Consider the following 115,343-nt stretch of genomic DNA (forward strand, 5'->3'; position numbering starts at 1 on the left):
TTATCGTTGGTGGCGCGACTTAAGGCTGGCGCGCGGCGCTTTTGCTTCTGCCAACGGGCCACGGGTAAGCGCAACACGAAACTTGTGCCGCGATTGACCTCAGAGTGAAATTCCAACGGGATATCCAGCAATCTACACATACGCTCAACTATGGCGAGGCCCAAACCGATGCCTGGGTTATCGCCTTTTTGATCCAATTGGTGAAATTCGCGGAAAATGTTCTCGCGCTGGTCCGCAGGAATGCCACGACCGGTATCAATAATGTGGAGGTCAACAGCGTTACCGCGCCGTCGCGTGCCAATGACAATGCGTCCCGTATCCGTGTAACGAATGGCATTCGACAGCAGGTTTTGAACAATTCTCGATAGCAGCTTACGATCGGTATCGACCCATGCGCTGGAACCTATGTAGCGAATTTTAATGTGCTTATCAGCGGCGATGACTTGTTGCGTTTCCACCAGTGGCAGCAGGATATCGTTGAGTGCGGTCACTTGCCTATTGACCGGCAGGTTACCGGCCTCTAAACGAGTCATCTCAAGCAGCATCGTCAATAGTTCTTCGGCATTTTGTAGCGATTGTTGCAGTTGTCGCGCCAGTGCTCCGGTCTCACCTTGTAAGCGTTGTTGTAACATATCGCAGAACAGCGTGGCGGCATTGAAAGGCTGCATCAAGTCGTGACTAACCGCCGCAAAAAAACGCGATTTACTCTGATGTGCGCGTTCTTCGGCTTGTTTGGCGTTGAGAAGCTCTTGGGTCCGTTCAAGAACTCGTTGCTCAAGCTCTGCGTTAATGCGTTCGAGTTCCCGCTGCGCCTGCACCAACTCGGTAATATCTGTGTAGGTGGTTACAAAGCCACCATCTGGCATGGGTGCGCCTTGCAGCTCAATCACATGCTCACCTTGCTGGCGTTGGTAACGATAAGCGCTACCGGCCCGCAAGTACTGCAAACGTTTGTCGATTTCGGCGTCAATATCGGCGTGCACACCGTCGCCTAGCAGACCTCTGTTAGCGTTATAGCGCAGCAAGTCAGCTACGGGCATACCTGCTTGCACAAACCCTTGCGGGTACTGAAATACCTCCAGGTAGCGACGGTTCCATGCTACTAAACGGAGCTCTTGGTCTACCACGCTGATACCCTGTGGTATGTTTTCCACCGACGCTTGCAGTAATTCCCGATTAAATTTGTAAAGCTGCGACGCTTGCGTTGCCCAAGTCACCACTTGCGAAATCGGTACACCCGGTTGTTGGGTGATCGCATCGAGCAGGATTCGACTGGCAGCACTACCAATCACCGCAGCAAGCTCGCGCTCCACTCGCGCAAGTATAGGTGCCGGCACAAAATCATCAGTGGGCGCACTGTTCAGATCGATTTGTAATCGTTCCGCTAAGCGATCCAGTTCGACCGTATCAAAAAACCGAGCCAGTACTTGGCGCAGCCGTCCCCAGTTAATAGGTTGATGCTGATACAGCTCTGGGTGCCCACCTGTGGGGTCAACGAATAGTTTCGTTTGCCGCTTTTCTATGGAGTTACTGCGAAATAACAACGAACCCAGAATGAAGAGCGCGATATTACAGCCCAGACTCAACAAGATGCCATTACTCATGGCAACGTCAGTGAGCTCACGTTGACTGTGAATAGCCGGAGTTAGCAGAAAAATCACCCACAAGGTTGTGCCAATGATGATACCTGCTGCAGCCCCTGCTTTGTTTGCTCGCGACCAAATCAAGCCGCCTAACATAGCTGGTGCCAGTTGCGCCAGCAGCGCAAGTGACAACAGACCGGCATTCACCAGTGGCATGTTGGCTTCGGTGAGCTTATGAAAACCAAATGACAAGCCAATAATCACAATAATTGTGGAGCGACGAATACCGAGGATCCGCGCCGGGCTGAAAGTGAATTTACGCAGCCGTTGGTCGGTGAGGCGCAGCCACAACGGCATAATCACGTCGTTCGACATCATGATACTCAGTGCCAACGTAGCGATGATCACCATGCTGGTGGCTGACGCTAAGCCACCTATAAACGCCACCAGCGTCATTATTGGTTGTTCAGCATGCAACAGTAAGCTCAGCATAAACGTGTCGCTGCGGGCTGCCTCGGGAACCAGAATCAAGCCTGCTAGGGCAATCGGGAGAATGAAGAAGTTAATCGCGAATAAGTACAGCGGGAAAGCCCACCGCGCCGTCCGTAGCTCTTCGGGATCGTTATTCTCTATGTAGGACACATGAAATTGTCGCGGCAACACGAACATCGAAATTGCCCCGAGCAAAATATGAGTCACATACACAAACCCACCACTGGGCAACCCTGCCATGACTTCGGCAACGCGGGGTTCTTGAGCCGCTCGCACAAACAAGTCGCCAATGCCATCGAACAACCCGTAGGTCACGAAGATACCCACAGTCATAAACGCACCGAGCTTGACGACCGATTCAAAGGCGACTGCGTCCATCAATCCATTGTGTTGTTCAGCGAGGCTCAAGCGTCGTGTTCCGAACAAAATCGCAAATCCCATCATGGCTAAGGCAACCAGCGCTGCAACGTCACCAAACCAGGGTAGCGGCTGCGAATCAAAGCCTGTCACCATGGCAAAACTGCCAGTTACTGCTCGTAACTGCAGCGCAATGTAGGGGACAATACCTACCAGCGCTATTAACGCAACGACGACAGATAGTGTCGCGTTCTTGCCGTAGCGACTACCAATCATGTCGGCGATAGAAGTCAGGTTTTGTTGCTTACAGGCGTGCAATAGCCGCATTTGCAGTGAGTGCAAAAAGATAAAGACGATGATGGCGCCGACATAGGTCGGAGCCATGGCCCACCCATAATACGCTGACTGCGTAATAGTGCCGTAGAAGGCCCAGGTCGTGCAGTGAATGCCTTGTGCCAGTGCGTAACGATAGGGTTTGACTTGATTGGCCGGTCGCCGGTCGCCGCGGTAAGCAATAGAATAGAGAATGGCAATGTAGCCAACCGCAACAAGAACCGTGAGCCAGATGGAGAGCATCAGCGCGGTCCACCGTGTTCATGAAATACCGTGAGTGTCCATTGCCAACGAATGGCACCGAGTCGCATGAGTAAGGTTGTAAGTCCGCCAACTAACAGGGCCAAAGCTGGCGTAAACTCAACCATGACCACGTACACCGAACCACCGACTAAACAGGTGGTCGCATAGAGCTCCCCTTTTAACACCATGGGAATGTCGCGAACCAACACATCACGCAGCATACCGCCAAAACAAGCGCTCATGGTGCCCATAATCACGCAAATCAGTGGCGAGAATCCCGCCATCATTGCCTTCTGCGCGCCCATCACAGTGAAAAATGCCACCCCAACCGCATCGGCGACCAACAGAGTGGTTTGATGAATGTAATCGCGGAGTCGGAGCCATAAAATAGTGAGCACAGCAGCCGCGGCAATGGTGTACAGGTAAATTGGGTCATGCACCCAAAATACCGGCAAGTCGAGCATCAAATCGCGCAGGGTACCACCACCAATAGCCGTCACCGCAGCTAATACAATCACACCGAAGCCATCCAAATTTTTGCGAAACGCCAACAAGGTGCCCGCTACCGCAAAAACAGCGACGCCAAGGTGATCAACAATGTAGAGCAGAAGTTCCATGTCCATGCGCGAATCCAGATTAGCTTAGTTGTGTAAACACTCCCTATTTAACCAGTTTTTCGTTAGAATGCCCGACTATTCGCAAAAACTGGTCGATAGGGCTTGTTTACTTTAAAGTGAGCCCCATCTCTATCCAAACTATTTTTATAAAAAGGGGACTTTCATGGACTTTTTAATCGGTACAGCCTACGCGCAAGACGCGGGTGCACAGCAAGGTGGCGGCATGGAACTTATTTTCATGTTGGTCATGTTTGGTTTGATTTTCTATTTCATGATTTATCGTCCGCAAGCGAAACGCGTCAAGCAACATAAAGAATTGATTGCCAGCGTCAGCAAAGGTGACGAAGTATTAATGAATGGTGGCATGGTTGGCCGCATCACGAAATTAAGCGAAGACAAAGATTTTATGGTCATCGCATTATCTGAAGGCGTTGAAGTGACGGTACAAAAATCAGCAGTCACTGCAGTACTGCCGAAAGGAACCATGAAGTCTCTGTAATAAGAGCTAAGGATCTGTTGTGTTGAATAAGTTTCCGCTCTGGAAAAACCTGATGGTGGTGTTCATCGTCGCGTTCGCAGCGCTGTATGCGCTGCCGAACCTGTATGGTGAAGACTACGCAGTGCAAGTATCGGCTGGACGCACAGTAACCGTAAATACGGAGACTTTGGGTCGAGTGGAGTCAGCGCTGCAAGCAGCCGACATCGAAATGAAAGGTATCGCATTGGAGGACGAGCAGGTGCTCGTGCGGCTGAACAGCGATAGCGATCAATTACAAGCGCGCGATGTTATTTTGCGCGAGTTAGGTACCGATTACTTCGTTGCGCTCAACCTTGCGGCAGCGACGCCTGATTGGCTGGAAAGCTTGGGTGCCTCGCCAATGAAGTTAGGCTTGGATTTGCGTGGTGGTGTGCACTTTCTCATGGAAGTCGACATGGGTGAGGCAATGCGCAAAATTCTTGACCAGATGCGCGATACGGTTCGCACTGATCTACGTGAAGAGCGGATTCGTTACAGCGGTGTCAATCGTGACGGCAATGACGTTGTGATTGAACTGCGCTCTGCAGAAGATTACGCAGCGGCGGAATCGTTTCTGAATAATCAGTATCAAGGCTACACCTTGATCGATGATGAGGCGACGCAAACCATTCGTTTGCGTATGACCGAAGACAAAATTCGTGAAACGCAAGATTATGCCATTTCACAAAACGTCACCATTTTGCGCAACCGGGTGAATGAACTCGGTGTTGCTGAGCCTGTTGTTCAGCGCCAAGGTGCTGATCGGATTGTGGTGCAATTGCCAGGCGTTCAAGATACCGCACGTGCTAAAGAAATTCTTGGTGCGACTGCAACGCTCGAGTTTCGCTTCCAAGACACCGAAAACAGCGTGTTTGATGCTGAGGCGGGACGCGTCCCATTCGGTAGTGAGCTGTATCCGAACCGCAATGGCGGCAACGTGCTGTTGAAGCAAGATGTGATTCTGACCGGTGACCACATCGTCAATGCTTCATCAAGCTTTGATGAGAATCAACGTCCTCAAGTCAATATCACTTTAGATGGCGCTGGTGGTGACAAAATGTCATTAGCCACTCGGGATAATATTGGCCGCCCCATGGCAACCTTGTTTATCGAGTTTAAGGCCACTGGTGAGCGTGATGAGGAAGGTAAAATCATCTTTGAGCGCCAAGAAGAGGTTATCAACGTCGCAACCATTCAGGCGCGGCTTGGTAGTGCTTTCCGCATCACAGGCATTGGCTCTCAGCAAGAAGCACAGAACCTTGCATTATTGCTCCGTGCAGGTGCCTTGATTGCGCCGATTCAAATTGTTGAAGAGCGCACCATTGGTCCGAGCCTTGGAGCCGAAAACGTCCAAATGGGTATTCAGGCTATCGTTGCGGGCTTCATCATGGTGATCATCTTTATGGTGATTTACTACCGTAAGTTTGGTCTGGTGGCGAATCTGGCTTTATGCGCCAACGTGGTACTCATTGTCGGTGTGATGTCGATGATCCCCGGCGCGACTCTGACTTTACCGGGTATGGCAGGTATCGTTCTGACCGTCGGTATGGCGGTGGATGCCAACGTACTTATTTTTGAGCGAATACGCGAGGAAATTAAAGCGAAGCGTAGTCCTCAACAAGCGATTCACCATGGCTATGATAGTGCATTATCGACTATTGCGGATGCCAACATTACTACGCTGATTGCAGCCATTATATTGTTCGCTGTGGGCACCGGACCGGTGAAAGGTTTCGCGGTCACGCTGGCGATTGGTATTTTGACCTCAATGTTCACCTCCATTATCGGAACGCGTGCAGTGATTAACGCAATCTGGGGTGGCAAACGAATCGACAAGTTGTCGGTGTAGGAGAAGCAGATGCGTGAATTAGTCAAAACGGAAAATGCTCTGCCATTCATGAAGTACCGCTTCGTGTCGTGGATATTCAGTGCAATTTTATTGGTTGGTTCGATAGCTTCTTTAAGTATCAACCAATTGAACTGGGGCCTCGATTTTACCGGTGGTACTGTTATTGAAGTTGGCTACGATCGTCCGGCCGATTTATCAGCAGTTCGAGCCGTTTTAACCGAGCGTGGTTTTGGTGATGCCGTAGTGCAAAACTTCGGTACTCAAGAGGACGTGCTGATTCGATTGGAGCCACGCGAGGGCTTGAAAGCCCAAGAGTTGGGCGATCAAATTTTGCGTGCCTTGCAAGAATCGAGCGATGGCACCATCGACATGCGACGGATTGAATTCGTTGGTCCGCAAGTGGGTGATGAATTAACTGAGCAGGGTGGCTTAGCCATGCTGACCGCTTTGATCTGTATTTTGTTGTACATTGCAGTGCGGTTCGAGTGGCGTTTGGCGCTGGGCGCAGTCGGTGCTTTGGCACATGATGTCATTATTACGCTGGGCTTATTTTCGGTCTTGGGGCTGGAGTTTGACCTGACTGTATTGGCAGCGTTGCTCGCGGTTATCGGTTATTCCATTAACGATACCGTGGTGGTTTGTGACCGAATTCGGGAAAACTTCCGTAAGTATCGTAAAGGTACACCAGAAGAAATTATTGACGGAGCGATTACTGATACGCTGAGTCGGACCGTTATTACGTCCTTGACCACAGTGCTCGTATTGCTGGCGTTATTCTTTCTGGGCGGCCAATTGATTCACGGCTTCGCAACAGCGTTGTTGTTCGGTATCTTTATCGGTACATACTCGTCCATATTCATTGCGAGCGGTTTAGCGCACGCGTTGGGTATCAGCCGCGAAGACCTGATGCCACCTGAGGTGGAAAAAGAGGGCGAAGACCTCGAGCCGATGCCATAGGCGAAGCGACAAGTTTATCTAGTATGGCCTTCATTGAAGGCCATATTTATTTTAACGATAAGGAGAGAATCGGATGTTAGCAGTTATTTCTCCAGCCAAGAATTTGGACTATGAGAGTGAGCTCCCTACGAAAGAGTTTACCCAACCACGATTACTCGATGATGCCACCGCGTTAGTTGATGTCGCGCGCGAGTTGTCACCGCAACAGCTCGGTAGTTTGATGTCGATTAGTGACAAACTGGCAGGGTTGAATGCTGCTCGGTTTGCAGAGTGGCAGACGCCATTTGACCTTAACAATGCACGGCAGGCCATTTACGCCTTTGACGGGGATGTCTACGCGGGGTTGTCGGCAGAGAAGCTCGATGCCGAAGCAATTGCATATGCTCAGGAACATTTGCGCATCTTGTCGGGTCTATATGGTGTATTGCGGCCATTAGACTTGATGCAACCGTATCGGTTGGAGATGGGAACGAAGCTCGAAACGGCTCGTGGTAAAAATCTTTATGAGTTTTGGGGTGACATCATTACCGAGCTGCTAAACAAAGATTTAGAGCAATGTAAATCAACTATACTAGTCAATCTCGCGTCTAATGAGTATTTTAGTAGCGTGAAGAAGAAACAACTGAAAGCCGACATCATCACTCCAGTTTTTAAAGATGAGAAGAACGGCGAGTACAAAGTTATCAGTTTCTGGGCGAAGAAGGCGCGCGGTATGATGGCGCGGTTTATGATGAACAATAAGCCAAAATCGATTGCTGATTTGCAGAAGTTTAATGCAGCGGGTTATCGATTTAGCTCAGCAGAATCTACAGCAACAGAACTAGTTTTTCTGCGTTCTGAGGCTGATCAATAAGGAGTAACATATGGCGGAACATCAACACGATCGAATCGAAGAAGAGAGTGGTCGCGGCAAACTCATATTGACCGTGATCGTTGTTCTAGCCATTGCAGTTGCTGTTGTCGGTTGGCTTTGGTCACAACAATCGGAACCAACGCCTCAGCCTGTTGATATTCCTGTTGCGGTGGAAGCTGCAGAACCTGAACCTGAACCGGAAGTGGTCGACGAGCCAGAGCCGATGCCAACGGTTGAGCTAGATGCAGAGCCGGTGGCTGAGCCTGAACCAGAAATCGAACTCCCCGCGCTCGGTGAAAGTACTCCTGAAGTCTTAGGTTATCTCGAAACTGCGGAGCAGTCGGTTGAGCCTTTGCGTAGTGAGCAACTCGTGCGGGACGCCACCGTGTTTGTCGATAATTTGCGTAACGGCGTCGTGATTCGTGATAAAGCGATTATTGAGGGACCGCAGAGCCGCTTTCGAGTGCTTGAGCAGAACGGTAAGATCTATGTCGATCCGCGCAGTTTTGATCGGTACAACACAGTTGTAGATTGGTTTGTAAGTCTTGATACCGCCGTTTTAGTACAAGGACTTGATCGTTACCAGCCTCTGGTGAAACAAGCATTAGGCGAAATTGGTTATCCCGACGCGGAACCAGAAGCCGTGTTGGTAGAGGCTATTGATATGCTGCTAGCGACACCGTCAGTGGGTACGGTTATTGAACTGAATGATGACAAGGTGATGTATCGCTATGCAGACCCTGCATTAGAAAGCTTGCCAGATGCCCAGAAGCAGATGTTGCGCATGGGTCCTGATAACATTCGGCGCGTGAAGCTGAAGTTGGAGAGTCTGAAAGCGGAGCTTCTAGCAGCACAATGACAGCACAGCACACGATTATCCCCGAGCACCTGCGGGGAGACTTTCCGACGCGCGGAAATGCGTTTAGTCGCTGGGTAGGACGCGTTGGTCTGCGTGTCCTCGGTGGTTGGCGCGTCGAAGGTGAACTACCGCGCACCCGCCAAGCGATTATTCCCGTTGCTCCTCATACCAGCAATTGGGATTTTTTTATCGGCGTGTTTGTGATGTTAGCTCTGGGTTTAAAACTTTCCTATCTCGGCAAACATACGATTTTCCGATTTCCGGTCAACGGCCTACTGCGCTGGCTGGGCGGTATCCCGGTTGACCGTCGCTCAGCACAAGGGGTAGTCGGTGAAATGGTAGAGCAGTTTAAACAGCGTCCGGAATTGGTTTTAGCGCTCTCGCCAGAAGGTACTCGGAAAAAAGTCACCGAATGGAAAAAGGGATTTTTACACATTGCCAAAACCACGGGTGTGCCGGTTATCCCTATTGCATTAGACTTCAGCCGCAAAGTTTTAGAAATTACTCCAGCCCTGTTAATTACTGGAGATATTGATGCGGAGCTTGAACGAGTAAAAGCAGCCGTTGCTCATGCACAAGGCAAAAATCCACAACATGCCTGAAGCGAAAAATTGTGCTATTATCGCGCCCGTTTCGTTAAGAGGAATTCATCCATGAAAGTTATTGAAGGCGGTATTGCCGCAAATAGCGCAAAAATTGCGATTGTCGTCGCTCGCTTTAACCATTTTGTGGTCGACAGTTTGCTCGAAGGCGCACTAAATACATTGAAGCTTTATGGCCAAGTCAGCGCAGACAATATCACTGTAGTGAAAGTGCCTGGAGCTTATGAAATTCCTCTGACTACCAAAAAATTAGCTGCGACCGGACAGTTTGACGGCATTATTGCGTTAGGCGCAGTCATTCGTGGTGCTACGCCCCATTTTGATTTCGTAGCAGGCGAGTGTAATAGTGGTTTGACACGCGTTGGACTGGAATTTGATATTCCGATTGCAAACGGTGTATTGACTACCGATACCATTGAGCAAGCAATCGAGCGCAGCGGCACCAAAGCCGGCAACAAAGGTTCAGAAGCTGCCTTAAGTACGTTGGAAATGATCAACGTATTAAAGCAGTTATAAGAGGTTATTGAATGAAACCAGCAGCACGTCGCAAAGCCCGTAAACTTGCCGTTCAAGCAATTTACTCTTGGCAATTGTCGCAGAACAGCATGACCGATATCGAAGCTCAGTTTTTAACTGACAATGACACTTCGAAAATTGATGTCGACTACTTTTTGGCTTTGGTTCGCGGTGTTGCTGGGCAGTCCAAGAGCCTTGATGACGCTATGACACCTTATTTAGATCGTCCAGCTAAAGATCTCGACCATGTCGAGCGCGCAGTCCTGCGCCTGGCATGTTTTGAACTGCGTGACCGCCTTGATGTTCCGTATAAAGTTGCAATCAATGAAGCCATTGAGCTCGCTAAAGCATTCGGTGCAGACGACAGTCACCGCTTTGTGAATGGTGTGCTGGATAAAGCCATCGACGCATTGCGTCCTGCTCGTCAGTAGGTTGATTCAACTATGACATTCGGCGAATTCGATGTCATCGAAACCTATTTTACGCACCGTTTTGCTCAACGCGATGACGTTCAAGTCAGCGTGGGCGATGACGGTGCTGTCGTTGCTATTGACCCCACCGAAGACTTGGTCGTTGTGACCGACACTATGGTGGCCGGGGTTCACTTCGATGCGAATACACCGGCTCGCGCCATCGGGCATAAAATTCTTGCGGTAAACCTCAGTGATCTGGCTGCCATGGGCGCTGAACCACGTTGGTTTAGTTTAGCCTTGACCCTGCCAGAAATTGATGAAGAGTGGTTGACTGGTTTTTCGACCGGCCTCAAGGAAATGAGTGAGTATTACGATTGCAGCTTAATTGGCGGCGATACGACGCGTGGACCGCTCACGATTACGATCACGGCGCATGGTGTAGTTCCTAAAGGCAAAGCATTATTGCGTAGCGGCGCCAAACCGGGTGACTGGATTTATGTATCCCATGCCTTGGGTGATGCGGGACTCGCGTTAGCGGTGCAGCAAAAGCGGCTAGCTATCCCCGATCAACACTACCGCAAAGTGTGTGAACGACTCTTTTTCCCGACACCACGGGTAGCACTAGGACAGTCATTACGAGGCATAGCCAGTAGCGCAATTGATATCTCGGATGGTCTATTGAGTGACCTCGGCCACATATTGAAAGCTTCACGTGTGGGTGCGCGACTCAGTCTTGATGAATTGCCCTTGTCGTTGCCAATGACCGAGAGCTTGTCTCAGGAACAAGCGTTACAGTTAGCGCTGACTAGCGGTGATGATTACGAGCTCTGCTTCACCGTTCCCGAAAGCCAGCGTGGTCTGTTCGATACCTTAGTAGCGCATGCGGCAACAAAACCTATTTGCATTGGACGGATCACGAGTGATCTCAACCGTGTGGTACTCGAGTTAGATGGTGAGCCATGGCAATTGCCAGCAGGCGAGCAGGGGTACCAGCACTTCGCTTTTTCCAGCGAACGAGGCCATGATGGCCAATCCTAAAGTGCACCTGCGCTTGCTCAAGAATCCAATCCATTTTCTTGCATTGGGTTTTGGCAGCGGTTTGGCACGTTTTGCACCCGGTACTTTCGGTACGTTGGCAGCGTTGCCGTTACTGTGGCTGCTGCACACGCAATTGAGTATGCTCAACTATGCGGCAGTGACGCTTCTGTTTGCTGTGGTAGGTGTTTGGATTTGTCGCTATACCGCCAATGCACTCGGCGTTCATGACCATCCGGCGATTGTTTGGGATGAAGTGTGCGGCATCCTGATTGCCATGGTGGCACTACCCTTAACTTGGTTGAATGTGTTGGTGGCGTTCGTTTTGTTTCGATTCTTCGATATCGTTAAACCAGGCCCGATAGGCTGGTGTGACCGCAATTTACACGGTGGTTTGGGAATCATGGTTGACGATATTTTGGCTGGCGTTGCCGCCGGCGCAACCTTACATCTTGGCTACGCGCTCTTGAATACGTTTCAGTAGGCCTTTGCTATCGAGCCCCAGTTCGGCGCGAATCTCGTCCTGCGTTCCATGCTTAATAAAACTGTCAGGCAAACCACATTGCAACAATGGTAGGTTGATTTGCTGCGCTTGCAGATATTCCGCAATAGCGCTGCCTGCGCCGCCGGCAATAGCGTTATCCTCGACACTGACTAGCAGCGTATGATCTTTAGCGAGAGCCTCTAAACAAGCGGTGTCGAGCGGTTTCACAAAACGCATGTCGATCACCGTTGCATCGAGTTCTTCGGCGCACGGCATGACATCAGCAAGGCAAGTTCCAAAACTCGCGATCGCAATCTTTTTACCGGTTCGCACGGTTCGCGCCTTGCCAATTTCCAGAGCCTGTAATTCCGCGTCCAGTTCACAGCCACTGCCATTTCCGCGCGGATAACGAACCGCTGCCGGTTGGCCGAGTTGATACCCAGTAAAGAGCATGTTGCGACATTCGTTTTCGTCACTCGGCGCCATGACCACCATATTGGGTATACAACGCAGATAGCTCAGATCGTAGGCGCCTTGGTGCGTTGGTCCGTCAGCACCGACAATGCCGGCACGGTCAATGGCAAATAACACCGGTAAATTTTGGAGCGCAACGTCATGGATTAACTGATCATAGGCACGCTGCAGGAAGGTCGAGTAGATGGCGACCACAGGTCGGTAGCCACCAATCGCTAAACCGGCAGCAAAAGTGACCGCGTGTTGTTCCGCGATAGCAACATCGAAGTACTGATCAGGGAAGCGCTGAGAAAACTCCACCATACCTGAACCTTCACGCATAGCGGGTGTGACTGCCATGAGCTTGGGATCGTGATTTGCCATCTCACACAGCCAATCACCAAACACTTGAGAATACGAAGGAGTGGCTGCTTTTTTGCTGGGCAGCGACGAAATAGCTGGGTCAAACTTTGGCACACCATGGTAGCCAATCGGATCTTTTTCGGCAGGCTCATAGCCTTTGCCTTTGCGAGTCACCACATGGAGAAATTGCGGGCCTTTTAATTTACGCATATTGCGTAGGGTATCGACCAACAAATTCACATCGTGACCGTCTATTGGGCCGATGTAATTAAAGCCCAATTCTTCAAAAATAGTCCCCGGAGCGACCATGCCTTTCATATGTTCTTCGGCACGACTGGCCAAGTGATGAATACCTGGCATGCCTTGCAATAACTTCTTACCGCCTTCGCGAATGGAGGTATAAACCTTACCAGACAGCAGGCGTGCTAGGTGATTATTCAACGCACCGACATTTTCTGAAATAGACATGTCGTTGTCGTTTAAAATCACGAGTAAGTTTGGGTCGATATCGCCGGCATGGTTGAGTGCTTCGAATGCCATGCCTGCCGTCATTGCGCCGTCGCCAATAATAGCGACCACTTTCTGCTGTGTCTGCTCTCGCTCAGCGGCGATAGCCATCCCCAAAGCAGCGCTAATAGACGTACTCGAGTGACCCACACATAAAGTGTCGTACTCGCTTTCTTCACGCCATGGGAATGGGTGCAAGCCATCCTTTTGCCGAATGGTGTGCAGTTGCGCTTTGCGGCCTGTCAAAATTTTATGGGGGTAGGCCTGATGACCGACGTCCCAGACTAATTGGTCGTAGGGCGTGGTGTAGACGTAATGCAATGCGACAGTCAGTTCAACGGTGCCTAAACCCGAGGCTAAATGGCCACTACTGCGGCTGACTGAATTTAACAGAAATTCACGTACCTCAGCGCAAACTTGTGGAAGCTGACGCTCTGAAAGTTCACGTAGATCGGCTGGGACGTCAATTGCATCCAACAGTGGGTATTGCGTTGCTGGATGACTGCCAGATTCTGTCATGTCGTTAATGATCCCGATTTAATAAAGCTTCTGCAAAGCTTTCCAATGTCTGGGTATTGTAAGGGATTCTGCGCAGGGCATGAAGTGCTTTCTGGTGCAGATTATGTAAGCACTCTTGTGCACCGGCTAACCCTAATACACTTACATACGTAGCTTTGTTTGCTGCACGATCACTCCCTTGAGACTTGCCCAGAGCAGTTGTACTGCCGGTTACATCGAGAATATCGTCCTGCACTTGGAAGGCTAACCCTAAGTAATCCGCAAAAGACTCAAAATCTGCACGCCATTGCTGCGCCTCTGCATCACCGGCGAGGACGCCGAGAGTCACGGCACAACGAATCAGCGCTCCGGTCTTATGGCGGTGAACGCGGGCCAACTCGGCCTCGATCAGTTGTTTGGCAGTAGCATCCAAATCCAGCGCTTGACCGGCACACATACCGCGGTCACCGCTCGCAATCGCCAGCGCGTTGAGCATCGACAGTTGCGCTGTCGGCGAAACGGTTAAACCGGGCGCGCTGAGAATTTCGAATGCCAGCGATTGTAACGCATCACCTGCAAGAATCGCGGTCGCCTCATCAAATGCAATATGGCAGGTGGGCTGACCACGGCGCAGTGAGTCATCATCCATAGCCGGCAAATCGTCATGGATGAGTGAATAGGCATGAATGCATTCTACGGCTGCGGCTGCATGGTCCAACACGTTCTGGTCAGCATGACAGAGCTGGCCGACTTGATAAGTCAAAAAAGGTCTCACGCGCTTGCCACCCAATAGCAATGCGTACTGCATGGCCTGATTCAATTGCTCGGCAGGGCGGTCTGAACGTTCTAAGGAGTGCGTTAGAAAACTATCGACACGCTCTCTGGCTGCCGCAAGTACAGCGTTTAGGGTCACACGTCATCCTCTTGGCTGGCACCTGATGCTTCCGTAAAGGGCTCCAGTGTCTCGCCCTGTTGTTGTTGTAACAATTGGCTGACTTTCTGCTCGGCTTGTTGCAGTTTTTGTTGGCTCACTCGTGACAAGGCAATAGCCCGTTCGAACTGCTGTAAAGCGCCCTCTAGCGGCATATCGCCTTGCTCAAGCTGCGCAACAATCTGTTCAAGTTGCTGCATGGCTTGTTCAAAGGTCAGTTCGTCGGCACCTTTTTGGGCTGATGCAGTTTGGGTTGTTTCTGCTGGAGTGTCTGCCATTCGGGATATCCCCTATATTCGTTAGCGTGAGGCGCTGTAAGGCGCACAAATTACCGCGATTCCGTGACTCGGTCAAATCCGCTATAATACCGCCCTTTTGCGCGGCTGTAAGGCTTTTTGGGCGCGAAACAGAATCAATGCGAGAAAGAGTACCTCACTATCATGAAATTTATTATCCGCCTCCACGCTGAGATCACCATCAAAAGTAAGGGCGTTCGTAAGCGTTACGGTAAAGTTTTAGTCAATAATTTGAAAAGCATCTTGCGTCAGCAAGAACTGCCCGTCACAGTAAAGTGGTGTTGGGATCGCATTGAAATTACGGCCACTGATTCGGTGCTCCCTGATCAGTATGCGAGTGTCGAGAAGCAACTGATTCAGGTATTACACGACGTTCCCGGTATTGCTTGGTTTAGTCAGTCATTCGAGCAGCCGCTCGAGTCCCTCGAGGCCATTGCTGACTTAACCGTTGCAACCTGGGGGCACAGCATCGCCAACCGGTCGTTTGCCGTGCGCGTGAATCGCAAAGGCGAACACGACTTTAGCTCCCAAGATGTAGCGAAACAGGTAGGTTCTCGCTTGTTGGCGGCGACGCCGAGTGCGCGAGTGAACTTGAAACAGCCGGAGGTCGATGTTCGGCTTGAAATTGACGGTGAGACAGTACGCGTATTTGGCGACAAGTTAGCTGGACTGGGCGGGTTCCCCATTCCAACCCAGGAGACGGTTGTTAGCTTGTTATCGGGTGGCTTTGATTCCAGCGTCGCAAGCTTTCAACTGCTACGACGTGGTGCCCGTACTCATTTTTGCTTTTTCAACTTGGGTGGTGCACAACATGAAACTGGAGTGCGCCAAACTGCGCATTATCTGTGGCAACGCTATGCCGCATCGCATCCGCTTAAGTTTGTAAGTATCGACTTTGCGCCGATTGTCGAAGAAATTTTAGAGCATGTTGAGACGGGGCTGATGGGCGTGGTGTTGAAACGCCAAATGCTCCGAGCAGCGGAGATCGTTGCGGATCGGTTAAACGTATCCGCATTGGTGACCGGTGAGGCTCTGGGACAAGTATCGAGTCAAACCTTGAGTAACTTGAGCGTGATTGACGAGGCCACGACTAAGTTAGTCTTGCGTCCGCTCATTACTATGGACAAACAAGAGATTATTAACATTGCGCAACAAATTGGTACCGCGGATTTAGCCAGAAGTATGCCAGAATATTGTGGTGTCATATCCGTGAAGCCAAATGTGAAAGCCGCGAAGCAGGCGGTGTTGGAAGCGGAATCCACACTGGATACCAGCTTAATTGAGCGTCAAGTATTGGCTGCCAATGTGGTTGAAGTAAGCTCACTCGGTGAGCAATTAGCGAGTCAAGTAAGTGCGGTGGAGACGGTCGATTTAGTGCCCCAAAACGCTGAAGTTATTGATATTCGCAGTGCCGACCAACAAGAAGCGAAGCCATTAGACGAGCAACAGGTAGGCGCTCCGGTACAACATATACCGTTTTTTAAATTGGCGCGGCGCTTTGCTGAATTAGATAGTCAAAAAACCTATCTGCTGTATTGTGAGCAAGGTGTGATGAGTCAGTTACAAGCTTTATACTTGCAAGAGCAAGGTTACTCAAACGTTGCGGTCTTGAAGGTTCAGCTTCATTCATAGAGAGTGCAGTGCGCTGCAAGGAAGGTGTCATGTCAAAGCGATGGTTCGCTCGGTTATTGTTTGTTTTAGTGTTGATCGGGTTGTCGGTTGCTTTTTTGGCGCAAATCCAAGCAAACGCAGTACCACGTTTTGAACATTTGGATAAAGTGGTGCACTTCGTTGCATTCTTTATTTTGGCATGGACCTTTCATCGCGCATTCCCCATTCCGTGGTGGCTTGCCGTTTTGATTCTGACTGGCTATGGTCTAGCGATTGAGTATATCCAAGGATTGATGCCGTATCGGTCATCGAGCGGTTGGGACTTAGTGGCCGATGCCGCCGGTGCTGCGACCTACTATAAATGGGCGCTGTGGCGTCATCACCGAAATAAAGCTAAGCGCAAAAGCGAAGCAACGGATTAACGTTTCTTCGCTTTTGCTTTGGACTTTTTCGCTTTTTTCTTCTTTGCTGCACCGGGGAATTTATATTGTGGTTTCAACTCGGCAATGACGCGGCGGTCGATCTTGGCTTTCTGATAACGCTCAATTCGACTCAGTAATTGTGCGTCATGCGCCTCCACAATATTAATTGCCGTTCCGGTTTTACCTGCACGGGCTGTGCGCCCAATACGGTGGAGATACACATCTGCCTGTTTCGGTAAATCGAAGTTAATCACGACCTCAATATCATCAATATCCAGACCACGTGCCGCGACATCCGTAGCAATCATGGTGCTGTTATCAAATTTTTCCATGCGCGCGATGATTTTTTGCCGTTCATCTTGTGGCATATCACCCCGTAAGGTGAGGTTGAGAATTCCTGCGCTTTGCAGTTGTCCTGCTAACGTATCAACGCGCTCGCGGGTGCGTACGAAAATAACACGACGGCCCGGGAAATCTTGCAAAATACGAATCAGCAATTGCAATTTATGCTCGTAGGTATCGGCTTGATACCAGCGCTGCAATATTTTGCCTTTTTCACGCTTAGACGGTTCAATCGTTAAAGTCACCGGCTCTTTTTGCAGTTCTGCAGAGAAGGAGCGCACGCCGGGTGAATCTAAGGTGGCAGAAAACAGCAGCGTTTGCTTAAGTCCACGCGCTTCATTGACTAGCTGTTTCACCGCGGTGGCAAAGCCCATATCAAGCATGCGGTCGGCTTCGTCAATAATCAGACATTCAACCATTTCAAGGTTGCAACGGTCGGCGCTGATTAAATCGAGTAAGCGACCGGGCGTTGATACCAAAATGTCGTGGCTCGCTTCCAGGGTTTCATGTTGACTGCCGTAATTGACGCCACCGGTCACGAGTATTGATTTCAGCTCAGTGGTTTCGGCAAACGCATCTGCTTGTTCCCAAATTTGTTGAGCGAGTTCACGAGTCGGCGCCAAAATGAGCACACGGGCGGGGCCCGGCTGACGGCGTGGATAGTCGAGCAGGTGTTGCAGTGCCGGGAGTAAGAACGCCAGAGTTTTACCGGTGCCTGTTGGTGAGTTCACGAGTAAATCATGACCCGCCAAAGCTTCAGGAATGACCGCCTGTTGAACCTTTGCAGGTTTATTGATTTCAGCGCCAAGTAAAACGTCAATCAACGCTTCATCTAATTCAAGATCATCCCAGTCGGGTGTCATCACATTTTCCTGTAAACTAGTGCGCACAATCACGATGACCGAGCGCAATGATTCATTATGAGCTTTCAATGTCGGCAATTTTACCTGAAAGATGATCGCTGTGCGATGAAAGTTAGCACGGACAGTCTGCTTTTGGGCTCCTGGGTAGCCGTAGCGCCAACCGATAGCTGTATTCTGGATGTTGGCACAGGCTGTGGCATCTTGGCTTTGATGATGGCACAGCGGACCTCGGCGCAGGCAAAAATCCAAGCAATCGAGATCGAGGCAGGGGCGGCTGAGCAAGCTCAAGAAAATATCGACGCCAGTCCGTGGCCCGCTAAAATTCAATGCGCGCAAGCCGATTGCTTCGTTTGGCAACCGCAAACACCAATGGACTTAATCGTCAGTAATCCACCGTATTTTAACGAGCAATTAGCCAGTCAACAGGAGCAACGCCGAATCGCGCGACAAGGCTCGCAACCCTTAAGCGCATGGTTGGCGCGCATGGCCACATGGCTGAGTCCGCAAGGACGGATTGCATGGGTACTGCCGCTCAACATGGAAACTCGGCTCGAGGTGCCTGCCGAACTGTCATTGCTGCGCCGGTGCGAGGTCACAACGGTCGTTGGGAAGCCGGCAAAATTGGTGTTGTTGGAATGGACAAAGGCATCGGTAGAGTGCGTCAACGAGTCGTTGTCGATTCGGACCGCAGGCGGTGATTACACGAGAGAGTTTCGGCAACTCACCAACGCCTTTTATCTCGCTGGTGAGCACCAAAATTCCTCCTCAAGCTTATTCTAAGCCGAGAACTTTCTTACCTTGCGTGAACGTAATATCCACTGGAATTGAAGCCGCTGAAAGTCGATCTAAATCAGCTTGCAGCTGCGGATTGACATTGCCCAGCGTATCAAACAATTCACTGACGCCTGCGTAATTACCGTCACCCTGAAGGGTCAAAATATCAGCGGAAAGATCGTTCATTGCTGTGCGCATGGCGTCCATATTGACAGCATATTGCCCTTGGTCATTGCGCGTAAAGGCTCCTGCTTCGGCAAAGTAATTGAATCGCACCATATTCGCGCGACCATGCGCGCTCGAGGCGCCAAAGCGCACCGAGCGGAAAATGCCCGCTAAGAAAGTGGTGTAATAGTCTTCCAATTGTCCTTCATCCAGAACCCCTTGCTCAAGGAGCTGGGTGACCATGTACAGGCCGAGGATATCAGCCTTACCTTCTTCCAAAGGTGAAGCAAACTCTTTCAGTGCTTCGCGAACAGTCCCTTCGCTACCCACCAAGTTCTTGATGCCTAAGCCGTGCGCAACTTCATGAAACATCGTGTTCGCAAAGAAAGCGTCAAATGTGATGTGCTGGCGCTGCTCAGGGACGATTAACTCATTCGCAATCGGCACCAAAATTTCATCGAATTTAGCGCGCATGGCATTCTTCAATTGCGAGCGGCGCGTGCCTTTTGCGAGTTGCACTTCCTCGTCATTCGGCAGGTTGACCGCAATCGTTTTGCTACCGGCATTGGAGTGGCCTGCGTAATAAACCACATCATAAGCGTTTAGTTGAGCGCCCGATCCGGGCACCTCTGCTTTATAGGCTTCGTCAACTGGCAAGCCTTGTTGCAGCGCCGGCAGATATTCTGCGTATTTGGCTAAGCGCTCACTCCAGGCCATGTCTTTGATCAGCACGTACGATTCAAATCCTGCACGATAGCCATATAACTGATCTTCATAGGTCTCAATTGGACCAATAATCACATCAATCGGGTTATCAATTAAATCCATCCACGCATAATCAGAAGCTTGATATTCATTACTGAGCAACGCATCTGCGCGCATCCGTAAGTAGTCTGCAAAACCTTTATGATCGGCGTAGTTGGCAGCTTCTCTGAGTAAGTCAGCAGCGCGCTGCAGTTCAGGCGCAAAAGCTTCGTTGTATGGAATACTATAAAGCTCGCCTTCATCATTGCGGCGCACCAGGGTATATAAATCAACTTTGCCAGCAAAGTCTGCAGCTTCGAACTCCGCTTTGGACATATCGGTAGGGTAATAATTAGCACCAGCCGGCTTCGGCTCAACGTTGGTTAAAAACGGCGTATTGCTATTGAGTCGATCCCACGGGCCATAGTTGATGATGGCAAATTTACGCACCTTAGGATCCGCCAGTTGCCCCAGCAACTGCATGCGATCACCCGGGTACGCTTGGCGCCAGAACAATTGGTCCATAATTTCAGAGGCATCTATTAATAAGCCAATCATGGTTCGCTGATTGTCGCTTAAATGGCTCAGGTCAGCCGTCAAATCGACATTGGTATAAATATCCAGACGGTCTGCAGCTTCAGGTAACAGCTGATAAGTCGTGTTCTCAGCTGTGACTGATTCAGTCGCGTTTGATTGTGGCTGTGACTCTTGGCTACAGGCACTGACCGTCAAAGCGGAGAGTACCGCGAGAGCGAGTAGATTCTTGGTATTTTTTAATTTCATGACTGGCTCATTCCGTAGATGAAAAAAGGAGTGTCCTTACTCTAGACCCTCTTGCGACTGAAATAAACTCACCAGCGCAGGAAATAATTCATGGAGTTCACCGGACAGCAGAGCAAAATCAGAATCGATTTTTTCAGCACTCGAAATATTCGAAATCTTTTCTTGTTCGTCTGTCAGACGGTCGGTCGGCTTTAGTCGTTTAATCGAACAGTCAGCTTCCATGACGAAGCTCAGGCGGTCGGCCCAGATGAGGCCAAGTTTGGTGACTTGCTTGCCATGTTCGAGGTGATTCTTGATTTCGGTGCTGGTGAGATCAATTTGTCGCGCCCGCACCACTCCACCTTCGTCAATCGTATCGCGGAGCTCCAGTTCGTCGCCAAACTCGAAATCGCCCGGAATGTGAGAGTCCCGCAGCCACTGGGTAAAGAATAGTTCTGCGGCATCACTGCTAAGCCACGGTTTTACTGGTAGGGAGCCAAGCGAACCGCGTAACAAGGCTAAGAAATTTTCTGCTTTAGCGGCGGTACTCGCGTCCACAATGACCACCCGATGTTGCATGTTAATCATACCCCAGGTACTCGAAAACTTCGTAAATGCTTGCGGCATCAACCGATGAATGATGTCCTCTTTCATGGTCTGCTTTTCTTTGGCGCCCACTTTGCGAGCTTGCTCCGCTTCGATGATCTGCAATTGCTGCTCCAGTTCACCGTTGATAACGGCAGCAGGTAACACGCGCTCTTCTTTGCGCGCACAGAACAGCGAATGATCACCAATGCGTAGTACTAATTGCTCACTGCTTGCACCAAATGGCGATGACCAGCCAAAACTAGCGAGTTCTTGACGACCGCAGGGCTGGAATTGTTCAGCTTCCAGCGCAGTATCGAGGCTTTCTGGCAAGACGAAATCGTCTGCAAGGGTGTAGATACGCAGATTACGAAACCACATAAAAGTCCTTATTTATCTTCGTTAATTTGTTGAGTCGATGAATTGCATGGGCATTTCGAACGTGTATTTGAGTCCTTTGCCCGGTGCCGCGTCAGCATGAATGACGCCGTTGAGTGTTTGGGTTACTAAGTTGCGCACAATGTGAGTGCCTAATCCCGTACCACCTTGTTGGCGTCGAGTGGTAAAGAACGGGTCAAAAATTTTATCGAGTTGCTCTTGGGTCAAGCCTTTGCCGTTATCTGAGTAATCAAAGTGCAGCTTATCGCCATCACGGCGCGCTTGAATGGTGATTTCGCCGTGTGATTGATTCTCAAAACCATGAATCAGAGAGTTTTGAATTAAATTAGTAAAAATCTGTGCAATAGCGCCCGCAGGACAACGAATAGTAATTGCGGAATCAATATCCAACTGGATGGCATGCTTGGAGTTTTTAAAATGAGGCTGGAGTGCTTGAATGACGTCCTGAAGATATTTCTTCAGATTAATTTCACGCACCGCTTCAGAGGTTTGATCGACGGCAACTTGTTTAAAACTGCCAATCAAATCAGATGCCCGAGTCAGGTTATTCTCAAGCAGCGTTAAGCCCTCATCACTCTCCTCAAGAAAAGCAGCGAGCTGCACTTGCGTTAGGTTCTTATCTTTCAAGGATTGTTGGAGCTGGTTAATGCGGTCACGAATAAAAGTTGCTGCAGTAATACTGACACCTATGGGTGTATTCACATCATGCGTGATACCCGCAACCAAACCACCGAGAGAAGCCATCTTCTCCGATTCAATCAACTGCGTTTGCGCACGTTCCAGTGCCGATAATGAGTTTTGTAGGCGGGTATTGGTTTCACGCAAGTCGCGCTCAATTTCTTGGCGTTGACGAATTTCGCGTTCGAGCTTTTCTTGTCGTGCTTCAAGCTCTGATTTGCGTCGCTCCAAATCCACCAATACTCCACTCAAACTCGATGTTTTGCGCGCAACTTCCTGCTCAAGTATGGCGTTCTGATCATCTAACTGTCGATTGACCTGCTCGAACTGCTGTTGTGTTCGGGTCAGGTCGGCTTGATAGTCAGCCAAATTATCAAGCAACTGATTATAGGCTTGCTCAATCATCGTAAACTCACGATTCCGTTGATTCTTCAAATGAATCTTTGAGCGCGGTAAATCTTCGAGGCGAAACTGACGAATTTGGTTGGTTAAATCGAGCATCGGCCGGTTCAGCATACGGTTAAACGCCAGGCTAAACAGTAAAATCAGAAAAGTACTCTTCACCAGCGCGCTACCGAAAATGAAATAGAGCGTCACTTTGATTCGGTCAATCGCAATATCCCTCGTTGAGAAGAGTGTTACATCGCCTACTTGCGTCGAGTTGCCCGAGAATTCGAACACCAAGGTCGAGAAGTAACCAAATAGTCCTTCTCGCTCGGGAAGCGTATAACTTTCCATCGGTTCTTGCGGCAGGATGCTCAAAGGCGCCGTACGGCCAAGATTTGCCAACACAGCACCCGTATCATCACGAATCACCACACCGGATATAGCAGGAATACTTATGAGTCCCTGCGCAATAGCATCAATTTGTGGGTAATTGTATTCCCATAACGAGCGCCCCAGAGAGTTACTGAAGGTCGCCTGCTGGTTACGTAATTCTTCAACCAATAAATCTTGCGTATCGTAATATTCGCCAACCACTTGGACACCGGTCACCAGCACTGTCAACACGAAGTAAACAGAGAGAACGCTGGTCAGTAGTGATTTGGAAATACTGGTGGTGGTCATGAATATCTCGCAATAGGCTTGCGCAAAAGGTACTGGATTCAGCTCGAATCCGCAATAACAACTCATTGTTTCGAGTTGTCACAAAGCATTCATATCGGTGTCACCCCGCTGTCACATTACCCACTTAAAGTTCACCGCGTAACTTTTGACATACGTCTTACTTTCTCAACGGAGACCGATATGAAACGCACGAATATTTTTGCTCTGAGCGCTGTAACCGCAGCATTATTCCTCGCTGGCTGTGGTGGCGACATCAACTTGACTCCGACGTCTATCGACAATTCAGTCGATAACTCAACCAATAACTCAGGTGGCGGCGGTGCAACCAACAACTGTGCTTCTTATGAAGTTGATGGCACTAGCGTACAAGGTGAGAAGATTGGTGCAGATTGTGTCTATCCACGCAGCTTCTCTACTCCAGAAGACCCAGTGGTCACGGACATCCGCTTAGTCGAATTACCAGGTGGCGCGCACATTTTCCCAAATGGTTTGTACATTGGCGAAAACGTTGAAGCAACCGCTGATGTGAACCGTGAAGGTCCAACATTAACGATTGATGCTGGCGCAACGCTCGCGTTTGAAGATGGCGACTCATTCGTCCGTATCGCGCGTGGCGCGAACATTGAAGCGAACGGCAACCGTAATGCTCCAATCACGTTTACTTCTGTGCAAGAACTCGACAACCAAATCACTAACCCGAATGCGCGCGGTTTGTGGGGTGGCTTGGTTATCAACGGCTTCGGTATTTCGAACAAATGTGATCAAAACGATTTAGCGAACTGTGTGCTTCAGGGTGAAGGCGGCGCAGGTTTCTACGGCGGCGACGACAATACAGATAGCTCAGGTTCAATTCGCTACGCTTTGGTTAAATACGCAGGTTATGAAGTTTCTTTAGATAACGAGTTGAACGGTATCACGTTCAACGCAGTAGGCTCGGGTACTAATCTTGAGTACATCCAAGTTCACAACAACTTGGACGATGGTATCGAGTTCTTCGGTGGTGCTGCTAACGTGAAAAACGTAGTCCTGACTGGTAACGACGATGACTCGTTAGACTGGGCTGACGGTTGGCAAGGTAAAATTCAGTACATCTTGGTGAAGCATGCGGATGACCGCGCAAACCGTGCTATTGAGGCAGATGGTAACAGCGGTAACAATGACGCAACGCCATTCTCGAATCCGATTATCGCGAACTTCACGTCAATCGGTTCATTGACTGCAACAGACGGGTCAGACGAGTCTGAAGGTGTGTTACTCCGTGAAGGTACGCGTGGTGCTCTGTATAACTTCTTGATTACTGATGCACGCGGCGAGTGTTTGGAAATTGACCAGGCAACCACCTTGGCAGCAGCACAAGCCGGTGACTTGTCAATTGAAAACTCTATCATCGCCTGTAGCGAAAACTTCGCTGACCAACCAACACAAGATTGGTTCCAAGGCTATACAACCAACGTGACCTTAGACGAAATGGCGACTGTATTGACTTCAGGTTATGTCACTGCAGCGACTATTTCTGATGCTTCAGGCGCTGAAGTAACGGTCACACCTAAATCTGATTTAAGCACGATCGACCCATTCTTTGATGATGTTGATTTTATCGGTGCAGTAAGTGAAGACGACGATTGGACTAACGGCTGGACAGTCGGTCTGCGCGACTAATCAAAGGAATACTCTGCACATGGATGTGCAATCTCTTTGAATCATTACGATTAGTCTACGCATACGGAGTCTCTCATGAAAAAGCATGCCGTTTTAACCAAAAGCAAGGTTGGGATTGCTGTTGCAATAGCACTCTCTACCCAGCTTGCGGTTGCTCAAGAAGCAGCTACAGACGCCGCAAGCGCTGCAACCATTGAAGAAGTGGTCACAACAGGTACGCGGTTACAAGGATCGGCCGCAGCAGTTGTCGAAGAACGGAAAGCTCAAGCGTTCGTTGCCGACATTCTGGGTGCTGAACAAATTTCGCGGACTGGCGACAGTGATGCCGCTTCCGCACTACGCCGTGTTACCGGCCTCACGTTGGTCGATGGCAAATTTATTTATGTTCGTGGTTTAGGTGAACGTTACTCCAGTACGCAACTGAACGGTGCGTCTGTACCTTCGCCTGATCCGACTCGAAACGTCATTCCACTCGATATGTTCCCAGCGAGCATTATTGAAAGTATGTCTGTGCAAAAGTCGTACTCACCAGATATGCCAGCAAACTTTGGCGGTGGTAACGTCGACATTCGCACGGTTTCTATTCCTACCGACCAAGTTTTTGAAGTGTCGATTGGTACGGGTTGGGACTCTAACTTTAGTGACGATGGCTTGACCTATGCAGGCGGCGGTAGTGACTGGAAGGGGACCGACGACGGTTCACGTGCTTTATCGGGTGCGATGACTTCAGCGTTAGCCCGCTACCAAGAAAACATCAACGCTGCGAATATTGCGAATGTTGAGGGTATTTCTATTGCTGACGCCCAAGCAATTAACCGCAATTTAGCAGCATCTTTGAATACACAGAATGAAGTCTATACCAAAAGCCTAAGCCCAGATATTAAAGGCTCAGTCAGTTTTGGCGATAGCTTCGACATCTATGACGATTGGACTTTTGGTTTCCTCGCTGGCGTTGACTATGACAACAGTTGGTCCAATAGCGAAGAAACTGAAAAAGTTCTCGGTATCGCCGATGGGCAATCGGTTGTGATTCAAGATGGCGCCTCACGAGTCACCGCACAGACGGTTGAACTCAGCGGTATTCTAAATTTTGGTTTGCAATACGGTGACTACCACAAGGTAGAAACTTCAACGATATTCCTGCGCAACACGCAAGATCGCGTGGAACAGGGTGGTGTTGAAACCGCAAACTCGATTACTGAAAGCAATTTGTCATTCTTCGATACGGATATTCGCTACGAAGAGCGCGAGTTATTGACCAACCAAGTGCGTGGTTCGCATTTCTTCCCAGAATTGTGGAATATCGCGGTGGATTGGCAATACGCGGAATCTGAAGCCAGTCGTTATGCGCCAGGCGAAGTGTTTTATCGACAGATTAGCAACCGTGACTTAGGCGATGGTGTTGGCGATCTAGCATTCCAACAAACGCGTTCAGCAACTACGCTACAGTACCAAGATCTGCAAGATGACGCACAAGATTGGCGAGTGGATGTTGAACTGCCATTGTATTTTGATGCGGTAGAAGTATTGGTGAAAGGTGGCGGTCAATTGTCGAAAAAGGCACGTTCATCATTCTCACGTCGCTTCGCCATTTCGGCCGAAACGGTCGCCAATGATGCGTTACAAGGTGTTGGCTACAACGAGCTGTTCAGCGATAGTAACCTGATTGATGAAAACTTCGGCTTTCAATTGTTCGGTGCACCGACAGCAACTGACCCTAACTATCTTGCCGCACAACAGGTTGAAGCAGGCTATGGATTGCTCGACATCAATCTGAATAATGATTGGCGCGTGAGTGGTGGTTTGCGTTGGGAGCAGTACACGCAAGTGGCGGCGCAGCTCGACATTCGTAACATGACGGTGATTGGTGATGTTGCCGAAGCTGGCCGCATTGAGGACGATATTTACGGTAGCATTGCGTTGACGTATCAATTGAACGACGAAATGCAGTTACGTTTTGGTTACGGTAGCACCGTTGTGCGTCCAGACCTGCGTGAGTTAACTGAAGTGTTGTTCGTTGACCCAATCACTAACTTCAAGGTCCGTGGTAACAGTAACTTGTCGACCACTGATATTGATAACTTTGATATGCGTTGGGAATGGTACTTGCCAGCTGGCGAAAACTACTCGGTTGGTTTGTTCTATAAAGATTTGGCAAACCCGATTGAAGCGGTTGAAGCTAAAGGTACCGACTCAGACCGCGTTATCACTTTCTTGAACGGTCAAGCCGGTGAAGTTTACGGCGTTGAATTTGAGTTCTTGAAAGACTTGACTGGATTGCGTGATGGTTTGTTCGTAAGCGGTAACTTGACGTTATCGGATTCGGAAATCAGCATCGCCAATACGGGTAACGTTGAATTGACTAACAATACCCGCCGTATGACGGGTCACTCTAAATATGTTGCGAACCTGCAGTTTGGTTACGACTCTTTGGATGGTGAGCACAGTGCATCATTGATTTACAACGTTGCGGGCGAGCGGATTGCCTTCGCCGGTGTGAAACAAGGTGAGTTAGGTATTGGTGATGCGTTCGAGCAGCCATTCCATAGTTTGGACTTGGTCTACACTTGGTATCCTGACTTTAACTCCAATGTAAAGCTGAAAGTTCAGAATTTACTGGGTGACGATGTCTCCATTGTGCAAGATGGCATCACCATTCAAGAGCGTTCAGTGGGCACTGGTGTGAGTGTAGAATACAGTTACGCCTTCTAATGAAAAGTGTAGCAAGTTGAAAGGGAGCCGCAGGGCTCCCTTTTTCATGTTGAGCCCTTGAGACTCTTGGTTTATCGTGTCTATAGGAAACAACCTCAGTAACAGCAGGTGAGAAAAGCATGGATTCAATAGCGCAAGTACAAGCTTGGCTAAGCGAACGGCCTGACATGGAAACGCTCGCTTATGTGGCATTACTCCTGGTGGGTGCTTGGGTAGCCAACTTTATTGTCAAAAAGATACTGCTGCGTGGTGCGCTTCGAGTCCTCTCGTTTACTCCGGTTGGCAAAGATCGTCAGTTATTCGAGCGCAATGTCATTGCTCGGCTGGCCAACGTCGTTCCGGCGCTGGTCATTTCCCATTGGATTGTTGAGGTTCCGAATTTACCGGAAACTCTGGCGATTGTGGTCGACAACGTCGCCATCGCTTTTATTATTCTCACCGTTGCTCGCTCTATTAGTGGCGTTTTGACCGTCATTAACACCTTTTATGAACGTGAAGAAGATTCCCATTTGCGGCCAATAAAAGGCTACATCCAAGTGGTGAAGATCGGCATTTATGCGATTGCTGCAATATTAGTCATCGCTGCTCTCATCGACAAATCCCCGGTTATTCTGTTGTCTGGTTTGGGTGCGATGGCCGCTGTAGTCATGCTGGTATTTCAAGATACATTGCTGTCCTTGGTTGCCAGCGTGCAAATTTCATCGAATGATATTATCCGCGTGGGTGATTGGGTCGAAATGCCGAACCTCAATGCCGATGGTGATGTCATTGATATCGCCCTACATCAAGTTAAAGTGCAAAACTGGGATAAAACCATTACGTTTATCCCAACTAAACGCTTTATTTCGGATCCGTTCAAAAATTGGCGAGGCATGCAAGAATCGGGTGGACGTCGGATTAAACGGAGCTTGTTTCTGGACCAGCAATCGATTCACTTTCTCAGTACCGAAGAACGCGACAAACTGCGCAGGTTTCGATTGTTGCAAGATTACTTGAAAACCAAGCAAGAAGAGATTGATGCATGGAATCAAGAACTCAAAGATGCTGGGAAAGAGCCGGTTAATACGCGCCGAATATCAAACATTGGAACGTTTCGCGCTTATGTTCTGGAGTATCTGAAGAGTCATCCGCACATTCATCAAGACATGACGTTGATGGTGCGGCAGTTAAATCCAACCGCAGATGGCTTGCCACTCGAGGTTTATTGTTTCACCAACACCATCAAGTGGACCGAGTATGAGCAAATTCAATCGGACATTTTTGACCATTTGTATGCCATTGTGAGTGAGTTCGGCTTGCGCGTATTCCAGCATCCAAGCGGCGTTGATATGCGTAGTTTAGGCGAGGCTTTTAGTAGGCAGCGCGATACCGAAAAACCCGAACAAAAACAATCATAAAGACATTAAAACAGCATAAAAGTGTCACATTGACACATAACTGAAATAAAGCAGTCACCAAGCTGTCACACAATTGCCGTATTGTGCACTCCATCATTCATCACGATATGTAGGGTGTTGCCATGCGGCTTGTGTCTATTCCTTCTGCGTTTATGCTGACGCTGTTTTCCACAGCAACAGTATTCGCGCAAGTTCAGTCCCTCGAACCGGTTGTGGATGCTGCTAGCACCATCAACCAATCTGCAAAAAGTTCGCAACTCAAAGTGGAAGATATTGCTGACTCCATCCAAGAGCGGATTCAACAGTACAAACAAATTTCACGCCAAATTGATGGACTCAACGTCTACACGCAGCAGTTGCAGAAGCAACTCGACAATCAAGAAATCGAGAAAGCCGAATTAAATTCGTCGATTGACGAAGTCAGCGTGGTTGAGCGTCAAATCACGCCATTGATGTTACGCATGATCGAGAGCCTAGACGCCTTTGTCCGTCTGGATGTCCCATTCCTACCAAATGAACGTAAGGACCGCGTCGCGACCCTTCGCGATTTGATGGATCGCGCTGATGTGGATGTATCTGAGAAATTCCGCCGCGTGATGGAAGCCTACCAAATTGAAGCCGATTACGGCCGCAACATTGAAGCGTACAACGGTGCTATGGATATCGATGGCCAAGAGCAAGATGTCGAATTCTTGCGTGTGGGGCGTACCGTTTTCATCTACCGCACGCGTGATGGCGGAACCATGGGTGTATGGAATCAACAACAACGTGAATGGCAGCCGCTTGATGATAGCTATGGTCGTGACGTGCAAGAAGCATTACGAATCGCTCGTAAGCAGTTAGCACCAGACTTGCTTATGTTGCCAATTTTTACTGCTGACTCAGCTGCGGGAGAATAATGATGAAAGGGTTACAAACATTACTTATTGCTTTCGCGGTTGCCATGATGTCAGCGGCATCCGCAGCACCGCAAGAACCGGTCGATCTGGATGAGTTGTTGCGGCAATTACAGCAAGGTCAATTTGCACAGTCTGAAGAAAATAAAGAGCGTGAAGCGCGCTTCCGTGCCGAAGCCGATGAGCAACAGCGTATTCTGCGCGAAGCCATTGCTGAGCGCGATCGTTTAGAGCAGTTAAGTGAGCGTTTAGAAACGCGATTCGAGCAAAATGAAGTGGAACTCGGCAACTTAACCGATGCGTTGACCCAGCGCATGGGTTCGCTCCGTGAACTCTTTGGTGTGCTTCAGCAAGTAGCAGGTGACACCAGCGGCAAGTTGCAAAATTCATACGTTTCTGTGGAATTCCCCGGTCGTAGCGAAAACCTCAGCGAACTCGCACAAAAGATGGGTTCTAGCTCTAAGCTCGCCTCTATTGAAGAAATTGAGTCCGTTTGGTTTGCACTGCAGCAAGAGATGACTGAGTCGGGCAAGGTTAGTGAGTTCAACACTCAAGTCACCTTGGCAAATGGCGAAAAAGTAGAGAAAGAAGTGGTACGTATCGGCACCTTTAACATGGTTGCTGACGGCCGCTATCTGGAGTTAGTGCCAGGCACTGACACCGTTGCTGAATTAATTCGTCAGCCAGCATCTCGTTTCTTAGATACTGCTGAAGCCGTGCAGACCGAGTCTGCCGATATGGTTAAGTTTGGTTTAGATCCGACTGGCGGGTCAATTCTTGGATTACTCGTACAAGCGCCGGATTTAGGTGAGCGTGTCGACCAAGGCGGAACCGTCGGCTATGTCATCTTGGCGTTGGGCCTCATTGGTTTACTGATTGCGCTGGAGCGTTTCGTTACCTTGACTCTGATGGGTGGCAAAGTGCGCAAGCAGCTGAAAGACACGACTGCTCGTGATGATAACCCGTTGGGTCGCGTTATGCAGGTACAAGACAAGTATCCTCAAGTAGATACCGAGACGTTGGAATTGAAACTCAGCGAAGCCATCTTGCGCGAAGTGCCTAAGATCACACGCAATCTGACCTTCATCAAGATCATCTCGGTGGTGGCACCGTTGCTGGGTCTGCTGGGAACAGTAACGGGCATGATCAACACCTTCCAAGCCATTACGTTGTTTGGTACTGGCGACCCGAAACTGATGGCAGGCGGTATTTCGCAAGCCTTGGTCACGACGGTCCTTGGTTTGGTAGTTGCCATTCCGATGACGCTGTTGTTCGCAACACTCAACACGCGTAGCAAGAACATTGTGCATGTATTGCAAGAGCAGGCTTCGGGCATTATTGCGGAGCGTTCTGAGCGGGGGCACTAATTGTGTTCATGATCGACTTTTACAGCGCTATTCAGGACTTTATTGAAACCGGTGGTCAGGTACTACTGATCATCGGGGTACTGATTTTTGTGATGTGGTTGATGATTCTGGAACGCGTCTTTTACTACGTCAAAGGCCATCGCGAACGGGTTAAATATGTCCGCAGCACTTGGCAAGCAAGAGCCGATAAATCGTCGTGGAATGCAGAGCAAATACGGCAGGCAATGATTTCCCGTACCGCTATTGCTCTAGGTGGAAATCTACCGATTTTGCAAGCACTTGTAGCCTTGTGCCCATTGCTCGGTTTGATGGGTACCGTGACTGGCATGATCGAAGTTTTTGACGTGATGGCCGTATCGGGTACTGGGAACGCACGGTCGATGGCGGCAGGCGTATCCAAAGCGACGATTCCAACCATGGCAGGCATGGTCGGCGCGCTATCCGGAGTTTTCGCGACTACCTGGTTGCAACGTACAGCGAAGCGCGAGCGATTGAAGCTCGAAGAACGCTTACTGCTCGAACACTAATTCGGTAAGGATGAGGAGTCTCACCCGATGAAACAGCATTTTGCGAATTTAATTGATGAAGAAGAAACAGCGATTGATATGACGCCCATGTTGGACGTTGTTTTTATCATGCTGATCTTCTTTATCGTGACCGCGAGCTTTGTGAAAGAGGCGGGCATCGATGTGAACCGTCCAGAAGCGTCTACCGCCGTGCAGAAAGACCGCGCCAATATCTTGGTCGCGATCAGCGATACCGGCGAAATTTGGATCAACAAACGTCAAGTCGATGCACGTGCAGTACAAGCCAATATTGAACGTTTGTATGCGGAAAACCCGCAAGGTTCAGTGGTGATTCAAGCCGATAAGAAAGCGACCACTGAGACCTTGATTAAAGTCATGGATGCAGCCCGCGCAGCCGGTGTATTCGACGTCTCCATTGCAACGCAAGAAGACTAGTTATGATGAGATTCTTTGCCGCTTTAGCCGTCGCACTAGTCGTTACATTAGGATTGTTTTACCTAATGCAATCACTGATCACTGGTGGTGAAGGGGCCATGACGGACCCGCCCCGTGGCAGTGTGCTCGACTTCGTGCGCGTGAAGCCCGAAGAGGTGGTGCAGGAAAAGGAACGCAAACCCGAGCGTCCGCCAGAGCCAGAAGAGCCGCCACCTGATTTACCGCAACCGCAGTCAGATACGGTAGCCGAAACCAGTGATGCCGCCGGCTTTGACTTTAGTGCCACGGTTCAAGCCGATACCAACTTGGCGGGTGGCCTCGGCTTAGATACCAGTGATGGTGAGTATTTACCGATCGTTAAAGTACAAGCGGCTTATCCACGTCGCGCGTTACAGCGTGGCATTGAAGGTTATGTAGTGGTCGAGTTTACAGTCACACGCCAAGGCACGGTTCGTGACCCGCGTGTAGTTGAAGCGGAGCCGGAGAGTATCTTCGATCAAGCGGCAATGGATGCGGTGTTGAAGTTCAAATACAAGCCACGCGTCGTCAACGGTGATGCTGTGGAAGTGGAAGGTGTGCAAAACCGTATTACCTTCGAGATAGATGGTTAACCAGAGGATAGCCTCATGAAACGTCACATATTTTTAATCGCATTGGTGTTATTTGCAACGTCGTTGCAGGTTGCTGAGTCGCAAGAGCGCAAACGCACACCAGCTTTGCGTGAGCAAGTGTATAGCCAGTTGGCGCGCGCGCAAGAGTTAGCTGATGCCGGCGACGTTCAAGCAGGTATCGCTGCATTGCAAAATGTGGAGAGTAAGATCAGCAGCATGAATAGCTACGAGCGCGCCATGCTGTGGAACTTCTATGGTTACATGTATTACGGGCAAGACAATATTGAGCGTGCCATTCACTACTTCAGCAAAGTAGTGGATGAAGATCCGATTCCAGAGTCACTGCAACAAAATACTTTGTTCAGCCTAGCGCAGTTGGCGCTCGGCGAAGGACGCTATGACGATACCCTAGCATTTTTAGATCGTTGGCAAGCGCTGGTCGGTGATGCCGAGCAAACCAAAGCCTTGGTCTTAAAAGCGCAGGCTTTGTATCAACAAGAGGACTACACCAAGGCATTAGCGCCGATTACTGCTGCTATCGAGAAAGTAGAAGCCGAGGGTAACTACGGTGATGAAAATTGGTACGTCTTGCAACGCGCAATCCATTTCGAGTTGGGTAATACCGAAGCTGTCGCCGATGTGCTAGCCACTATGGTGAAAGCGTTTAATAAGCCTGAGTATTGGGTGCAATTAGCGGGTGTGTATGGACAGCTCGGTCAAGAAGCCAAGCAATTAGCATTGTTGGAAGCCGCATACCAACAAGGCTTCCTGACCAAAGGTAGCGACTTAATGAACCTCGCGCAAAGCTACTTTTTCAGCGATGTCCCATATAAAGCAGGTAAAGTGCTCGAGCGTGGGCTCGAAGAAGGCAAAATCGAGAGTAATTTACGCAATCTGAAAATGTTGGCGCAAAGCTGGGTTGCCGCTCGCGAGACCGATAAAGCGGTTGCTGCGTTGGAAGCTGCGGCTGCGCTTAGTGACAATGGTGAACTGGATGCGCAACGAGCCCAGGTGCTGATTAACGCCGAGCGCAACCAAGAAGCTATTCGTGCGGCTCGTCAAGCGTTAGAAAAAGGCGGTTTGGAGCAACCGGGCAATATGCATTTAGTGATTGGTATGGCGGAGTTGAATTTAGAAAACTTTAACGAAGCACTCCAGGCATTTGCGCAAGCCAAACAATTTGACGATGTACGCCGTATGGCGAATCAATGGGAACGGTATACGAGCTCAGAAAAAGAGCAACAAGATCGCTTGATTCAGTTGCGTAAATCTTCATCGTAAAATCAATAGTTTGCAATGAAAGTGACGCAAAACTGAAATGTAAGTGACAAAAAAGATTCATAGAGTCATGAAACTGTCATAAAAGTGCCATACCATGTGCAACCAAGATGAGCGTGTCGTTAGGCACGCTTGTACCGATCAGCCTATAATTATCGGATGGCGCACATGATTAACTCACAAAAGAATACCCTATTCATCGCTGGTGCATTGCTGTTAGCTGCGCCTCATACTACTGTGTCTGCAGCAGAAGAGCCCACTTTTGACTTTTATGGTCGGATTAATATCTCGCTGCAGCAGTCTGATAACGGTTCAGGTAGCGAAGGCGAAGTAGTCAGCAACGCATCTCGGATTGGTGTAAAAGGCGGGGCTCAACTGACCGACTCGCTCGAAGTGATTTATCAGCTTGAATGGCAAGTCGATGTTGCTGATTTGGGCGGTGATGATAATCTTCGCTCGCGTAATCAGTTCGTTGGTTTGCGTGGCAATTTTGGTGAAGTGACCATTGGTCGTCGCGATACCGTGTTAAAGACAATGCAGGGCGACATCGACAAATTTAGTGACTACGAGGCCGACGTTAAAGCCTTGTTTGAGGGCGAAAACCGCACGAAGAACACGTTGTCGTACTACTCGCCAAAGTGGAATCAATTTGCTGTTGCGGCGAGCTACGTTGTCAGCGAAGACGACACCATTGACGATGGTATTTCGATAGCCGTGACTTATGGTGACGAAGATTTAGACGATACCAGTTATTACTTAGCAGCCGGTATGGACTCGAAAGTCGAAGGCTACGACATCATTCGTGCAGTCGGTTATACCAATGTCGGAGAGACCATGGTCGGCCTGATGTGGCAAGATCAGGAACAAGTCGATGGTACCGCGCAAGCCGATGGCTATGTGGTGAGTGCACAGCGTCCATTTGGCAAGTTCGTTGCGAAAATTCAGTATCAAATGATGGATTTTGAGAATGGGCGTGATAATTCACTCGCATTCGGTGCTGATTATCGTTTTACGCGTAACACCAAAGTCTTTGCTTGGTATACTGGTCGCGACTTAGAGACCATTAATGCTGACCAGAGTTATGTTGCTGTAGGAATTGAACACCGTTTCTAAAGCCGTTGACCTGGTACTTTAGAGAGGATCATGGCTAATTTCTTATTTATTGCCGGCTATTTGTTGATTGGTTTGTTGTTACAACGCAGCCGGCAATTTCCTCAAAATACGGGCCAGATCCTGAATGCCTACGTCATTTACGTGGCATTACCTGCATTAGTCCTACAAAAAATCCCGTTGTTAGAACTATCCACGGCGCTGGTTATTCCTGCAGTGGTGCCGTGGTTATTGCTGGCTTTGACGGTACCTCTCTTGCTTTGGTGTAGTCGGCGGTTTCAGTGGTCGCGAACAACAACGGGTGCGATGTTGATTATTGTACCTTTGGGGAATACCTCGTTTGTCGGTTTCCCGATGATCGAAGCCTTTTTTGGTGCGCAGGGTATTCCGTTTGCACTGCTGTACGATCAGCTCGGCTCCTTTTTGATTCTCTCTATCTACGCAACCATCATCGCGGCGGTGTATAGCGCTGATCCTGGTGGTGAGGCACGACGCCCAAGCGCGTGGCAATTAACGAAGAAAATCGTCACATTCCCGCCGTTTATTGCATTAATTGTGGCGCTTCTGTGTCGCTCCATCGAGTACCATGCAGCAGTTCAACGTTTTATTGATTCGCTGGCGGTCACGTTGGTTCCCGTCATCATGGTAGCGGTTGGGTTTCAATTAAAGTTTCGCTTACCACAAGAAGATCGTGGACCACTGGTGGGGGCGCTTGTGATTAAGTTAGTGCTCACTCCACTGGTGGTGCTGGGATTACTGTGGCCTTTTGGTCTCGACCAACTGGTGGTTCAGGTGACACTACTGGAGGCAGCGATGCCTGCGATGATTTCTGCTGGGGCATTAGCCATTATGGCAGGACTCGCGCCAACGTTAGCTGCGGCCATTGTCGGTTATGGCATTGTGTTCTGCTTTTTGACCCTGCCGTTATGGTTCTGGCTGGTCACCCAACTTGCCCGAATTACTTAGTCGGTTCCGTTTTCATTGCGGAAAACTGACCTTGTGCAACGCGAACTTGAAATGACTCGCCGGTTTCCACATCAGCCGGCGAGCGAATCACTTGCCCATCTGCTTTTTGCGCCACCGCGTAACCACGAGCGATGGTTTGTAGCGGACTCACCATTTGCAAAGCTTGCGATAACCCAGAGAATTGTTGCCGGCGTTCTTTCAGGCGCGTGGTGATAGCGCGGGCTAACCGCTGCTCTAAGCTTTGTTGGTGCTGCTTGAGTGGTTCGAGTTGCCGTTGAGGGTGCACGCGTTGCAATCGCTGTACCAACGTCGACTGGTTCTGCTGTTGTCCTTGCAAAAGACGCTGCATCGCCCGAATGGATCGTTCTTGCAGGTCATCAGCCCGCTGCGAATCCATGTGCAGGCGCCGTTGCGGATCTTGTTGGAGTAAGCGTCTATGTAAATGCAGATGCGCTTGTTGCTGATGCGTTCTAAATCGCAACCAAGCTTGTTGTAATCTTTGCTCGAACTGCTGTGCATGGCGCAGACGCTCACGTTGGTCAGTACTAACTAACTCGGCAGCTGCTGAGGGCGTTGGGGCACGCACGTCACAAACAAAGTCAGCAATGGTGAAATCCACTTCATGACCGACCGCACTAATGGTCGGCAATGGACACGAGTGTAACGCGTAAGCCAACTGCTCGTCGTTGAAGCACCAGAGATCCTCTAGCGAGCCGCCACCGCGCGCGACAATCAGCACATCAACTTCGTTGCGGTCACACGCGCGTTGTAGCATCCGAAGTAAATCTTGAGTGGCGGCCTGACCTTGCACTGCACTGGGGTAAATGACGACTTCGATACTGGGATCACGGCGTTTTAGTACAGCAAGGACATCGCGAATAGCGGCTCCGGTAGGCGAGGTCAGCACCCCAACGCGACGAATTTCGCTGGGTAACGGCTTTTTCACCGCAGGGTCAAAAAGTCCTTCCGCCTGTAGTTTTTGCTTCAACTGTTCATACTGCTGTTGCAACAACCCAGCGCCCGCGTCCTCCATATGCTCAATAATGAGTTGGTAATCCCCGCGTGGCTCGTACACGGTAATTTTGGCGCGCACCAGCACCTGCATACCGTTTTGCGGGCGAATACGAACACGCTGATTGGCGTTTCTGAACATCGCAGCGCGAATCTGTGCGCGTTCATCCTTTAACGTCAAATACCAATGCCCAGAGGTGGGTGCAGCGAAGTTTGATATTTCACCCATCAACCAGACCATGCCGAAGCCTTGCTCGAGTACTTGGCGGACCTCTGCATTTAGCGATGCGACGGTGAAAACCTGACGTTGTTCAGTAGCAGATGGCATGTTGCTCTCTGTATGGACGGTTAGCAAAAAATCAGTTTACTGAAAAGGGCTTTTCGAGTAAAATCCTCCCGCAACATTAAGTCAGCTAGTGAGATGTTGCCATGCTACGAATTGCCCAAGAAGCACTAACCTTTGACGACGTTCTGCTCGTCCCCGGTCACTCCACCGTTTTACCCCATACAGCCGACCTGCGCACGCGTCTGACGCGAACTATCGAGCTCAATATTCCTATGGTTTCAGCCGCTATGGACACGGTCACTGAAGCAGCGCTTGCTATTGCTTTAGCGCAAGAAGGGGGCATTGGCTTCATTCACAAGAATATGACGATTGCCGAACAAGCAGCGCACGTTCGTCGCGTGAAAAAATACGAAAGTGGCGTAGTGTCCGATCCGATTACGGTGTCACCCGACACGACGCTTGGTGAAATTCGTGCGTTAGCACTTGAACATGGCTTCCACGGTTTTCCAGTTGTCGAAAAATCGGGTGAACTGGCCGGTATCATCACTGGACGTGACACGCGTGCTGAAAAGGATGACAGCAAACTGGTCAGCAGCATCATGACTCCCAAAGATAAATTAGTGACCGTAAAAGAAAATGCGGACAGTGAGGAAATCTTGGGCCTCATGCATCAGCATCGCATCGAAAAAATCCTCGTGGTCGATAACGACTTCCATCTGCGCGGTATGATCACGCTGAAAGATTTCACTAAAGCTGAGAATAAACCCAATGCTTGTAAAGACGAATTAGGTCGACTGCGTGTCGGTGCTGCTGTCGGTGTCGGTCCTGGCACTGATGAGCGAATCGACGCGTTGGTAGAAGCAGGTATTGACGTCTTATTGATTGATACCTCGCATGGTCACTCGCAGGGCGTATTAGACCGCGTAGCTTGGGCTCGTAAGCGCTATCCAGAACTCTCTATTATCGGCGGTAACGTCGCTACAGGTGCTGGTGCTAAGGCACTCGCGGATGCCGGCGTAGACGCTGTGAAAGTCGGTATCGGCCCGGGCTCGATTTGTACCACCCGTATTGTGACGGGTTGTGGTGTGCCGCAAATCACCGCAATTTCTGATGCGGTGGATGCCCTGAAAGGTTCCAACATTCCAGTGATTGCTGATGGCGGTATTCGCTTTTCTGGCGACATCGCCAAAGCCATTGCTGCAGGCGCAGACTGTGTCATGGTCGGTAGCATGTTAGCGGGTACGGAAGAATCACCCGGTGAAGTCGAACTTTATCAAGGTCGCTATTATAAGTCTTACCGTGGCATGGGTAGTATCGGCGCGATGAATCAGCGTCATGGTTCGTCTGATCGCTATTTCCAAGCGACGAATGAAGCAGAAAAGTTGGTGCCAGAAGGTATTGAAGGACGCGTTGCGTACAAAGGCCCAATCGCTACCATTATTCATCAGCAAATGGGCGGCTTACGCTCAGCGATGGGTTTGACGGGCAGTGCCAACATTAAAGAAATGCGCACCAAACCACAATTTGTCAAAGTCACCGCGGCTGGCATGGGCGAGTCACACGTGCACGATGTGCAAATTACCAAAGAAGCACCTAACTACCGGATGGGTTAAGACATCATGCAAGACATTCATGCACATCGAATTTTGATCCTCGACTTCGGCTCGCAATACACGCAGCTGATTGCACGTCGCGTTCGTGAGTTAGGCGTTTACTGCGAACTCTGGGCGTGGGACGTGACCGAAGCTGATATTAAAGAGTTTGCACCGAACGGTATCATCCTCTCTGGTGGCCCAGAATCAGTCACCGAAGAGAACTCACCGCGCGCGCCAGAGTATGTTTTCGAGGCAGGTGTACCGGTATTTGGTATTTGCTATGGAATGCAAACCATGGCAGCGCAGTTGGGCGGCAAAGTTCAGGGCTCTTTAGAGCGTGAATTTGGTTATGCGCAAGTGGAGCGCATCGCGCCAAACCCATTGTTTCACCATATTGAAGACGCCGTTCACGAAAATGGGAATCCACTCCTTGATGTGTGGATGAGTCACGGTGACAAGGTCATTGAAGCGCCAGAAGGTTTTAGTATTTCGGCACAAACCCCCACTTGCCCAATTGCGGCGATGGTTGACGACAAGCGTGATTTCTATGGGGTTCAGTTTCACCCGGAAGTCACCCACACGCGTCAAGGATTGCGCATGTTGGAGCACTTTGTCGTCGAAATTTGCGAATGTGAACGTAATTGGACACCAGCACACATCATTGATGATGCGGTCGCACGTATTCGTGAACAAGTCGGTTCTGGCAAAGTCGTTCTCGGTTTGTCTGGTGGCGTCGATAGCTCTGTCACAGCGATGCTGTTACACCGTGCCATTGGCGATCAACTGACCTGCGTTTTTGTCGATAACGGATTGTTGCGCTGGCAAGAAGCTGAGCAAGTGATGGAGATGTTTGGCGACCACTATGGTTTGAACATCGTGCATGTGGACGCTGAAAATCGCTTCCTCGATGCGTTAGCGGGTGAGAAAGACCCAGAAGCCAAACGTAAGATTATCGGCGGTGTGTTTATCGAAATTTTTGATGAACAAGCCAGCCGTATTAAAGACGTCAGCTACTTAGCGCAAGGCACTATTTATCCAGACGTAATTGAGTCTGCCGGCTCCAAAACGGGCAAGGCGCATGTCATCAAGTCTCACCACAACGTCGGTGGTTTGCCAGCGGACATGAAGTTAAGTTTGGTCGAGCCATTGCGTGAGTTGTTCAAAGACGAAGTGCGTAAAATCGGGTTAGAACTCGGTTTGCCGTATGACATGTTGTATCGCCATCCATTCCCGGGTCCAGGCCTAGGCGTGCGTGTTTTAGCAGAAGTGAAGAAAGAGTACTGCGAGTTACTGCGCCGTGCGGACCACATTTTCATCACAGAGCTACGCAATGCCGGTTTGTATCATCAGGTCAGCCAAGCCTTCGCGGTATTTCTACCCGTACGCTCGGTCGGTGTGATGGGCGATGCCCGCAAGTATGACTGGGTTATTGCGTTGCGAGCGGTGGAGACCGTTGACTTTATGACAGCGCGTTGGGCACACTTGCCATACGACTTGCTAGAAAAAGTATCCAACCGAATCATCAATGAAATCGATGGGATCTCACGTGTGGTTTACGACATTTCAGGTAAACCGCCAGCTACAATTGAGTGGGAATAGCCATGCTGGCGCGTTGGCTTAGCTTAATCATCAGTGTGATGGTTCTGCTTGGTTGCGCGCCGCAAGCGCAAGACAGCCAACTTCAACTGATTCAAGAGCGTGGTGTACTGCGAGTCGGTACACTCCTCGGTCCATCGACTTACTTCCTCGATCAAGAACGTGATGCGGGCTTGGAATATGTCCTCGCTCGCGCCTTTGCAGATGATCTAGGCGTCGAATTGGAAATGGTGCCTCGTTACAGCGTCACCGCACTGTTTAATCTCCTCCAAAATAATGAAGTTGATATTCTTGCAGCGGGCCTCGACCGCACCGCACAGCGTGAACAATCGATGCGGTTTGGACCACCCTACCAAGTGGTCGAACAGAAAGTTGTATTCAAACAAGGTAGTCGAACTCGCCCGCGCTCACTCGAGGACATTGAAGCGGAACTGGTGGTAATGCAGGGCAGTAGTCACGATGAATATTTGCAACAGGTGACCGATGACTTTCCCGAATTACCCTGGCGCACAACTGATGAACATGACGCCAACGAGTTGCTCGAGCAAGTGGTTCGTGGTGACTTAGCCTATACCATTGCGGATACCAATACTCTCGATATTAAGCGCCGTTATTACCCCGATCTGAGTGTTGCGTTTACCGTTCGTGAAAATGTCGATATTGCTTGGGCTTTAAAGAAGGATCTTGATGCATCTTTGTATGCCGAGGTGATTGGTTTCTTTGGTCAGTTACGGAATTCAGGCCAATTAGCACAATTAATCGATCAGCATTTTGGTCATGTAGCGAGTTTTAATTACGTCGATACATCGTTGTTCATCCAAGCTGTCGAGAACAAATTACCACGCTATCGCGAACTCTTTGAGAAACATGCCGGCACCTTAGATTGGCGTTTGCTGGCAGCGATCAGTTATCAAGAGAGCCTCTGGAATCCCCGTGCCGTGTCACCAACCGGTGTTCGTGGCTTGATGATGTTGACACTGCCAACGGCTCAACAAATGGGTGTGCAGAGTCGCTTGAACCCAGAAGAGAGCATTCGTGGTGGCGCCCGCTACGTCGAACAAATGATTGATCGAATTCCAGCTCGGATCCGTCATCCGGATCGGTTATGGTTTGCTTTAGCCGCTTATAATATTGGGCTCGGGCATCTGGAAGACGCACGCGTTTTAACACAGCAACAGGGGGCTGACCCCGATCGCTGGATTGATGTCAGAAAACGACTACCTTTATTACGACAGAAACGATTTTATCGACAGACGCGCTACGGATTTGCGCGAGGTGATGAGCCAGTGCGGTATGTAGGCAATATTCGTCGCTATTACGATACTCTAGTGTGGCTTGATGAACGCGGTCGGATCCCATCATCACCACTCATCATAGCGCTGCCGGAAAACAGTGCCGACGAGGTAAACTAATGCAAAAACACCGCCGACTAGTCAGTAAAGAGCGCCGTAGAGCTTGGTTACGTAAGCATCGCCTGCTGCAATCTGAGCGTCGTCATAAATGGTTTCGACTCTGCGAGAACGAGTAGCCGCAGCGACCATTTCTGACTATAATACGCACCTATTTTTCCGCTCCCAACCCTGGAGAAACATCTGTGGAGATTGTACGCGGCGCCCCTGCCTTATCCGAATTCCGTAGCGCTAAATTACTGCAACGTCTGCAACAGGCAGAATTGCCGGTTACGGATATTTATGCTGAGTTCATGCACTTCATTGATACGCAGCAACCTCTCGATGACGCCGCTCACGATGTTCTCAAAAAGCTACTGACCTATGGTCCTGCGCTCGCCCAACATATTCCAGAAGGTGAGCTGCTTGCTGTAGTACCGCGGCGTGGCACTATTTCGCCATGGTCTTCGAAAGCGACTGATATTGCGCACAATTGTGGTCTCACCGCTATTCGCCGTATTGAACGCGGCATCGCGTACTATGTGCAAGGCAAACTCAACGCCGAACAACTGCAACAAGCGCAAGCGTTGCTGCATGACCGCATGACCGAAATGGTGTTGCATGAGTTGAGTGCTGCGAAGCAATTATTTGATGCAGCCGAGCCAGCTCCGGTGCGCAGTGTTGATATTATTGAAGGTGGTCGTGCTGCGCTCGCAGAAGCCAATAGCACAATGGGATTGGCGTTAGCTGAAGACGAGATCGATTACTTGTACGAAAACTTCACTAAGCTGAAGCGCAATCCGAACGACATTGAACTCTACATGTTCGCTCAGGCGAACTCAGAACATTGCCGCCACAAAATCTTCAATGCCGATTGGACGATTGATGGCAAAGAGCAAGTGAAATCGCTCTTTAAAATGATCAAGAACACGTTCGAGAAGCACCCTGACAATGTGTTGTCTGCTTATAAAGACAACGCAGCAGTGATGGTGGGCTCGGAGGCCGGGCGTTTTTATCCATACCCAGCGGGAACTCCGGCTGCTGGTGAGTACAGCTATTTTCATGAGCCAATTCACATCTTGATGAAGGTGGAGACACACAACCATCCGACTGCGATTTCCCCGTTTGCGGGCGCTGCAACAGGTTCAGGTGGCGAAATTCGTGATGAGGGTGCCACAGGTCGCGGTTCCAAGCCAAAAGCCGGGCTAGTCGGTTTTAGCGTGTCGAATCTACGAATTCCAGGTTTTGAACAACCGTGGGAAGAAGACTTTGGCAAACCGGACCGGATTGTTTCTGCACTCGATATTATGTTGGAAGGACCGCTCGGTGGTGCAGCTTTTAACAATGAATTCGGTCGTCCTGCGTTAACCGGCTATTTCCGTACCTATGAAGAGCAGGTTGTCAGCCACAACGGCGAAGAGATCCGGGGTTACCACAAACCGATCATGTTAGCCGGTGGTCTGGGTAATATTCGCGAGCAACACGTTGAAAAGGGCGAGATCCCTGTCGCGGCAAAATTGGTCGTATTAGGTGGCCCAGCCATGAACATTGGACTGGGCGGTGGCGCTGCTTCGTCTATGGCATCCGGTACTTCTACCGAAGATCTAGATTTTGCCTCAGTGCAGCGTGACAACCCAGAAATGGAACGTCGTTGCCAAGAAGTTATTGATCGTTGCTGGCAACTCGGTGACAAAAACCCCATCGCCTTTATTCACGATGTTGGCGCTGGCGGTTTGTCCAACGCTATGCCTGAGCTGGTGAATGACGGTGGTCGGGGTGGTCGTTTTGAACTGCGTAAAGTGCCCAACGATGAACCAGGTATGTCGCCACTGGAAATTTGGTGTAATGAATCACAAGAACGCTACGTACTGGCCATTGCGCCGGAGCGCATGGACGTTTTTGAAGCTATTTGTGAGCGTGAACGTGCGCCATTTGCGGTGATTGGTGAAGCTACGGAAGAGCCACACCTGCAATTGACGGATAGTCATTTTGATAACACTCCGATTGATTTACCGTTGGATGTATTGCTCGGTAAGCCACCGAAAATGCATCGCGATGTTGACTCGCTTCAAGTTGAAGGTCAAGCATTAAACCGCGACGGAATTAAGCTCAGCGAAGCAGCACAACGCATCTTACGTTTGCCTGCAGTTGCCGAGAAAACCTTCTTGATTACCATTGGTGACCGCACTGTAACGGGCTTGGTAGCGCGCGACCAAATGGTTGGACCGTGGCAGATCCCAGTAGCTGACGTGGCAGTCACTGCCGCGAGTTATGACACCTATGCCGGTGAAGCCATGGCGATGGGTGAGCGCACGCCTTTAGCACTGCTAAACTATGCCGCATCTGCTCGCATGGCGGTTGGTGAAGCACTCACCAACATTGCAGCGGCGGATATTGGCGATCTCACGAACGTTAAATTATCGGCAAACTGGATGGCCGCAGCGGGTCACCCAGGCGAAGATGCTGGTCTTTATGAAGCGGTCAAAGCTGTCGGTGAAGATCTCTGCCCAGCACTCGGACTCACAATTCCAGTGGGTAAAGACTCCATGTCGATGAAAACGCGCTGGCAAGATAAAGACGGTGACAAAGCTGTTACTGCTCCCCTGAGCCTAGTGATCACTGCGTTTGGCCGTGTGCGTGATATTCGCCGCACTGTCACGCCGCAGTTACGTCTTGATAAAGGCGATAGCAAGTTACTCTTGATTGATCTTGGGCGTGGCAAGAACCGCCTTGGCGGTTCAGCGTTGGCGCAGGTCTATCGTCAGCTTGGTGACCAAGCGCCGGACGTTGATCGTCCTGAATTACTGGCGGGTTTCTTCCGTGCCATTCAGCAACTCATCCGTGAGAAAAAGATTGTGGCATACCATGACCGCTCGGATGGCGGCTTGTTCGCAACCGTAGCGGAAATGGCGTTTGCTGGCCATTGCGGTGTTGAAGTTGCACTCGATAGCATCGGTGAAGATGACTTAAGTGCCATCTTCAATGAAGAATTAGGCGCGGTCATTCAGGTTCTGGTTGACGATATGGATGCGGTACAGCATGTCTTTGCGGAAGAAGGCTTGGCCGAATATGTGCATATTATCGGTCGGCCGATGCGTGAAGACGTGGTGCGTTTCAATCGCAATGGCGAAGAAGTGTTGTCGCATTTGCGCAGCCACTACCGCGCAGTCTGGGCGGAGATGACGCACCAAATGCAACGTTTACGTGATAACCCAGATTGTGCTGATGAAGAGTTTGCTGCAAAGCAAAAGCTCGATGATCCAGGTTTATCTGCAAACCTCACGTTTGATCCGTCAGAAGATATTGCTGCACCTTATATCAGCACCGGTCGCGACCCTGTCGTCGCTATTTTACGCGAGCAGGGCGTCAACTCTCATGTGGAGATGGCTGCTGCCTTTGATCGCGCTGGCTTTGCCGCCATTGACGTCCACATGAGTGATATCTTGAGTGGGCGTGTGTCTCTTGAGAAATTCAACGGCTTGGTTGCTTGCGGCGGTTTCTCCTACGGTGACGTACTCGGCGCCGGTGAAGGTTGGGCGAAGTCTATTCTGTTTAACAACCGTGCGCGGGACGAGTTCAGTGCGTTCTTTGAGCGTCAAAAGACCTTTGCTCTTGGTGTTTGTAACGGCTGTCAGATGCTGTCGAACTTGAAGGAATTGATTCCAGGCGCGGAAGCATGGCCTCATTTCGTGACCAACCGCTCTGAGCGTTTTGAAGCGCGCTTTAGCTTGGTTGAAGTTCAAGAATCCAAGTCATTATTCTTAGAAGGTATGGCTGGTTCGCGTATGCCTATAGCCGTTTCACATGGTGAAGGGCGTGCGGAATTCAAAGGCGATAACTTAGCCGCAGTCAATCGCGATAATTTGGTGACCCTGCGTTACATCACTAATCGTGGCAATGTTGCAGCAGCTTATCCTGCTAACCCCAATGGCTCACCTGAGGGTATCACTGGTCTCACTACAGCTGACGGGCGTGTCACTATTATGATGCCGCACCCGGAACGGGTATTCCGTACCGTAGCTAATAGCTGGCATCCAGACGAGTGGGGTGAAGATAGCCCGTGGATGCGGATGTTCCGTAACGCTCGCGTCTATCTCGGCTAGTGACTACGAGTACCTAATAAAAAAACCCGGCTTAAAGGCCGGGTTTTTCGTTTTTTCGTATCTTCTTCAGTACGTGTTAGAAGTCGTACTGGAAGCCAATGCGAACACTCCACAATGACGGCGATCCTGCACGTCCTTGAACTGAGTTAATGCGCGGGTTAATCGCATCAAATACCCACTGGTCTTGGTCGTTAATGCTTACTTCAGCAACGTTCACAGCGCGTGGGAAGCTTGCTTCGTACAAGACACCCCAGTCATCGTTTAACATGTTGGTGAAGTTGTCGACCACCAAGTAGATACTTGATTTGTGATCCGCCATGAAGCCAGGCAATTCTTGCTCAATTTTCAGATCCACCTTGTGCCACCAGTCGCTGTTGAACTCATTACGCGGTGCAATACCACCGGCATATGCATTCAAACCGTACTCGTCAATAAAGGCCAAGAACTCTTCAATCTGAGCATTGGTGACGCCATCACCCCAAACAACATTGCTGTCATTAGCACCAGTTGGGACGTACAGCAATGAACGACCGTTGGTAATGTCACCGACATCAGCATTCATAGTGAAGCTGTATGGACGACCTTTGTTGGCAGAACCAAAGATGCTGAACTTGGTTTCGTAGCCACCCAACAACTCAGTGGTGTAGGTTCCACGAAGTGTGAAGCGATGCGGAATTTCATAGTTCGACGTCGCGATACCTGGGTTTTCAGCATCAGCAGTAGCAAGATTGGTGTAGTTTGAGTACGCAACAGAGCTAGTCATTGGGTTGACGTCTTCTGCTTTGTTCCAAGCGTAAGCAAGAGCCCAATCTAGACCCCAGTCGTACTCTTTAGACACCGCGAAGCTGATGCTGGTTTGGTCACCAGAGTCACCGTCGACGTTGGTCAGCAAGAAGGCATCGGCACCCGGACGCGAGTAGATAGGACGACCATCTGGTGCGGTACCAGATTGCACTGCACGTAAATCACGAATAATCGCAGCATCTTGCTTACGGGTATGTAAGAAGTCAGCCATCAAGACATAATCGTCCGCAGTGACATAGGTTGCACCCAACGCGAACTTCCATTCGTTTGGAATTTTAAAGTCTGGGTCTAATGCGTTCACTGGACCGCGTCCGGCGGCTTGTGCAACTTCGTCGATCATCTCCTGTGGTATTCCAATCAACGGACTGCTGCTGCCGTAGTCTAGATCGAACAGATTGACGTTGCGACGATTCGCTTCGTACAGGCTGACACCGTTGTTCGAGTAGTTGTTTGACAACCAAACATTGGGGTTACCACCAGAATACAGGCCTAAACCACCGCGCACTTCTAATTGGTCATTAACAACCCAGTTAACACCCAAACGCGGTTGAATCAAACCTTCGCCATCCAATGTTGCAGTGTTGGCGAAGCCGTAGGTGTCACGGAATGCTTGGTTCAAGACCGGAGCATCGCTCGTAGTATACCAGTCATAGCGTAAACCGAAGGTTAATGTGAGGTCATAATCGATGAAATAGTACTCGTCTTGCGCATACAAAGTGTTGACCGCATATTTGAATTGGCCTGCACCATCATCTGGATTATTCGTACCTGCAGCGTTTTCATAAATGATTCGGCTGACGAAACCATTCTCGAAATCATCGATTGAGTTGAAGCGATGCTCACCTTCAGATTCTTGAATGAACAAGTTGAAGACATCATAGCTTTCATACTCATAACCAAAGGTAAAGGTATGGTCATCAAGTAAGTAGGTACCCGCCACTTTATAAAACACGGTGTCATACGCGAGTTTATTTGAGTGACGCGAGTCATCGGCGCCTAAGTAGATAGTATTACCGTTCTGGCGAATTTGAACCTCACCGACTTCGGTGCCACCTAAAGGAACCACCGCATTTTCTAGCTCAGAGTAACCGGCGCGAATCTCGGTTGAGAAGTTGTAGGTCCAATCTGAGTACAATTGCGCAACGTAAGAGTTAAATTCAGCACCGCGTGAATAGAAGTGGTTTGAAAACTCTAACTCGTTGTCGTCGCCATCGGATTCAGCAATGGAGAAACCGTCATTGAAGTTATAGGTGAACTGGGCACGATGATTATCATTGATATACCAGTCGAGTTTCGCCAAGATTTTTTCATCTTCAACAGGTAAGCTGGAAGGGAAGCCACCTGGCTCAAAACCGTAAACGTTACGAGCGATATCAGCAATCCGATCGAGATCGGCTTGGGTCACGCCTAATACTGGAGTGGCAACGTTGGCATCTTCAGGACCCCGGTCAAAAGTATCCGAGCCTTCTAGTTTCTCATAAGCTAAGAATGCAAAGAGTGTGTCTTGAATCAGCGCGCCACCCGCATTAAAGCCATAACGTTTTTCATTGAACGCGCCGATTGTGACCGGCTCACCTTCAAGCTCGTCACCCGTTAATGAATCATTGGTGTAATCGAAGAAGAAACTACCGAATAATTCGTTTTCACCCGACTTGGTGACGGCGTTGATGTTACACGCTGTGAAGCCACCGTATTGCACATTGAAAGGCGCTAATTCAACCGATACCTGTTCAATGGCATCGTATGAGAACGGCATCCGCTCAGTTGGGTAACCGCTTGAGTTCAAGCCGAAGTTATCATTCGTACGCACACCATCAACGGTTAAGCTGTTGAAGCGTGGGTTGGCGCCGCCACACTGAATGTCACGCGCGTTGGTTTCGTTGATATAAATACGCGGGTCAATTTGTACGACGTCTTTGATATCACGATTCGGTGCTGGCTGCTCTTGCAGGTCGCTCAAGTTGAAGTTCGAAGCTGGGCTGTTTGAGCCAGAGCTCATGGTGAGCTGACGGCCAGAGACTTCAATGCGCTCAACACTTTGTTGGACCACTTGAATTCGTAAGTTTTCCGTTTCACCGAGTGTCAGGAAAATATTCTCAACAACTTCACGATTACCCATGCTATCGGTAACGGTTAAAGTGTAAGGACCGCCAACAGCAAGACCGCGAGCTGAGAACAAGCCGCTTTCGTTTGCTGCTAGTGAGGTGCTGGTACCTGTGCGTTCATCGCGCAAAGTAACATTAGCGTTAGCGATGGTTTGCCCGGTATTTTCACTGGTAACGACACCGCGAATACTGGACGAGGTTTCCTGAGCCGTTGCAGTTGCAGATAAACCAATTGCTAATGCAATGGCAACTGCAATGCGGCTACGCTTATTATTAGACATAATCAGTGTTCCTAGATTGAGATGAGACAATTGACCCGTACTTCAACATCCATGAGCTTAGTAATGCAATATGACAGTTTGATGAAATAGTAGTCGAAAATTTCAAACCGTTCCTAATTTATTCAAATTTTTCTGAGCTATTTTTTTCTCGACGTTTGCGAAAAAATTGTTTCAACAAATCGGCGCATTCTTCTTCCAGTACACCCGCAATAATTTGGGCTTTGTGATTCATCGAAGGATGATTGAGAACTTGAATAGCAGAGCCGGTTGCACCCGTTCTCGGGTCATAAGCTCCGAATACTAGTGTCTGAATGCGGGCGTGCGTCATCGCACCAGCACACATCGCGCAAGGCTCGAGTGTGACGTAGAGTGTGGTGTTTACTAAACGGTAATTTTCAATCAACTGACCTGCCGCTCGAATAGCTTGAACTTCGGCATGAGCCGATGGGTCATTGCGACGAATCACCTCATTAAATCCTTCGCCAATAATCTCGTTTTCATAAACCAGCACGGCTCCGACAGGAACTTCACCGAGCTGCTCGGCTTGACGCGCTAGTTCCAGAGCGCGTTGCATATAGAATTCATGCTGCATAGTGATACTTCATTAACGGTGTTTGAAACATGATAAAAAAAAGCCCCCGCAGTTGCGAGGGCTTTCGGTATGACTAATCGGTGTTGATTAGAAGCTGTAGCGAATACCAATCTTCGCTTGCCACGTTGAACGCTCTGGCAAGTAGTTCGTTGGTGCTGCAGTATCAAACCCGCCGAACGGAGTACCGTAGACATAACGACCTTGGTCGTCGAGGTCAACAGATACTAAGCGACGTGCGTTATCACCGAAGAAGAAGGTGTGTTGCTGTGCTGCTTCTTTATCGAACATCGCTAGGATGTTACGAATGTTGAAGTACAACTCACCTTTATGACCTTCAAACAATCCTGGTAACTCTTGCGTGTATTTGAAATCAAGAGTGGTGTTCCAAGGGCCGCGGTCATTGTTACGTGGCGCATAGCCACCTGCGTAACCTTCTAAACCAGCTGCTGCAATGTACTCAGCAAATTGGTCGTAGCTGAAGCCGTTACGATAGGTGACGTTTGGATCGTCAGCACCGGTCGGGATGTACGGTAAGTAACGCGACGTGCTGTCGAACTGGTTCTGGTCACCAAACTTGTTGAAGCGGAAGGTGTCAAGAACGTAGCTAAACGGACGACCAGACTGACGTTCCCAGAACAAGCCAAAAGTTGACTGGTAGCCAGAGAACAACTCTGTGCGATACGTGATGTCAGCCATAAAGCGGTGCTCGATCTGGTAACTTGCAGTACCTGGGTCGATGTTCTGGATGTCTTTCGCAATCGGGAAGCGGAAGTTAGAAGTCGCGGTAGACGAGCTACCTGCTACTGCTTCTTCGATATCCTGATTGGTGTAGCTGGTACGGAAACTTAAACCATTGTCCCAAGCTTTGCCGATAGTTGCGGTGAAGATTTGGCTCTTACCACCGTCACCATTGGTCAGCATCAGGTCATAACGGTTGACGTTATCGTCGTCACCAATACCCATAGGTACGTGGTCATCGATAGGGTCGTCGACTACATAGATAATACGACCGCCATCAGCAGTGGTAACGATGTTGCCGTTTGCGTCAGTTAATGGACGACGCGCTAAGTCAACCCAACGTACATCGTCTTTACGACGGCTGTAGATGAATTCAGCACTGGTATACCAGTCATCACCCAATACGCCGAGGTCGGTATTCCAGTCGAAGCCTAAGCTTAAACGCCAGTCAGTTGGCAATTCGAAGTTTGGATCGATTGGGTTGGTGTTACCATCGCCAGCTACAAGAGCATCTTGAACTTCTTGTGGCACTTGCGTGATATCAACGTCATTCAGATAGACAGACTCGTCTAACGAGCGCGTATCGAAAGGAACAATGGTTACACCGTCGTTGGTGTACGCGTTTGAGATCCATACGTTTGGACGACCACCGCCGTAGCGACCGAAACCACCACGTAAGGTGAAGTCTTCAGTCATTGCGTATTTGAAGCCAACGCGTGGAAGAATCAAATCTTTACCATCGAGGTTCTCAGTGTTAGAGAAACCGTAACGGTCGAAGAAACGTTGGTTAAAGGTAGGTGCGTCTTTAGCAAACATGCGCTCGTAACGAACACCGAAGGTCAACTCGAGGTCCCAAGTTGGCTGCCAAGTGTCTTGGATATATAAAGACTGAGTGCCCTGAGTAAATTCAGCTGCACCGTCGTTGACATTGCCAGTGAAGGCATTTTGGTAGCTGAAACGTGACGCTTGACCGGCTTCGAAGTCAGCGATTGAATCAAATGTCCATGAACCTAAAGTGTTCTGGATAAATAAGTTGAATACGTCAACGCTTAAGTAGTCATAACCAAATTGAATGGCGTGGTCACCCATCAGGTATTCACCATTAATTTGGAACTGTAACGTATCGTTCGCTAATTCGTTTGAATGACGAGAGAAGTCAGGACCTAATGCGATACGAGCATTTTCGCCTTCAACAGTCACGTCACCAAAATTTTTGCCCAACAATGGAATTTGGCCAGTCACGACTTCTTTGTACGACAATTTCATATCGCTTGAGAAGTTTGAGCTCCAGTTTGAGTACAACTGGAATGAATAGGCTTTCAATTCTTGGGTGTTGTTGTACCAATGTGAAGACAAACGCAACTCAGAATCGCCACCGTTGTTGTTACGGGTCGAGTTACCGTCTGTGTTCTGATAGGTGAATGAAGAGCGGTGTTCATTGTTGATGTTCCAGTCTAACTTAACCAACAATTTCTCGTCTTCTTCAACTGGATTCACGTTCCAGTCACCCGCATCTACGCCATACACTTCACGAGCGATACGAATGACTTCGTTGACTTCCGCTTCAGTGACGTCTGCGATGTTTGATGCTGCAGAGCCTAATGGGCCTGCTTCAACTGATTTTGGCTCTTCTAATTTTTCGTAGTTCACGTAGAAGAACAAGGTATCTTCGATGATTGGACCACCGAGGCTGATACCGTAAGTTTTTTCTTCATAATCCAATACTGGTGGCTGCGAGCCGCCCAAGTAACGCGATACTTGCGGGTTACCTGCTAGGCTATCGCTGGTGTATTGATACAAGACAGAACCTTCGAATTCGTTGGTACCTGACTTGGTTACAGCGTTAATTTTTGCACCAGTAAAGTTGCTGTCTTTCGCATTGAATGGAACGACATCAACAGTGATTTGCTCAATCGCGTCGATAGAGATAGGTGAACGCTGAGTAGGGTAGCCGTTACCGTTTAGACCGAAGTCATCATTCTGGCCGATACCGTCAACAGTGATTGAGTTATATTTCGGGTTGTTACCTGCAACAACCAACTCGTCGCCTTCGCCGATGGTCGCTGCCAAAGGGTTCAAACGAACGATTTCTTTCAAGTCACGACCGTAAGTAGGCAGTGATTGAATTTGCTCTTCGCCGAATGAGCTAGAGGAGCCGCTGTTTAACTGAGCGTAGTTTACAGCTGAACCAGTAACGCTGATGCGTTCAACGTTAGCTGCTTCTAACTGCGCGTTCAGGCGGTAAGTGTCGCCCAAACTTAAGAATACTTCGGTGTAGGTCGCATCGCGGTAGACGTCAGAGTCCAAAGTTACGCGATATGGACCGCCAACACGCAAGCCACTTGCGATGAAAGCACCAGAGGCGTCAGTGGTGGTTTCTAAACGGCTGCCTGAAGGAACGTGTTCGATAATAACGCGAGTATTTGCCGCGCCTTGGCCACTTGGTGCCAATACCGAGCCACGCATCGAGGCAGAGGTATCTTGAGCGACAGCAGTTGCAGACGCGAGACCTAAGGCCACCGCGATAGCACTAGCTGTGCCTGTTAATCGCATAGATGTTCTCATTGTATTTCCTGGGTTGGTTGTCAAATAAAATGCTGAGCAAGGCTACACCGCTTTTATGACGCCTTGATGACAAAACGCATCTTTTTTCTGCATTTCGATGTCAATTTTGTGACAACATTTTACGCATTTTTTTAATTAATTGCACAGAGTAAATTGAACCTTTATTGTGCGACTTTGTCTGAGCGACCTCGTCAAGGAGAGGTATCCATGTTGCGAACCGTATGTAGTACGCTGGCTGTAGCTTTTTTAATCATATTTTTGAGTGGTTGCGATATGCCCAAGAAAAATTTCAAAGAACCTAAAGCCCTGCGCGTGGCAGCGTTCAATGTCAGTATGGATGCATCCAATTATCTGCAGCAGGCCGATATCCCCAGCCAAGGTGCAACCGCGCTGCAGCAGGCTCTCGCAGACCAGCACCCACAGATACGAGCCATCGCAGAAATCATACAACACACGCGTCCTGATGTGCTGGTGCTGAATGAATTTGATTACATCGACCGAGCCGAAGGCGTCGATCGTTTTCAAGCAGACTATCTGTCGGTCAGCCAAAACGGCGAAGCGCCAATTGACTACCCATACGTCTATTTAGCACCGGTAAATACCGGCAAGCCAAGCCCGTATGACTTGAACCGAGATGGAAAGGTTTCCAATTACGGCGATGATGCGTGGGGCTTTGGTTGGTACGAGGGGCAGTACGCCATGGTGGTGTTGTCGAAATATCCGATAGTTGAGAATGAGGTTCGCACCTTTCAGAACTTCAAATGGAAAGATATGCCAGGTGCATTACGTCCACTCATGCCGGCTACCAGCGAGTGGTGGTATCCGGATGAAGTCTGGGCCGAGTTCCCGTTGAGTTCCAAATCCCATTGGGACGTTCCGGTTCAGGTTGGCGAGCATCAGCTCCATGTGTTGGTCAGTCACCCAACGCCACCGGTATTTGATGGTGAAGAGAATCGCAATGGTCGACGCAATCATGATGAAGTTCGCTTTTGGGCCGACTACATTCGTCCCGAGCACAGCGATTATATTTATGATGATCAAGGACGCGAGGGCGGTTTAGCGACTGATGCAGCTTTTGTCATTGCAGGTGACTTAAATGCCTCTGATGAAGGCGATGGTAATATCCCTGGCACTATTGAGCAATTGACCTTGCATCCACTGGTACAAGGTGACGTCGTGCCTCTAAGTGAAGGTGGTGCACAACATTCCCCGGATAACCCAAAAGGGAGTAGCCACACAGCCAGTTGGCGCAAACGTGCCGATTACGTATTGCCGTCGGTAGCGGGTATTCGCGTTATCGATAGCGGCGTTTTCTGGCCGTCAGAAGGGCAACCCAAAGCTGATTTAGTCAGCTCTCGCGGGGCGTCTTCCGACCATCGTTTGGTGTGGCTAGACATCCAACTTCGAGATTAACTTCACAAATTTGTATTAAATTCATAAAAGTGTCATAAAGAATCGTAATAATTGGCGGTGCAAATAAACGTTTAGGTGAAGCACATGTCGAGAAAGATTCTGATTGTTGAAGACGAAGCCCCAATTCGGGAAATGCTCAGTTTCGTCATGGAGCAACATGGTTACCAAGCAGTAGAAGCAGGGGATTACTCTACTGCTCTTGAGAAAATTATCGAACCCTTTCCAGACATGATTTTGTTGGACTGGATGCTCCCTGGTGGCTCAGGTATACAACTGGCAAAAAAATTAAAGAGTGATGACTTCACGCGGAGCATTCCCATTATTATGCTGACCGCGCGTGGAGAGGAAGAAGATAAAGTCCGCGGCCTCGAAGTCGGCGCTGATGACTACATCACGAAACCCTTCTCACCAAAAGAGCTGATGGCGCGGATGCGTGCTGTATTTCGCCGCGTGGCTCCAACCGCTTTGGACGAGCCGTTGGAAGTGGAAGGTTTAAAATTAGATCCAGTCTCGCATCGCGTCACAGGGTTTAATGATCGTTTAGACATGGGTCCTACCGAATTTAAGTTGTTGCACTTCTTTATGACACATCCTGATCGGGTGTATAGTCGTGAGCAATTACTGGATCAAGTATGGGGAACCAACGTCTATGTGGAAGACCGCACGGTTGATGTTCACATTCGACGCCTACGTAAAGCAATTTCAATGCATGGTCATGACCGCTTGGTACAAACCGTGCGTGGAGTCGGTTATCGGTTCTCTCATCGCTAAGTTAAAGCGACGTAGCGATGGATAAAAAATACTCCATTCTGTTTATCCTTCGAGGCCTACTGTGGTTCCTAATCCCAGTGGGCTTGTTCGGTTGGTTGCTAGGTTTGTTTTGGGAAATACTGGCGCTAGCGCTGCTCGGACTCGTAGTCTGGCACTATTTCTACCAATACAAACTGGTCGATTGGTTGTGGCATCGCCGTACGCTGTTACCGCCCAGTGCTCCGGGCAGTTGGAGCTACATCTACGACGGTATTTATCGAACCCAACGCCGCAGTCAACAGCGCCGACGCGCGTTAGCTCGGTTATTACGACGTTTTCGCGAAGCTTCAGAAGCGATTCCCGATGCAGCCATTGTCTTTCGCAAAGACGGCGGGTTGATTTGGTGCAACAAGCTGGGGCAATTTTACTTCGGCTTAAAATGGCCAGCCGACACCGGTATTCGTCTCTCTAACTTGATCCGTCATCCAGAGTTTATCGCTTACTTACAAAAGGGCGATTTCAGCGATGACATTCATTTACCGTCGCCGGTTCGTGAAGATATTGAGCTCGAGATCCGAATTATGCCGTACAGCGATGATCAGTACCTATTGATGGCACGTGATGTCACGCAACTGCGCCAGTTGGATCAAATGCGCAAAGACTTCGTCGCCAACGTCTCTCATGAATTGAAAACACCTTTAACTGTATTGCAGGGCTATCTAGAAATGCTGGATGATGCCAGTGGCATGCCTGCTGAGATGCATCGCAAAGCGGTGCGCGATATGAATGCGCAAAGTACCCGGATGCGTAATTTAGTCGATCAACTGTTGTCTTTATCACGCATGGATATCACCCGCGGTGATATTTTTGACCGCGTCGTCGACGTGCCGAAATTGCTGACGACCATTCAAGCCGACGCCGAACGACTGAATGCCGAACGTGGACACGAACTGGTCTTTGAAATCAGCTCAGAAAAACTCTACGGTCACGAAGATGAAATGCGCAGCGTGTTATCTAACTTGGTAACGAACGCCATTCATTATACGCAGCCAGGTGGTCGCATTGTCGTGCGCTGGCGACCAGTGAATCAGCAAATGGAATTCAGTGTCTCTGACAATGGGCCGGGCATTCCCGCCGAACATATCCCTCGGCTTACTGAGCGCTTTTATCGAATCGATAAAGACCGCAACAGTAAAACCGGTGGTTCAGGGTTGGGGTTAGCGATTGTCCAGCAGGCGCTGGAACATCATCACTGCAAACTCAACATTGATTCCGTAGTAGGGCGTGGGTCGACGTTCTCATTTCGGGCCCCGGAAGAACTTGTCGTTCGTGACACTTTATTGAAACAAATATGACAGCTTGACAAAGAATGTCATTAAACTGTCACATTCAATCTCTACACTAGCTTCAATTCTTCATAAAGTCAGAGCGTCTGACATTGAACTTTGGAGTGTTTATGAAACTCAAGCAAGCATTAATCGCAGTAAGCGTCGCAACTCTGATTGCTGGTCCAGCACTGGCACAAAAAGCGACTGACAATTTGCCTGAATATGAAAAAGTAAGCGGCTTATCAGGTAACCTTTCTTCAGTAGGTTCAGATACTCTGGCCAACATGATGACGTTCTGGGCGGAAGAGTTTAAGCGCCAATATCCAAACGTAAACATGCAAATTCAAGCGGCTGGTTCTTCAACTGCACCACCTGCATTGACTGAAGGTACTTCAAACTTCGGTCCGATGAGCCGTGCCATGAAATCAAAAGAAATCGAAGCCTTCGAGAAGCGTCATGGTTACAAGCCAACGCAAGTTCGTGTTGCTATCGATGCTTTAGCAGTATTTGTTCATAAAGATAACCCGATTGAAGGCATGACCATTGCTGAAGTCGACGCAGTATTCTCAAATACGCGTTTATGCGGTGCCAATCAGCAGGTTCAACGTTGGAGCGACCTGGGTTTGACTGGCGCGTGGGAAAACCGTGATTTGCAGCTGTACGGTCGTAACTCAGTATCAGGTACTTATGGTTACTTTAAAGAAGTTGCGTTGTGTGACGGTGACTTCCGTCCAAACGTGAACGAGCAACCAGGTTCTGCTTCTGTTGTGCAGTCGGTCTCAACGTCAATCAACGCAATTGGTTACTCAGGTATCGGTTACCTCACCTCTGGCGTAAAAACAGTACCTTTAGCTGTTGAAGAAGGCGCAGAGTTTGTTGATGCAACAACTGAGAACTCGCTAGCTGGTAAGTACCCACTTGCTCGTTTCCTCTACGTGTACGTGAACAAGCACCCGAACAAACCACTGGATCCAGCAACCGCTGAATTTCTGAAAATGGTACTGTCAAAAACGGGTCAAGAGATTGTCGATAAAGATGGATACATTCCATTGCCACTAGCAGTAGTCGAGCAAGAAATGGAACGTCTCGGCTTAAACTAAGAGCGCTAGTCGCTACTAGTTACTAGTTATTCGTTATTCGTTGTTCGTTAATCGTTAATCGACAAACGAACAACGACAAACGAACAACGACAAACGAACAACGAATAAAGCGCTGGTTTTTTGCCAGCGCTTTTTTATTGGGCGACTGAGATGTCGCGGAGGATCGGTTGTTGTAATGAGATGAGTGTTTCCGTTGCCTGGATCTCGTCGATGGGTTGGATTTTTTCAATCAGTAAGTGCTGCAGGTCATCAATGGACTTCACAAATACTTTAATAAATACGCTGTACTGGCCTGTAGTGTAGTGTGCCTCGACTACCTCAGGTAACGCTTGCAACTGTTTTAATGCGCTTGGGTAATCACCCGCTCGGGCTAAAGTGATGCCAATGAAACAACACACATCAAAGCCAAGTGCTCGCGGATTCACCGTCAGCTTGGCGCCGGTAATGATACCTTGCTGGCGCATTTTTTCGACGCGTACATGAATAGTGGCAGGGCTCACGCCATGCTGTTTAGCAATTTCGGCATAGGACGTGCGTGCATTCAGCAATAATGCGTCGAGAATCGCTTGGTCCAAATTATCGATCATTTAATGAGTCCGCCTTAAATAACGAGTTTTTTAATGTTTTATCAACCAAAGGCCATATTATTAAATTTTATATTTAAGTAAAGCGTTAATTTATTAAATGGTATTGATCGTATTGCTGATTTCGGTGAATGATGTCTCATCAAAACGATAAAAATATTGGAGAACATCATGAAAACATCAACTTTCGCACAACAACAACTTCTCTTAAGCCAAGTGAAACACCAATTCGCCTCAGCACTGGCACAGCAACTACAACTGATCCCGGTGCAAGCGCCGTTGATCATGGCCGCTGGGAGCGGTATGCAAGACGGCCTTGCTGGCCATGAGCAACCGGTTAAGGTACGCGTACAAGCCGAACAAGCTGACTACGAGGTGGTTCACTCGCTAGCAAAATGGAAACGCGCGCTGTTGGGTCAGCAACAATTTGCGGCAGGTTCCGGAATCGTAACGGACATGCGTGCGCTAAGACCCGACGAAGAAAAGCTTTCAGAACGCCACTCGGTGTTGGTTGAACAATGGGACTGGGAACGTGTCATCCAGCCGCAAGAACGCACTATCGCGACATTGAAAGAAACCGTTCGAGGTATTTACTCGGCATTAAAGCACACTGTCCGGGCGTTATATCCTGATGGTGACTTCCCAGTCGAATTACCGACCGATGTGACCTTTATCCACGCGGAGCAACTGCGCCAAGCGTATCCTGACTTAACGCCGAAGCAACGGGAACGAGCTATCACTCATCAGCATAACGTCGTCTTTATTATTGGTATTGGCGGTGCGTTAGGTGACGGTGAAAAGCATGACGTTCGTGCGCCGGATTACGATGACTGGACCTCCGCCACTGAGCTCGAATGGGCCGGCTTAAACGGTGATTTGTTGGTGTGGCATCCACTGCTTGACGATGCGCTTGAATTGTCGTCGATGGGTATTCGCGTAGATGCACCAGCACTGTTGCGTCAACTTGAACTCAGTGGCAAACACCAACATGCGCAATTGCCGTGGCATCGATTAGTTTTATCTGGGCAATTACCGCAAACTATTGGCGGTGGTATCGGCCAGTCACGGGTAGCCATGTGGGTGTTGCAATATGACCATATTAGCGCCACCCAAGCGACTTTACTCGACTTACCTAAACAGCCTGTCAGTGTAGCTGCATAGACAACTTTCAGTGAAAAAAGACACTTTCATGGCAGAAATATGACAGCGCTGTAACAATACTGTCATAGTTTGCCGCTATACTTGAACCCAGTAAAATTCACGAGCTAATTTCTGAGGGCAAGCATGGCGGCATCCACACCCACTCGAATGGGGGCCAGCAATATTCGACTACTCAAAGATAGAGCTGCACGCTGGGGGGTAACCTTTGGCGGCGTCCTAGTGTTAGTCGCATTACTGTTGATCTTCTTCTATTTGCTTTATGTCGTTGAACCGATTTTCCGCGGTGTCGATGTTGAGAAACAATCGTCGTTTACAGTGCCGGGTGAGGCAACAACCGTTGCGCTGGGCATGGAAGAACAGTCCGAAATTGGCTATCGCTTCGCGGACTCGGGTCAGCTAACGTTCTTTGCACTGCAAGACCTGCCGCGCTCAAATGCTGAGCTCGGTGATGTGTTATTGCAAGAGCAGGTCACGCCCACTGCACCGACTGCATTTACGAAAACACAACCACAGAAGAAACGCTACGCCTACGCTATCGAAGGCGGTGAGGTGGTTATTGTTGAGCCGAAATTCCGGTCGCGGTTTGTCAATGGCCAACGCACGACAACTCCAGAAATTGCCATCATTACCGAAGACTCACCCATTCAAGTGGATGAAGAGGGGCGCGACTTGGTCCAGCTCGCCTATGAGTATGATGGTGATGCAAGCTTATTCGCAGCGGTCACCGCAGACGGTAAGGCTATCGTCAATTCCATCAGCGCATCCCGTAACTTCATCACCGGTGCCGTCACGTTGGAATCCAAATTCACTGAATTGCCGGTGACCGGTGATATTGAGCAAGTGATTGTGACGCCTGACCTGAGACAAGTCATCATCCGTCAAAACAATCGCCTGTACATCTACGATGTGAGTCGCAGCGGTCAAGTGACCGAAAAGCAACTCCTGACTATCGACAAGCGCCTATATGGTGATGTGACGAGCATGCAATTGCTGGCTGGTGCCAGTTCGATCATGCTCGGCCATAGTTCGGGTCTTATCACGCAGTGGTTTGAAGTAGCAGGTGACGAGGGTCGCCGCTATCAATACATTCGCGAATTCAAATCCGGAAATAGCCCGATTGTGGATATCGTGGCTGAGTATTATCGCCGTACGTTCTATTCAGTCAATGCCGAGGGAACGCTGGGCGTATTCCATACCACCTCTGAAGCTGATTTATATCAAGAGCAGCCAGATGGTGTGCGAGCTGAGCGAGTAGTTATCGATCCGCGCGCAAATACTCTGATGATGATGAGCGGCGATCAGCTGCATATCTTTGACTTGGACAACGAGCATCCGGAAGTAACCTGGAGCGGGTTGTGGCAAGAAATTTGGTATGAGGGTTATCCAGAGCCCGATTATGTATGGCAGTCGACGTCTGGCTCTGATGACTTCGAGCCGAAGTTTAGCTTAGTGCCAATCTCATTCGGAACCATCAAAGCGGCGGCTTATGCCATGTTGTTTGCGGTGCCCATTGGTCTTGCGGCTGCTGTTTATACTGCCTACTTTATGTCGCCTGCCGTGCGTAAAGTGGTTAAGCCTACCGTTGAAATTATGGAGGCATTACCGACCGTTATTCTCGGCTTCTTAGCGGGGTTGTGGCTTGCACCCGTGGTAGAGAATTATCTGCCTGGTATTGTCGCCACCGTTATTCTCGTGCCGACCGCTATTATTTTGCTGGCGTTTATTACCAGTGTACTGCCGAAAAACTATCGCAATTTCTTCACTGATGGGCGCGCAGCACTGGTGCTGATTCCATTAGTCATGTTGGTTGGCTATGCCGCATTCAGCGCATCGCCGCTGGTGGAAGACTGGTTATTTGGCGGTAACGTTCGTCAGTTTATTACCAATGAATTGGGCATTACTTTCGACCAACGGAACTCGTTGGTGGTCGGTATTGCGATGGGCTTCGCGGTTATTCCAACCATTTTCTCGATTGCCGAAGATGCAGTATTTAGCGTGCCCAAGCACCTATCGAACGGATCACTCGCATTGGGTGCCACCACTTGGCAAACACTGACCAAAGTGGTCTTGCTGACAGCAAGCCCAGGTATCTTCTCGGCAGTTATGATGGGTCTGGGTCGCGCGGTTGGTGAAACCATGATTGTACTCATGGCTACCGGTAATACGCCGATTATGGACTGGAACATCTTTGAAGGTATGCGCACGTTGTCCGCCAACATTGCGGTCGAAATGCCAGAGTCGGAAGTGGGTAGTTCGCACTACCGCATCCTGTTCTTGGCAGCCTTTGTATTGTTCGTCTTCACGTTCGTGTTTAACACGTTGGCTGAGTTTGTACGCCAGCGGTTGCGCGAAAAATATAGCTCGATGTAAGCGAGAGGATTTCCATGAAAGTTTGGTTTAAGACAGGAAAACCGTGGATTTGGCTAACAGCAGGTGCTGTGAGTATCAGTCTGATTGCCGTCATCGGGTTGTTGATCATGATTGCTTGGCGCGGACTTAGCTTCTTTTGGCCCGCTGCCATCCATGAAATGGACATTCAAGCCTCTGACGGCAGTACGCGGACCATTATCGGCGAAATCTATGACCGTGAAGTGGTGCCCACGTCACGACTCATCGGTAGTAACGTCGTCCTCGAGAATTACAACGAGGAAATGCTCGAACGTTTGCTGCTGAAAGTGGGTAACCGTGAATTTGTGCCACTCGACTTCACTTGGGTCATGGAACCGCAAGTGGTGCGCGACGAGACTCCGGCAAACCTAGCTGTGCTAGAGCGTTCGAAAGATGGCAATTTCTATGGTTACGTAGTTGATATCTTAGAAAACGGCGAGTCAGTATTGACCTCAGACTCTGAGGAAGAAAAGCGCGCAGAACTTTTCGCTCGCATTGACCGCGCGGTAGAGCTCAACGAGCAAGCCATGGATCTGCAGGACAGCGAAATTGGTGCGATCAACTACCAGTTGAATCAGTTGCGTCTGGAACAGCGTCGGTTGGAGCTCAACAACGCGTTTACTGAAGCGGAAGCCGAACGAATTGCCGCCGAGGAGGCCCAACTCCGTGCCGACTATCAAGTGCTGGAAGCACAGCTATTTGAGTACCGTGAGCAGGCCAGTCGTGACGCTATCGTGATGCGCGATATGCGCAACATGGAAGTGACGTTGCCCATGTATCGTATGTTGGACGTTACTTTCCCGAACGACATGAACATCTTCCAGAAGCTTGCGCACTTCTTCGTGCAAATTGGCAAGTTCGTGTCGGAAGATCCGCGTGAAGCGAATACTGAAGGGGGCGTCTTCCCAGCTATTTTCGGTACGGTGTTCATGGTCTTGTTGATGTCGATTATTGTGACGCCATTCGGTGTAGTTGCTGCGGTATACCTACACGAATATGCCGGTAAGAATGCCATTACACGCCTGATCCGTATCGCGGTGATTAACCTCGCCGGTGTGCCATCCATTGTTTATGGTGTATTTGGTTTAGGTTTCTTCGTCTATATGGTCGGTGGCTCGTTAGACCAAATCTTCTACCCAGAAGCGCTGCCAAGTCCAACCTTTGGTACCCCGGGCGTGATGTGGTCCGCGATTACCCTAGCTATTCTGACGCTGCCGGTGGTGATTGTATCGACAGAGGAAGGCTTATCGCGGATTCCAAGCACACTGCGTGAAGGTAGCTTGGCACTGGGCGCGACCAAAGCAGAAACCTTGTGGCGTATCGTGTTACCTATGGCATCACCCGCTATTATGACCGGTCTGATTCTCGCGGTAGCGCGGGCAGCCGGTGAGGTAGCGCCGTTGATGTTAGTGGGTGTGGTGAAGTCAGCGCCGATGTTGCCGTTGGACGGAAACTTCCCGTACTTCCACTTAGATCGCAAATTTATGCACTTGGGCTTCCACATTTATGATGTCGGTTTCCAAAGCCCGAATGTCGAGGCCGCGCGGCCTCTGGTTTACGCAACGTCATTCTTATTAGTGACAGTCATTGTCGGTCTGAACTTGACCGCCATTGGTGTGCGCAACCATTTACGTGAAAAATATCGCTCTCTTGAGCACTAATTGATGAGAAGGGATGAACTATGATTTCGGTCACTCCGAACGCAAACACTGCTGAAGCTTTAGACCTCGCCAATTTAACGGCTGAGCAAACCGCCCTAGAAATTCGCGGTCTAAACTTGCACTACGGTGAAGCTCAAGCCTTGTTTGATATTGACATGCATATCCCGAAAAACCGTGTGACCGCGTTTATCGGTCCATCGGGTTGCGGTAAGTCCACCTTGCTGCGCTGCATCAATCGTATGAATGATTTGGTTGAGATTTGCCGCGTCAAAGGCGAGATCTTGCTGCATGATAAAAATATATACGACAAAGACGTGGATGTGGCTGAATTACGCCGCCGTGTCGGCATGGTCTTCCAGCGCCCGAATCCATTCCCGAAGTCAATCTACGAAAACGTGGTCTACGGAATGCGCTTGCAAGGCGTCAATGACCGTCGCACACTGGATGAAGTAGTGGAGCGCTCGTTGAAAGGCGCGGCATTGTGGGACGAAGTTAAAGATCGCTTGAATGAGAGCGCCTTCGGCCTGTCTGGTGGTCAGCAACAACGTTTGGTCATTGCGCGTTCTATTGCCATTGAACCCGAAGTCTTGTTGTTGGATGAGCCAACGTCGGCCTTGGACCCAATTTCAACCTTGACCATCGAAGAATTGATCACCGAGCTGAAGAGCAAATACACAGTGGTTATCGTCACGCACAATATGCAACAGGCAGCCCGTGTTTCTGATCAAACCGCTTTCATGTATATGGGTAAATTGATTGAGTACGCCGATACCAATACCCTATTTACTACGCCGGATAAGAAGCAGACCGAAGACTACATAACCGGTCGTTACGGTTAACGGATAAAAGGAGCCAGTGATGGACAAAATGAACATGAGCCGGCATATCTCCGGCAAATTTAATGAAGAACTGGAAGCCGTCCGTAACCAAGTGCTGAATATGGGTGGTTTAGTTGAGCAGCAGTTGCGTGACTCACTGCATGCCATCGAAAAATCAGATCATGAGTTAGCTGAGCAGATTTTGCAGCGTGACTATCGAATCAACGCCCTTGAGGTGCAGATTGATGAAGCCTGCGTACAAATCATTGCGAAACGTCAGCCAGCAGCGAGTGACTTACGGCTGGTTATCGCTATCTTCAAGACCATATCTGACTTAGAGCGGATTGGTGACGAAGCCGAGCGTATTGCCCGGGTAGCGCTCGAGAGCTTTAACAATGACCAACAACATTTCTTGGTCAGTTTGGAAAATCTTGGCCAGCAAGTCCTTGCCATGTTACATGGCGTGCTCGATGCATTCGCTCGGATGGACTTAGATTCAGCCTACGAAGTGCACCAAATGGATGCGCAAGCCGACCGTCAGTACGAAGCACTGACACGCCAGCTCATGACTTACATGATGGAAGATCCACGGGGTATTCCGAAGGTCATGAATGTGTTGTGGTCTGCACGTTCACTGGAGCGTATTGGTGACCGTTGTCAAAACATCGCCGAATACATCATCTTCTTTGTCAAAGGCAAAGATGTTCGTCACGTATCCCCTGAATCCATGGAACAAACGGTTCGCGGCAAGCGCGACTAACTGTCAGCTTTGCCGTCGTTAACCCGGCGGCAAAGCGATTTTAAAGACAGCCAGTTGTTTGTTAAAAATGGCGACTCCATCATCTGGTAATTTATCTGCACAATGTGCCTCCAAAGCACTGCGTGCGGAACCATAGTCATCCCATGGAATGGTGCTAGTGTATGCTTGCAGATCTGCAAATACTTTGCATAACGTTCTAAACCGCCGTGAACGACTTGCCTGACGCAAACCGTTCAAGTAACTGTCGCGGTGCACTGTGGGTACGATGAGTTTAAATTGCTCCTGTGCCACGAGCTCTGCGTTCATCATAATTCGAGCAAGTCTGCCGTTACCATCATCGAATGGATGACATTCCGTGATCAAAAATTGCATAAAAATAGCACGTGGCATTCCAATCGGAAGTTGTTGGTATAACGTAAACGCTTGCGCGATAGTTCCTTCCACGTGACTCGGTAACACAAACAACGTATCACCAGCCTTATTCGGTTCTGATTTCAGCTCTCCAGGGCGCTTTTCTGGGCGTGCATGCATGATGATGCGATGGCGATGACAAAGTCGCTGGAGCAGATCGTCAGCGGAACTCGGTACCGTTACCATTTCAGTGTAGTCTTGGACAATTTCAAACACTGAGAGCACATCATGACTATCGGCCGAGCGATTTATAATTTCTTGTTTTGAGAATACGATCTGTTCGGCCTCGTTGATTTCAAACTCGGTGCCTTCAATGTAGTTCGAAAAGTAACTTTCAAAGAAAGACAAGTGACGCCAACTGGACTTATTGTATTGGTATGGGCGCTCCGGAAACTCGCAACGAAGGAGATAATCTTTAAGTTGTGTCAGCAACTCCAAGCGGGTCTGATCATAGGGCTCACGTTTTGCTGTGGCGATAGCCAGTGAGCTCTGTAACACATCGGCGGCATGTGTTGTGAGCAAGGCACTAATCAGTTGGTCCAGTTGCTGAAACTCGTCCGCCATATCGAGTCGTTGATAGTACTTTTTTGCTTGGTCGCGAAGCGCATTTAAACCAGCTTCACTGTAGCGTGTTAAATATTTAACCAGCTCTTGTTCTACCCAAAGCTGACCTCGTGCTTTAGGTAGCTGCACATCTTGATGAGCACGCTGTAGATTCTCCATCAAAAATCGGGCTGGCGAACTGCGGTTTAGCTCCGGGCAAAAACGTTCGGTCAATGTATTTACATCACCAGGGTGGACTTCAATAATCAAGTCTTCGCCAATCGCGATTTTATTCTGTCTACCCACTTCAGCAGTAATATGAACCGTATTATTTTCTGGTTTGAGACTTGCTGCAGTGGTATGGGACGCTATAGCTGTAGGGTACAAGTAAGCAACGATTTCATACCAACGATTATGTAATAACTGCGGAATATCTTCCCAATTAGCATCCGTGTATATACCTTGGCGAATGCGTTTAAGCCTTCCGCTTCGGACTTCACGCGAGAGACGTTTTGCGTCGCTGGTGTCTTGTGGGAATATTAATGTGGGTGCTTTTTTCTGCATTCTTGTCTCATCTATGTGAATTACGCAAGATAAAAGTAGTTATTTTGCGAATTAGTATAGATAAAAGACCATGAGTGCGAATTAGTCAAGATAAAACGGGAATTACTCTCGATAAATGCGAATTGCTCGGGATAAACGCGTGCTAATAGAGCACGCGCGCCTTAATAGTACCGTCAATGGCTCGCATTTCGATGAGCAAATCATCGGCAATGGTGCTCTTGGGTGGGGTTTCAATATCAATCACCACATAACCTACTTGGCTGTCGGTCTGTAAGTACTGTCCTGAAACGTTGATGTTTTGTTCGGCCAATATTTGGTTGATACGCGTCAGCATGCCGGGGCGGTTGTGGTGAATATGCAAAAGACGCCGTGAGCCAGCGTGAGTCGGCAATGCCACTTCGGGGAAGTTGACTGCTGACAACGTAGAGCCGTTGTCGGAATAACGCACCAGCTTACCGGCCACTTCAATACCGATATTCTCTTGTGCTTCTTCGGTAGAGCCGCCGATATGTGGCGTCAAAATACAGTTGTCGATGCCGCGCAGTGGTGACTCAAATACATCATCATTGCCTTTTGGCTCGACTGGGAACACGTCAATGGCTGCGCCTGACAACTGACCTGATTTTAATGCTTCAGCGAGCGCATCAATAGCGACTACCGTGCCGCGTGAGGCGTTAATGAGCACGGCTTCTGGCTTCATCTTGGCCAATTGTTTGGCACCAATCATCCATTGGGTTTGCGGGGTTTCAGGAACGTGCAAGGTCACTACATCCGACTGCGCCAGAAGCTCGTCGAGACTGCGAACTTGTAATGCATTACCCAGCGATAATTTGGTTTCGATGTCGTAATAACGTACCTGCATACCCAATTGCTCAGCCAAAATACTGAGCTGACTACCAATATGGCCATAACCGATAATACCGAGCACTTTACCGCGCGCTTCAAAGGAGCCTTTGGCTGCTTTATCCCAGCCGCCACGGTGCGCAGCCGCATTTTTCTGTGGAATGCGACGCAGCAGCATAATAATTTCAGCCAGCACCAGCTCGGCTACACTGCGGGTATTGGAAAACGGTGCATTGAAGACCACCACCCCATGTTCACGTGCAGCATCGAGGTCAACTTGGTTAGTGCCAATACAGAAGCAACCCACCGCAGCGAGTTTGTCGGCGGCTTTGAAGACGCGAGCATTGAGTTGGGTGCGTGAACGAATACCAATAAAGTGCACATCTTTAACTGCTTCGCACAATTCATCTTCATTTAGCGAGGTTTTCAAGGCAGTGATATTGCTGTAACCGTGCTGCTTGAGTACTTCAATGGCGCTGTTATGCACGCCTTCCAACAACAAAATCTTGATGCGATCTTTATCCAGTGATACCAAACTCATTGGTCTTCCTTTGCAGTGAGTTGTTAACGTGTACGGGTTTGAACGCCTGACTCAGAGGCAATCAATGCAATGTCAGCGCCACGGCGGGCAAATAAACCATTCGTGACGACACCAACGATATTATTCAGTTGTTCTTCTAATTGCACTGGCTTCAGGATATCAAGATTGTGAATATCCAGAATGAGATTACCATTATCAGTCACAAAGCCTTGGCGCCAGACTGGGTCGCCACCCAGTCGCACAATTTCGCGGGCGACATAAGAGCGCGCCATAGGAATGACTTCTACGGGTACCGGGAATTGACCCAGTCGGCCGACTAACTTGCTAGTATCCGCAACGCAAATAAATTGTTGGGCGACAGCTGCGATAATTTTCTCTCGGGTAAGGGCACCGCCACCGCCTTTGACCATCCGAAAATGCTCATCAATTTCATCCGCGCCGTCAATATACACAGGTACTTCGGTCGCATTGTTGAGTTCAATCACTTCAATGCCGATTTTCCGTAGTCGTTGCGTGGATGCATCGGAACTCGAGACCGCTGCTTCAATATCGTTCTTCATGGACGCCAATGCATCAATGAAAAAGTTTACCGTAGAGCCGGTTCCGACACCCACAATGGTATTGGGTTTGACGTACTGAAGTGCTGCTTCTGCTGCTTGCTGCTTGAGGCGATCTTGAGAGGTAGACATGTCGATTCCATACCTTTGTACGCAGTTATTTGCGTATCGATGAGAGCTCGGGGTTATGGGTGTTTAGTATACGCCTCTAACGGCGAAAATCCCACAGCTTAGTCGGCGTAATAATGCGTGGCAGTGGCACATCCCACGGCTGGGCAGGAAGGTTTGCGACGCACTGTTGGTCATAGGCTAAGCCAATCGGCAATAGTCGGGGTAGGCGCCCAGCCTGCCAAGCCGCCAGAGTGCGATCATAATAACCGCCGCCCATGCCCAAGCGATTGCCTTGAGGGTCGAAACCGACCAAGGGTACTAGCAGCACATCAATATCAGCAAGCGGCGCAATATCCGGACACCGCAATTCGGGTTCCGGGATTTGAAAGGCGTTGGTATGCCACTGGGTGCTTGATGAGACATTCAAAAACAGTAGATTTCCGGCTCGAAACGGATGGAGCACGGGCACTGCCAACTGATGTTGCTGCAGTAACCATTCATTAATTGCGCGCGTGCTCAACTCGGCTTGCACGCTAATATAGCTACCCACCCGAATCGGCTGCTGGAATTCTGGCAACTGCTGCAAGCGCTGCAGAATCTGGGATGCAGCCGCCTGGCGTTCTGCGCTGGACAGGCTCGCACGTGCGTCCAGCAGTTCGCGCCGCAATTGCCGCGTTCGCATGGTACTGTTATGCTCGTTTTTATTTGGTTCCATAAGGCAGCGTTATACCATGATGCGACAACTAATGACTATCCTCACTGCACTGACCTGTGCCGCACTCTTAAGCTCCAGCGTCTTGGCAGCACCGCCACCGAAAGCGACAGAGCGCGGTGAACGCGGTGATGGCCCGCATCAACGATTGATTCTGCGTGGCGGTATTCTGGTCAATGGTGAGGGTGCTCCTGCCTATGGGCCCGTCGATATCGTGATTGAAAACGATCGCATCGTGAATGTGGTCAGTGTCGGTCATCCGGGCGTTCCGATTAAGCCAGAAGGTCGACCGGTTGCCCAGCCGGGCGATCGTGAAATGGATGTGAGTGGTCACTACATTTTGCCAGGCTTTGTCGATATGCACGGTCACATTGGCGGCTCTGCGGAGAATATTCCTGCTGATTACGTGCTCAAGCTTTGGCTGGCGCACGGTATCACCACGGTACGCGAACCGGGCAGCTTTAACGGTCTAGATTGGGTGCAGTGGCATCAGCAAGAAGCCGAAGCCAATCGTATCGTCTCGCCCCGCATTGTGCCTTATGTTGGGTTTGGTATGGGCAGTGAAGAACCCATCTTTAACGCGGAACAAGCGCGTGAGTGGGTGCGTGATATCAAAAGCCAAGGTGCTGCAGGTATTAAATTCTTCGGTGCAACTCCACGAGTCATGGCCGCCGCTCTTGATGAAGCCAATCAGCAAGACCTTGGCACTATGATGCACCACGCACAGCTCAACGTAGTGCGCACCAACGTGCTCGACTCTGCGCGGCAGGGTTTGACTACCATGGAACATTGGTATGGCTTGCCGGAAGCACTGTTTGACGGTCAAGTGATTCAAGATTACTCGCCAGAATACAATTACAACGACGAACAAGACCGTTTTGGTGAAGCAGGCAAGTTGTGGGAGCAAGCCGCGAAGCCGGGTTCAGAAAAATGGAACGCGGTCCGTGATGAACTCATCGCACTGGATTTTACGATTAATCCGACTCTGACTATCTACGAAGCCTCACGTGATTTGATGCGGGAACGCCGCGCTATTTGGCATGAAGAGTACACATTGCCAACACTCTGGGACTTCTTTACGCCCAGTCGTTACGCGCACGGCTCCTACTGGTTCGATTGGACCACCGACCACGAAGTGGCATGGCGCAAAAACTTCACTCAATGGATGACCTTCCTGAATGACTATAAAAATCATGGCGGACGCGTCACCACTGGTTCTGACTCAGGCTATATCTATAAAATTTATGGGTTCGGCTACATCCGCGAGCTCGAGTTACTGCGTGAAGCAGGCTTCAACGCCCTCGAAGTCATTCAAGCTGCCACACTCAATGGCGCCGAAGCACTGGGTATGGAATCTGAAATTGGCTCGGTTATCCCAGGCAAGAAAGCTGATTTAGTTATCGTCAAAGAAAATCCGCTTCGCAACTTCAAAGTGCTCTACGGAACCGGTCACTACCAGCTGGATGACAACAATCAGCCGATGCGCACCAAAGGCATTCGCTACACCATCAAAGATGGCATCGTCTATGACGCGCAAGCCCTATTAGCCGACGTCCGCGAAATCGTCAAAAGCGCTAAAGAGCGTGACTAGCTATTAGCTACTGGTTACTAGCAAAGACCGAAGAGCGTGACTAGCTATTAGTTACTAGCTATTAGCAACGCGCGCTCAGCTCTCGCTTTTAGTTTTTGTCTTTTGCGAGTAGCTAGTAACTAGTAACGCTTTTATCTTTTCGCTTTTGGGGTTTCGAGAGGGTGATCACCCGGAATGCCGCCGCTGGCTGTAGCCCTTGAACCCACTGGTTCAAGGCGGGGCGCAAATGCACGGCCGCAGGCTTCTCGATACGGGTCGAGCTTGCACAATAGCCGCTCAGTGAGCCCCTTTACTGATGACATCGGCTCAGGGACATAAGCTCGCTAGCGCACATTCCAGGCAATCATAACTGCTGCAGAACTGCTCAACGTCCAGGACGTTGCTCTGCCATTACCTGCTCAAGTGTATCTTGGAGCAGTTTAATTTTTTCCTCTAAATCGCGTACTTTCTCGTCTTGTGCATCAGCATATTGAGTCGCTTCGTGACACAAGTTCAGGGCGGCCATTACTGCAATCTGCTCCGGATGACTCAACCGTGTTGCGGAGCGGATCTGCTCAAGTTTCTCATTGAGCCGGTCGGCCGCGCGTTGCAATGCCGCTTCCTGTCCCGCGGGACAGTTCACTTTATACTGGCGATCCATCAATTTTATATCCATGGTACGCGGCGTTGATTGTGACATGACCTTTTCCTTTACTGGCACTGTGACTATTACTATTGTTGGCCGATTCAGACGGCGCCATTATGGCATGCTTCGGTGCGCTTTGTCAGCTAGCCTGAATGGCTATGCAGTGTTACGATGTGTGTACACATGTACGCGAAAAAAGTTGGAATGCATTGATGTCTGATCCCAGTGGCGCAGTGTCTTTACTGCAAAGTTATGATCGCTTAACCGAATTTTTTGAACAGCAGGGACTCCTGTCGAATGCTGCCGAAGTGCATGGCATTTTATCTGGAATGGTTGCCGGGGGAGCTAGCTTAGAGGGTGATGACTGGCTCTTGCTCATGAGTGACCTGATTCACGAAGGCCAATCCTTCAAACCTGCGGTCAAAGAAAAGCTCGTCGAATTAGCGGGTTCTATCTGTGCGGCGATGCGTGATCCTGATTTGGGCTATCAATTATTGTTACCGGGCGACCATCAGCCGTTATACGAGCGTCTGCAAGCCATGACCGCTTGGGTGCAGTCGTTTTTAGTGGGGTTTGGCGTCAATCAAACCAATCTCGCAGGCTTATCTGAAGACCTGCGTGAAGCCATTGAAGATTTAGTCGAGATCGCGAAGCTCGATTTGTCCGTAGATGAGGATGAAGAAGGCGAACGCGCTTACTTTGAAATAGTCGAGTACCTACGAATTTCTGCGATGTTATGTTTTAACGAACTCGGCAAAAACTCTGGGGGCGCGTGTAAAACGAATAAGGTCCTGCATTAAATGAGCCACATTCCCAAGCACGAATTCAAACAAAGGCGCGAGCAATTGCTCGCGTTTTTGCGCAAGCAAAAGCACTCAGCCGTTGCGCTGATTCCCGCAGCCGCACTGCAAACCCGTTCGCGTGACACCGAATATCCGTTTCGCCAAGACAGTGACTTCTTTTACCTAACCGGTTTTAACGAGCCTGATGCGGTACTGGTGCTCGCACCTGATGCTGACGAGCCAGTGCAATTATTCTGTCAGCCCAGTGACCCTCATGCAGAAGTCTGGCATGGTCGGCGTTTGGGTGTTGAACGCGCGGTTGAAGCGCTTGACGTTAACGCTGCTTATTCGATTGAGCAATTTGAAAAGTTACTCCCCGAAATACTGAACGGTGTGCATAGCGTGTTTTATCCGCATGACAAACCGCAATTACACCAACAATTGCAAACAGCGGCGGCGTTTTTGCGTAGCGCTCCGAAAAAGGGCTACAGCGCACCAGTAGCTTGGGTGGATTGTAACCCACAACTGGCAAGTATGCGCTTGATTAAGAGCGACAATGAACTGGCGGTGATGCGTCGTGCGGCGGAGATTTCCGTGCTGGCGCATCAACGGGCGATGCGGTCGACGCAGCCGGGTCGGTATGAGTATCAAGTGTGTGCTGATATCCAACATGAGTTTGCGATGCATGGCGCGCTTGCGCCAGCGTATGGAATTATCTGTGGCGGCGGTGTGAACGCTTGTATCCTGCATTACACCGAGAACAGTGACGTATTGCGTGACGGTGATTTGCTGCTGATTGACGCCGGAGCCGAATACCAAGGTTATGCCGGTGATATTACCCGTACTTTCCCAGTGAATGGGCGCTTTAGCGATACCCAGAAAGCTCTGTACGAAGTGGTTTTAGCCGCGCAAGAAGCTGCACTAGCCACCTTAAAGCCGGGCAGCAGCTTACCCAAAGCGCAAGATGCCGCTGCACAAGTCATCACCCAAGGCTTGATTGAATTGGGAATTCTCAAAGGCTCGTTTGCCGAGCATTGGGATGCGACCAGTTATCGCAAATTCTTTATCCACGGACTGGGTCATTGGCTAGGGCTCGATGTGCATGACGTCGGAACCTATGACGCCGCTGGTAAAAAGCGCGCGTTTGAGCCAGGCATGGTACTGACCGTCGAGCCAGGTATTTATATTCCGCCGGGCATGCCTGATGTGGACGAGAAGTGGCACGGTATCGGCATTCGCATTGAAGACGATTGTGTGATCACCGCTGATGGCTATGAGAATTTAACCGCTGGCGTACCCAAAACCGTGGCTGAGATTGAGCAATGGATGCAAAACAAGTAACGGGCTTGCTGGTTGCCGGTGGTGGATTAGTGGGCGCGCTCACCGCGTTGCTAGTGGCACGTGCGCAACCTGACCACATCATTGTCGTGGTAGAGCCGCAAGCCGATGGCCCCGCACCCGATCCGCGCACTATCGCACTTGCAGCTGGCACCGTTCGCGTGTTGGAAGGGTTGGGTGTTTGGTCGCAGTTAGCATCACAAGCTTGTCCCATTGAGCACATTCATGTCAGTGATCGGGACCAATTGGGTGCGACACGATTGCACGCGGAGCAAGAAAATGTGCCCGCTTTAGGGCAAGTGATTGCCGCCAGTGAACTCAACCTTGCGTTATATAATGCCTGCCAAGCGCAGCCTAATATTCAGTGGCTAGGTGACCATCGCGTGGTGGCAACCAGCGCAGCCCGTTCAGAACGCACAGTCACGGTAGAATCAGGTGCCGGTGACAAAGTCAGTATGACTTGTCAGTTACTGGTGGGTGCGGACGGCAATAAATCCGCAGTGCGCGCTGCACTCGATATTCCCGTGGTGTCTACCCATTATGACCAGCAAGGTATTATCGCGGTGTTGCAGCTTGAGGACGGTCTTAATGGCTGGGCTTATGAGCGTTTCACGCCGCATGGGCCGGTGGCTTTGCTGCCTATGCCGAAGCAACAGGCGTCGCTGGTGTGGAGCTTACCGCCCGCAGAAGCTGCTAAAACCATGGTGTTGCCGCCAGCCGAATTTGTTCGCGCTGCGCAACACGCGTTTGGTTTTCGCGCTGGGCGCTTTACCGACGTCACCATGCGGACTCAATATCCATTACAACTGCATTTAGCCGAACGCAGTATCGCGCATCGCGCCGTGCTGATCGGCAATGCCTCACACTCATTACACCCGATTGCCGGGCAGGGCTTTAACCTCGGCGTGCGAGATGCGCTGAGTTTGGCGGCGGTGCTCTCAAAATCAACGTCAACCAAGACCGATTTCGGCAGCTACGCTGTGTTGAGCGATTATTGGCAAAGCCGCAAAGAAGACTACGACCGCACCATCGGTTTAACCGATTTGCTGGTGCGCGGCTTCTCATCATCGGCGTTTCCGTTGACCTATGGGCGTACGTTGGCGCTCGGCATTCTCGACTGGCTGCCACCATTGCGCGCCGCCTTTGCGCGACAAACAATGGGCTTAAACAATCCTGTCGTGGGCAGAGGAGAGCACTGATGGCTTATTCCGTTCTCGTCGTCGGCGGCGGCCTGATTGGCCTCAGCACAGCCATTGGTCTGCGCGAGCAAGGGCACCAAGTCACCTTGATTGAACGCGCAGCAGCACCAAGTTATACCGACCAACCCGAGTTACGTGTCAGCGCACTCGCACAACACAGTCGGCAATTGCTGCAACACTTGCAGGTATGGGGTCAGCTGCCACGGGAACGCCTCGGACCCTACACCGGCATGGAAGTCTGGGATCACGATAGCTTTGGTCGCATCGAATTTAACGCGGCGGAAGTGAATGCCGATGACCTCGGTGCCATTGTTGAAAACCGTGTGGTCGAGACCAAACTTTGGGAACGTGCACAAGCAGTTGGCGTGCATTTACACCCAGAAACAGCGATCACCGAATTGCACCAAACCGAGACCCAAGTCCAAGTCAAAACCGCCACCGGACAAAGTTACCAAGCGGATTATTTAATTGCAGCCGATGGCGTGCAATCGCAAATTCGCCAGAAAGTGCAGGCGCCTTTGACGTTCTGGGATTACGAACAACGCGGCATGGTCGCGGTGATTGAGTGTGAACAGCCCCATGGTGCTGTCGCACGACAAGTCTTCCTACCATCAGGACCCGTAGCTCTGCTGCCGCTCGGTAACCCCAATCAGGTTTCCTTGGTGTGGTCTTGCGATGAGGATCAGGTCGGTACGTATGAAGCCCTCGATGATCAAGCCTTTGCCAATCAACTCATGCGTGTGTCCGATAGCTGTTTGGGTACCGTAAAAGTCGTCTCGAAGCGTGCTAGTTTTCCGTTGCGTATGCATTACGCACAGCGCTGGCTGCATGACCGCGTGATTTTGATTGGTGATGCCGCCCATAGCATTCATCCACTGGCTGGGCAGGGCGCTAATCTGGGCTTTGCCGATGTCACTGCAATACTGAAAGTCTTCGCGGAAGGTGAAGTGACGCATCGCCAACTGCGCCAGTGGGAACGCGAGCGCAAAGCCGCCGCCGTCATCATGATCACCGCTATGGAAGGCTTCAAACGTGGCTTCGGCACCGCGAACCCCGTCGCTAAAGTCCTCCGCGGCCTCGGACTCCACGCAGCCGATCGAATCACACCCATCAAACGCATGCTCACTCAAGTAGCCCTCGGCTCGAGCTCTTAACGAGTAACTAGTAGCTAGTAGCCAGTGACGCTTTTAGATTCTTTCTCGTATGAACTGCGCTAGCTGCTGCGCTGCAGCGTTTTCCGTATCCACCACCTGCAGCACCACACTCACATCACCCAGCGCGGGCAGCAGTCCATGTTGCAGGCGTTGCAGATGATCTGGCACCGTACTTTGCGCCAATACCGTAATCCCCAAACCGCTTTCCAAAGCCGCCGTCAGCCCGGAGAAATCCGCATTGGTATAAGTAATACGTACCGGCGTATTTTGTTGTTTGAGCACGCGTAGGGCGCGGCGCCGATAAATACAGCCATCCGGCGCTAAGACCAAACTCAAAGGCTCTTGGTCCAACACATCAAACCCTACTGGCCCCGCCCATACCAAAGCTTCTTGTTTGAGTTGCATCAGTCCTGCTTGTCGCTGTTGCGCCGAGCCGGGCTCAGTTAACGCGATGATCAGGTCGAACGCCGACTCGTCACTGGTCAACAAATCTTTGCTAAGTGCCGAGGTTACTGCCAAAGTGACGTTCGGATATGCTTGGGCGAATTGCCCGACCACTTGCGGCAGCAATTTGCTCGCAAATTCACTGGGAATACCCAGCCGCACTCGGCCGGACAGGGTGGGTTCGGTGAAACGTACTAGAATTTGATCGTTGAGATTCAAAATTTGGCGCGCCGAGTCCAGCAGTTCAGTCCCAGCATAGGTCAGCAGAATGCGGCCACCGCTGCGCTGAATGAGTGCTACACCGAGTTGCTCTTCCAAGCGTTGTACTTGCAGGCTGATAGCCGGTTGCGAGCGGCCCAATTGCTTGCCCGCAGCGGTATAACTTTGCAGTTCATATACGCTGACAAAGGCACGAAGCGCATCCAAAGACAGATGTTGCATAACCAGCTCTCGCTTTAACAAAGAGTTATAAAGTTTAATTATAGAAAAAGTATCAGCATTTATTATTTAAATAAAGATATTAGGATTATTCATTTGTGACCCGGGCGCGCAAGTTTTATAATTTGCGCACTTTTTAAATGACATCTTTGACGATAAAAGGACGTTGCGCTTATGGCCAACCGGACCCCGTTATACGAAGCCCATGTGAAAGCTGGCGCGAAAATGGTCGACTTTCATGGCTGGGACATGCCATTGCATTACGGCTCGCAGATGGAAGAGCATCATGCAGTGCGCAAAGACTCAGGGATCTTTGACGTATCACACATGACCATCGTTGATGTTGCAGGCGTAGAAGCGAAAGACTTCTTGCGTTACATGCTTGCGAACGACGTTGCCAAATTGACCGTGCACGGCAAAGCCCAGTACAGCAGCATGCTGAACGAGTCGGGCGGAGTCATTGATGACCTGATCGTCTATTATTTTACCGATGAGTCCTATCGCTTAGTGGTGAACTCCGCTACTCGTGAGCGTGACCTCGGCTGGATCAACAGCGTTGCTGCAAGCTTTAAAGTGACTATTACTGAGCAGTCGCAGTTGGCGATGGTAGCTCTGCAAGGTCCAAATGCAGCGGACAAGCTCAAGCTCGTTATGGGCGATGACTTTGCCGAAGTGTCCGGCATGAAACCTTTTATGTCAGTGCAAGTCGGTGATCTATTTATCGCCACAACCGGTTATACCGGTGAAAAGGGTTATGAAATTGTCGTGCCAGCGGATGCCGTCGAGAAGTTGTGGGACGACTTATTGAATGTTGGCGTGCAGCCGAGCGGTTTAGGTGCGCGTGACACCCTGCGTTTGGAAGCGGGCATGAACTTGTACGGACAAGACATGGACGAAACCACCACTCCATTAGAATCCAATATGGGCTGGAGTGTGGCGTTTGAGCCTGCTGACCGTCAATTTATTGGTCGTGCGGCGCTAGAGCAGCAAAAAGCCAATGGCCATGCCAAGTTAGTCGGCCTGGTCATGCAAGAGAAAGGCGTATTACGCCACGGCCAGAAAGTCATTGTTGAGGGTGGCGAAGGCATGATTACGTCAGGTACCTTCTCACCGACGCTTGGCTTCTCAGTAGCAATGGCGCGCGTACCGAATACCGTCGGCGATACCGCCGAGGTGGAAATGCGCAAAAAATTGGTTACAGTGAGCGTGGTCAAACCTAGTTTCGTTCGCAACGGCAAGTCGGTGCTGTAAACCGCGCTAGTGCGAGCTCATCATTACAATGAAGGATTAACTCATGAGCAACATTCCTAAAGAATTAAAGTACGCATCAACCCATGAGTGGGTGCGCAACGAAGGCGACGGTATCTACACCGTAGGTATTACTGAGCACGCTCAAGACTTGCTCGGTGACATGGTGTTTGTTGAATTGCCTGATGTGGGCGACAACGTTGCCGCTGGTGATGATGTAGCAGTAGCTGAATCAGTGAAAGCAGCGTCTGACATCTACGCACCGATTGCGGGCGAGATTGTCGAAATCAACGAAGACTTAGAAGACGCACCAGAAACCGTCAATAGTGATCCTTATGGCGACGGTTGGCTATTTAAGATTAAGGCTGACGACGCTAGTGAAGTAGATGGCTTGCTTGATGCTGAAGGCTATCAAGCAGTTATCGACGAAGAGTAATACGAGATTTGAAAACCACAACCCCGGTACGAATGACCGGGGTTTTGTGTTTCAACAGTTCTGTCTAACCCGCGATGAGGGGATTTGAAGTAAATGACGACTACCACACTGCAACAGTTAGAAAACCATGGTGAATTTATTGCTCGTCACATTGGCCCAAGCGCCGATGAGCAAGCCGCCATGTTGGCCGAATTGGGCGAGACTTCGCTCGAAGGGTTAACCGCGGATACGGTTCCAGGTGCCATTCGACGTGAACCATTCTTAGCTGTTGGCGAGCCGATGACCGAGCGCGAAGCGCTGGCTAAGTTGCGCACTATTGCCAAGAAAAACAAGGTACTGACGTCATTTATTGGGATGGGCTATTACGACACGCTGGTCCCCAATGTCATTCTCCGCAACGTGTTAGAAAATCCAGGTTGGTACACCGCGTACACGCCATATCAGCCAGAAATCGCACAAGGTCGCTTGGAAGCTATCTTAAACTTCCAAACCATGACCATGGACTTAACCGGTCTTGAACTTGCTAGCGCGTCATTACTCGACGAAGCGACTGCTGCGGCAGAAGCGATGGCGATGGCGAAGCGTGTCAGCAAGAGCAAATCGAACACCTTCTTTGTGGCGGACAACGTCTATCCACAAACTATCGACGTGGTGAAAACCCGCGCCGAGATGTTTGGCTTTGAAGTGGTCGTGGGTCCTGCCCACGAAGCGACTGCGACTGAACACTTTGGTGCCTTGTTGCAATACCCAGACCGCGAAGGTCAATTGCACAATCTTGAGCAGCTGATTGCTGACATTCAAAGCAACAAAGGTATCGTAGCTGTTGCTGCGGACATCATGAGCTTGGTCCTGCTGAAATCACCGGGCGAAATGGGTGCCGACATTGTGTTGGGCTCTGCCCAGCGTTTCGGTGTTCCTATGGGCTACGGTGGTCCACACGCTGCGTTCTTTGCAACGCGTGACAAGTACAAGCGTTCACTGCCAGGTCGTATTATTGGTGTTTCCAAAGACTCACGCGGCAACCAAGCCTTGCGTATGGCGATGCAGACTCGTGAGCAACATATCCGCCGTGAAAAAGCGAACTCGAACATCTGTACCGCACAGGTATTGTTGGCCAACATGGCGTCGTTTTATGCGGTATATCATGGGCCACAAGGCTTAAAAACTATTGCCTCACGCATTCATCGCCTGACCGATATCACCGCGCTAGGTATTCACGACAAGGGTGCGGACGCTGGCATCGAGCTGGTCAACACCACTTGGTTTGACACCTTGACCTTTACTTACGACGGTAACGCTGAAGCCTTGATTCAGAAAGCGGTTGACGCAGGCTTTAACTTGCGTGTTGATGGTCAAGTGAACGGTAAATCACAGTTCGGCCTTAGCTTCGACGAAGCCAAAACCCGTGCTGACGTTGAAACCGTATTTGAAGTACTGTTCGGCGATGACCACGGCCTCGATATCGAGACTTTAGACTCGCGTGTGGCTGCCGGTGAGTTGGAATCGATTCCAGCGGAACTGGTGCGCACCAGCGCTATTCTTGAGCACCCCGTGTTCAACAGCTACCACTCTGAAACCGAGATGCTGCGTTACATCAAGCAACTCGAGAACAAAGACCTGTCGTTGAACCACAGCATGATCTCCTTGGGCTCGTGCACCATGAAGCTCAACGCCACTGCAGAAATGATTCCAGTGACCTGGCCAGAGTTCGGTCAGTTGCACCCATTCTGCCCAACCGACCAAGCGGCCGGTTACGGTGAGCTGTTAACCACCTTGTCTGAGTGGTTGGTCGATATTACCGGTTACGATGTTATGTCCATGCAGCCGAACTCAGGCGCGCAAGGCGAGTACGCCGGTTTGTTAGCCATTGCCAAGTATCATCAGAGCCGTGGCGAAGGCCATCGCAACATCTGTCTGATTCCAAGCTCTGCACACGGTACCAACCCAGCGTCTGCTCAGATGATGAGCATGAACGTGGTGGTTGTCGACTGTGACAAGAACGGTAACGTTGACCTGGAAGACTTGAAAGCGAAAGCCGCTGAAGCCGGTGACAACCTGTCGTGCATTATGGTGACCTACCCGTCTACCCATGGTGTCTACGAAGAGGGCATCAAGACCATCTGTGACATCGTGCATGAGCACGGCGGTCAGGTGTATCTGGATGGTGCCAACATGAACGCACAAGTAGGCGTGACCTCACCGGGTTATATTGGTGCCGATGTATCGCATTTGAACCTGCACAAAACTTTCTGTATTCCGCATGGTGGCGGTGGTCCAGGTATGGGCCCCATTGGTGTGAAGAAGCACCTGGCGCCATTCCTGCCGAATCACACCGTAGTACCGATTCACGGTACTGGGTTAGACAACGGTGCGGTATCAGCAGCGCCATTTGGTAGCGCGAGCATTCTGCCCATTTCATGGATGTACATTGCCATGATGGGCAGCCGCGGCCTGCGTGAAGCCACTGAAGTTGCGATTTTGAACGCCAACTACGTAGCGAAGAAGCTCAGCAAGCATTATCCGATCCTCTATAAAGGCCGGAATGACCGCGTGGCGCACGAATGTATTATTGATTTGCGTCCACTCAAAGATGCCTGTGGCGTCACCGAAATGGACGTAGCCAAGCGCTTACAAGACTATGGCTTCCACAGCCCCACCATGAGCTTCCCAGTAGCCGGAACCTTAATGGTCGAGCCAACCGAATCCGAGTCACAAGCTGAGCTGGACCGCTTTATTGAAGCCATGATCAGCATTCGCGACGAAGCCCGTCGTATTGAAAAAGGCGAGTGGCCAGAGGACAACAACCCACTGCACCACGCCCCACATACGCTGGCCGACATTGTCGACGCCAACTGGGACCGCCCTTACGACCGCAGCACCGCCGCCTACCCAGTAGCCGCCGTTGCCGTGAACAAGTTCTGGCCAACCGTGAACCGCATCGACGACGTCTACGGCGACCGCAACTTGATGTGTAGCTGTCCTCCGCTGGAGAGCTACCGTTAAGTTTTAATTTAGATAACTGTTGAGATGAAATGCCCTCCAATTCGAGGGCATTTTTGTTTAAGTAAGACTTGATGCGAGTCGGCATATACAATGACGAAACAAAGCAAAAATCACACTAATCTAAGTTCAATGGAGTTAAATTAAAGGGCGAATTCCAATAAATTCTATCTTATTTTTTGCATTGAATGCTTAAAGATATTATGTTCGTATGATGTTAAATTTACGGATATATTTTAATGCCTCCTATTAATTTTTCGAAACGACTCAACTCGCTAAATCAAGAAAAGCCGATAGAACCACAATTAATCTATGAAGGTCTGGATCGAGAAAGTGATGTAGGACGACTGCGAAGCTCTCAAGCGGACGTTCTAGAACGTTGGTTTCAAAGCTTTCGGCATCGAAAAGACAACATTATAAAAATGCATACAGGCGAAGGAAAAACTTTAGTCGGTCTTCTATTACTGCAATCTAGGTTGATTGAATTAAAACTCCCCGCTTTATATATATGCCCAAATAAGTATCTCGCAAGGCAAGTGATAGCCGATGCTAGTCGTTTCGGAATTCAGACATGCTCATTCGATGAAGAATCCAGCCGATTGCCGGATGAGTTTTTAGATGCCTCCAAAATTCTAGTTACATATGTTCAAAAGGTATTTAATGGAAGGTCTGTTTTCAAATTAGATAAACATTCTGTGGATATCGGAGCGGTAGTTCTTGATGATTCTCACTCCTGCATTGACTCTATAAAAGAGGCTTCCACAATTAAATTAAAAAAAAATGAAGCTGCCTATAAAGAAATCACTAAAATCTTCCGAGAAGAACTGCAACAACAGGGCGCTGGAACATTTTTGGATATCACCTCCAATAAGACTGACGCAATTTTACCAATACCTTATTGGGCATGGAAAGATAAATATGATGCCGTATTGAGCGTTCTACACAAGTATTCAAGCGATGGTGATTTGAGGTTCACATGGCCTTTGCTTAGAGACAGGTTAGAGCTGTGCTCCGCATATCTATCTTCTAGCTCTCTAGAAATAAGCTGTTCAATATCGGTAATCGATAGATTTGGCTCGTTTAACAATGCAAGATCAAGAATTTTAATGTCGGCAACTACCCAGGATGATGCATTTTTCATCAAAGGGCTAGGTTTTGAGATAGAGAGTGTACTGAACCCTATTGAGGACAAGACCATAAAATGGTCTGGTGAAAAGGCTGTCATAATTCCTCAACTTATAAGTGATGAGCTTGATCAAGCTACAGTAGTATCGACTCTATTATCAACTGAGCATCCTAAATTTGGGCTTGTTGCACTCGTTCCCAGTTTTAAAAAGGCTGAACAATACAAAAAACTAGGAGCGATACTCCCCAGAAGCGAAGATATGTACGAAGCCATCGATTTATTGAAGAAGGGAAAGTACGAACAAACTTTGGTATTCGCAAATCGATATGATGGAATAGACCTTCCAGATAACTCCTGTCGGCTTCTTATTTTAGATGGGAAGCCGTTCGCAGAATCTCTGGCCGACCGATATGAGGAGACTTGTGTACGTACAAGTGATGTTATCAATGTGAGAATTTCTCAAAGAATAGAGCAAGGGCTTGGTCGTGGAGTTCGGGGAGAAAAGGATTTTTGCATAATCGTAATTACGAATCCAGACCTAGTAGCTTTTATCAAAGGCGGAAACACGTCCAAATATTTCTCCAGTCAGACATTACAACAAATCGAAATAGGGAAACAGATTGCTCAATTCGCACAGGAAGACTCTAACGAAAGTGAGAATCCTATCAAAGTCCTTTTCGCCACTTTCAATCAGATTTTAAATCGAGACGAAGATTGGAAGAGTTTTTACGTAGCTAAGATGGATGAAATCCAAAATGACGAGAAAACTGACGACGAAATCAAAATTATAGAAAGACTTAATTTAGAACGTGAGGCTGAAATCGCAATTGCTAATCAAGACTTTGAAAAGGGAGCCAAGATTCTTAAAGAAGTCATTAAAAGCATTCAAAACAATGATGATGAGAAAGGTTGGCTTATGCAAAAGATTGCTTTTTTTCTAGTTCATATTAGCCGAGCGAGATCAATTGAAGCGCAACAGGAAGCGTATATACTCAATAATTCACTACTCAAGCCGCCGCTTGAAATCCCTCATAGAAAATTACAATTTGGTAACACTGGTCGATATGAACTAATTCGAAAGTTCATTAAAGGCTTCTCAAGCAAAATGGACTTAAGATTATTTTGCGAACAATTACTCGACTCTTTAAGTTGGGGAGCGGATTCAGAAAAATTCGAACTAGCAGTTAAAGATTTGGGTACGGCCTTGGGCTTCAAAAGCCGACGACCAGAAAAGGAGGACAAAGCAGGTCCAGACAATCTGTGGTGTGCCGACGATCAATCCTATTTTCTGATAGAGTGTAAGAATCAAGTGAAACCTGATAGAAGCGCGATTTATAAATCAGAAGCGGCACAATTTGATCAGCACATACAGTGGTTCAATACTAATTATAATTCTGCACAGTGTACAAAAATATTAATTATTCCTGCTATTCGGCTTAGTCATGACGCATTCATTAGTGAGAAAAGTTTTATTTTGAGGGAAAAAAACCTTGTCAAACTAAAAAGCAATTTCCGTGCTTTTATTGGTGACATTTTAGCTCATGATAACCCTCATCAAATAAGTGACGATGTGCTTGAGGATTTATTGAATAGCAACCAATTAAAGGTAATAGATTTTAAGCAAAGGTATGTAGAGCCGGTAAAGCGATATGTAGGTTAGCAAGGATACCATCCAGCATAATAAATGTATGAGTTTGACATCTCGGTTACAGAACTACTTTTAACGGATAGAAGTATGGTCCTTGCGCCGCTTGTTTAGTAGCGGTTGACGCGATTCAGCACAAACAGGATGACTAACAAGACGTTCGCGGAACGTTTCGATAAACATAATATCAAGTAAGTCTTAATTAATTAGAGGTTAACGTTGCTTGATGCTTTCCCCAATAAAAGGACATGAATTAGTTTTAAGTATTATCTATAGTTGAGAAAATTAAATAGAAACTTTTGTAGTTTATTAAAAGGATAAGCTAATGATTCGAAAGAGCGTTTGTAATTATTTCGTTCTGATCATCTTAACGCATGCTGTGGTGGGATGTGTGGCCTCTCATACTGCAACCGCTCCTGACGTTCGAAAAGTAAAGTATCCCGAGCTTGATCGGGAGGTTACTGCAGGTCTGGGAGAAAGATTGTTAGAGTCTGGTCTTGCCATAAAAGTATATGGTTTCAGTTTGCAGAATGACGTTGATATTTTTGATGGGACAGTAAAAGCCGGGATTTATCATCAAATTGGTTTAAAAGATGAACACCGAGTATTTGGTCCTGCTCATGGTGTTGGAACAGGGACTGTTAGCGTTTTTTCAGGTTTACCCAGTCCGGCAAAGCCGTATGTTGATAGTAGTTCTGGGTACTTATGTTTTCTAGGAGGGGTAGGGACTCGATTTTGTTCTGATGACATTAAGCCTAACGTAAGGTTAATGAACATTTATACACCAGACTCTTTTATGCAAGAATTAATTTACACGGGAAAAGTTGACAATAAAATTCGATTTAAATATCGGGAGTACAGCAATGGAATGGCTCGTGAATCATATAATGTCGACGTTGAATATGATTTGAACGATGGACACATCATATCTTATAAAGGTTCTAATATAGAAATATTAGAGGCTAATAATACGAAAATAACATATAAAGTCATTACTCACTTTAATAGCAATTAAAATATATGCATTCTATCAAATGCACTTTCTGTTAACCGCATTGATACAGTTTAAAATGACATATTTTCGTGCACTCAATATCTATGTTGAGGTCTAAACTTTAAAGATGGAGTCAAAATGGAAATAATCTTGCAGAACTTAATTGATTTCGATCTTGAAAACGCGTTTAAGCTAATCAATTCGCAGTTTATTTCTACAGTTATCGGCGCCTTGTTCGGCGCGTTTGCAGGTGCTTTTGCAGCACACAAGATTGCAATAAATGGGAGACGCCGTGAGTTTCTTGAGGTGCAGTTGCGGTCGACTAATGTTGCTATCACTTCTGTATTCCTAACTTGTAACTCTGTGCTCGGATTGAAAGGGCAGCATGTTCAAAATTTATACTTACAATTCCTTTCAGATAAGGAGAGATGTCAGACCGCTTTAAAGAATCGGGATCTCAGTGATAAGCAGATTCACTTTGAGATGGATTTTAAGATATTCCATATGCCATTCGTGCCGTTTGACGATGTATCTCGATTAATGCAGAGAGAACTAAGCCTAAAGGGACGTCCTCTAGCACTAGTGTCTACCCTCCAAAGTTCGCTAGATCTTTTGCGACAAAGTATCGAGCATAGAAATGATCTCATTAATAACTATAAATCCACGTTTGAAGAGCTTTCACATAGGCAGATGTTGAGTGTCTATTTCGGGTTTCCCTTGCCAAATGGAAGCGTAAACCAAGAGTATTCCGATACAGTTCAGGCAATATATCAGTATGCTGACGATGTCATTTTCTTCTCGTCGTTTCTATGCTCTGATTTAGTTGAACATGGCGAAAGAATTCGAGAGCAATACAAAAAGGAATTCAGAAGGTGGTTAGAGAAGACTACTATACCCAATTTTGATACCGGAAGAGCAAAAGAACTTCAACCAAATCAAGCGGATTATGAAGACTGGCTAAAAATGTTCCAAGAACACCCCAAGGAGCCCTCTTGGTTAGATCGAATTAGGCTCCTTAAAGGATTTCTCAAGATAACTAAGTGAATCCACGATGTATCGTGTATCGGGAATTGTAACTTCAGCTAAAGTTTTATATGAAAATGCAGGATTATCGTATCGTTTTTTACTCCGAAATTGCTATAGAAAACGACGACAAAGATTTATAGCCGAGCAAATATTATCTGATTAGTGCAGTTGCAGAGATACGCAAATCGACATAGTTCCACCCAAAGGGTGAACCTCTTTCATAGCTAACTACGCCCAAACCCAAATGCCCCAAATGCCCCAAATCCAAATCCAAATCCAAACCCAAACCCAAACCCAAACCCAAAGCCAAACCCAAAGCCTAATCCTAGCTGCAGGAGCGTTCCAAGGCGCGCTGCTGTTTGCGCTGCTGGTGAGTGACATGCGCGTAAATTATGCGAGCAAGCTGCTTGGTGTGTTATGTTTGTTGATTGCGACGGCCTTGGTGTTACCGCTAATTGTTGCATCTGGTGATGGTCCCTTGGCTTGGCTCATTGGTTTTTTGTGTTTTTGCCTGCCAGTTATTCGGCGCTGGCTTTTGTCACTATGGTCAGTCGCCATCAAACGAGATCAAGCCAAGCTGGAAGTGACGAATCAGCTTTCTCAAATTGCTCTGTAATGTATCCCTAACTAGAATCGGTAGTTGTTATCGTTCCATGTCATCGCGTCACTCAAAAAGATGTAAGCTTAACCAGTTACCAAAGCAGCTCAACAACAAAACGCTGGTTGCTTGAACATGAAAATTTTGAATAAGGAGTAACACCCATGCCCGTATACGCGCTAAACCTATTCGATATCGCCGATAAAGACGAGTACCTCGCGTACGCGAAGCGCTCGGTTAAGGAAGTGGGCAAGCATGGTGGGAAAGTGATTTCACTGGGCAAGTTCAGAGAGGCGGCGCTGGGTGACATGACGCCGCGTACAGTGTTGATTTTGGTGGAGTGGGAGTCGAAAGAGTCTTTTGAAGGTTACTGCAATGATCCCGAGTTGGCCGACTTGCACCCGCATCGTGAGAAGGGTACAAAGAATTATATTTGGCATTTATTCGACAAATTGGATGATTTGCGGCCACTATTAAAAGCACATAACTAAATTGAGATAAGCGCAAGAGCTTAAAGGTAACAAACAGGGAGAACGAAACATGGATGATGTATTACTCATTAGCATTGCCTTGGTCGGTGCTTTTACGGGTATGTACTTTGGTCAAAGGCTAAGACGCAAACGCCGTAGCAACGAAGAGGCAACCTCTGTCGTAAAAGACACTAGCTTCTTAAAGTGTGTGAATGACGTGGGACTCGGAGTGCTGATTGTTCTGACTCTATTCACCGTGCTCTATGGTGAGCCAATGAGCCTCTTCACACGTGAACCCACCTCATGGTTGCGCTTACTTTCTGAATTCATCATTTTTAGTTTCATCATTGCCTTGGTTACGTTCCCAATACATCGGTGGATGAACCGCAAAACCTAACGAACATCTCAACGCGGTTCATTTCATCCTCTCCTGAAACTAATCTGAAGTAGACTTCCTATTTGCATTGTGTGTAGTATACTTCATATTATTCTTTTATGAACTCTACTTCATGTTTTGAGGTATACAATGAATATCAACCGATTAGCGGATGCTAGCGCGAAAATTAAACAACAGCGCAAGTCGTTGCAGATGACTCAGCGTGACTTATCAAGCAAAACCGGTATTAGTCCACGGAGTCTTTCAGCTATTGAAAACGGTGGTGATATGCAGCTATCGACGCTACTGAAAATTTGTGCAGCGTTAAAGTTAAGCATCATGGTATCTGCTGACGACACAACAACGAAAGCGAGCATTTGGTAATGGTGAAGCGTGTGTCGGCTTTGTATTGTCATATGAACGGTGAGCGCGTCGGTATTCTCAAGCGCGTTAGCGGCACCTTGACGTTTCAATATGACGTGGGCTGGATAAGTTCAGCTCATGCGCGTCCTATTTCAGTATCAATGCCACTAACAGACCTCCCTTACAAAGGCGATACGGTAGAGGCTTACTTCGATAACTTACTACCCGATAGTAAGCGGGTAAGACGGGCAATTGCGGAACGCGTCAACGCCAAGAGTGAGAATCCCTATGACTTGCTCGCTTCAATTGGTCGCGATTGTGTCGGTGCATTATCCATCACCGACTCGCCAAGTTCTCCCCCTATGCAGTTACCTCAAGTAAAAATTTTGGACGCAGCAGCTTTAAGTGCTCATATGAAACGAACCCGAAGTGGCCAAACCTTCGGTATTCAGGATGATAGCGAATTCAGGTTTTCCTTGGCGGGAGCTCAGGACAAAACTGCACTCACATGGCATGACGGAAGTTTGGGAATACCCGTAGGCTCAACACCAACCACACATATTTTGAAGCCTCACATTATTTCGAATAATCCTGATATCGACTTGTCCACAAGCGTCAGCAATGAATGGTTTTGTTTAGAGTTAATGAGACAGCTCTCAAAGTGCTCCCAATTGCCCTTTGAAGTGGCGAACGCAGATATTTTGACCATCGATAATCAGCCTGTTTTATCGGTAGAGCGGTTCGACCGAAAATTAGTTGACGGATTTATTTATCGGTTACCGCAAGAGGACTGTTGTCAGGCCTTGGGAGTGTATAGTGGCACCAAATATGAAAGTGATGGTGGACCCAGTGCTATTCAGATTGCTGAGCTACTCGACACGTCCATCGACCCATATCGGAATAAGCTCAACTTTTTACGTTATCAGTTCATCTACTTCTTATTGGCAGCGATTGACGGGCACGCTAAGAATTTCAGTGTTTTTATCTTACCTGGGGGCAAAATTGATCTGACCCCAATTTACGATGTGATGTCAGCTTATCCGTATTTTGGGCAGGGTGATTTGCAACCCCAAAAAATTAAAATGGCGATGGTTGTACGTTCGAAACATGCACATTATAAATGGTCCGAAATTCTCCCGAGACACTGGCTGCCTCATGCCGAAAAGCATGGCATTAAGGCTGCTGAGATACAGCCTGTACTCGAAGAATTGTTGAATTTAATGCCGCAAGCTCTGGCTGCTGCGAAGGAATTAGCAGAGAAAAAATATCCGTTTGTTCTACCGGTTGCAGACAATATTGAGCAGTACACATTGCAACTCACTGATAAGTATCAACGACTCGGCTTCTAAGTATTCGCCGGTATTTTTGATTTTAGTATTTTCCGTTATAAATCAATAAACTTGACGTAGTCCAGTTACCCGTTATGCTTGATGCATGGGGCTTAGAAAAGCTCATCAAAAAAGGCAAAGCATGGGAAGCGACAAATCGACAGAAGAATCACAACGAAGTGATGCTGAAATCGCGGATGATATCCTCAAACGTGTGGCCGAAGCACAGCGCTTAGTCGGTCATAACGAATATTTTGTCGAACTCATGCGCATACTTGCCGCCAGTCTTCAGGTTGACCATGCCATGGTGGCCGAAGTACTCCCTGATCAGCATACTGCCACCACTAAAGCGCTCGTATCTTATGGCAAGCCTGTCGCTAATTTCACCTATAACTTAGACGGTTCGCCGTGCGAACAAGTGCTCGATCGCGACCATTGTGCATTCCCGAATGAAGTCTGTGAGCGTTTTCCGAGGGATGAAGTTCTACAAGAAATTCAGGCTCAAAGCTATTTGGGTGTGCCTATGTTCGACCAAGCCGGTTTTCGCTTAGGCTTGATTGCTTTGCTGCACAGTGAGCCTCGTAAATTCAGTCAGTTTGAGCAGGGGCTTGTCGCTATTATTGCCGCTTTAGCGGGCGCGGAGCTGGCACAAAGCCATTCCTACTCGGAGTTGAAAGAAAGTCGTCGTCGCTTAGAAACCTTAATCGATAATTTACCGGGTGTTGCTTATCGCTGCAAAAATGATGAGTACTGGACCATGGAGTTTATCAGCAGCGGTGTCAGCGCGCTCACGGGTTACACTGCGAAAGATTTTCTTGGCAACCGGACCTTGTCGTGGATGGATATTATTTACCCGCCCGACCGTAGCTTGGTGGATAAACGAGTCGAAACCAAAAAGGAACGGCAGAAACCGTTCCAATTGAGCTATCGAATTATTCGTAAAGACGGTCAGGTGCGTTGGGTGTGGGAACAAGGGCAAGCAGTGTCTGGCACCGATCAATCCTACGGCTATCTTGAAGGCTTTATAACCGACATTACCGAACGCCAAGAGCAACGCGATAAAATTACCAAAATAGCATTTACCGATACACTCACAGGTCTTCCCAACCGAGCCGCTTTGCTCAGTCATCTGCATTACAACGCGAATGAGCCAGAGGCCAACAAAGAAGCGATGTACGTCGCAATTATTGATGTGGTGAACTTCCGTCGCATCAATGATGAGTGGGGCATACATCTGGGTGACGAAGTGTTGAAACAATTAGCCGATCGCATTTCCGAGTCAATGCGCGCAAACGAGTATTGTGCGCGACTGTCTGCCGATGAATTTGTGTTGGTGGTGCACAACACGGAAACGGATGAACCTATCGAAGCGGTATTGGAGCGTGTGCTGAGTTGCGCCAAGAATCCGATCCGGGCCGACCACATTGAGGTGCAGATTGCGCTTCGTGCCGGTGTGGTACATACGTCGATGATTGATACCACCAATGAGTTATTGCAGTCCGCGAGTACAGCGCTGCACCAAGCCAAACTCAATGGTCAGCAGGTGTGTGTGTTCAGTCAGAAACTCGCCGCTCAGTTGCAACAGCATCGGCATCGTACTGACCGTTTTATGCGTGCTCTAGCGCAGCACGAACTCACCATTTATTTTCAACCGCAAATTGATCTCCGAACCAATCAATTGATTGGCGCAGAAGTGCTCTGCCGCTGGATTGATGATGAGCTTGGCATGGTTCCACCTGACGAGTTTATCGCGATTGCAGCTGAGCAAGGGGTTCTCAATCAGTTAGGTGAGCAGGTCATGGGCCTAGCTTGTGACTATTTGCGTCAATGGCAAGAATCCTATGCACAAGTGGTAAAAATTTCTGTCAACTTGGCTGTTCAGCAACTGGACAGTCACGAACTCGTGGAAAAGCTGGTGCAGTTTCGCGGCGAGTTGCCGCAGCAACTTATTACACTCGAAATTACCGAAAGTGCGTTGATGACCGACCCTGAGCAAGCCATGCGGATGATCCACGAGCTCCGACAATCGGGCTTTCGATTTGCGGTGGATGATTTTGGTACCGGCTATTCGTCTTTGGCGTATTTACAGAGCTTTGAGGTCGATATCTTAAAAATTGATATGTCCTTTGTGCACAAGATGATTGATGACGGCAGCAGTGCCGCCATTGTATCGACCATTATTGCGATGGCTCAAACACTCGGCATGAAGACCATAGCCGAAGGTGTGGAAACCGAAGCGCAGGCGGAAGCTTTGCTTGAGGCGGGCTGCACCTCGGCGCAAGGGTATTTCTTTGCCAAGCCGATGCCCGCTGATGAATTTGCGAAACAATGGCTGTCGCATTTGAATGCTAATTAGTCTGCATTGATCGGGTTTTCTGTTCGCGGTAAGCCGATAGCAAGCAGCGCCGCAATCACAATGCAGCCTGCCGACACCCACAAGCATGCCGCCAAGCCATACCATTGATACACCAACCCTGAAGCCACTGTCCCTGTAAGTCGGCCCATGGCATTCGCCATGTAGTAAAAGCCGACGTCGAGCGACACGCCATCGGCACGGGCATAGCTGACAATCAGATAGCTGTGCAGTGCTGAGTTCACTGCAAAAGCAGCGCCAAATAGTAATAGCCCGCTCACAATGACTCCCGCCGGTGACCCACCGTAGGTAAGCCCAGCAATGATCAGCAGCGGAGTGAGTGCTAACATCCAGGCCCACCACACCGCGGCACGGCGTGGCTCACCCGTTTTGTGGGTGAAGCGCGGAGCAAGGCTTTGTACCGCACCATAACCAATCACCCAGCAGGCCATAAATACGCCTGTCCAGGTATGTGGCCAATTGAGCTGCGTGGCAAAATACACGGGCAGGGCCACGACAAACCACACATCCCGTGCGGCAAATAAAAAGAGTCGAGCGGCAGAGAGTTGATTGATAGCACGGCTTTTTGACCAGACATCCCGAAATTTCGGCTTAAACTTAGCTTTACCTAAGTCTGCGCCCAAGCGCCAAAGGCTGATTAGCCAGACCAGCGCGAGTGCGCCCAGCATGATGCCAATCGCCCACTGAAAACCGACGGTGTAGAGCAGCAGCGAGCCAAGGAAAAATCCGACACCTTTGAGTGCATTCTTCGAGCCAGTGAGAAGCGCCACCCATTTATAGAGTTGGCCTTGCGCATCGGCGGGCACCAAAGTCTTTATTGCGCTTTTGGCGCTCATTTTGTTCAAGTCTTTGGCAATACCGGACAAAGCTTGTGCTGCCATCACCCAAATGACGGTCAATGCGGGGGTAGGGACCAACAACATAGCTAACGCAATCAGCTGCAGGCCGAGACCGATATTCATGGTGCGATTCAAACCAATTCGCGCACCCAACCAGCCACCAATCAGGTTAGTGACTACCCCAAAAATCTCGTAGAACAAAAACAGCATCGCGATACTGAGCGGACTGTAGCCGAGTTGGTGGAAATACAGCACCACCAACATTCGTAGTGCGCCGTCGGTAAGCGTGAACGCCCAGTAATTGCCGGTGATGAGCAAATACTGGCGTACGGGAGCAGAAAGCTGACGGATGGCTGCAAGCATGCTTAAGCGGCACCTTTCTCATGTTTGCCAACCAAGGCGGCTAGTTCCACCGTTCGGTTCGCATAACCCCACTCATTGTCATACCACGCATAGAGTTTCACTTGCGTGCCGTTCACGACCATGGTGGACAGCGCATCGATAATGCTCGAGCGTGGATCCGTTTTGTAATCAATCGACACCAGTGGGCGTTCTTCATAACCCAGAATGCCTTTGAGATCTCCGGCGGCAGCTTCTTTTAGCCAGCCATTTACTTCTTCCACAGTGGTCGCGCGCTTAACCTCAAACACGCAGTCGGTCAGCGAGGCATTAGCGAGTGGAACCCGCACCGCATGGCCGTTTAGTTTGCCTTTGAGCTCAGGGAAAATCACCGCAATAGCGGTTGCCGAACCTGTGGTCGTTGGAATCAAACTCATGCCACAAGCGCGGGCACGGCGTAGGTCTTTATGCGCCGCATCCAAAATAGTCTGAGTATTGGTGACGTCATGAATGGTGGTCATGGAACCATGCAGAATACCGAGCTTTTCGTGAATCACTTTGACCACCGGAGCAAGGCAATTGGTGGTGCAGGATGCTGCTGTCACAATACGATGCTGCGCTGGATCAAACTGATGATCATTGACGCCCAGCACGACGTTAAGTACGCCTTCTTCTTTCACCGGAGCGCTTACTACCACACGTTTTACCCCTTGGTCGAGGTAGGCTTGCAGTGCCGCTTTGGTTTTAATTTTGCCGCTGGCTTCAATCACTACATCACATGCGGACCAATCAATCGCTTTGGTGTCTCGCTCATGCGTGAATGCGAGTGTTTGGTTGCCGACTTTGATGGTGCCATCGTTGGTCGCGGTGGCCTCGTGTGCCCACCGTCCATGCACCGAGTCAAAGTTCAGCAAATGCGCAAAGGTGGCGGCGTCTGCGGCGGGGTCATTCAAACGCACGAACTCAAGCTCTGGGTTATCCCAACCCGCACGTAGCGCGAGTCGACCAATACGTCCAAGTCCATTGATACCAATTTTCAGTGTCATGCGTTACTCCTGTCTGCAGTCGAAAACCTACTTTCATCTTGAAATTGTATGCTTCTATGCCTCTAAAGCAAAATGACAATTCTGTTTCTCAGAATTTCCAGCTATGCTCTGGTTACGGCCAACAATAACAATAAGTCAGAGCCATGAACCTACCCACATCATCACGTTTACGGGCGCTCGGTCCCGGAATTATTCTCGCCGCAGCGGCAGTCGGCGCTTCGCATTTGGTCGCATCCACTCAAGCTGGAGCTTTATTTGGCTGGGAATTGTGGTGGGTAATCCTAGCGGTGAATGTGCTGAAGTACCCATTCTTCCGCTTTGGTGTGACCTACACGCTACAAAATAACGAAAGCCTGATTTCTGGTTATTACCGCAAAGGGCGTTGGTACTTGCAGCTCTTCACTGTGCTCAACGTAGTAGCCGCAGTGGTGAATACCGCAGGCGTATTGCTCCTCACAGCGAGTTTGTTGCAATGGTTTACGCCACAGCTGTCGGTTACTTTGCTGTGCTGGATTCTGCTACTCGCATGCTTGTTTATCTTACTGGCAGGGCAGTATCGAACCTTAGATCGGTTATCCAAGTGGATCATGTTTAGCCTGACGGTCGCAACCGTCGCTGCGGTCATTATCGCTGCGCAACAACCAGCAACTGTGTCTCCTGACTTTGTGCCGCCGTCACCATGGAAACTCTCTGCGCTGGCGTTTTTGGTCGCCATGATGGGCTGGATGCCAGTACCCATTGAGCTCTCCGCCATTAACTCGTTATGGCTGCGCAGTAAGCAGCAACTTACTCAAGTGACCCTACGTGATGGCCTGTTTGACTTTAACTTAGGCTATTGGGTCACCGCAGCACTGGCATTGCTGTTCTTGGCGCTCGGCGCCATGGTGCAATTTGGCAGTGAGCAACCGATTGCACTGGCAAGCGGTCAATTCGCTACACAATTTGTCGCAATGTATGCCGCGACCATAGGTTCGTGGTCTGAATACCTAGTGGGTGGTGTCGCGTTTCTGTGCATGTTTGGCACCACACTGGCCGTGCTTGACGGTTATGCGCGCACCCTCCGAGAAAGCTTTAGAATTTTACGTCGCCGTACCAAAACCGCAGAGGGCAAGCCGCGTCTGAATAGCTCATTACGCTACTGGATTATTGGCCAAGGCCTAGCGGGGATGGCGGTGATTTTGTTCTTCCGCAGCGCTCTGGGACCTATGCTGACCTTCGCCATGACCCTAGCGTTTCTCACCACTCCGTTCTTTGCTTGGCTCAACTATTCGCTGGCGCGGAAAAAACGGTTGGCGCCAGCCATGCGTCTTTATGCGTGGCTAGGTTTGTTCTATTTGGCCGGCTTTGCATTGGTTTATGCGGTTTGGCTGCTGTTAACGATGAAATAAGCCGATTGGTCGCAGCGCACTTGAGGTTTGCTACCGAATCCCCTTAAATGGAGTGAATCACTTCAATTAGGGTATTGGCTATGAAATTACTCTCTGTAAACGTGCTCTCTGCACTCATGCTAGCTGGCGCGCTCATTGCACAGCCTGCGTACGCGGATGACCACGGCAAAATGCCATCAGCGAAGCTCGCCGCTGATGAAACTGTTACCACCGAACATCGTGTCACCATTAAAGGTGAGCGAGTTGAATACACCGCCACTGCAGGTACTCAGCCTGTATTCAACGAAAGTGGTGATGCCATTGCTGCATTGCACTACACCTACTATCAACGTGAAGGCGTGAAAGACCGCGCGAATCGTCCACTATTGATTTCATTCAACGGTGGCCCCGGTTCTGCATCAGTCTGGATGCACATTGCCTACACCGGACCCAAGTCATTGCGCGTTGATGATGAAGGTTTCCCTATCATGCCTTACGGCGTGAAAGATAACCCACACTCCGTGCTGGATGTTGCGGACATCGTTTTTGTAAACCCAGTCAACACGGGTTACTCACGCGTGTTGCCGAATAGCAAAGGCGAAATGCCGTCGCGCGAAGAGCAACAGAAAATGTTCTTCGGCGTGAATGCGGATGTGAAGTACTTGGCGGACTGGATCAATACTTTCGTAACGCGCAACGAGCGCTGGCGTTCGCCGAAGTATCTGATTGGTGAAAGCTACGGTACGACCCGTGTGTCTGGCTTGGCGTTAGAGCTCCAGAACCGTCAGTGGATGTACTTCAACGGTGTGATTTTAGTGTCACCTACCGATATCGGTATTGACCGTGACGGCCCAGTTAAAGCAGCAAACCGCTTGCCTTATTTTGCTGCCGCTGCTTGGTATCACAAGGCGCTGCCTGAAGACCTGCAAAGTTTAGATTTACTGGAGTTACTGCCGCAGGTTGAAGAATACACGCTGGACACTTATTTACCGGCGTTGGCGAAAGGCCATATGCTGAGTGATGCTGAGAAGCGTGAAGTCGCCGAGCAGGTGGCACGCTATTCAGGTCTGGATGCTGATGTGATTATGCAAACCAACCTCGACGTGGAGACTCGTTTCTTCTGGAAAGAGTTGTTGCGTGACCGCGGTCAAACGATTGGTCGTTTGGATTCGCGTTATTTAGGTATTGACCGCTCTGACGTGGGCGACTCACCGGATTACAACGCTGAGCTAACCTCATGGTTGCACTCGTTTACGCCAGCGATTAACTATTACATGCGTGAAGTCCTGAACTATAAAACCGATGTGAAATACAACATGTTTGGTTCAGTGCATCCTTGGGATCGCAGTAATGATCGTACCGGCCACCAGTTGGGTGAAGCGATGCGCGCGAACCCATATCTGCATGTACTGACCCAGTCAGGTTACTTTGACGGTGCCACCAACTATTTTGATGCCAAGTTTAATCACTGGCACATTGATCCGAGCGGCAAAATGCGTGATCGGTTTAGTTTTAAAGGCTATCGCAGCGGGCACATGATGTACCTGCGTGCGGAAGACCTGCGTCAGTCGAATGATGATTTACGTGAGTTTATTCTGAATACCTTGCCTAAAGCGGGCGAACCCGCTAAATATGAAGGGCAACAGTAATCTATTCAGACTAACCACAAGAGTAACAAGGAGCCCATCATGGCTGATTTTTTAAGGATTATTATCGCTATTTTATTACCGCCCGTAGGTGTGTTTTTGCAGGTCGGTATTGGTGGGCACTTTTGGTTGAATATTCTCTTAACAATCTGCGGTTACATTCCCGGTATTGTTCACGCTGTTTGGGTAATCGCTAAAAAATAACAACAAGGTTCAAGTATGAAACTTTCCACGCTGGCACTCTGTGTCGGCGTAGCTTTGTCTACGTCGGTACCACTTCATCTCAATGCGCAAGAAAAAGAAGACGCTCCCAAGTGGGATGTAAACAACCCGCAAGGCGAATTCAAAGATATCCAGATTAACGTCAACGAAGGCACCTGGATGAACGTCGATATGAGTCCCGACGGGAAATATATCGCGTTCGATTTGCTTGGCGACATTTATCGCATTCCAGCCAAGGGCGGCGATGCGGAGTTGTTAGTCGGTGGTATCGCGTGGAATATGCAGCCGGTGTATTCGCCGAATGGCAAGTACATCGCCTACACGTCAGATGCCGATGGCGGCGACAATATTTGGATCATGGACGCCGATGGTAGCAATCAGCGCCAAGTCACCAAAGAAACGTTCCGCCTACTCAATAGCCCTGCGTGGAGCCCTGATAGTGAGTACTTAGTTGCGCGCAAACATTTCACCGCTCAGCGTTCATTAGGTGCGGGTGAGGTGTGGATGTATCACCGCAATGGCGGCAGCGGCGTGATGCTGACTGAGCGCCCGAATGATCAAAAAGATTTGGGTGAGCCAGCGTTCTCACCAGACGGTAAGTACATCTACTTCTCGCAAGATGACACGCCTGGGAAAACGTTCCACTACAGCAAAGATTCACTCGAAGGTATTTATGTCATCAAGCGCTTTGAGCGCGAAACCGGTGACATTGATGTGATTTTAGGTGGCACTGGTGGTGCCATTCGTCCAACGCCATCACCCGATGGTAAATACTTGGCGTATATCAAACGCGAAGATTTCGACAGCGTCTTGTATTTGTATGACCTCGAATCAGGCGAAGAAACGCGTTTGTACACCGAGCTTGATCGCGATATGCAGGAAACCTGGGCGATTCATGGTGTGTATCCAACTATGGATTGGACGCCAGATGGCAAGCACATGATTTTCTGGGCCGGCGGTAAAATCATGAAGCTCAATGTGGCTGAGAAGTCAGCGAGCATCATTCCATTTAGCGTTGAAACGACCAAAAAAGTGCAAGAGGCACTGCGTTTTGAAACCAATTTGGACCAAGACAATTTCAAAGTAAAAATGCTGCGCATGGTGCAAGTGGCACCAAATGGCAAGCAAGTGACTTATGAAGCGCTGGGTCATTTGTATCAGCGCGGATTGCCTAGTGGTGAGCCAGAGCGTTTGACCGATCGTGACGGTGCTTGGGAGCTCTACCCGACATACTCTCGTGACGGTAAAAAATTGGCTTATGTGACTTGGGATGACCAAAAGCAAGGGCAGATTATTGTTCGTGACGTAGCGACGGGTCGTGAGCAAGTGCTCGATACGGGCATGGGTAAATTTGTAGAGCCAGTATTCGCGCCAGATGGTAAGAGCTTGGTCTATCGAAAAATTCGTGGTGGTTATATCACGCCAGATACTTATGGATTGAATCCGGGCGTCTACCACATCAGTCTCGACGGCGGTGCAGAGCCGCGTTTGTTGAGCGAAAGCGGTTCACAACCGCAGTTTGGAGATCGCAGCGACCGAGTGTTCCTGCTTGCGTATGACGATGGCCCTGCGCTGAAGTCGGTTGATATTCAAACTAAAGAGCAGCGTACGCTCTATAAATCAGAGCATGCGACCGAGTTCCGTGTATCGCCAGATGGCAAACACCTGGCTTTTGCCGAGCGCTTCAAAGTATTCGTTACGCCATTTGTTGAGCGCGGCGCACCGATTTCCATTAGTCCGAATGACCGCCAATTCCCTGTGCAGCAATTGTCGGTGCGTGCTGGTGAGAATATCTCCTGGACTGCCGATGGTCAGAACTTGTATTGGTCGCTGGGTCCAGAGCTGTATCAAGCGTCAGTTGCCGGATTATTCGCGATTCCAGCTGCCGAGTCTGAATTTGCCAAAATTGAAAACGGCTTAGATATTAGCTTCGAGGCGCCGTCAGCTATCCATGATGAGACCGTCGCCTTTGTCGGTGGTCAAGTGATTACCATGAATGGTGAGCAGGTCATTGAGTCTGGCGCTGTGGTTCTTCGTGGCAACAAGATTGTTGCTGTGGGTACAGTCGATGAAGTGGACGTACCGGCGGGTGCCACTGTGATTGATACCACCGGTAAAACCGTGATGCCTGGCTTATTTGACGGCCATGCGCACGGCCCACAAGGCGACAACGAAATCATTCCAGAGCAGAACTGGAAGTCGTACGCATCCATGGCCTTTGGTGTCACGTCTATTCACGATCCATCCAATGACACCACGCAAATCTTCGCTGCGAGTGAACTGCAAAAAGCAGGTTTGATTGCTGCACCGCGAACGTTCTCGACCGGTACCATTCTGTATGGCGCCAATGGCCCAGGTTACACCGCGCATGTGGATGACCTTGATGATGCGAAATTCCATTTGGAGCGGTTGCAAAAAGTCGGTGCCTTCTCAGTGAAGAGCTACAACCAGCCGCGCCGTAACCAGCGTCAGCAAATTATTCAAGCCGGACGGGAACTTGGCATGATGGTCGTGCCTGAAGGCGGCTCATTATTGCAGCATAACTTGAGCATGGTTGCAGATGGTCACACAACGGTCGAACACTCCATTCCGGTGGCGGAAATCTACAACGATATCGAACAGTTCTGGGAACAGACGGATGTTGCTTACACGCCAACGTTAGGCGTTGCCTATGGCGGTATCTGGGGCGAGAACTATTGGTACGCTGAAACCGACGTGTGGCAGCATCCAAAACTCGCGAAGTTCGTACCACAAGAGGCCGTTGTCGGGCAGGCAATGCGCCGTGAAAAAGCGCCGCACAATCATTACAACCATATCAACAATGCCAGCGTCGCTGATCGGTTGGGTGATGCCGGCGTCACCGTGGTCTCAGGCTCGCATGGTCAGCGTGAAGGCTTAGCGCAGCATTGGGAGATCTGGATGATGGCGCAAGGTGGGATGACGCCGCTAGAAGCTCTAGCAACCAGCACCATTAATCCAGCGCGTGAGTTTGGTATGGATAAATATATTGGCTCCATTGAGACCGGCAAGCTGGCGGATATTATCGTGATTGACGGTGACCCGTTAGCCGATATTCGCGTGACCGATCGTGTGACCCATACTATGGTGAACGGGCGCTTGTTCGATGCCAATACCATGAACCAACTGGTGCCAAGTGCGCCACAGCGTGCGCCTTTTTTCTGGGAAAAGAACTAGTTTCCGACTAAGGTCGCAGGCAACTTCACTGTACTTTTCAGTGAAGCAAATTATAATCCCGCTATATTCTTATAGCGGGATTTATTTTTTCTATGAATAACATCAAAGACATCGACCTCAATTTACTGGTCTATTTGGATGTGTTGCTGCGTGAACGCAATGTCACCAAAGCCGCGGCACAACTGAATATTACTCAGCCCGCTATGAGTAATGGACTGAAACGTCTGCGCACCTTATTGAATGATCCGATTTTGGTGCGTACCAGTGAAGGCATGCTGCCAACCGAGCGAGCACTGGCGATGCAAGATGCGGTCCGAGGTATTTTGTATTCAGTAGAAGAGATGGTGCAGCCTGCGCGGGAGTTTATTCCGGCAACGACCGATCGTGTCTTTCGAATTATGGCATCCGACTATGCCGCATCAACGTTAGTACCGCCGTTGCTGGAAAAGTTGAAGCAACAGGCACCTGCAGTAACGCTCGATATTATGACACCCAGCGATATCAGCTTTCATGACGTTGAGAACGGCAAGGTAGATTTAGCCATCAACCGTTTTGAGAAATTGCCGCAGTCATTCCATCAAAAGGCGCTGTGGGAAGATGATTTCTCTTGCTTGATTCAGCGCGACCACCCCTTGCTCAAAGACTACTCGTTGGAGAATTATCTGCGCTACGAACACGTCTGGGTGAGTAAAACCGGCTTTGGTGTCGGCGTGGGGATGGATCCGCATGACGTGCAGAAACTCGGCTGGGTTGATGAAGCCTTAGGTGAGCTCGGTCACAAACGCGACATCCGTGTATTTACTCGGAACTACCATGTCGCCATGCACTTGGCTCGGCAGGGCTTGATCGCAACGCTGCCCACGCGTGCGGCGAAGCTCTATCAAGATGATCCGGAGCTGGTGATGAAAAAGCCACCGTTTGCGATTCCAGATTTGGATTTACAGATGATTTGGAGCCCGCTATTGCAGCACGATGCTGGACATCGTTGGTTCCGTCAATTGATTGCCGATACCGCAGATTTCGGCGCCTCCTAGCGGAGACGCCGATAGCAAGTTTTACGCAGTGCGTGTAGCGAGGGCAGGACTGATTTGTGAGGCTTTGCGCGCAGGTCCAAACACCGCAGCTTGTCCTACTAACCACAAAATCACCATCGCCACCGGAATGTAGTACCAGCCAATCCGCGGCAGACTGAAGGCATCCACCAACCAGATATTTAAAGCGATACTGGAACCGACACCTAATAGCAATCCAACACTGGTGACGAGGAAGTTCTCGAGCATAAAGTGCTTCATAATATCGAAGCGACTCGCGCCCAATGCCCGTCGCGTGCCAATTTGCTTGCGCCGACGGTTCACACTGAAGGTCACCATACCAACAATACCCAAGGCGGTAATGATGGTCAGAATAATGACGATGATCCACAGAATAGTCTGCAGTGCAGAATAGCTGCGATAGCTGTCGTCCCGCGTCTCTTCCATGGTGCGGACGTTGCGAATCAGGCGGCCACGATCTTCCGCAACAAGCATTTCTTCGACTTCTTTCATCATCCGATCCCGTTGACCCGGCTCGGTACGAATGAAATAACGCGAAGAGCGAAACTCAGTACGTTGCGGCACTAACATCACTCGTTCGACACCGCTCCAGCCTACCCACGGCGCTTGCAGTTGATCAATGACACCGGTAATGGTCATCGGCTCATCCCCACCAATATAAGTGGTTTTACCAATCACCTGCGCTGGCGTTAGATCAGGGAACAACTCCTTGGCCATCGCTTCAGTCACGATAATATTTTGCGGCCACCCCTGTTCATTGCGTTGCCGGTAGGTAATTTCCGTTGGACTGAAATTCTCACCGGCAATCAAGTTCACACCAAATGCGTCAATGCCATGGTCATCGACAAAGTAAACCGCAACACCAACCGAGGGCTTATCTTCACCGGTTTCGGTTTGTAAGCCCATCGACCAGCCGCCGCCACTGAGTGGAATTGCATTGATTTGGGTGACATCAACAATACCGGGTAGCGCACGGATATTGCGCAAGTCTTCTTCAACGACGGCACGCTCATTGAAGTTTTCCGCATAGCCATTGCTGGACAGGTAAAACTGATTCGCTTCATCCAAGCCCGAGGGCCGTGCCATCATGCTGCTGCGGTTTTCAATCATATGGATCGCATTGACCATAATGGTCATGGTTAACGCGATTTGCAGTGCCAATAAAAATGCGCCGACTTTATTGCGCAATAAGGCACGAAAAATAGGACCTAATTCACTCATGTTCGTCTCCTTATTGCGACTTCAATTGACCAGCGGGGGCTACAGAGCAAGCTCGCCAAGTTGGGTAGAGTCCGGCCAGAATAGTACTGACAATCGCCAGGACAATAGCAAAGCCAACCATGGTGAGATCGAGTTCATTCAGACCCTCGGTCATATCACCGTACAAGCCACCTATCCCTTGTAGGCCAAACCATGCGAGTACCAGTCCTAATAAGCCACCGGCGATGCCAATCATGGCGCTCTCAACGGTGTACTGCAGGAACAGGTCACGGCGGCTCGCACCGACAGCACGACGCAGCGCAATCTCACCGCTACGACCTAAGAACTTGGCCAGTAATAAGGCAACAGTGTTCAGTAAGCAGACCACTAAAAACATAATGGCCATGTACATCATCATAATGGCGTCTTCAGCAACGACTTCGCGGTACTCCATCCAATCCATGACGTCCATCAGCCGATTATTCAGAGGCCGTTCAAAGCGTCCCAGCTTTTTCTGCTCAGTCACATAGTTGTTGAGGAATGCCAAGTAATTATCCGCATCCTGAGGGTCTTCAAACTCGACCCAGAACTGACTGTTCACACACTCGGAGCGCAAGAACGCCGAGAATGTCTCTTCACCAACCGGTTTCCAGCAGTTGTTATTGCCATTCAATGGCAACTCTAAAGGTTCTTTTAATGACCAAGGTACAAAGACTTCTTCGACTTCGTTAAAGGGCCCTGTCGAGACGTCATAGAATTTGGGCCGTGGTTGCCAATCATCAATAACACCGACCACTTGGAATGCGCGACCGCCCATAACGATGGTTTCGCCGACCGAATTTTCGCCGCCGAAGAGTTGATCATTGGTTGCTTTACTTAACACCACCACCAAATTTTGGCTGTTGTCATCATTAGCAGTCCAGCCGCGACCATAGATAAAGGGCACATCAAACATCGGGAAGAAGTCTGCCGAGGTCGCTCGACCTGACGCTATAAACGGCTTTTGCTCTGCTTGGCTGGGTTCAATCACAAAGCTGGTGCCGCCCATAGCAGCCTGCCGAAATGCACGACCTTCTTGGAGTAAGTTGGTAGCATCGAGCCAAGTTACTTGGTCAGGCGGCTCATTGGGTTCGTTGTAAGGTTGATTCGGTGACCAGTTGTCGAGCTGAACGTGAAATAGGCGCTCGCTCTTTTGTGGAATAGGGTCTGATGACATCATGTAATTGACAGTGATGGTTGTCATCGCCGCGCCGATCCCGAGACCAATGGCGGCAATCATGAGTCCGGTCAGTAGTATATTCTTGCGTAAGCTCAGGAGCGCAAGTCTCACATAGTAACTAAACATGTGGCGCCTCGCTTAACCGACCTGAGCCGTTTTATGCAACAATTCGACGATGTCGTCTTCTTTGCCCACTTCCGACACTTGGCCGTCACGCACAAAGATATTTCGACTTGCGCGCTTCGCCAGCATCGGATCGTGAGTCACCATAATGATGGTGGTGCCTTGATTGTTAATCTCCTGCATGAGGTCGAGCACGCTGGTAGCCATTTGGCTATCCAGGTTTCCGGTAGGCTCATCCGCGAGCAAAAAGCGTGGACGTCCTGCTAGGGCACGAGCAATGGCAACGCGCTGTTGCTGACCACCAGAGAGCTGTGCCGGGAGATGTTTCATCCGGCTGGCTAGCCCAACCACTTCCAAAGCTTCTTCGATACGGCGTTTGCGCTCGGCCGCTTTGAAGCCGCGATAGCGCAAGGGAACATCAACGTTGTCGAACAAATTCAGATCCGGCAACAAGTTGAAGCTTTGAAAAATAAAGCCAATTTTCTCGTTGCGCAGGCGTGCCAATTGGGTGTCGTTCATGCCTTTAACACTTTGGCCATCAAGCAGATAATCACCGCCATCAAAGGTTTCAAGTAGACCAGCAACGTTTAGGAAGGTGGTTTTCCCCGAGCCTGATGGGCCCGTCACCGCTACAAAATCACCTTCTTCAACCTCAAGGTTAAAGTCGCGTAGCGCGTGAGTTTCAACCATTTCGGTTTTAAAGATTTTACGAATATTCTGCATACGTAACATAAGTTGTTCTCTTTTTTAGTCGGTGATACGGACCGTGTCGGCGTCACCGAACGGCTCTATGCTTGAAATAATGATTTGATCGCCAGCATTCAGACCGCCAATGACTTCCACGGAGCTGAGGCTAGTGACACCGGTCTCAATTGAAGTGCGGTAAGCCAACCCATCGCGCACCACGTAAGCGATGCGACCACCGCCCGTTTCGAGAAATTGACCGCGGCTGACCTGCAATACGTTGGGCTTCTCGTCGAGAATGATGCGCGTTGTTAAACGCTGATTCTGCCGCAGAGCGGGTGGCATCTCGTCCATAAAACGCACGTTACCAATGACTTGGTTGTCCCGAATTTCCGGTGAAATGGACACGAGCTGGGCATGATAGAGGGTACCGTTGTAGCTAACTTCCGCCGCCATACCAATGGCTAAGCTGTCGGCGTAGCTCTCCGGAATCGCGATTTCCACTTCAAACGCAGTGAGGTCGACGACATTGAGAACGGCTTGATTGCGTCCTACTTGGTTTTTTTGATCGAGCTCACGATTCCCAACCAGACCATTGACCGGTGACAAGATATTTAATGCGGTGACTTGCCGCGCGAGGTCTTCAGCTAGGGCTGTTTGTCGGTTTACTTCCAGCTGCCGAGTTTGTAACTCAAATACTTGGGTTTCGGCCTCGAGCTTCGCATCCGCAACCGAGTGTTCGTAGACTAATCGAGCATTTTCCAGATCATCCTGTGCCTTTTCGTAATCAATTTGGCTAATCGCACGGGCCGCCCATGCCTCGTCGGCACGGCGCTTTTCGCGCTCGGCAGCAGTAAAGGTCACACGCGCCATATCAATATCGCGCTGTGCTTCCAGCTCTGCCTTACGCGTTTGAATTTCTTGGCGCTGAAGAGCAACTTGTGCGCTATCTAACGAGGCTTGTTCTTGCTCATAACGACTTTTCAATTCTGGGCTATCGATGGTGACCAGCAGTTGTCCCAGTTCGACTTCATCACCTGCGTCGACATGATAGGTCACGGTACCCTCAGCTGGGCTGTAGAGAGTTGGACTGACTGCAGCGATGACACGTCCTTGAATAGACACATCACGGGTCAGATCACCTTGGGTGACGGTCGCAATACGAATACGATCAAGCGGGACCGAAGCTTGTGCCTTAGACCAGTCGCTGACAATCGGAAACGCAATAATGAGCAGTGCTACGACAACTGCTCCGCTTAGCCACAGGCCCCACCGCCGTGACTTTTGCACCTCGCGAACCACATCTTGGCCGCTGGTATCTGCAATTTTTATCACTGAATAATTCTCTCTTGTTGTAGTGTTCGGATTCAGCTCATGCTTCAATGAAGCCAGTCATTGAAGTTAAGGGTATAGTCGCACTGACGGTACGAAAGGTTTACCGCAGGGTTGTAAATAGTCAGGAGTGCTTGTAAGTAATTGTGACGACAGACACATATTCAAGAGATGCCGAGCGATTAGCGCAGGAAATTCTGCAAGGTTTTCAGCGGCATTATGACCGGTTTACCCACATTACTGCGCAAGCTCGGCAGCGTTTCGCCGATGGCGCGTGGCTGGAGGGTCAGCAAGCTGCGGCTGCGCGCATCCATTTTTATGACGAGCGGGTTAGTGCAACAACCGAGCAATTGCGCGAGCAGACGCTGGGCGAATTAGATGAGGCATTATGGTTATCGGTACGCCAGCATTATGAGGCCTTGTTACAGTTCCATCCGCAAGCTGAGCTAGCAGAGACCTTTTACAATTCGGTGTTTTGTAACCTGTTTCATCGACGGTATTTTCATAACTCCTATATCTTTGTCGAATCGACGCTGGCGCGTACATTACCGCTAGCTGTAGAGACCGAATATCGTTCGTATTTCCCGGTTACTGAGGGCTTAGCGCGGTGTTTATTGCAGATAGTCGAGACCGCTGATTTTGCCGCGCCGTTTGCCGATCTCATCGGCGATTTACGTCACCTCCAAGCAGCGTTTCAAGAACAAGCGCTGTCGGTCGATTTGCAACCTGAACAAAGTCGCATTGATGTGCTTAAAGCTCCGTTTTATCGCAACAAAGCGGCTTATATTGTCGGGCGATTGGTTACCACCAATGCCACTTACCCCTTTATTGTGCCAGTGCTGCGAACCAAACAAGGTTTGTTGTATATCGATGCGTTGATCACCGACCGTGATCAGATGGCGATTATTTTCGGCTTTGCACGGACCTATTTTATGGTGCAAACCCGCGCTCCGTCGGCGCTGGTGCGATTTTTAAAAGATGTGATGCCGAATAAAACGCTCGCGGAATTGTACTCTGCTATTGGTCTGCACAAACAAAGTAAAACTGAGTTCTATCGTGACTTTTTGCAGCACCTCGATAGCAGTCGCGACCAACTAGTAGCAGCCGCCGGTATCAAAGGCATGGTCATGACGGTGTTTACGCTCCCATCTTTCCCCTTTGTGTTTAAAGTGATCAAAGATGTCTTTGGTGGGAATAAAAGTATGGATCGTGCCACCGTAATTGAGCGCTACCGTATGGTGAAACGACATGATCGCGCCGGTCGTATGGCGGATACCTATGAGTTTGCTAATGTCGCCATACCTTTGGTGCGCATTAGCGCAGAGCTGCTGGAAGAGTTACAGTCGACAGTAGCAGGCAGTTTGAAAATAGATGGTGACCATTTGATCATTCGCCATCTCTTTGTTGAACGCAGAATGACACCCCTCAATTTATTCCTCGAATCGGCTAGCCCGGACGAAGTGGATGCGGTGATGAAAGATTACGGCCAAGCCATTAAAGACATGATTGCGGCGAATATCTTCCCCGGTGACATGCTGTTAAAGAATTTCGGTTTAACGCGACAACGGCGGGTCGTGTTTTATGATTATGATGAGGTGCGCTACCTCACCGACATGAACTTCCGGGAACTGCCGCGTGCGACCACAGTCGATGAGCAAATGGCAGCCGAGCCATGGTATGCGGTCGGACCGGACGATATGTTTCCGGAGCAGTTGCCAGTATTTGCCGTGCCGCAACCCAAGTTACGGCAGGCTTTATTGCAGTTTCATGCCGACTTGGCGACACCGGAGTTCTGGCAACGCCAACAGCAACTGATTCAGCAAGGGGTAGTCAGTGACGTCTTTCCCTACCCCGAGTCGCTGCGTTTTACTGACCAAACACGTCAAACAGACTAGCGTTCAACCACAAGTGCGCATAGATGGACGCAATGTAACCCAGCAAAATCACCGGTGCCCATTTTAAATGGGAGGCGAAAGTATAGTAACCGCGGGCTTGGCCCATCAGTGCCACACCCGCCGCTGAACCAATGGATAACAAGCTACCACCGGTCCCCGCGGTCAGGGTAATGAGCAACCATTGTCCATGTGACATGTCCGGCTGCATTGAAAGTACTGCGAACATCACCGGAATGTTGTCGATAACGGCAGAAACTAAGCCCAGAATGACGTTGGCCATGGTCGGGTCGCCACTGCCATACAATGTTTCGGACAGTAGCGCCAAATACCCCATAAAGCCAAGACCACCGACACAGATAACGATGCCGTAAAAGAACAATAACGTGTCCCACTCGGCTCGCGAAACCCGACTAAATACGTCAAAGGGCACGACGCCACCCAAGCGCTCAAGTTTTTTCATATCTCCTGCGCGTTCAGCCATCGCGCGCTTGCGAGCCAGCGAACCGGGCAAAGTCATACGCAAGAAGTAACCAAAGAACTGCAGGTAACCTAAGCCCATCATCATGCCCAAGACCGGCGGTAAATGGAGCAACATGTGGCAGGCCACCGCGGTTGCGATGGTGAGCAAAAACAAGGCGGTAATGCGCAGGGCACCGCGTTTAAGCTCGACCTCTTCATGTACCGCTGCTGGTTTACGGTTTTCAATAAAGAAGCTCATGATCAAAGCTGGAATCAAATAGTTCAAAACCGATGGAATGAAGAGAACTAGGAATTCTTGGAACTCAACAATACCAGCCTGCCAGACCATCAAGGTGGTGATATCACCAAATGGGCTAAAGGCACCGCCCGCATTCGCGGCAACGACAATGCTGACGCAACACATACTGATAAATTTCTTATCGCCGTCCGCCACTTTCATGATCACTGCACACATCAATAATGCTGTGGTGAGGTTATCGGCAACCGGAGAGATAAAGAAGGCGAGCCAACCCGACAGCCAGAACAATTGACGATAACTAAAGCCTTTACGAATCATCCAGGAACGTAGGCCATCAAACAGCCGACGTTCTTCCATCGCATTGATGTAGGTCATGGCGACGAGGAGGAACAGCATGAGCTCGGCAAACTCGAGTAAGTTGTGGCGAAACGCAGTCTCGGCAACCCCCGGTAAATCTTGGTCGACATACACCCCACCAATCATCATCCAGATCAGACCGGCCGCTACCAACACGGGTTTGGACTTGCGCATATGCAGGTGTTCTTCACCCATCACCAGTAAGTAGGCGACAGTAAATATGATGATGGCAGTCATGCCGACGGTAGTGCCGGTGAGGTCGAGTTGTCCGTTCGCGGCGAAAGCTGCTGGAGCGGCAAAGAGACTAAGTAAGAGGGTGATTACAGCAAGCCACATGGGAGGAGAATCCTTAAACCGAGATACCTATTTTTGACGCGCGCATCCTACCACAAAAAAAGCCGCTGATTGCAGCGAATCAACGGCTTTTTAGCACTCTTGTGACATTCCTCAATAAAAATTACGCAGAGGTCTTAAATTGGTCTTCTTCGGTAGAGCCAGTGAGTGCGGTAACCGAGGATTTGCCGCCTTGGATGACGTTGGTTACATCATCAAAGTAGCCCGTTCCAACTTCTTGTTGATGCGCCACAAAGGTATAGCCTTTCTCCGCTGCTGCGAATTCTTGTTGTTGCAGTTTGACGTAGGCAGACATGTCATTGCGCGCGTAGTCATGGGCCAATTCAAACATGTGGTACCACATGTTATGCACACCCGCCAACGTAATGAACTGGAACTTATAGCCCATTGCAGCCAGCTCTTTTTGGAACTTGGCAATAGTGGCGTCATCGAGATTCCGTTTCCAGTTGAATGAAGGTGAGCAGTTGTACGCAAGTAACTTACCTGGATACTTGGCATGAATGGCCTCGGCGAACTGCCGTGCCTCATCCAAGTCGGGTTTGGCCGTTTCACACCACAGCAAATCGGCAAAAGGAGCGTAGGCAAGACCACGCGAAATGGCTTGGTCGATACCAGCATTGACGCGATAGAAACCTTCAGCAGTGCGCTCGCCAGTGCAGAATGGATGATCGTTTGGATCAACGTCGGAAGTCAGTAAATCAGCTGCATTGGCATCGGTACGCGCAAGGATCAGCGTGGGTACACCTGCTACATCAGCGGCGAGTCGAGCGGCGATCAGTTTCTGGACGGCTTCTTGAGTCGGTACTAAGACCTTACCACCCATGTGTCCGCATTTTTTTACCGAGGCCAGCTGATCTTCAAAGTGTACGCCAGCTGCTCCTGCGCGAATCATGCTCAGCATCAATTCATAAGCGTTCAGTACGCCACCGAAACCAGCCTCTGCGTCTGCCACAATAGGTGCGAAGTAATCGATATAGCCCGGTTGATCAGGAGCAAGGCCTTTTGACCACTGAATTTGATCAGCACGAGCAAATGAGTTGTTGATGCGCTCAACCACAGTTGGAACCGAGTCTACTGGGTATAAGCTTTGATCCGGATACATGCCCATCGCGCTATTGTTATCGGCCGCAACTTGCCAGCCTGACAAGTAGATGGCTTGTAAGCCAGCTTTCACTTGCTGCACCGCTTGGCCACCGGTCAGTGCGCCAAGTGCATTCACGTAGTTCTTACCGAACTTCGCCTCGGCACCGCCGTTAACTAACTGCCACAGTTTGGCAGCACCATTTTTGGCATAGGTATACTCGGGTTGAACGCTGCCGCGTAAACGCACGACATCAAGTGCTGAATAGGTGCGTTGCACATGTTGCCAGCGCGGATCAGTTTCCCATTCTTGCTGTAAGGCTTTAGCAGCTTCGGCTTGCTGTATAGGTACGGTTGTCATAGTGATAGTCCTGTTGTTCGTAAGTGAGTCATTGTTATTAGTCGAGTAACGCGTAGCCGGGCAGGGTCAAAAAGTCGACCAGCTCGTCTGCGGTGGTGATTTGTGCGAGTAGTTGCTGCGCCGCTTCGAATTTCTCCGTTTGCCAGCGCTCAAGGCCTACCTCCTCTTGCACGACTTGGGCTTCTTCTTCGAGATACTGCAAAAAGAGAGCACGAGTGACAGTCTCGCCGTTGTCGAGTGATTGCTCATGCCGGATCCACTGCCAAATTGACGTGCGCGAAATTTCTGCGGTGGCGGCATCTTCCATCAAGCCGTAGATAGGTACACAGCCTTTGCCGCAGATCCAAGCTGCTATGTATTGCAATGCAACTCGAATATTGGTGCGCATACCTGCTTCGGTGCGTTCGCCAGAACTCGGCTCAAGCAGATGTTCGGCACGTATTTCTGCGTCATCGCTGCGGGTGACATGTAGTTGATTCTCCCCATCAAGACCATCAACAAATATGCTGCGGACGGTTTCGGCGAGTCCCGGATGTGCTATCCAAGTGCCATCGTGGCCATTGTCTTTCTCTAGTTGTTTGTCGGCACGAACCTTAGCCAGAATCTTCTCATTCTCGGCTGCGTCCTTACTGGGTATGAAGGCAGCCATCCCACCCATCGCCAAAGCACCGCGTTGATGACAGGTACGCACCAGCAGGCGGGAGTATGCGTTCAAAAAGGGTTGGTTCATGGTGACGACTTGGCGGTCCGGTAAGACGCGGTCGGCGTGATTTTTCAGTGTTTTGATGTAACTGAAAATGTAATCCCAACGGCCACAATTCAGCGCCGCAATATGGTGCCGCATCGCATGCAAAATCTCGTGCATTTGGAATACGGCAGGTAAGGTTTCAATCAGCACCGTAGCGCGAATACTGCTGCGCGGTTGAGCAAAGTAATCTTCACTGAAGGTAAACACATCACCCCACCAAGCGGCTTCGGTTCCATGTTCGAGTTTAGGCAGGTAAAAGTAGGTGCCAGTACCGCGCTCGTTGCGCTGTTGATGATTTAAAGCGAAGTACAACGCAAAGTCGAACAATGCGCCAGGGATGACTTCACCGTCTACTAAAACGTGTTTTTCTGGTAAATGCAGGCCACGCACACGGGCGATTAACAATACATGCTTTTGCTTCAGTTCATAGTATTTACCGGAACTTGGGTCGGTGTAGTCGATATTGAGGCGATTCGCGTCATACAGATTGAGCTGCCCTTGTAATAGCCCGTCCCAAGTTGGCGACTGAGAGTCTTCAAAGTCAGCCATATAGCAATCTACATTGGCGTTTAGTGCATTAATCACCATTTTCCGATCAACTGGACCGGTGATTTCGAGACGCCGCTTTTGCAGGTCTTTCGGTAAAGGAGTAACGGACCAATCACCATCACGTATAGTTTGGGTAGCGGGATCAAAGTCGGGGAGGGTGCCATTGTCGATTTGTGCTTGACGCTGCTCGCGAGCAGCTAATAGCTCGTTGAGGCGTGGTCGAAAGGTTCGAACTAGCGTCACTAAAAACTCTTGAACCTCTGGCGTAATTAGCGCTTGAGCTTCACCTGATAAAGCAGGCATAGTGAGACCATCAGTAGCGGTTGTTCCGTTCATAATTCACCCGATTGTTATAAATTGGTTTATTAGATTCCTTGATTCACAGACTAGATCGGGTTGCTAATATTCCGCTAATTTATATTTTGGATTGTGAGCATTCATTAAAATAATAAAGAGGTTGAGTATGCGATTACTTCCCACCATGAGCTTGCTGGCTGGTGCTTTGCTATCTTTCAGCGCAACAGCACCCGTACAGGCTCACACTGATTCTGAGCGTGATGCTATCGAACCGTTGTCGCTGGAAGCGCGCGGTTTGCTCATCGACGATTGGATGGAGCAGCGAATGGAGTCGGTATTACCGAACCTCATGCGTCGTTCCGGTATCGATATGTGGATTTTAATCAGTCGTGAAAACAACGAAGATCCAACCTTAATGACCATGCTTCCGAGCGACTGGTTTAAAGCACGTCGCCGGACCATCTTAGTGTTAACGGACCGTGGCATCGTGGATGGTGTGGATCGTGGTGTGGAGGCATTAGCCGTCGCACGGTACGACGTGGGAACTTTATTCAAGAAGGCTTGGGAACCAGAAACCCAGCCCGATCAGTGGGCACGTTTGGTTGAAATTATCGCCGAGCGAGATCCTGCAACCATTGGCCTCAATCAGTCTGATTTCTTTGCCCAAGCGGACGGCTTAGTGGCCACCGACAAGGAGCAATTTTTGGAGGCGCTTCCAGCCCACTACGAAGAGCGTATCGTCAGTGCCGAAAAACTAGCGATTGGCTGGTTAGAAACGCGGATTCAAGACGAAATCAACCTTTATAGGGTCGCCACCAAATACGCCACCCAGGTGATCGAGCAAGGATTCTCAGATGCCGTTATTGAGCCCGGCAAAACTCACACTAGTCAAGTGGAATGGTGGATGCTCGAGCGGATTAAAGGTGCTGGTTTAGATGCGTGGTTCCCGCCAACCGTCACCTTACAACGGCAAGGCGGTGCCAACCCACGGATGACCGGCGTGATTGAACGAGGCGACTTACTGCATGTGGATATTGGTGTGACTTACCTGCGCTTGAATACCGACACGCAGCGGCATGCCTACGTGCTGCGTGAGGGTGAAACCGAAGCACCAGAATCATTGCAGCAAGCACTGCGCAACGGTAACCAGTTACAGGATATTTTAACCAGTAATTTCGTGACCGGTCAGACGGGTAATGAGATTCTATTGAAGAGCTTGGCAGAAGCTCGTGAGGCAGGTTTGCGCCCGTCTATTTATAGTCACCCGATTGGCTACTACGGTCACGGTTCTGGCCCTACCATTGGTATGTGGGATAAGCAGGAAGCGATTCCGGTAAATGGCGATTACCCACTCTACCCAATGACGGCGCACTCAATTGAATTGAACAACACCACTTACAGTGACGAGTGGGATCAGGATGTCGTGATTCAATTGGAGGAGAGTTCTTGGTTCGATGGCCAAAAAGTGGATTACTTATTTGGCCGTCAAACTGAGTTTTACTTAGTCCGCGATTGAGCTTTTTTATGCACGATGGCTTGGTATAGCGAACGTGGTAAGAAACGTTTCATATACCAAGCGGTTCGTCCTTCGCGATGCGGAAGCGCATGCAGCTTCCCAGCGTCGACCGCTTGCCAAGCCATCTTTGCAACATCCGCTGCATTCAGTTTGCTTGACGCCATCCATTTATCCACTTTCTTGTCCATGTCTGGCACTGATGAGCGCATGCCTTGGGCTAAGTTAGTTTTGAAGAATGACGGACACAGCACGGTAACGCCAATATTATTCGGTTTCAGCTCATTGTGTAGGGTTTCGGATAGGCTAACCACGGCCGCTTTAGTGGCGTTGTATGATGATGCGTTCGGCATATCCAATAGCCCAGCCAGCGAAGCTACGTTGAGGAAGTAACCTTGGCCTTGCTCCTGCATAATCGGTGTAAATACCTTACAACCACGCACTACGCCTAATAGATTGATATCAATGATCCATTGCCAGTCACTGATCGAAGTTTCAGTAATCGGTCCGACTTGAGCGACACCCGCATTATTCACGACAATATCCACGCCACTCCAACGGGACTGTAATTCCTTAGCGACGGCTTCAAGGTCACTAATACGAGTCACATCACAAGGCATGAAAAAAGCGTCGGATTGGAGTCGTTGCAAACTTTCCAAGACCGCTTCACCGCGTTCCGTATCACGATCACCGATACATACCTTCCAGCCTCGAGCAGCTGCTTCTTGGGCGAGGGCATAACCTAATCCGCTGGCGCCACCGGTTATAAAAACACGCTTGATTTGCATATCAGAATCCTACTAGCGCAATTCATGAGTGACGCGATCACGACCCTCACGCTTGCTGGTATAGAGTAATTGATCGACTCGAATCATGAGATCGGTATAGGTGAGGTTGAAATCTTTTTCGATACTCAGTAAGCCGGCGCTGACTGTCATTGGAATAATAGTGCCATCGACGACACAGCTTCGCGTTAGTGCGGAGCGGAATTGTTCTAAACGTTCGAGCAAGCTACCGCTCGATGCAGTGCTGACGACAGCAAATTCTTCACCACCATAACGACTGACAAGCTCATCTTCATGATTGAAGAATCGTTGAAGTTCTTTAGCTACCGATACAATACATTCGTCACCAATCGGGTGACCCATGGAATCATTAATATCCTTAAAGTTATCGATATCCATCAGTAGCATATGCACGGGAAGTTGCTTCAT

93 protein-coding genes and 1 other RNA gene (2 of these 94 only partly in view) are annotated in these 115,343 nt (G+C 49.5%); 62 read left to right on the plus strand and 32 right to left on the minus strand.

Going from position 1 to position 115,343, the window contains the following annotated elements; genetic code table 11:
- Both CWE22_RS10395 and CWE22_RS10400 read right to left on the minus strand, forming a co-directional pair.
- Positions 1-3,008, minus strand: the 5' portion of a protein-coding gene (locus tag CWE22_RS10395) for a hybrid sensor histidine kinase/response regulator (RefSeq protein ID WP_169931420.1). 370 nt of this gene lie to the left of the window's left edge; the window shows 3,008 of its 3,378 coding nt (coding positions 1-3,008); the start codon lies at positions 3,006-3,008; its stop codon lies beyond the left edge, outside the window.
- Positions 3,008-3,625 carry a trimeric intracellular cation channel family protein gene (locus tag CWE22_RS10400; RefSeq protein WP_169931525.1) on the minus strand — a complete coding sequence of 206 codons (618 nt, stop codon included), beginning with the start codon at positions 3,623-3,625 and terminating at the stop codon, positions 3,008-3,010. The genes CWE22_RS10395 and CWE22_RS10400 overlap by 1 nt, the downstream gene beginning before the upstream one ends.
- A gap of 163 nt (positions 3,626-3,788) precedes the next feature.
- On the opposite strand from CWE22_RS10400, the gene yajC reads away from it, so the two are divergent.
- From yajC to CWE22_RS10450, 10 genes are all read left to right on the plus strand, one after another.
- Positions 3,789-4,124, plus strand: a complete 336-nt coding sequence (gene yajC, locus CWE22_RS10405; RefSeq protein ID WP_169931421.1) for a preprotein translocase subunit YajC — start codon at positions 3,789-3,791, stop codon at positions 4,122-4,124.
- A gap of 19 nt (positions 4,125-4,143) precedes the next feature.
- Positions 4,144-5,991 (plus strand): protein translocase subunit SecD, encoded by a 1,848-nt coding sequence (gene secD, locus CWE22_RS10410; RefSeq protein WP_169931422.1) that lies wholly within the window; start codon positions 4,144-4,146, stop codon positions 5,989-5,991.
- A gap of 48 nt (positions 5,992-6,039) precedes the next feature.
- The gene (gene secF, locus CWE22_RS10415) at positions 6,040-6,948 is read left to right on the plus strand and encodes a protein translocase subunit SecF (RefSeq protein ID WP_420821057.1); all 909 of its coding nucleotides are present in this window, start codon (positions 6,040-6,042) and stop codon (positions 6,946-6,948) included.
- Positions 6,949-7,021: 73 nt separating this feature from the next.
- Positions 7,022-7,801: a peroxide stress protein YaaA gene (gene yaaA, locus CWE22_RS10420; RefSeq protein WP_169931424.1), complete on the plus strand. Its 780-nt coding sequence runs from the start codon at positions 7,022-7,024 to the stop codon at positions 7,799-7,801.
- Between the two features lie 10 nt (positions 7,802-7,811).
- The gene (locus CWE22_RS10425) at positions 7,812-8,660 is read left to right on the plus strand and encodes a DUF3014 domain-containing protein (protein ID WP_169931425.1); all 849 of its coding nucleotides are present in this window, start codon (positions 7,812-7,814) and stop codon (positions 8,658-8,660) included.
- Positions 8,657-9,262 (plus strand): lysophospholipid acyltransferase family protein, encoded by a 606-nt coding sequence (locus CWE22_RS10430; RefSeq protein ID WP_169931426.1) that lies wholly within the window; start codon positions 8,657-8,659, stop codon positions 9,260-9,262. Before CWE22_RS10425 ends, CWE22_RS10430 begins: the two co-directional genes overlap by 4 nt.
- A 51-nt stretch (positions 9,263-9,313) precedes the next feature.
- A complete protein-coding gene (gene ribH, locus CWE22_RS10435) occupies positions 9,314-9,778 on the plus strand; it encodes a 6,7-dimethyl-8-ribityllumazine synthase (protein WP_169931427.1) in 465 nt (154 codons plus the stop codon).
- An 11-nt stretch (positions 9,779-9,789) separates the two neighbouring features.
- A complete protein-coding gene (nusB, locus tag CWE22_RS10440) occupies positions 9,790-10,209 on the plus strand; it encodes a transcription antitermination factor NusB (RefSeq protein WP_169931428.1) in 420 nt (139 codons plus the stop codon).
- 12 nt (positions 10,210-10,221) lie between these two features.
- On the plus strand, positions 10,222-11,229 hold the full coding sequence (gene thiL / locus CWE22_RS10445; RefSeq protein WP_169931429.1) for a thiamine-phosphate kinase: 1,008 nt from the start codon (positions 10,222-10,224) through the stop codon (positions 11,227-11,229).
- Positions 11,216-11,710, plus strand: coding sequence for a phosphatidylglycerophosphatase A family protein (locus CWE22_RS10450; RefSeq protein ID WP_169931526.1), 495 nt, complete (start codon positions 11,216-11,218; stop codon positions 11,708-11,710). The genes thiL and CWE22_RS10450 overlap by 14 nt, the downstream gene beginning before the upstream one ends.
- Here CWE22_RS10450 and dxs read toward each other — a convergent pair.
- From dxs to CWE22_RS10465, 3 genes are read right to left on the minus strand one after another with little or no spacing between them, the layout of a single operon-like run.
- The gene (dxs, locus tag CWE22_RS10455; protein ID WP_169931430.1) at positions 11,672-13,552 is read right to left on the minus strand and encodes a 1-deoxy-D-xylulose-5-phosphate synthase; all 1,881 of its coding nucleotides are present in this window, start codon (positions 13,550-13,552) and stop codon (positions 11,672-11,674) included. The two genes, CWE22_RS10450 and dxs, sit on opposite strands and share 39 nt — an antisense overlap.
- A 4-nt stretch (positions 13,553-13,556) precedes the next feature.
- A complete protein-coding gene (gene ispA / locus CWE22_RS10460) occupies positions 13,557-14,444 on the minus strand; it encodes a (2E,6E)-farnesyl diphosphate synthase (RefSeq protein WP_169931431.1) in 888 nt (295 codons plus the stop codon).
- Positions 14,441-14,740, minus strand: a complete 300-nt coding sequence (locus CWE22_RS10465) for an exodeoxyribonuclease VII small subunit (RefSeq protein WP_169931432.1) — start codon at positions 14,738-14,740, stop codon at positions 14,441-14,443. The genes ispA and CWE22_RS10465 overlap by 4 nt, the downstream gene beginning before the upstream one ends.
- A gap of 162 nt (positions 14,741-14,902) precedes the next feature.
- On the opposite strand from CWE22_RS10465, the gene thiI reads away from it, so the two are divergent.
- Positions 14,903-16,390 (plus strand): tRNA uracil 4-sulfurtransferase ThiI, encoded by a 1,488-nt coding sequence (gene thiI / locus CWE22_RS10470; protein WP_169931433.1) that lies wholly within the window; start codon positions 14,903-14,905, stop codon positions 16,388-16,390.
- 29 nt (positions 16,391-16,419) lie between these two features.
- Positions 16,420-16,791 carry a VanZ family protein gene (locus CWE22_RS10475; RefSeq protein WP_169931434.1) on the plus strand — a complete coding sequence of 124 codons (372 nt, stop codon included), beginning with the start codon at positions 16,420-16,422 and terminating at the stop codon, positions 16,789-16,791.
- Here the strand turns inward: CWE22_RS10475 and srmB are convergent.
- Positions 16,788-17,996 (minus strand): ATP-dependent RNA helicase SrmB, encoded by a 1,209-nt coding sequence (gene srmB, locus CWE22_RS10480; protein ID WP_169931435.1) that lies wholly within the window; start codon positions 17,994-17,996, stop codon positions 16,788-16,790. The two genes, CWE22_RS10475 and srmB, sit on opposite strands and share 4 nt — an antisense overlap.
- Positions 17,997-18,053: 57 nt before the next feature.
- Here srmB and CWE22_RS10485 point away from each other — a divergent pair, with 57 nt between their 5' ends.
- Positions 18,054-18,776, plus strand: coding sequence for a tRNA1(Val) (adenine(37)-N6)-methyltransferase (locus CWE22_RS10485; RefSeq protein ID WP_169931436.1), 723 nt, complete (start codon positions 18,054-18,056; stop codon positions 18,774-18,776).
- On the opposite strand, the gene CWE22_RS10490 is transcribed toward CWE22_RS10485, so the two are convergent.
- Genes CWE22_RS10490 through CWE22_RS10500 form a run of 3 tightly spaced genes read right to left on the minus strand, consistent with a single transcriptional unit; the run spans position 18,768 to position 23,171 of the window.
- Positions 18,768-20,462: a dipeptidyl-peptidase 3 family protein gene (locus tag CWE22_RS10490; protein ID WP_169931437.1), complete on the minus strand. Its 1,695-nt coding sequence runs from the start codon at positions 20,460-20,462 to the stop codon at positions 18,768-18,770. The two genes, CWE22_RS10485 and CWE22_RS10490, sit on opposite strands and share 9 nt — an antisense overlap.
- A 36-nt stretch (positions 20,463-20,498) precedes the next feature.
- A complete protein-coding gene (rdgC, locus tag CWE22_RS10495) occupies positions 20,499-21,407 on the minus strand; it encodes a recombination-associated protein RdgC (RefSeq protein ID WP_169931438.1) in 909 nt (302 codons plus the stop codon).
- A 21-nt stretch (positions 21,408-21,428) separates the two neighbouring features.
- Positions 21,429-23,171: a sensor histidine kinase gene (locus tag CWE22_RS10500; protein ID WP_169931439.1), complete on the minus strand. Its 1,743-nt coding sequence runs from the start codon at positions 23,169-23,171 to the stop codon at positions 21,429-21,431.
- A 180-nt stretch (positions 23,172-23,351) separates the two neighbouring features.
- Here CWE22_RS10500 and CWE22_RS10505 point away from each other — a divergent pair, with 180 nt between their 5' ends.
- From CWE22_RS10505 to CWE22_RS10555, 11 genes are all read left to right on the plus strand, one after another.
- Positions 23,352-24,830, plus strand: a complete 1,479-nt coding sequence (locus tag CWE22_RS10505; protein WP_169931440.1) for a hypothetical protein — start codon at positions 23,352-23,354, stop codon at positions 24,828-24,830.
- A gap of 75 nt (positions 24,831-24,905) precedes the next feature.
- On the plus strand, positions 24,906-27,542 hold the full coding sequence (locus CWE22_RS10510) for a TonB-dependent receptor domain-containing protein (protein WP_169931441.1): 2,637 nt from the start codon (positions 24,906-24,908) through the stop codon (positions 27,540-27,542).
- Between the two features lie 119 nt (positions 27,543-27,661).
- Complete coding sequence (locus tag CWE22_RS10515; protein WP_169931442.1) at positions 27,662-28,939, plus strand: mechanosensitive ion channel family protein; 1,278 nt, start codon at positions 27,662-27,664, stop codon at positions 28,937-28,939.
- A gap of 122 nt (positions 28,940-29,061) precedes the next feature.
- Positions 29,062-29,838, plus strand: a complete 777-nt coding sequence (locus tag CWE22_RS10520) for a DUF3450 domain-containing protein (protein ID WP_169931443.1) — start codon at positions 29,062-29,064, stop codon at positions 29,836-29,838.
- Positions 29,838-31,202 (plus strand): MotA/TolQ/ExbB proton channel family protein, encoded by a 1,365-nt coding sequence (locus tag CWE22_RS10525; protein WP_420821053.1) that lies wholly within the window; start codon positions 29,838-29,840, stop codon positions 31,200-31,202. Before CWE22_RS10520 ends, CWE22_RS10525 begins: the two co-directional genes overlap by 1 nt.
- 8 nt (positions 31,203-31,210) lie before the next feature.
- Positions 31,211-31,729 (plus strand): MotA/TolQ/ExbB proton channel family protein, encoded by a 519-nt coding sequence (locus tag CWE22_RS10530; RefSeq protein WP_169931444.1) that lies wholly within the window; start codon positions 31,211-31,213, stop codon positions 31,727-31,729.
- Between the two features lie 27 nt (positions 31,730-31,756).
- Positions 31,757-32,164: an ExbD/TolR family protein gene (locus CWE22_RS10535; protein WP_169931445.1), complete on the plus strand. Its 408-nt coding sequence runs from the start codon at positions 31,757-31,759 to the stop codon at positions 32,162-32,164.
- A gap of 5 nt (positions 32,165-32,169) precedes the next feature.
- The gene (locus tag CWE22_RS10540; protein ID WP_169931528.1) at positions 32,170-32,775 is read left to right on the plus strand and encodes an energy transducer TonB; all 606 of its coding nucleotides are present in this window, start codon (positions 32,170-32,172) and stop codon (positions 32,773-32,775) included.
- Positions 32,776-32,790: 15 nt separating this feature from the next.
- Positions 32,791-34,056: a tetratricopeptide repeat protein gene (locus CWE22_RS10545; RefSeq protein ID WP_169931446.1), complete on the plus strand. Its 1,266-nt coding sequence runs from the start codon at positions 32,791-32,793 to the stop codon at positions 34,054-34,056.
- A 165-nt stretch (positions 34,057-34,221) separates the two neighbouring features.
- Positions 34,222-35,166, plus strand: coding sequence for a porin (locus tag CWE22_RS10550; RefSeq protein ID WP_169931447.1), 945 nt, complete (start codon positions 34,222-34,224; stop codon positions 35,164-35,166).
- Between the two features lie 30 nt (positions 35,167-35,196).
- Positions 35,197-36,129 carry an AEC family transporter gene (locus tag CWE22_RS10555; protein WP_169931448.1) on the plus strand — a complete coding sequence of 311 codons (933 nt, stop codon included), beginning with the start codon at positions 35,197-35,199 and terminating at the stop codon, positions 36,127-36,129.
- Here the strand turns inward: CWE22_RS10555 and xseA are convergent.
- The gene (gene xseA / locus CWE22_RS10560; protein WP_169931449.1) at positions 36,122-37,468 is read right to left on the minus strand and encodes an exodeoxyribonuclease VII large subunit; all 1,347 of its coding nucleotides are present in this window, start codon (positions 37,466-37,468) and stop codon (positions 36,122-36,124) included. The genes CWE22_RS10555 and xseA overlap by 8 nt on opposite strands.
- 101 nt (positions 37,469-37,569) lie before the next feature.
- Here xseA and guaB point away from each other — a divergent pair, with 101 nt between their 5' ends.
- The 4 genes from guaB (at position 37,570) to purL (ending at position 46,108) form a co-directional block, all read left to right on the plus strand.
- On the plus strand, positions 37,570-39,039 hold the full coding sequence (gene guaB, locus CWE22_RS10565) for an IMP dehydrogenase (RefSeq protein ID WP_169931450.1): 1,470 nt from the start codon (positions 37,570-37,572) through the stop codon (positions 39,037-39,039).
- Between the two features lie 6 nt (positions 39,040-39,045).
- Complete coding sequence (gene guaA / locus CWE22_RS10570; RefSeq protein ID WP_211618700.1) at positions 39,046-40,620, plus strand: glutamine-hydrolyzing GMP synthase; 1,575 nt, start codon at positions 39,046-39,048, stop codon at positions 40,618-40,620.
- 2 nt (positions 40,621-40,622) lie between these two features.
- Positions 40,623-42,029: a membrane-bound lytic murein transglycosylase MltF gene (gene mltF / locus CWE22_RS10575; RefSeq protein WP_420821054.1), complete on the plus strand. Its 1,407-nt coding sequence runs from the start codon at positions 40,623-40,625 to the stop codon at positions 42,027-42,029.
- A gap of 182 nt (positions 42,030-42,211) precedes the next feature.
- Positions 42,212-46,108, plus strand: a complete 3,897-nt coding sequence (gene purL, locus CWE22_RS10580) for a phosphoribosylformylglycinamidine synthase (RefSeq protein ID WP_169931452.1) — start codon at positions 42,212-42,214, stop codon at positions 46,106-46,108.
- Positions 46,109-46,184: 76 nt separating this feature from the next.
- Here the strand turns inward: purL and CWE22_RS10585 are convergent, their stop codons facing one another.
- The 3 genes from CWE22_RS10585 to CWE22_RS10595 all read right to left on the minus strand — a co-directional run bounded on the left by CWE22_RS10585 (position 46,185) and on the right by CWE22_RS10595 (position 53,193).
- Positions 46,185-49,298 carry a TonB-dependent receptor gene (locus CWE22_RS10585; protein ID WP_169931453.1) on the minus strand — a complete coding sequence of 1,038 codons (3,114 nt, stop codon included), beginning with the start codon at positions 49,296-49,298 and terminating at the stop codon, positions 46,185-46,187.
- 118 nt (positions 49,299-49,416) lie between these two features.
- Entirely contained in the window at positions 49,417-49,890 is a 474-nt protein-coding gene (gene tadA / locus CWE22_RS10590; RefSeq protein WP_169931454.1) for a tRNA adenosine(34) deaminase TadA, read from the minus strand.
- An 87-nt stretch (positions 49,891-49,977) separates the two neighbouring features.
- Complete coding sequence (locus CWE22_RS10595; RefSeq protein WP_169931455.1) at positions 49,978-53,193, minus strand: TonB-dependent receptor; 3,216 nt, start codon at positions 53,191-53,193, stop codon at positions 49,978-49,980.
- Between the two features lie 273 nt (positions 53,194-53,466).
- On the opposite strand from CWE22_RS10595, the gene CWE22_RS10600 reads away from it, so the two are divergent.
- The 4 genes from CWE22_RS10600 (at position 53,467) to CWE22_RS10615 (ending at position 57,784) form a co-directional block, all read left to right on the plus strand.
- A complete protein-coding gene (locus CWE22_RS10600) occupies positions 53,467-54,606 on the plus strand; it encodes an endonuclease/exonuclease/phosphatase family protein (RefSeq protein WP_244596056.1) in 1,140 nt (379 codons plus the stop codon).
- Between the two features lie 84 nt (positions 54,607-54,690).
- Positions 54,691-55,377, plus strand: a complete 687-nt coding sequence (gene phoB / locus CWE22_RS10605) for a phosphate regulon transcriptional regulator PhoB (RefSeq protein ID WP_169931457.1) — start codon at positions 54,691-54,693, stop codon at positions 55,375-55,377.
- Between the two features lie 17 nt (positions 55,378-55,394).
- A complete protein-coding gene (gene phoR / locus CWE22_RS10610) occupies positions 55,395-56,711 on the plus strand; it encodes a phosphate regulon sensor histidine kinase PhoR (RefSeq protein ID WP_169931458.1) in 1,317 nt (438 codons plus the stop codon).
- Between the two features lie 101 nt (positions 56,712-56,812).
- Complete coding sequence (locus tag CWE22_RS10615) at positions 56,813-57,784, plus strand: PstS family phosphate ABC transporter substrate-binding protein (protein ID WP_169931459.1); 972 nt, start codon at positions 56,813-56,815, stop codon at positions 57,782-57,784.
- A gap of 134 nt (positions 57,785-57,918) precedes the next feature.
- Here CWE22_RS10615 and asnC read toward each other — a convergent pair whose 3' ends face one another.
- Positions 57,919-58,371 (minus strand): transcriptional regulator AsnC, encoded by a 453-nt coding sequence (gene asnC, locus CWE22_RS10620; RefSeq protein ID WP_169931460.1) that lies wholly within the window; start codon positions 58,369-58,371, stop codon positions 57,919-57,921.
- Positions 58,372-58,539: 168 nt separating this feature from the next.
- Here asnC and asnA point away from each other — a divergent pair, with 168 nt between their 5' ends.
- The 5 genes from asnA (at position 58,540) to phoU (ending at position 65,156) form a co-directional block, all read left to right on the plus strand.
- Positions 58,540-59,529 (plus strand): aspartate--ammonia ligase, encoded by a 990-nt coding sequence (gene asnA, locus CWE22_RS10625; protein ID WP_169931461.1) that lies wholly within the window; start codon positions 58,540-58,542, stop codon positions 59,527-59,529.
- Between the two features lie 123 nt (positions 59,530-59,652).
- Positions 59,653-61,899: an ABC transporter permease subunit gene (locus tag CWE22_RS10630; RefSeq protein ID WP_169931462.1), complete on the plus strand. Its 2,247-nt coding sequence runs from the start codon at positions 59,653-59,655 to the stop codon at positions 61,897-61,899.
- A 14-nt stretch (positions 61,900-61,913) separates the two neighbouring features.
- Entirely contained in the window at positions 61,914-63,578 is a 1,665-nt protein-coding gene (pstA, locus tag CWE22_RS10635; protein WP_169931463.1) for a phosphate ABC transporter permease PstA, read from the plus strand.
- A 20-nt stretch (positions 63,579-63,598) separates the two neighbouring features.
- Positions 63,599-64,417, plus strand: coding sequence for a phosphate ABC transporter ATP-binding protein PstB (pstB, locus tag CWE22_RS10640; RefSeq protein ID WP_169931464.1), 819 nt, complete (start codon positions 63,599-63,601; stop codon positions 64,415-64,417).
- A 19-nt stretch (positions 64,418-64,436) separates the two neighbouring features.
- Entirely contained in the window at positions 64,437-65,156 is a 720-nt protein-coding gene (gene phoU / locus CWE22_RS10645) for a phosphate signaling complex protein PhoU (RefSeq protein WP_169931465.1), read from the plus strand.
- An 18-nt stretch (positions 65,157-65,174) separates the two neighbouring features.
- Here phoU and CWE22_RS10650 read toward each other — a convergent pair whose 3' ends face one another.
- The 4 genes from CWE22_RS10650 to CWE22_RS10665 all read right to left on the minus strand — a co-directional run bounded on the left by CWE22_RS10650 (position 65,175) and on the right by CWE22_RS10665 (position 69,441).
- Positions 65,175-66,674: a Fic family protein gene (locus tag CWE22_RS10650; protein WP_169931466.1), complete on the minus strand. Its 1,500-nt coding sequence runs from the start codon at positions 66,672-66,674 to the stop codon at positions 65,175-65,177.
- A 142-nt stretch (positions 66,675-66,816) separates the two neighbouring features.
- Positions 66,817-68,058, minus strand: a complete 1,242-nt coding sequence (gene serA / locus CWE22_RS10655) for a phosphoglycerate dehydrogenase (RefSeq protein ID WP_169931467.1) — start codon at positions 68,056-68,058, stop codon at positions 66,817-66,819.
- A gap of 23 nt (positions 68,059-68,081) precedes the next feature.
- Positions 68,082-68,747: a ribose-5-phosphate isomerase RpiA gene (rpiA, locus tag CWE22_RS10660; protein ID WP_169931468.1), complete on the minus strand. Its 666-nt coding sequence runs from the start codon at positions 68,745-68,747 to the stop codon at positions 68,082-68,084.
- A gap of 76 nt (positions 68,748-68,823) precedes the next feature.
- Positions 68,824-69,441, minus strand: a complete 618-nt coding sequence (locus CWE22_RS10665; RefSeq protein WP_244596057.1) for a 5-formyltetrahydrofolate cyclo-ligase — start codon at positions 69,439-69,441, stop codon at positions 68,824-68,826.
- Between the two features lie 19 nt (positions 69,442-69,460).
- Between CWE22_RS10665 and CWE22_RS10670 the strand changes: the two genes are divergently transcribed.
- Positions 69,461-71,029: an amidohydrolase family protein gene (locus tag CWE22_RS10670; protein WP_169931531.1), complete on the plus strand. Its 1,569-nt coding sequence runs from the start codon at positions 69,461-69,463 to the stop codon at positions 71,027-71,029.
- A 162-nt stretch (positions 71,030-71,191) separates the two neighbouring features.
- Here the strand turns inward: CWE22_RS10670 and ssrS are convergent.
- Both ssrS and CWE22_RS10680 read right to left on the minus strand, forming a co-directional pair.
- A non-coding RNA gene (ssrS, locus tag CWE22_RS10675) (6S RNA) lies at positions 71,192-71,374 on the minus strand.
- A gap of 19 nt (positions 71,375-71,393) precedes the next feature.
- Entirely contained in the window at positions 71,394-71,708 is a 315-nt protein-coding gene (locus CWE22_RS10680; protein WP_169931469.1) for a cell division protein ZapA, read from the minus strand.
- Between the two features lie 158 nt (positions 71,709-71,866).
- Between CWE22_RS10680 and CWE22_RS10685 the strand changes: the two genes are divergently transcribed.
- The 4 genes from CWE22_RS10685 to CWE22_RS10700 are packed head-to-tail and all read left to right on the plus strand — an operon-like array spanning position 71,867 to position 76,127.
- A complete protein-coding gene (locus tag CWE22_RS10685; protein ID WP_244596058.1) occupies positions 71,867-72,454 on the plus strand; it encodes a UPF0149 family protein in 588 nt (195 codons plus the stop codon).
- A complete protein-coding gene (pepP, locus tag CWE22_RS10690; protein WP_169931470.1) occupies positions 72,455-73,777 on the plus strand; it encodes a Xaa-Pro aminopeptidase in 1,323 nt (440 codons plus the stop codon).
- Positions 73,759-74,973, plus strand: a complete 1,215-nt coding sequence (gene ubiH, locus CWE22_RS10695; RefSeq protein WP_169931471.1) for a 2-octaprenyl-6-methoxyphenyl hydroxylase — start codon at positions 73,759-73,761, stop codon at positions 74,971-74,973. Before pepP ends, ubiH begins: the two co-directional genes overlap by 19 nt.
- A complete protein-coding gene (locus tag CWE22_RS10700) occupies positions 74,973-76,127 on the plus strand; it encodes a UbiH/UbiF/VisC/COQ6 family ubiquinone biosynthesis hydroxylase (protein ID WP_169931472.1) in 1,155 nt (384 codons plus the stop codon). Before ubiH ends, CWE22_RS10700 begins: the two co-directional genes overlap by 1 nt.
- A 33-nt stretch (positions 76,128-76,160) precedes the next feature.
- Here CWE22_RS10700 and CWE22_RS10705 read toward each other — a convergent pair whose 3' ends face one another.
- On the minus strand, positions 76,161-77,012 hold the full coding sequence (locus tag CWE22_RS10705) for a LysR family transcriptional regulator (RefSeq protein ID WP_169931473.1): 852 nt from the start codon (positions 77,010-77,012) through the stop codon (positions 76,161-76,163).
- A 171-nt stretch (positions 77,013-77,183) separates the two neighbouring features.
- Here CWE22_RS10705 and gcvT point away from each other — a divergent pair, with 171 nt between their 5' ends.
- The 13 genes from gcvT to CWE22_RS10770 all read left to right on the plus strand — a co-directional run bounded on the left by gcvT (position 77,184) and on the right by CWE22_RS10770 (position 91,975).
- On the plus strand, positions 77,184-78,260 hold the full coding sequence (gene gcvT / locus CWE22_RS10710) for a glycine cleavage system aminomethyltransferase GcvT (RefSeq protein ID WP_169931474.1): 1,077 nt from the start codon (positions 77,184-77,186) through the stop codon (positions 78,258-78,260).
- Between the two features lie 43 nt (positions 78,261-78,303).
- A complete protein-coding gene (gene gcvH / locus CWE22_RS10715; RefSeq protein ID WP_169931475.1) occupies positions 78,304-78,693 on the plus strand; it encodes a glycine cleavage system protein GcvH in 390 nt (129 codons plus the stop codon).
- A 93-nt stretch (positions 78,694-78,786) separates the two neighbouring features.
- Positions 78,787-81,696: an aminomethyl-transferring glycine dehydrogenase gene (gene gcvP, locus CWE22_RS10720; RefSeq protein ID WP_169931476.1), complete on the plus strand. Its 2,910-nt coding sequence runs from the start codon at positions 78,787-78,789 to the stop codon at positions 81,694-81,696.
- A 236-nt stretch (positions 81,697-81,932) separates the two neighbouring features.
- Positions 81,933-84,479 carry a DEAD/DEAH box helicase family protein gene (locus tag CWE22_RS10725; protein ID WP_169931477.1) on the plus strand — a complete coding sequence of 849 codons (2,547 nt, stop codon included), beginning with the start codon at positions 81,933-81,935 and terminating at the stop codon, positions 84,477-84,479.
- Between the two features lie 310 nt (positions 84,480-84,789).
- The gene (locus CWE22_RS10730) at positions 84,790-85,479 is read left to right on the plus strand and encodes a hypothetical protein (protein WP_211618701.1); all 690 of its coding nucleotides are present in this window, start codon (positions 84,790-84,792) and stop codon (positions 85,477-85,479) included.
- A 117-nt stretch (positions 85,480-85,596) separates the two neighbouring features.
- The gene (locus CWE22_RS10735; RefSeq protein ID WP_169931478.1) at positions 85,597-86,502 is read left to right on the plus strand and encodes a hypothetical protein; all 906 of its coding nucleotides are present in this window, start codon (positions 85,597-85,599) and stop codon (positions 86,500-86,502) included.
- 235 nt (positions 86,503-86,737) lie between these two features.
- A complete protein-coding gene (locus CWE22_RS10740; protein ID WP_169931479.1) occupies positions 86,738-87,100 on the plus strand; it encodes a hypothetical protein in 363 nt (120 codons plus the stop codon).
- 29 nt (positions 87,101-87,129) lie between these two features.
- Complete coding sequence (locus tag CWE22_RS12195; protein WP_169931534.1) at positions 87,130-87,234, plus strand: MGMT family protein; 105 nt, start codon at positions 87,130-87,132, stop codon at positions 87,232-87,234.
- A gap of 12 nt (positions 87,235-87,246) precedes the next feature.
- Positions 87,247-87,573 carry a DUF1330 domain-containing protein gene (locus CWE22_RS10750; protein ID WP_169931480.1) on the plus strand — a complete coding sequence of 109 codons (327 nt, stop codon included), beginning with the start codon at positions 87,247-87,249 and terminating at the stop codon, positions 87,571-87,573.
- Between the two features lie 49 nt (positions 87,574-87,622).
- On the plus strand, positions 87,623-87,949 hold the full coding sequence (locus tag CWE22_RS10755) for a hypothetical protein (protein ID WP_169931481.1): 327 nt from the start codon (positions 87,623-87,625) through the stop codon (positions 87,947-87,949).
- Between the two features lie 129 nt (positions 87,950-88,078).
- Entirely contained in the window at positions 88,079-88,312 is a 234-nt protein-coding gene (locus tag CWE22_RS10760; RefSeq protein WP_169931482.1) for a helix-turn-helix domain-containing protein, read from the plus strand.
- Positions 88,312-89,640, plus strand: a complete 1,329-nt coding sequence (locus CWE22_RS10765; RefSeq protein WP_169931483.1) for a HipA domain-containing protein — start codon at positions 88,312-88,314, stop codon at positions 89,638-89,640. Before CWE22_RS10760 ends, CWE22_RS10765 begins: the two co-directional genes overlap by 1 nt.
- Positions 89,641-89,761: 121 nt before the next feature.
- Positions 89,762-91,975, plus strand: coding sequence for a putative bifunctional diguanylate cyclase/phosphodiesterase (locus CWE22_RS10770; protein ID WP_169931484.1), 2,214 nt, complete (start codon positions 89,762-89,764; stop codon positions 91,973-91,975).
- On the opposite strand, the gene arsJ is transcribed toward CWE22_RS10770, so the two are convergent.
- Positions 91,972-93,195 (minus strand): organoarsenical effux MFS transporter ArsJ, encoded by a 1,224-nt coding sequence (gene arsJ, locus CWE22_RS10775; protein ID WP_169931485.1) that lies wholly within the window; start codon positions 93,193-93,195, stop codon positions 91,972-91,974. The genes CWE22_RS10770 and arsJ overlap by 4 nt on opposite strands.
- A gap of 2 nt (positions 93,196-93,197) precedes the next feature.
- On the minus strand, positions 93,198-94,217 hold the full coding sequence (locus tag CWE22_RS10780; protein ID WP_169931486.1) for an ArsJ-associated glyceraldehyde-3-phosphate dehydrogenase: 1,020 nt from the start codon (positions 94,215-94,217) through the stop codon (positions 93,198-93,200).
- Positions 94,218-94,360: 143 nt separating this feature from the next.
- On the opposite strand from CWE22_RS10780, the gene CWE22_RS10785 reads away from it, so the two are divergent.
- From CWE22_RS10785 to CWE22_RS10805, 5 genes are all read left to right on the plus strand, one after another.
- Positions 94,361-95,605 (plus strand): NRAMP family divalent metal transporter, encoded by a 1,245-nt coding sequence (locus tag CWE22_RS10785; protein WP_169931487.1) that lies wholly within the window; start codon positions 94,361-94,363, stop codon positions 95,603-95,605.
- A gap of 80 nt (positions 95,606-95,685) precedes the next feature.
- Complete coding sequence (locus tag CWE22_RS10790) at positions 95,686-97,233, plus strand: S10 family peptidase (RefSeq protein WP_169931488.1); 1,548 nt, start codon at positions 95,686-95,688, stop codon at positions 97,231-97,233.
- A 39-nt stretch (positions 97,234-97,272) separates the two neighbouring features.
- Complete coding sequence (locus CWE22_RS10795; RefSeq protein ID WP_169931489.1) at positions 97,273-97,434, plus strand: YqaE/Pmp3 family membrane protein; 162 nt, start codon at positions 97,273-97,275, stop codon at positions 97,432-97,434.
- 15 nt (positions 97,435-97,449) lie between these two features.
- Positions 97,450-100,647 (plus strand): amidohydrolase family protein, encoded by a 3,198-nt coding sequence (locus tag CWE22_RS10800; protein WP_169931490.1) that lies wholly within the window; start codon positions 97,450-97,452, stop codon positions 100,645-100,647.
- A gap of 92 nt (positions 100,648-100,739) precedes the next feature.
- Entirely contained in the window at positions 100,740-101,681 is a 942-nt protein-coding gene (locus CWE22_RS10805; RefSeq protein WP_169931491.1) for a LysR family transcriptional regulator, read from the plus strand.
- A 21-nt stretch (positions 101,682-101,702) separates the two neighbouring features.
- Here CWE22_RS10805 and CWE22_RS10810 read toward each other — a convergent pair whose 3' ends face one another.
- The 4 genes from CWE22_RS10810 to CWE22_RS10825 are packed head-to-tail and all read right to left on the minus strand — an operon-like array spanning position 101,703 to position 106,257.
- A complete protein-coding gene (locus CWE22_RS10810; protein WP_169931492.1) occupies positions 101,703-102,920 on the minus strand; it encodes an ABC transporter permease in 1,218 nt (405 codons plus the stop codon).
- Between the two features lie 10 nt (positions 102,921-102,930).
- Positions 102,931-104,244, minus strand: a complete 1,314-nt coding sequence (locus CWE22_RS10815; protein ID WP_169931493.1) for an ABC transporter permease — start codon at positions 104,242-104,244, stop codon at positions 102,931-102,933.
- 12 nt (positions 104,245-104,256) lie between these two features.
- On the minus strand, positions 104,257-104,973 hold the full coding sequence (locus CWE22_RS10820; RefSeq protein WP_169931494.1) for an ABC transporter ATP-binding protein: 717 nt from the start codon (positions 104,971-104,973) through the stop codon (positions 104,257-104,259).
- A gap of 15 nt (positions 104,974-104,988) precedes the next feature.
- Positions 104,989-106,257, minus strand: coding sequence for an efflux RND transporter periplasmic adaptor subunit (locus CWE22_RS10825; RefSeq protein ID WP_169931535.1), 1,269 nt, complete (start codon positions 106,255-106,257; stop codon positions 104,989-104,991).
- 146 nt (positions 106,258-106,403) lie between these two features.
- On the opposite strand from CWE22_RS10825, the gene aceK reads away from it, so the two are divergent.
- Positions 106,404-108,152 carry a bifunctional isocitrate dehydrogenase kinase/phosphatase gene (gene aceK / locus CWE22_RS10830; RefSeq protein ID WP_169931495.1) on the plus strand — a complete coding sequence of 583 codons (1,749 nt, stop codon included), beginning with the start codon at positions 106,404-106,406 and terminating at the stop codon, positions 108,150-108,152.
- On the opposite strand, the gene nhaD is transcribed toward aceK, so the two are convergent.
- The 3 genes from nhaD to aceB form a co-directional block, all read right to left on the minus strand.
- Positions 108,124-109,563: a sodium:proton antiporter NhaD gene (gene nhaD, locus CWE22_RS10835; protein ID WP_169931496.1), complete on the minus strand. Its 1,440-nt coding sequence runs from the start codon at positions 109,561-109,563 to the stop codon at positions 108,124-108,126. The two genes, aceK and nhaD, sit on opposite strands and share 29 nt — an antisense overlap.
- Before the next feature lie 121 nt (positions 109,564-109,684).
- Positions 109,685-111,022 (minus strand): isocitrate lyase, encoded by a 1,338-nt coding sequence (gene aceA / locus CWE22_RS10840; protein ID WP_169931497.1) that lies wholly within the window; start codon positions 111,020-111,022, stop codon positions 109,685-109,687.
- 37 nt (positions 111,023-111,059) lie between these two features.
- Positions 111,060-112,655, minus strand: a complete 1,596-nt coding sequence (aceB, locus tag CWE22_RS10845) for a malate synthase A (protein ID WP_169931498.1) — start codon at positions 112,653-112,655, stop codon at positions 111,060-111,062.
- A gap of 127 nt (positions 112,656-112,782) precedes the next feature.
- On the opposite strand from aceB, the gene CWE22_RS10850 reads away from it, so the two are divergent.
- Positions 112,783-114,132: a M24 family metallopeptidase gene (locus CWE22_RS10850; RefSeq protein WP_169931499.1), complete on the plus strand. Its 1,350-nt coding sequence runs from the start codon at positions 112,783-112,785 to the stop codon at positions 114,130-114,132.
- Here CWE22_RS10850 and CWE22_RS10855 read toward each other — a convergent pair.
- The gene (locus CWE22_RS10855) at positions 114,114-114,917 is read right to left on the minus strand and encodes an SDR family oxidoreductase (RefSeq protein WP_169931500.1); all 804 of its coding nucleotides are present in this window, start codon (positions 114,915-114,917) and stop codon (positions 114,114-114,116) included. The two genes, CWE22_RS10850 and CWE22_RS10855, sit on opposite strands and share 19 nt — an antisense overlap.
- A gap of 12 nt (positions 114,918-114,929) precedes the next feature.
- A protein-coding gene (locus CWE22_RS10860; RefSeq protein WP_169931501.1) for a sensor domain-containing diguanylate cyclase crosses the window boundary here: on the minus strand, positions 114,930-115,343 show its final stretch. The gene runs 1,704 nt beyond the window's last position; 414 of the gene's 2,118 nt are visible here — the last part of the coding sequence; the start codon falls outside the window, past its right edge; it ends in the stop codon at positions 114,930-114,932.

Source organism: Pseudidiomarina aestuarii (assembly GCF_003987355.1).
Classification (GTDB): Bacteria; Pseudomonadota; Gammaproteobacteria; order Enterobacterales; family Alteromonadaceae; genus Pseudidiomarina; species Pseudidiomarina aestuarii.

Excerpts from the sequence above, each read along its gene's own strand:
- CWE22_RS10850 (WP_169931499.1), top strand. The coding sequence starts at position 112,783 with ATGCGATTACTTCCCACCATGAGCTTGCTGGCTGGTGCTTTGCTATCT.
- CWE22_RS10795 (WP_169931489.1), top strand. The coding sequence starts at position 97,273 with ATGGCTGATTTTTTAAGGATTATTATCGCTATTTTATTACCGCCCGTA.
- CWE22_RS10705 (WP_169931473.1), bottom strand. The coding sequence starts at position 77,012 with ATGCAACATCTGTCTTTGGATGCGCTTCGTGCCTTTGTCAGCGTATAT.
- gcvT (WP_169931474.1), top strand. The coding sequence starts at position 77,184 with ATGGCCAACCGGACCCCGTTATACGAAGCCCATGTGAAAGCTGGCGCG.
- CWE22_RS10585 (WP_169931453.1), bottom strand. The coding sequence starts at position 49,298 with ATGTCTAATAATAAGCGTAGCCGCATTGCAGTTGCCATTGCATTAGCA.
- phoR (WP_169931458.1), top strand. The coding sequence starts at position 55,395 with ATGGATAAAAAATACTCCATTCTGTTTATCCTTCGAGGCCTACTGTGG.
- gcvP (WP_169931476.1), top strand. The coding sequence starts at position 78,787 with ATGACGACTACCACACTGCAACAGTTAGAAAACCATGGTGAATTTATT.
- tadA (WP_169931454.1), bottom strand. The coding sequence starts at position 49,890 with ATGCAGCATGAATTCTATATGCAACGCGCTCTGGAACTAGCGCGTCAA.
- ubiH (WP_169931471.1), top strand. The coding sequence starts at position 73,759 with ATGGATGCAAAACAAGTAACGGGCTTGCTGGTTGCCGGTGGTGGATTA.
- srmB (WP_169931435.1), bottom strand. The coding sequence starts at position 17,996 with ATGACACCCGACTGGGATGATCTTGAATTAGATGAAGCGTTGATTGAC.
- CWE22_RS10400 (WP_169931525.1), bottom strand. The coding sequence starts at position 3,625 with ATGGAACTTCTGCTCTACATTGTTGATCACCTTGGCGTCGCTGTTTTT.
- CWE22_RS10810 (WP_169931492.1), bottom strand. The coding sequence starts at position 102,920 with ATGAGTGAATTAGGTCCTATTTTTCGTGCCTTATTGCGCAATAAAGTC.
- CWE22_RS10855 (WP_169931500.1), bottom strand. The coding sequence starts at position 114,917 with ATGCAAATCAAGCGTGTTTTTATAACCGGTGGCGCCAGCGGATTAGGT.
- asnC (WP_169931460.1), bottom strand. The coding sequence starts at position 58,371 with ATGATCGATAATTTGGACCAAGCGATTCTCGACGCATTATTGCTGAAT.
- CWE22_RS10665 (WP_244596057.1), bottom strand. The coding sequence starts at position 69,441 with ATGGAACCAAATAAAAACGAGCATAACAGTACCATGCGAACGCGGCAA.
- gcvH (WP_169931475.1), top strand. The coding sequence starts at position 78,304 with ATGAGCAACATTCCTAAAGAATTAAAGTACGCATCAACCCATGAGTGG.
- CWE22_RS10430 (WP_169931426.1), top strand. The coding sequence starts at position 8,657 with ATGACAGCACAGCACACGATTATCCCCGAGCACCTGCGGGGAGACTTT.
- CWE22_RS10545 (WP_169931446.1), top strand. The coding sequence starts at position 32,791 with ATGAAACGTCACATATTTTTAATCGCATTGGTGTTATTTGCAACGTCG.
- CWE22_RS10465 (WP_169931432.1), bottom strand. The coding sequence starts at position 14,740 with ATGGCAGACACTCCAGCAGAAACAACCCAAACTGCATCAGCCCAAAAA.
- rdgC (WP_169931438.1), bottom strand. The coding sequence starts at position 21,407 with ATGTGGTTTCGTAATCTGCGTATCTACACCCTTGCAGACGATTTCGTC.
- CWE22_RS10615 (WP_169931459.1), top strand. The coding sequence starts at position 56,813 with ATGAAACTCAAGCAAGCATTAATCGCAGTAAGCGTCGCAACTCTGATT.
- CWE22_RS10595 (WP_169931455.1), bottom strand. The coding sequence starts at position 53,193 with ATGAGAACATCTATGCGATTAACAGGCACAGCTAGTGCTATCGCGGTG.
- thiL (WP_169931429.1), top strand. The coding sequence starts at position 10,222 with ATGACATTCGGCGAATTCGATGTCATCGAAACCTATTTTACGCACCGT.
- CWE22_RS10740 (WP_169931479.1), top strand. The coding sequence starts at position 86,738 with ATGCCCCAAATCCAAATCCAAATCCAAACCCAAACCCAAACCCAAACC.
- CWE22_RS10770 (WP_169931484.1), top strand. The coding sequence starts at position 89,762 with ATGGGAAGCGACAAATCGACAGAAGAATCACAACGAAGTGATGCTGAA.
- arsJ (WP_169931485.1), bottom strand. The coding sequence starts at position 93,195 with ATGCTTGCAGCCATCCGTCAGCTTTCTGCTCCCGTACGCCAGTATTTG.
- dxs (WP_169931430.1), bottom strand. The coding sequence starts at position 13,552 with ATGACAGAATCTGGCAGTCATCCAGCAACGCAATACCCACTGTTGGAT.
- CWE22_RS10750 (WP_169931480.1), top strand. The coding sequence starts at position 87,247 with ATGCCCGTATACGCGCTAAACCTATTCGATATCGCCGATAAAGACGAG.
- yajC (WP_169931421.1), top strand. The coding sequence starts at position 3,789 with ATGGACTTTTTAATCGGTACAGCCTACGCGCAAGACGCGGGTGCACAG.
- CWE22_RS10670 (WP_169931531.1), top strand. The coding sequence starts at position 69,461 with ATGCGACAACTAATGACTATCCTCACTGCACTGACCTGTGCCGCACTC.
- CWE22_RS10685 (WP_244596058.1), top strand. The coding sequence starts at position 71,867 with ATGTCTGATCCCAGTGGCGCAGTGTCTTTACTGCAAAGTTATGATCGC.
- CWE22_RS10760 (WP_169931482.1), top strand. The coding sequence starts at position 88,079 with ATGAATATCAACCGATTAGCGGATGCTAGCGCGAAAATTAAACAACAG.
- xseA (WP_169931449.1), bottom strand. The coding sequence starts at position 37,468 with ATGCCATCTGCTACTGAACAACGTCAGGTTTTCACCGTCGCATCGCTA.
- CWE22_RS10485 (WP_169931436.1), top strand. The coding sequence starts at position 18,054 with ATGAGCTTTCAATGTCGGCAATTTTACCTGAAAGATGATCGCTGTGCG.
- CWE22_RS10505 (WP_169931440.1), top strand. The coding sequence starts at position 23,352 with ATGAAACGCACGAATATTTTTGCTCTGAGCGCTGTAACCGCAGCATTA.
- nusB (WP_169931428.1), top strand. The coding sequence starts at position 9,790 with ATGAAACCAGCAGCACGTCGCAAAGCCCGTAAACTTGCCGTTCAAGCA.
- nhaD (WP_169931496.1), bottom strand. The coding sequence starts at position 109,563 with ATGTGGCTTGCTGTAATCACCCTCTTACTTAGTCTCTTTGCCGCTCCA.
- CWE22_RS10780 (WP_169931486.1), bottom strand. The coding sequence starts at position 94,217 with ATGACACTGAAAATTGGTATCAATGGACTTGGACGTATTGGTCGACTC.
- CWE22_RS10790 (WP_169931488.1), top strand. The coding sequence starts at position 95,686 with ATGAAATTACTCTCTGTAAACGTGCTCTCTGCACTCATGCTAGCTGGC.
- pstA (WP_169931463.1), top strand. The coding sequence starts at position 61,914 with ATGAAAGTTTGGTTTAAGACAGGAAAACCGTGGATTTGGCTAACAGCA.
- yaaA (WP_169931424.1), top strand. The coding sequence starts at position 7,022 with ATGTTAGCAGTTATTTCTCCAGCCAAGAATTTGGACTATGAGAGTGAG.
- guaB (WP_169931450.1), top strand. The coding sequence starts at position 37,570 with ATGCTACGAATTGCCCAAGAAGCACTAACCTTTGACGACGTTCTGCTC.
- CWE22_RS10785 (WP_169931487.1), top strand. The coding sequence starts at position 94,361 with ATGAACCTACCCACATCATCACGTTTACGGGCGCTCGGTCCCGGAATT.
- CWE22_RS10450 (WP_169931526.1), top strand. The coding sequence starts at position 11,216 with ATGGCCAATCCTAAAGTGCACCTGCGCTTGCTCAAGAATCCAATCCAT.
- CWE22_RS10530 (WP_169931444.1), top strand. The coding sequence starts at position 31,211 with ATGATCGACTTTTACAGCGCTATTCAGGACTTTATTGAAACCGGTGGT.
- aceA (WP_169931497.1), bottom strand. The coding sequence starts at position 111,022 with ATGACAACCGTACCTATACAGCAAGCCGAAGCTGCTAAAGCCTTACAG.
- CWE22_RS10520 (WP_169931443.1), top strand. The coding sequence starts at position 29,062 with ATGCGGCTTGTGTCTATTCCTTCTGCGTTTATGCTGACGCTGTTTTCC.
- CWE22_RS10755 (WP_169931481.1), top strand. The coding sequence starts at position 87,623 with ATGGATGATGTATTACTCATTAGCATTGCCTTGGTCGGTGCTTTTACG.
- CWE22_RS10510 (WP_169931441.1), top strand. The coding sequence starts at position 24,906 with ATGAAAAAGCATGCCGTTTTAACCAAAAGCAAGGTTGGGATTGCTGTT.
- CWE22_RS10535 (WP_169931445.1), top strand. The coding sequence starts at position 31,757 with ATGAAACAGCATTTTGCGAATTTAATTGATGAAGAAGAAACAGCGATT.
- CWE22_RS10490 (WP_169931437.1), bottom strand. The coding sequence starts at position 20,462 with ATGAAATTAAAAAATACCAAGAATCTACTCGCTCTCGCGGTACTCTCC.
- CWE22_RS10475 (WP_169931434.1), top strand. The coding sequence starts at position 16,420 with ATGTCAAAGCGATGGTTCGCTCGGTTATTGTTTGTTTTAGTGTTGATC.
- mltF (WP_420821054.1), top strand. The coding sequence starts at position 40,623 with ATGCTGGCGCGTTGGCTTAGCTTAATCATCAGTGTGATGGTTCTGCTT.
- guaA (WP_211618700.1), top strand. The coding sequence starts at position 39,046 with ATGCAAGACATTCATGCACATCGAATTTTGATCCTCGACTTCGGCTCG.
- serA (WP_169931467.1), bottom strand. The coding sequence starts at position 68,058 with ATGAGTTTGGTATCACTGGATAAAGATCGCATCAAGATTTTGTTGTTG.
- CWE22_RS10555 (WP_169931448.1), top strand. The coding sequence starts at position 35,197 with ATGGCTAATTTCTTATTTATTGCCGGCTATTTGTTGATTGGTTTGTTG.
- CWE22_RS10800 (WP_169931490.1), top strand. The coding sequence starts at position 97,450 with ATGAAACTTTCCACGCTGGCACTCTGTGTCGGCGTAGCTTTGTCTACG.
- CWE22_RS10765 (WP_169931483.1), top strand. The coding sequence starts at position 88,312 with ATGGTGAAGCGTGTGTCGGCTTTGTATTGTCATATGAACGGTGAGCGC.
- CWE22_RS10600 (WP_244596056.1), top strand. The coding sequence starts at position 53,467 with ATGCCCAAGAAAAATTTCAAAGAACCTAAAGCCCTGCGCGTGGCAGCG.
- CWE22_RS10805 (WP_169931491.1), top strand. The coding sequence starts at position 100,740 with ATGAATAACATCAAAGACATCGACCTCAATTTACTGGTCTATTTGGAT.
- thiI (WP_169931433.1), top strand. The coding sequence starts at position 14,903 with ATGAAATTTATTATCCGCCTCCACGCTGAGATCACCATCAAAAGTAAG.
- CWE22_RS10500 (WP_169931439.1), bottom strand. The coding sequence starts at position 23,171 with ATGACCACCACCAGTATTTCCAAATCACTACTGACCAGCGTTCTCTCT.
- pepP (WP_169931470.1), top strand. The coding sequence starts at position 72,455 with ATGAGCCACATTCCCAAGCACGAATTCAAACAAAGGCGCGAGCAATTG.
- phoB (WP_169931457.1), top strand. The coding sequence starts at position 54,691 with ATGTCGAGAAAGATTCTGATTGTTGAAGACGAAGCCCCAATTCGGGAA.
- CWE22_RS10820 (WP_169931494.1), bottom strand. The coding sequence starts at position 104,973 with ATGTTACGTATGCAGAATATTCGTAAAATCTTTAAAACCGAAATGGTT.
- aceB (WP_169931498.1), bottom strand. The coding sequence starts at position 112,655 with ATGAACGGAACAACCGCTACTGATGGTCTCACTATGCCTGCTTTATCA.
- CWE22_RS10425 (WP_169931425.1), top strand. The coding sequence starts at position 7,812 with ATGGCGGAACATCAACACGATCGAATCGAAGAAGAGAGTGGTCGCGGC.
- CWE22_RS10650 (WP_169931466.1), bottom strand. The coding sequence starts at position 66,674 with ATGCAGAAAAAAGCACCCACATTAATATTCCCACAAGACACCAGCGAC.
- CWE22_RS10725 (WP_169931477.1), top strand. The coding sequence starts at position 81,933 with ATGCCTCCTATTAATTTTTCGAAACGACTCAACTCGCTAAATCAAGAA.
- CWE22_RS10540 (WP_169931528.1), top strand. The coding sequence starts at position 32,170 with ATGAGATTCTTTGCCGCTTTAGCCGTCGCACTAGTCGTTACATTAGGA.
- secF (WP_420821057.1), top strand. The coding sequence starts at position 6,040 with ATGAAGTACCGCTTCGTGTCGTGGATATTCAGTGCAATTTTATTGGTT.
- phoU (WP_169931465.1), top strand. The coding sequence starts at position 64,437 with ATGGACAAAATGAACATGAGCCGGCATATCTCCGGCAAATTTAATGAA.
- rpiA (WP_169931468.1), bottom strand. The coding sequence starts at position 68,747 with ATGTCTACCTCTCAAGATCGCCTCAAGCAGCAAGCAGCAGAAGCAGCA.
- CWE22_RS10630 (WP_169931462.1), top strand. The coding sequence starts at position 59,653 with ATGGCGGCATCCACACCCACTCGAATGGGGGCCAGCAATATTCGACTA.
- CWE22_RS10730 (WP_211618701.1), top strand. The coding sequence starts at position 84,790 with ATGATTCGAAAGAGCGTTTGTAATTATTTCGTTCTGATCATCTTAACG.
- CWE22_RS10525 (WP_420821053.1), top strand. The coding sequence starts at position 29,838 with ATGATGAAAGGGTTACAAACATTACTTATTGCTTTCGCGGTTGCCATG.
- CWE22_RS10700 (WP_169931472.1), top strand. The coding sequence starts at position 74,973 with ATGGCTTATTCCGTTCTCGTCGTCGGCGGCGGCCTGATTGGCCTCAGC.
- CWE22_RS10680 (WP_169931469.1), bottom strand. The coding sequence starts at position 71,708 with ATGTCACAATCAACGCCGCGTACCATGGATATAAAATTGATGGATCGC.
- CWE22_RS10735 (WP_169931478.1), top strand. The coding sequence starts at position 85,597 with ATGGAAATAATCTTGCAGAACTTAATTGATTTCGATCTTGAAAACGCG.
- CWE22_RS10815 (WP_169931493.1), bottom strand. The coding sequence starts at position 104,244 with ATGTTTAGTTACTATGTGAGACTTGCGCTCCTGAGCTTACGCAAGAAT.
- pstB (WP_169931464.1), top strand. The coding sequence starts at position 63,599 with ATGATTTCGGTCACTCCGAACGCAAACACTGCTGAAGCTTTAGACCTC.
- CWE22_RS10515 (WP_169931442.1), top strand. The coding sequence starts at position 27,662 with ATGGATTCAATAGCGCAAGTACAAGCTTGGCTAAGCGAACGGCCTGAC.
- ribH (WP_169931427.1), top strand. The coding sequence starts at position 9,314 with ATGAAAGTTATTGAAGGCGGTATTGCCGCAAATAGCGCAAAAATTGCG.
- asnA (WP_169931461.1), top strand. The coding sequence starts at position 58,540 with ATGAAAACATCAACTTTCGCACAACAACAACTTCTCTTAAGCCAAGTG.
- CWE22_RS10550 (WP_169931447.1), top strand. The coding sequence starts at position 34,222 with ATGATTAACTCACAAAAGAATACCCTATTCATCGCTGGTGCATTGCTG.